The sequence below is a fragment of the Mesorhizobium sp. ES1-6 genome (assembly GCF_020164775.1).
Lineage (GTDB): Bacteria > Pseudomonadota > Alphaproteobacteria > Rhizobiales > Rhizobiaceae > Mesorhizobium.
Window position 1 is genome coordinate 1 of sequence record NZ_JAIUGU010000017.1, and the last position, 115,343, is coordinate 115,343.

Genomic DNA, 115,343 nt, shown 5'->3' on the forward strand with positions numbered 1-115,343 from the left:
TCCTCCAAAGGACGACCAGGATCCTGTCGGTCTCCTTCCCACCTCAACTATAGCATGGCAAAAACACACAGGATCCTAGGGTCTCCGCGACGGAGCTTCGCTCCTGCTACGCCCTAGGATGACGAAGTCGCGGGAAGCCACGCTGCTGCTACCCCCGCGCGGCCCAGAGCAAACCACGTTCCATCATCAGCGCCATTTCCGGCACCGCGAACTCATCCGCCGTGTGCCCGAGCGCGCTGAAAAAGATCTTTCCCGCGCCGTACCTGCGCTTCCATGCCACCGGCATGACGACGCCGCCAATGCCCGGGAAATGCGCATCGCTGAAGGTGGTGGTCGCCAGCACCTCGTTGCTCGGGTCGACATGCATGTAATATTGCTCCGACCGATAGGCGAAATCACTGAGGCCTTTCGTGATCGGATCGTCCGGCCGGGTGATGACCACCTGATAGTCGATGATGTTGCCGGGATGCGCGACCCATTGGCCGCCGGTCATGAACTGATAATCGGGCTCGCCACGAAAACTGTCGCCCATGGTGCCGTGGAAGCCGCCGAGCCCGGTTCCCCCGCGAACGGCCTGCGTCAGGTTCTGCAGTTCGGCCTTCTCGATCGTCGACATGGTGATGACGGGCACGATGAGATCGAAGGACGCCAACTCCGGATCGGCGAACATCGTCGTGCCCTGGCCGAGCTTGACCGTGAAGCCGTTGCGCTCCAGCATGTCGCGCACGACATTGGCGCTGCGCTCCGGCGTATGGCCTTCCCACCCGCCCCAGGCAATCAGGGCCTTCTTGGCCATACCGTGAATCTCCGTGAACCGCCCGCCGCGTCGATGGTTACACGGCGCGGCCGTCAGCGCCAGCCCAGCCCCGGCGCGACATGGGTCAGTATCGCCTCGATGACATGGGCGTTGTAGTCGACGCCGAGCTGGTTGGGCACGGTGAGCAGCAGCGTGTCGGCCTCGGCGATCGCCTCGTCCTGCGCCAGTTCCTTGATCAGCACGTCGGGTTCGGCGGCGTAGCTGCGGCCGAAGATCGCCCGCGTGTTCTCCTCGATAAAGCCGATCTGGTCGCGGCTTTCATTGCCGCGGCCGAAATAGGCGCGGTCGCGGTCGTCGACCAGCGCGAAGATGCTGCGGCTGACCGAGACGCGCGGCTCGCGCTTGTGCCCGGCCGCCTTCCAGGCCTCGCGATAGATACGGATCTGCTCCGCCTGCTGGACATGGAACGGCTTGCCGCTCTCGTCGAATTTCAGCGTCGAGCTCTGCAAATTCATGCCGAGCTTGGCAGCCCATTCCGAGGTGGCGTTGGTGGCCGCACCCCACCAGATGCGCTCGCGCAGGCCTTCCGAATGCGGCTCGAGCCTGAGCAGGCCGGGCGGGTTGGGGAACATAGGCCGTGGATTGGGCTGGGCAAAACCTTCGCCGCGCAACGTGTCGAGGAAAACCTCGGCGTGATGGCGAGCCATGTCGGCGTCGCTCTGGCCCTCCTGCGGCGCATAGCCGAAATAGCGCCAGCCATCGATGACCTGCTCGGGCGAACCGCGGCTGATGCCAAGCTGCAGCCGCCCGCCGGCGATGATGTCGGCGGCGCCGGCGTCCTCGGCCATGTAGAGCGGGTTCTCGTAGCGCATGTCGATGACCGCCGTGCCGAGCTCGATGCGGCTGGTCTTCGCGCCGGCGGCGGCCAGCAGCGGGAATGGCGAGGCGAGCTGGCGCGCGAAGTGGTGCACGCGGAAATAAGCCCCGTCGGCGCCAAGCTGCTCGGCGGCGACCGCGAGATCGATGGATTGCAGCAGCGCGTCCGAAGCCGAACGCACCTGCGATTGCGACGAGGGCGTCCAATGCCCGAATGACAGGAAACCGATTTTTTTCATGGTCCTGAAGTATATGCCGGCGGCACATGCTTCAATGGCGAAAGATGAGGGTTACACACCGTCGCCCTCTCGACACCAAATGTTCGCGATACCGAAGTGCCAAAACCGCTATGGAGGGTGGGATGCTCGGAGGAATCCGCATCGTCGAGATCGAGGCGCTGGGTCCGGCGCCCTTCGCCGGCATGCTGTTCGCCGATCTCGGCGCCGATGTCATCGTCGTCCACCGCAAGCAGGCGTCCATGCCGGGCGCGCCTGAGCGCTCGCTGCTCGATCGCGGCAAGCGCTCCATCGCGCTCGACCTCAAGGATGAAGACGACGTGGCCGTGCTGAGGCGCCTGATCGCCACCGCCGACGGGCTGATCGAGGGCTTCCGGCCCGGTGTGATGGAGCGTCTCGGGCTCGGCCCGGAGGCTTGCCTCGCGGCCAACCCGAAGCTGGTCTACGGCCGCATGACCGGCTGGGGCCAGGACGGACCGCTCGCCGCCACCGCCGGGCACGACATGAACTATATCGGCCTGTCCGGCGCGCTCTGGTATGCCTCCTTGCCGGGAGACCCGCCAATAGCGCCGCCGTCGCTTGTCGGCGACGTAGGCGGCGGTGCGCTTTATCTGGTGATCGGCATGCTGGCCGGCATCATGAATGCCCGCGCCGGCGGCAAAGGCACCGTCGTTGATGCCGCGATCGTCGACGGCTCGGCGCACATGATGAACCTGCTGATGTCGCTCGGCCAGTCTGGCGCGCTCGCAGCGGAACGCGGTCAGAGCCTGCTCGACGGGCCGCATTGGTGCCGCGTCTACCGAACGTCGGATAGCGGCTTCGTCAGCGTCCAGTGCCTGGAGCCGAAATTCTATGCGCTCTTCCTCGACAGGCTGGGCCTTGCCGCCGATCCGCAATTCGCCAACCAGTTCGATCGTGATCTGTGGCCCGGGCTTTGCGAGCGGCTGGCCGCGATCTTCGCCACCAAACCGCGCGACGAATGGGTCAAGCTGTTCGAACGGTCCGACGCCTGTGTCGGGCCGGTTCTCAGCCCCAATGAAGCAGCCCTGCATCCGCACATGGCCGCGCGCGGCACATGGCTGACGGCGGACGGCGTCCTGCAGGCCGCAGCCGCGCCGCGCTTTTCCGACTGGCAACAAAAGACGCCGGCGAAAAGCCCCGCGCGCGGCGAACATGATGCCGAAATCCGTGCGGGGCTGGCGCGTTGAGACGAGCTCCATGGCGGTTCGATCGATCATAAAATTCCCCAATCCCCTGCTGCGCGCCGTCGCCGAGCCCGTGGATCTGTTCGACGGCCGCCTGACGGATCTGGCCGGCGATCTCATCGACACCATGCACGCGGCGCCGGGGATCGGCATCACCGCCCCTCATATCGGCGTTTTGAAACGTCTGGTCGTCATCCAGCTTCCATCCGATACGGAACCTGGAATCTACGTAAATCCATCCGTCATCCAGGCCTCGACCGAGATGATCCGCCACACGGAAGGCAGCGTTTCGATGCCTGGCGTCACCGAGGACATCGAGCGGCACGTCCGCATCCGCGTCCGCTATCAGGATCTCGACGGCAATGAGCGGTTCGAGGACGCCGAGGGTCTGCTGGCGGTCTGCCACCAGCATGAAATCGATCAGCTCGACGGGCTGTTCTGGACGCACAGGCTGACGCGCCTCAAGCGCGAGCGGCTGGTCAAGCGCTACGGCAAGCTGATGCGAGCCTCAGATTCAGCGAACACGTGACCCCCGCGCGTCGAAGATGCGCGTGCGACCGGCCACGAAGCGCAGCGTGATCGTCTCGCCGAAACGGGGCTGGTCCTCGCGCCGTTCGGCGACCACCGTTTCGCCGCTCGGCAGCGCGCCATGCACGTAGGATGTCGATCCCAGCCGCTCGGTGACATCGACGGCAAGCGCAAGCTCGACGCCCTGCTTTTCGTCCAGATGTTCCGGTCTGATGCCAAGCGTGACTTCCTGGCCGCTGGCGAGCCTGGTGGCAAGATGCGAGACGTCCACCCTGGCATCGCCGACGAGCACGGTTTTCCCGTCCTCGGCCACTCTCGCCTTGAGGAAATTCATGCGCGGCGAACCGATGAAGCCGGCGACGAAGGCATTGTCGGGGTCGTCGTAGAGCGACAACGGCGTGCCGACCTGCTCGATCTTGCCGGCCTTGAGCACGACGATCTTGTCGGCCAGCGTCAGCGCCTCGGTCTGGTCGTGCGTCACATAGACCATGGTCCGGCGGATCGACTGGTGCAGGCGCTTGATCTCGGCGCGCAGTTCGGTGCGCAGTGCCGCGTCGAGATTGGACAGCGGTTCGTCGAACAGGAACAGCCGGGGATCGCGCACCAACGCCCGGCCGATGGCGACGCGCTGGCGCTGGCCGCCGGACAATTCGCGTGGCTTGCGCTGCAGCAAGGACTCGATCTGCAGCAGCCTGGCCACCGCCGCCACCTTTTCCTGTGACGTCTTGCGGTCGAGCCCGCGCATCTTCAGCGGAAAGGCGATGTTTTCGGCCACCGACATGGTCGGATAGAGCGCGTAGGACTGGAACACCATCGCCACGTCGCGCTCACGCGCGGGAAGATTGGTGACGTTGCGGTCGCCGATCACGATGCTGCCGGAATCGATCGGGTTCAGCCCGGCAACGGCATGCAGCAGCGTCGACTTCCCGCAGCCCGACGGGCCGAGCAGCACGACGAAGGACCCCTCCTCGACCTCGACCGAGACATCGTCCAGCACGTTGACCGCGCCGTAGGATTTCGACACCGACCTTATCGACAAATTCGCCATCGGATCCCCTCAGCCTTTCACGCTGCCCAGCGTCATGCCGCGCACGATCTGCCCCTGCACCAGGACGCCAAGCACGATCATCGGCAGCATGATCAAGGTGGCGGCAGCGGTCAGCGCACCCCATTGGATGCCTTGGAATGTCAAGAACGAGGTGATGGAGACCGGCAGGGTCTGCGTGGCGCGACCGGTCAGCACCAAGGCGACGAAAAACTCGTTCCAGGTGAACAGCACGCACAGGATCAGCGTCGCGACGATGCCGCCGCGCGCCGCCGGCAGGTAGACATGCCAGAACACGCTGAACTCGCGCGCGCCGTCGACGCGGGCCGCATCGCGCAATTCCTTCGGGATGTCGTCGAAGAAGGTGATCAGCAGCGAGATCGCGAACGGCACGTTGACGAAGGCATAGGCGGCGATCAGCAGCCAATGCTGGTTGAGCGCGCCGATGCGGGTCGCCAGGTAATACATCGGAATGACGAACAGCAGCGCCGGGGCGATGCGCAGGCTGAGGATGAATTTTTCCTTGGAACGGCGCAGGTCGCCCGGCTGCTGCGCCAGCCCGTAGGCGGCGATCGAGCCGATGGCGACCGCCAGCGCGCTGGACAGGATGGAGATGATGAAGGAATTGGCGAAGGCGCTGAGGAAGCCGCGATTGGCGAACACCGTGCGGTAATTGTCGAGCGTCGGGCTGAACAGCCAGACCGGCGGAATGGCGAAGGCGTCGCGCGTCGTCTTGAACGAGGTCACCACCACCCAGTAGAGCGGGAACAGCACCGCCAGCAAAAGCATGAGCAGCCCGACATAGAAAATCGCGCGCCGGCCCATCAGCGCTCTCCCGCTTTCGGAAACAGAACGCTGTACATGGTCAGGAGCGCGACATTGGTGAAGATGGTCAGGATCACGGCGATGGCCAGTGCGTAGGAGATGTCGAAATTGGTGAAGGCGACGATGTAGCCGTAATAGTTCAGCGTCTCGGTCGACAGCGCCGGCCCGCCGCGTGTCATGATGTAGAACAGGTCGAAGGCCTTGATGCTGTCGATCGCCCGGATCAGCGCGACGATGGCGAGCGCCCGGCGCAGCATCGGCAACAGGACATACCAGGTCACCTGCCATTCGCGCGCGCCGTCGACACGGGCGGCGTTCAAGGGATCGGTGGGCGCCGATTCCAGCGCCGCCATTACCAAGAGGATGACGAAAGGCGTCCATTGCCAGATATCGGCGATCAGCACGGCGAACAGCGCGATCCGAGGGCTGCCCAGCCAGTCGACCTGGGCTATCCCGGCCAGCGACAGCAGGTAGTTCGCCATGCCGGTGGCGGGATCGAACAGGAAGCGCCAGGTCAGTCCGACGACGACCGGCGTCATGATGATGGGCACCAGCAGCAGCGTCCTGACCAGCCGCTTCATGGCGAAGTCGCGATCGAGGAACAGCACGACGGCAAGCCCGAGCGCGATCTCGATGATAGTTGCCAGCGCGGTGAACAGCACCGTGCGCCACAGTGCCGCCATGGCGCGCGGATCGCCGAAGAAACGCAGATAATTGTCGAGACCGACGAACTTCTCGCGCCCGGCGCGCATCAGCGACAGATCGTGCAGCGAAATCCAGATCACGAACAGCGTCAGCGCGACCGATGCCACGGTCAGGCAGACGATGATCGGCTGGAAGAAGTGCTTCGTCGGGTCCGACGCTGTTGTTGCCACGGTCTCAATCCATCCGGTGAGAATCTCGCCCTGCCGCGCACAGGGAGCGCACGCGGCAGGGCACGCGCGCCCGCCTAGCGGGCGAGCGCGGCGTTGTTGGCCTCGTCCGCCTCCTTGAGGGCGTCGGCGGCGCTGGCCGTGCCGGCAAGCGCCTTGGAGACGGCGATGCCGGTGTTGTTGATGATCTCGTTGGCCTGCTCGACCGTCGGCAGATATTGCGGATTGCCGGCGTTGATGGCGGCGATCATGCCATCCCTGAAGGCGCCGTAGCGCTTGCCGAAAGCCTCGCCATTCAGCACCGAAAGGGATGTCACGCCGGAGTTGGGATCGGTTTCGATCGCCTTCAACTGCTGCTCCTTGGCGGTCGCCCAGGCCGCGAACAAGGCTGCCGCTTCCTGGTTCTTGGATTCGGCCGAGACATACATCGAGTGCACGGCGAGCGAGGACGAGCCGCCCTTTGGCGAGGCGGACTTCATCGGCACCGGCACATAGCCGACCTTGCCGACGACGGTGGAGACGCTGGGATCCTCATTATAGGCGCCGTTGACGGTGGCATCGAGCGTGATCGCCGCCTTGCCTTGCTGGAACAGCAGCCGGTTTTCTTCCCAGCCGAAATTGGCGACGCCGACCGGGCCGTAATCCTTCAGCACCTTGGTGAAAGCATCGAGCGCGGCGACGCCCTCCGGCGTTGCCAGCGCCGACTTGCCGCCGGCATCGAGGAATGAGCCACCAAAACCCCAGAGATAGGCTGCCCAGACATAGACGCCCTGGATGCCTTGCTGGCCGCGCATGGTGATGCCGGCGATCTGCTTGTTGGTCTTCTCCGAAATGGTCTTGGCCGCGTTTTCAATGTCGTCGAACGTCTTCGGCGCGGCAAGCCCGTACTGCTCGAACAGATCCTTGCGGTACATGACGAAGGTGCTCTCGCCATAGACCGGGAGCCCGTAGACCTTGCCGTCGACGATGTTGGTGTTGAAGTAGCCGGGCACGAAATCGGCCTTGTCGAAGTTCTCCTTGTGCTTGGCCAGGAAATCGTCGAGCGGCACGATATAGCCGGACTTCACGAAGCCTGGCAGGTAGATGATGTTGTTCTGGACGACGTCGTAGCGGCCGGACTTGGAGGAGAATTCGAGCAGTTCCTTGGCCGTGATGTCCTGCTCGGGCACGATCTCGAGCGCCACGTCGATGCCGGTCACCTGCTTGAATTCCGGCAACAGCCTCTGGATGGCATCGGTCGTCGGATGGCCTTCGAGCAGCACCGACAACTGCACCCCGTCGAACGGCTTGTCTTGCGCCAGGGCCGGCAAGGCCGTGGCAAGCGCGGCCGCGGCCACGGTAAGCATCAACACATTGCGTCTGTTCAGCATTTTTTCGTCTCCCATTGTTGGGCCGCTTTGGCCTCGTTTCAAATTCCCGTTGTCTGTTCGAGCATGATCTTTTCCGAAAACCGGCAACCACTTTTCGGGATCATGCTCCGCCGAGGCGCACGATTTCGCCGCTCCGCGCCGACTGCATCATCGCCAGTGTGAGTTCGAGCGAACGAAGGCCGTCGCGGCCGCTGGCGATCGGCATGTCGGCGCCGTCGAGCCAGGCAAGCAGGCCGCCGAGCTGGCGCGCCAGGTCGCCGTCGAGACGGCCATTGACGACAGGCCAGTGCTGGGTGTCGATCTCCCGCGACGTCTCGTTGCTGGCGTAATAGAGGCCGCTGTCGCCGCACTGGACCTCGAACGAACCTTCCGTCCCGATCAGCTCCATGCGCGCATCGATCATGTGGCGGGCGCCGGCCGGCAGCGACCAGGCGCTTTCGAAATTCACCACCGTGCCACCGGAGAAGCGCACGATCGCGGCCAGGCTGTCCTGCGTGCCCGATGCGCCGAGCAGAATGTCGGTCTGCTGGGCATAGACGGAAACCGGGTGCTGCCCGTCGAGCATCCACAGCACCATGTCGACGTCGTGGACGGTGACGTGCAGCGCCAGCGGCAGCTTGCCGCCATAACGTTTGGGGCCCTCGGTGCGTGCGCTGTTGCGCCGGGCGTAGATGTGGATCGGCTCGCCGATCTTGCCCGAAATCATGAGTTCCTTGGCCGCGGCGTAGCGCGGATCGAAGCGCAGGAGATAGCCGATGCCGAGCTTGACCTTGGCCTCATCGCAGGCCGCGATGATGGTTCGCGCATCCTCGACCGTGGAGGAGATCGGCTTCTCGACGAAGATGTTGATGCCGGCCCTGGCCACGGCAACGGCCGGCGCCAGATGCAGATTGTCGGGCGTGCAGATCGAGACGAGGTCGAGATCGCGCTCGCCCGCCAGCAGCGCCTCATGACCGGGATAGACCTTGCAGCCCGGCGCCTTGGCCGCGACGGCGCCGGCCAGTTCCAGATTGGGATCGACGATCGCCGCCAGCTCGCAGCCGACCATGTCAGCGAAGATCGCGGCATGCATGGAACCCATGAAGCCCGCACCGATAACGGCGACGCGGTGGCGCTTGATCATGACTGGTTCCTCCTCAACTGCGGATTGGCGCTCCACGACCCGACCTGGTCGACGAAGCCGCGGGTGATGGCATCGGGCCGCGTGATGGCGCCGCCGACGACGATGAAGCGAGCGCCAAGCTCGAAGCAGCGGACGGCTTCCCGTGGCGTCCAGATGCGGCCTTCGGCGACGAACGGCAGGCCGGCCGCGGCGAACTGTTCCATCAGTTGGAAGTCCGGCCCGCGCTGCTGGTTGGAATAAGGCGTGTATCCGGCCATGGTGGTGCTGATCAGCGAGGCCCCGGCGTCCAGGGCGCGCTTGCCTTCGTCGAGCGTGCTGACGTCGCCCATCGACAGGCGTCCCTTCGCCGCGATCGCATCGAACATCGTCTTCAGATCGGCCGGGCGCGGCCGGCTGGTGGCATCCAGCGCCACGATGTCGGCGCCGGCGTCGATGATCGATGCGACATCGGCAAGCGTAGGCGTGATGTAGATCTCGGTGTCGCCGCGCCGCGCCTTGATCAGTCCGATGATGGGAACACTCACCCGCCGGCGCACGGCTTCCATGTTTGCCACACCCTCGATGCGCACCCCGGTCGCGCCGCCAAGAACGACCGAGCGGGCAATGGCGGCAATGTGCTCGGGAGCGTCGAGCGGCATGCCGGATTCCGCCTGGCACGAGACGACCAGCGTTCCATCGAGCTGAGCGAGCACATCGCCTTGCACCTGGGGCTTCTCCTTCGAGCGTTACCCCTGCAATCAATCGCGGATGATGCTTTTTGTCAAGAAACTATTTTAGATGAAAATTTCCGTCATAGAGCAGCGCCACCCCCAGCAGACCCGCATCGGCGCCGGCCTGCGCGGCGATGATCGGGCGATGGAAGACGGCCGGAAGCCGCAGGGAACGCGCCCGCAGGGCCTCGATGAAACCCTGCGCCAGCCCGACGCCGCCGCCGACCGCGAAGCAATCGATGTCGACGGCGGCCGTCAGGTCGGCGAAGCCGTTGACCAGCGCGTCGACGGCGGAGGCGATCACCTCGGCGGCGCGGTCATCGCCTCGAGTGGCGGCCGCGAACAGGTCCGGCGCACCGACCGGACGGCCGAGCCGCTCGCTGCCGCGGCGAGCAAGCGCCGTACCGGATGCAACCGTCTCCAGGCAGCCGCGCCGGCCACAGCCGCAGATCACGCCGCCGGGATCGGACATCATGTGCCCGGCATGGCCGGCAAGCCCCGTGGCGCCGGTCTGCAGGCGGCCGTCGATCACCAGACCGCAGCCAATGCCGGTGGAAACCGTGAAGAATGCGAAATTGCGAAAACCCCGGCCGGCACCGACGGAGAATTCGGCCCAGGCAGCCGCCTGGGCATCGTTGACGACGAGCGGCGACACGCCGAGCGCGCTTTCCAGCGCGTCGGCCAGCGGGTAGCCGTTCTCGATCGGCAAGGTATCCGGGTTGAGCGCGGTCAGCGCGCCGTCCCGCACAATGCCGGTGGTGGCGACGGCGACGGCGCTTGGCGCGTGCCTGGGCACAAGCGCGGCTATGGCCGCGACCAGATCATCGCCCCTGCCCGTCCTTGGCGTCGCCGTCTGGCGCCTGTCGTGCAACCGTCCACCCTGCACTTCGGCCGCGGCGATCTTGGTTCCGCCGATGTCGATGGCCAGAACCGGGGCAAACACCGCACGGTCAGAAGCTGCGGTCACTCACCACCTCCGCCGTGCGGCCGAGCAGCGTGAGCCGCGCCGGATCCTGCCGCATCATCTCGGCCGCCAGCGCATCGACGATCAGCAACTGGCTGATCTTCGACGGGAACGCGCCGCCGGTCAGCGGCGTCTCCGGCCAGGACGCGATCAGGGCGAGGTCGCAGGCGGCGACCAGCGGGCTCTTCGAGCGGTTGGAGATGCCGATGACGAAGGCGCCTTGCGAGCGGGCGAGTTCGGCGATGCGCACCGCGTCTATGGTCGAGCCGGAACTCGAAATGACCACCTGCACGGAGCCCTTCTGCGTGGTTCCAGCGGCCATCACCGCCAGATGCGCGTCACCCAGCGCACGGCTGAGCTTGCCGATGCGGGTCATCTTGTAGGCGAGGTATTGCGCCGTGATCGCGGAGGCGGCGATACCGAAGCAGTCGATCGCCGTCGCCGCCAGCAGCTGCCGCGAGGCCGTGGCGATGTCTTCCCGGACAATCAGCTGCTCGGTTTCGCGCAGCGAGATGATGGCGGTTTCCACCAGCCGCTGGATATCGTCGGTCGGCAAGCCGATGTCCCTTGCCCGCTCGTCGGTGGCCAGCTCCTTGGCCAGCGCCAGCTTGAAATCCTGGAAGCCGGTGAAGCCCTGGTCGCGGCAGAAGCGCATGACGCTGGCCTCGGACGAGGCTGAAGCCTCGGCGAGTTCGGTGATGCTCTGGCGCAAGGTCGCGTCGGGCTGCGCCAGCACCGTCTCGGCGACGCGCGCCAGCGCCGGCGTCATGTCTCCCGCCGCCGCCCTCAGCGAGGCAATAAGCGCATGTGTCATGAATCGGTCCTTAGAAATGCTCGGCCACCCAGGGTGACGGTCCGGCAAACAGCTGGTCACAGAGATGTATAGCAGCCCTGTCGCCGGTTACCTGGCCATACTGCGCCAGTTTCGAGGCGCTGCGAAAGCCCGTGAATATCTGCACGAAGGCCGGCGCCTGCACGGCAATCGTCGGGCTGCCTCCGGTTGCCTCGCGGACCTCGACCACGCCATCCCTGATCTCGATCTCCAGCGCCGCCTCAGCGGGTCCGATGCGCAGTGCAAGCCTCATATTGTCGACATGGTAGCCGCGCTGGCGGAGCGCCGCGGCCGGATCGAGCACCCGCAGCAGCCATTCCTCCTGATGGGCGAGACGCCAGCCCTTGTCCGGCATCGCCGCCACCAGATCATCCTGCGGGCCGCCATGCCAGCGCACGACCGGATAGACCGAGCGGAACCTGGCCAGGAACGAAAGCACGCCCTGCGCGGCTTCCGAGGAAGCGGCATGCCAGTCGCGGACCAGGAGGCAGGCCTCGTCGCCCATGTCCAGGATCAGATAGGCCGCCTCGCCTTCGGCAAGATAGGCGGCGAGGGCATCGGTAGGCTCCCGCCGCAGCTCGTTCCAATGCGCGGCGCCACGGCTGAGCAGCCCAGCCTCGCGACCCGCCTTGGCGGCATAGGCAACGGCAAGGCGCGGATCGCTGAGCTCGACGCGCTCGAAGCCGAGCTTGCTTGCGGCCGGCAGGCTTGACGTCTCGGCTTCGTAGACGATCTCGTGGCCGGCGAGCTCGAAGCCGCTCTTGCGGTAGACCGGCCGCGTCGAGGCGAACAGCGTGGCGATGGCAGCCCCTTTGCCCAGGGCCTGGGCGCACAGCGCGTCGACAAAAGGCACCGCCAGCCCCTGCCCGCGACGCTCCGGCGCGATCGCCACATGCGCGATGTTGGCCGCCGGCACCGGCTTGCCATGGAAGACATGCGCGGTCTCGAGCAGCGCCGCGCAGGCCTCCGGCTGCCCGCTTTCGCCGCGCAGCAGCCTGAGCGAGCCGAGGCCGACATGGGCGATGTATTCGTCCGATCGCGCCTTGCCGAAGCCGAAGGCCCAGCTCATCAGCCGCGCGATCTTAGGGGCATCCCCTGTCGTCGCCGCTTCGACAACGACAGTTTTGGAGTTTTTCTTCATATGATCCTCACGATTGGAGATTTTCATCATAACGTGAAATCGCCAATTCGCAATGGCCGGCGGCAATGATCGGCCGGTATGCTCGGGAGGTAATGGCCGGTCGTTCAGGATAGCGCCAAGCCGGACGCGTGTCCGCGCCAGTGGACCGTGTCGCGTTCGCAACGTGCCGGCCTGATGGCCGGCGAGCGTCAGCCGATCACTTCCCGCAATGGTGGTCGTTGATCTTATTTATCGCAAAGCCGTCCGGTCCTGTCCGGTGGTAGGAGCAGGCCCCGGCGGCCGTCGTGAACAGCTGCTGGTCGTAATAACGCGGGCCGCCGAACAGGAAGTCGATGAGATCGTCATCGGCGGGAACGTAGCGCTCCTGATCGCCCTGATGATGACGATGCTTGGACCCGGCCAATGCCGAAGAGGACATGCCGCAACCCATTGCCAGAGCAACAGCGCAGATCGCCAACCGTTTGATCGTCATCGCAAACACCCTTCTGTTCGGACTCCATCTATATCCAAATCATCGGACGGCGAAAAGTTCCCTCGGGCAAGGCGCGCCAGCCGATTTGCGGCGGTCCGCCGACGCGTCCGGACCGAACTGCACAGCGCATCAGAAAATCGAAATTGCCCCTGCCGCCTCGAGCCGCAATGGTCTTGTGGGAGGCAGCCGGCTCAAGGCTGCGGAGGAATCGCCGGGCGGCAGGGGGGCCGCACGGGCAGGCTGCCGCTCATGGCTGCGGCAAGGGAGGAAGGACATTGGCTGGTTCGGGCAAATCCGACAGCGCGCGCCCGGGCATCAAAATGTCCCAGGAACTCGTCGTCGTCGCGATCTCGGCCGTTCTCTTCGTCGTGTTTTCGGCGACGCTCAACAATTTCCTGAGCCAGGGCAACATCCTCGCCATCCTCAAGAACGTCTCGATCCTCGGCACGCTGGCGGTCGGCATGGGGTTCATCGTCGTGGGCCGCGGCATCGATCTGACCATGGTGGCGGTGATGGTCGTCGGCGTCGCCTTCTCGATCTGGATCTCCACCTGGGGCGTCGACTTCACGCTGGCCATCATCTTCGGCGCCGTCCTGGTCGCGGCCATCGGCCTGTTCACCGGCATCATGGTGGCGGTGGCCGAAATCCCGCCGATCTTCGCCACCCTGGCCATCGCCTCGTCGGTCTACGGCTCGGGCCGCATCGTCTTTGCCTCCGACGTGCTCTATGCCCCGTCCGATATCGGCTGGCTGAAATTCGTTGGCAACGGCACCATCCTCGGCATCCCGATGTCGGTGATCATCTTCGCGGCGGTGGCCGCGCTGATGGGCTTCTTCCTGAAGAAGACCCGCTTCGGCCGGCTGGTCTATGCCACCGGCGACAACCCGAACGCGGCCCGCACCACCGGCCTGCCGACGCGCCCGATCATCGTGACGCAATATGTCATCAGCGCCCTCATCGCCTATACCGCCGGCATCATCATGCTGGGTCTGGTCACCGGCATCGACACGCGCCTCTACAATTCCAGCCTGATCTACGACGTGCTTTTGGTCGTCGTGCTGGGCGGCATCGGCCTCTCCGGCGGCCAGGGCGGCGTGCGCAACGTCATCGTCGGCACCATCCTGGTCGGCATCCTGACCAACGGCATGACGATCCTGAATTTCAGCTACACCAGCCAGAACCTGATCAAGAGCGTGATCCTGCTGGGCGCCCTGGCGATCGACGCCATCATCAATCCGCGTGACGAGCAGACCTCGCAGAGCGGCGACATCTGAAACAACAACCAAGACATTAATCAGGGAGGAAACCATGAGATTGTTCAAGAACTGCCTGTTCGCGGGGCTTACCGCGCTCACGCTGCTGGGCGCGGCGCAAGTCACGGGCGCGCAGGAAACCGACCAGGTCGGCCGCTCGACCTATCTCGAGGCGCTGAAGGGCAAGAAGGTCATCTTCGTGCCGATCTCGCAGGGCATGGACCTCAACCAGGCATGGGTGGTGGTGTGGCAGCGTCACGCCGCCCGCTACGGCTTCACCCTCGAAGTGCGCGATCCTTCCGGCGACACCAATGCCGGTATCCGCGCCATGCAGGGCGCGATCGCCGAGAAGCCGGACCTGATCATCGTCCAGAACCCCGATGTGCAGACCTACGCACGCCTTTTGAAGCAGGCGCAGGCCGCCGGCATCAAGGTGCTGCAGGTCAACATGCAGTCGGCGACCCAGACCGATTCCTATGTCGGCAATGACTGGATCGAGATGGGCCGCCTCGAAATGGGCGAACTGGCCAAGCACTGCACCGGGCCTAACGCCGTCTCGCACAAAGTGGTGTGGCTTGCCGGCGTCCAGACGGGCGCCGCCAACATCTACATGCGCACCGGCATCGACGAGGTGCTGAAGGCCAATCCCGAACTGCAACTCGTCTCCGACCAGCCGGCCGACTATATGAGCGAAAAGGCCCGCCAGATCACCGAGACCGTCCTCCAGCAGCATCCGGATCTGTGCGGCATCATGGGCATCTGGGACAATGCCGAAGTCGGCGCCGGTGCCGCCGTCGCGGCCGCCGGCAAGCAGGACCAGGTGACCATCGTCACCAACGGCGCCGGCAGCGCCACCGGCTGCGAGAGCATCAAGAACGGGCTGCTCGACGTCATCTTCAACTTCAACGCCCCGATCCAGGCCGAGATCGCCGCGCAGCAGATCTCCGAACTGCTGCAGCAGCCCGACCGCAAGGCGGGCAGCGAGAAGACCATCTTCTTCGGCCCGATCACCCGCGTCGACAAGACCAATGCGACCGGCAGGAACTGCTGGAAGCTGGACGAGCTCAAGTAACGGACTTCATTGATGAGCCTGGCCGAAAGCCTTGTGCGCTGGCGCTACCGCCTGCTCCCCGACCACGTGGTCGGGGAGATTCTGACCAAGAAGTGGATCGACAGCGTCATCCCCTTCACGGCGCTGGTGATCCTGTGCGCGATCTTCGGCTCGATCGTGCCGGGCTTCTTCGATCTGACGACGCTGACCAATCTCAGCGGCCAAACCGCGGAACTCGGCCTGGTCGTGCTCGGCATGACCATCGTCATGGTCTCCGGCGGCATCGACCTGTCGGTCGGCTCGACCTTCGCGCTCGCCGTGCTGGTCACGCTCTACGGCATGAATGTCGAGCAATGGAGCTTCGGCACCGGCTTGCTGGCGTGCCTTGGACTGGGCGTCGTCTGCGGCGCCATCAACGGCTTCCTGGTCGGCTTCCTGCGCATGCGGGCGTTCCTCACCACGCTGGTGACGCTGATCATCTACCGCTCGACCTTCGACATCGTCTTCCCGCGGGTCTCGACGCCGATCGTCACCAGCGGGCCGGATTCGCCGACCTATGATTTCCTCGGCTTCGGCACGGTCTGGGGCGTGCCGACATCCTTCGTCGTCTTCGTGGTCATCGCGCTGGCCATCCACCTCGTGCTGTCGCGCGCCCGCTATGGCTGGCGGCTGTTCGCGGTCGGCGGGGCGCGCCGCTCCGCCTACAATGCCGGCATCAATGTACGCTTCACCCTGTTCAGCGCCTATGTGCTGTGCTCGGTGCTGGTGGCGCTCTCCGGCTTCTTCTTCTCGGCCCGCATCGGCAGTGCGGCTTCCGACATCGGCACCGGGCTCGAACTGCAGGTGCTGACCGCGACCGTGCTCGGCGGCATTTCGCTCGGCGGCGGGCGCGGGTCCGTCGCCAAGGCGCTGATGGGCACCGTCTTCGTGCTCGTGCTTTCGAACAGCCTGCTTGCGCTCGCCGTGCCCGGCCCTGTCAACTTCCTGATCCTCGGCTTCGTGCTGCTTTTGTCGGTGCTGCTCGACGTGCGCTGGGTGAAGAACCGCCACAAGATCCTGCGCAGCGTCTACATCTCGCCGACCTTCGCCAAGATGCCGCAGGCGATCTCGACCGCGCCGGGCGCGCCGATGGCGGTGAACGACCGGCTGAAGGATGTCGGCGTCATCGGCCTCGGCTTTCTCGACGGCGCCGAGGACGTCATCTTCGACCGGCAGGACCGTCTCTACACCGGCAGCCGCCAGGGCGACATCCTGCGCTTCCAGCCACCGCATTACACCGAAAGCGAAGTGTTCGCCCATATTGGCGGCTCGCCGCTCGGCATGGCTTTCGACCGCGACGACAATCTGGTCATCTGCGTCGCCGGCATGGGCCTCTACCGGGTCTCGCCGGCCGGCGAGGTGAAGCTGCTCACCGCCGAGACCAACCGCTCGCTGACCTCGGTGGTCGACGACTCCACCATGAAGCTCGCCGACGACTGCGATATCCTCCCCGATGGCCGCATCGTCTTTTCGGAAGCGACCGTGCGCTTCGAGATGCATGACTGGTATGCCGACGCACTGGAAAGCCGGGGCAATGGCCGCATCATCGTCCATGATCCCAGAACCGGTTCGACCCGCACGCTTTTGTCGAACCTCGTCTTTCCCAATGGCATCTGCACCGCTTTCGACGGCCAGTCGGTGCTGTTCGCCGAAAGCTGGGCCTGCCGCATCAGCCGCTACCATTTCGACGGCCCCAAGAAGGGCAAGGTCGAGCGCGTCCTCGAGGGCTTGCCCGGCTATCCCGACAACATCAACCGCGCCTCCGACGGAACCTACTGGCTGGCCCTTATGGGCATGCGCACGCCGGCCTTGGATCTCTCGCTTGAGATGCCGGGCTTCCGCCGCCGCATGGCGCGGCGCGTTTCGGAAGACGCCTGGCTGATGCCCAACCTCAACACCGGCTGTATGCTGCGCTTCCACGAGAACGGCCAGATCCTCGAAAGCCTGTGGGACCAGGCCGGCGAGAAGCACCCGATGATCACCTCGATGCGCGAGCACAAGGGCATCCTCTACCTCTGCGGCATCTTCAACAACCGCATGGGCACGCTCCCCCTGAAGGGCGTCGATCCCAACTGGTTCAGCTCGGATTCCTATTGGGGCAAAAAGCCATGAGCGGTTTGAGCCAGCTTTTTGACCGCTTCCTCGGCCGTGGCGACTGGGCCGTGACGGTGCCGACGCTCGACGGACCGCTCTTGCCCAACCAGAGGCTGGAAGAGGCCGAGCCATTTGCCGGCCTCGCCGAGGCCGACAATCTCGTGCGCACCGAAAAGGGCATACTGGCCAGCAGCGCGAACCGGCTGATGCGCTTTGGCGCCGACGGCCATGCCGAGGTGCTGCAGGAGTTTCCCGGCGAGATCACGGCGCTTGCCCATGCCCGCGGCATGACCGCAATGGCCATCGACGGCAAGGGCGTCGTCATTCGCGGCGGCCTCCACGACGGCCGGGAGGCGACGGGTGACGAGGCCCGGCGTCTCTCCTGCGTGACCGCCCTCACCTTCCTCGACAGCAACACCTTGCTGGTGGCCAACGGCTCGGCCGCGCTGCCGGCAAGCGGCTGGCGCCGCGACCTGATGGAGAAGAACGCCTCCGGCTCGCTCTGGCGCCTCGACCTGAAAAACGGCCGGCTGGAGCTGATCCGCGACAATCTCGCCTGGCCGGCCGGCATCGCCACCACCGGCTCCAACCGCGTCTACGTCACCGAGGCCTGGCGCCACCGCGTGCTGGCGATCGACCTTGCCACCAAGGCGACGCTGCCGGTGCTGGAGCATCTGCCGGCCTATCCCGCCCGCATCGCGCCCGCTTTCAACGCCGGATACTGGCTGACCTTCTATTCCGTGCGCAACCAGCTGGTGGAGTTCATCCTGCGCGAGGAGACCTATCGCAAGCGCATGCTGGCGGAGGTTCCCGAAGCCTACTGGATGGCCCCGTCGCTCGGCTCATGGCGCGACTATCGCGAGCCGATGCAAGGCAGCCAGTTGAAGCAGATGAACGTGTTGAAGCCTTACGCGGTCACCCGGTCCTACGGGCTGGTGGTGCATTGCGACCAGAACATGAAGCCGCTGTCGAGCTTCCATTCGCGTGCCGATGGCAAGGTGCACGGCACGCTCAGCGCCTGCGAGGCGGGCGATGATCTGCTGGTCGCCTCGCGTGGCGGATCGAGGATCGTGCGCGTGGCGAACGCCGCCGGCGGCAAGCGAGGCTAAGCGATGTCGGACGCCAACATCATCGAACTCAGGGACGCCACCAAGGCCTTCTCGCGCATCCCGGCGTTCAAGAATGTCAATTTCGACCTGCGCAAGGGCGAAATCCACGCGCTGCTAGGCGAAAACGGCGCCGGCAAGTCGACGCTGACCAAGGTCATGGCCGGCGTCTTCAAGCTGACCGAGGGCAAGATGACCTTCGACGGCAAGGACGTGTCGTTCTCGGCACCGGCCGAGGCGCTGCGCGCCGGCATCGCCATGGTCTACCAGGAAACCAATCTGGTGCCGGCCATGACGGTGGCGCAAAACCTCTATCTCGGTGAAGAGAAGATGTTCAACCGGCTGCGCGGCCTCTACATCCAGGCGCGCCAATTCCTCGCCGGCATGGGTTTCCAGGTCGACCCGACCGCGCAGGTCAGCACGCTGGGCGCGGCGCACAAACAGATGGTCGAGATCGCGCGCGCCGTCCACCACAAGGCCCGCGTCATCATCTTCGACGAGCCGACGGCGACGCTGACGCCTGAGGAAAAGCGCCATTTCTTCAATCTTTTGCATCGCCTGGTGAAGGAAGGCATCGCCGTCATCTTCATCACCCACGCGCTGGAAGAGGCACTCGCCGTCGCCGACCGCATCACCGTCATGCGCGATGGCGAGATCGTCGCGTCCGGCGATGCCAAGGGCTTCACCCGCGCCTCCGTGGTGCAGGCCATGGTCGGCCGCACGCTGACCGAAACGCTGCATGGCGAGGTCAAGCGCGCGGCGCGCCCCTATGGCGACAAGGTGCTTTCGGTCGAGAACCTGTCCTGCGCCGGCCTGGTGCGCAACTCCTCCTTCTCGGTCTTTTCAGGCCAGGTCACCGGCATGTTCGGCCTCGTCGGCGCCGGCCGCACCGAAATGGCCAAGGTCGTCGCCGGCCTGTTGAAGCGCAACATCTTCCACGGCGGCGAAATCCGCTTGCTCGACAAATCGGTGCGTTACCGCGTGCCGAGGCCCGCCGTGCGCGACGGCATCGTCTATGTCACCGAGGACCGCAAGGTCGACGGCTTCTTCGAGACCATGACGGCCGGCGAGAACCTGCAGATGGGTGAACTGACCGAAGGCGCCAATCCGGTCTCCATGGTGTCGCTGGCGCGCGCCAGGCAGCTCGCCCGCGAATGGGGTGAGCGGCTCAGCCTGCGGCAGATCAGCGACCGCGCCAGGATGATCGAGCTTTCCGGCGGCAACCAGCAAAAGGTCGTGATCGCCAAATCGCTGATCCAGAAGCCGAAGCTGGTGATTTTCGACGAGCCGACGCGCGGCGTCGACGTCGGCGCCATCGTCGAAATCCATCAACTGATCGGCGAGCTCGCCGACCAGGGCATGGCCGTCGTCGTCATCTCCTCCTATCTGCCTGAGATCCTTGCGGTCTCCGACCGCATCCTGGTGGTCAAGCGTGGCCGTGTGGTGGAAGAGATGATGCTGTCGGAAGCGACCGAGGAGCGCGTCATGTTCGCCGCGGTCCACTGATCCCCGGCTGAACGGGGATATCTTTGCTGGCTAATCCAGGACCGACGCCTGGCCCGGCCTATTGCCTTGCAATCGCTTCCGCGTCTCAATAGGTCAGGAGGACAGATCACCTGCCCGAACGGACATGTCCAGCATCAACCTCAAACTTCTGCAGACGTTCCTGCTTGCCGCCGAAAACGGCAGCTTCCGGCGTGCCGCCGAAGAGAGCAACCGCTCGCCATCGGCCGTCTCCATGCAGATCCGCGATCTCGAGGAACAGATCGGCATCTCGCTCTTCATCCGCACCGCGCAGCGCGCCAGCCTGACGCCCGAGGGCCAGATCCTGTTCGAGGAGATCGCCAATGCGATGTCGCAGGTGCAGACCAGCCTCGACCGGCTGACCGAGATCGCCGCGCGGCGCAAGGGCAAGGTGCAGATCGCCTGCGCGCCGACGCTTGCCGCGAGCCGGCTGGGCGACATACTGGCCACCTTCAAGCTGCGCTATCCCCGCTCGATCGTCGAGGTCATCGAACTGCCGCCGCAGGCGGCGCTCAGCCTGCTGCAGCAGCAGGAAGTCGAGTTCTACATCGGCCCCGAATTGCCGAACCTGACGGACTTCCAGTTCGAGTCGATCCTCGACGATCCGCTGATGGCCTGCATCCCCACGGAAATGCATGGCGGTGAGAAGAAGCTGCTTTTGTCCGACCTGCAGCGCTTCCCGCTGATCCTGCTCAACCGCAAGACGGCGGTGCGCGGCCTTGTCGACCGGCTGACGGCGGCGGAAGGCATCGAGCTCAAGCCGCAATACGAGGTCGAAAGCGCACAGACGGCGGTGGCGCTGGTGTGTTCGGGACTTGGCGTCTGCGTGGTGCCAGGCATTGCCATCTCGCGCAATGACGAGCGCATGCGGGTCGTGCCGATCGACCACCGCGACGCCCACCGCTCCGTCGGCATCATCACCGCGCGCGGCTACGTGCACCACTCCTTTTCCGAACAGCTGATGAACCTGATCCGCACCAACCTGCGCGAACTGGCGCACTGATTGAGGTCAGGGAGCATCCCCTCCTTCGTCATCCTAGGGCGGAGCAAGGAGCGAAGCGACGCGCGCAGACCCTAGGATGACGAAGGTAAAAAGCGGTGCGACCATCAGCGATTCGCAGGCCGGCCTCACCTGAATATCGCCACACCCGTCAGTCGGTCTGGATCCAGACGGCCTTGGTCTCCAGATACTCATGCAGATGCTCGACGCCGCCCTCGCGGCCGTAGCCGGACATCTTCATGCCGCCGAACGGCACGGCGGGGTCGATGGCGTGGTACATGTTGACCCACACCGAGCCGGCCTTGACGCGGCGCGCCAGCTTGTGCGCGGTGCCGAGATTGGTGGTGAAGATGCCGGCGGCCAGACCGTAGGGCGTCGCATTGGCGCGCGCCACGGCCTCGTCCAGCGTGTCGAAAGGCATCGCCGAGATCACCGGCCCGAAAATCTCCTCGCGCGCGATGGTCATGGTGTCCGACACAGCGCCGAACACGGTCGGCGCGATGAAATTGCCGCCGTCATAAAGCGCGCCCGTCAGCCGCGCGCCGCCGGCGACCAGTTCAGCGCCTTCGTCGCTGCCGGCCCTGATGTAGCCTTCGACCTTGCCGGCCTGCCTGGCGTTGATGAGCGGCCCGATTTCCGTTTCCGCCTCGATGCCGTGGCCGATGCGCAGCCTGCCGGCGAACTCGGCCAGCCGCCGCACGAATTCGTCATGGATCTCGCGCGCCACGAAGAGCCGCGAGCCGGCGATGCAGATCTGGCCCGAATGCACGAACACCGACATCGCCGCGACGGGCACGGCCTTGTCGATATCGGCGTCGCGGCAGACGATGATAGGCGACTTGCCGCCGAGCTCCAGCGAAACACGCTTGAGATTGGCCACCCCCGCCCGCGCGATCGCCTGGCCGGTCAAAGTCGAGCCGGTGAACACGATCTTGTTGACGTCGGGATGCTCGGCGAGCCGCGCTCCGGCCTCCGCCCCGGTACCGGTGACGATGTTGACGACGCCATCGGGCACGTCCGCTTCCTGCATCAGCTTGGCGATCAAGAGCGGCGTCAGCGACGCATCCTCGGAAGGCTTCAGCACGATGGTGCAGCCGGTGGCCAGCGCCGGCGCGATCTTCCAGATCGAGGCCGCGGTCGGCGCGTTCCAGGGGATGATGGCGCCGACCACGCCGACCGGCTCGCGTCTTGTGAAGGAGACGATTTCGCCGGGAATGGAATTCTCGATCGCCTCGCCATGCAAAGCGGTCGCCATGCCGCCGTAAAAGCGCAGCATGCCGATGACGCGCCTGCGGTTGGCCAGCGTGCGCGTGATCGGCAGCCCCATGTCGAGCGTGTCGGAAACGCTGAGCTCTTCCCAATGGGTCTCGAACAGGTCGGCGATGCGCAGCAAGACGCACTGCCGCTCATAGGGCGAGAATTTCGACCATGGACCTTCGAAGGCCCTGCGCGCAGCGGCCACCGCGGCATCGATATCGGCGGCTCCGCCGCGCGGCACTGTGGCCAGCACTTCACCGGTCGCCGGGTTCAGCGCCTGCATCACCTCACCGGATTGCGCCGCGACCCACTTGCCGCCGATGAACATCGGCCGGAATTCGCCGTGGTAGAGCGTCGTGGCCTTCGCCCTCGGGTCGAAATTCACCGTCATCTCTTCCTCCTCGAGAATTCCGTGGCGACTATTACGCCCGGTGCGGCCGACCTCAAACAAGGAAAGCTAAAAGGGCGTTCAGATAATCGGACTGTGCAATTGGTGCATCTTCCCCGATGGTTCAGCCAACGGAGGAACGGATATGAGACTTGCAGGCAAGGTCGCCATCGTCACCGGCGGCGGTTCGGGATTCGGCGAAGGTATCGTCAGGAAATTCGTCGCCGAGGGCGCGCTGGTCGTGCTCATGGACCGCGACGAAGCGGCCGCGTCCCGCGTCGCGAGCGAGGTGGGCGGCAATGTGCGGCCTATCACCGGCGACGTCTCGACGCTGGGAAGCTTCACGGCTGCCGCCGACCTCGCCCGCTCCGCCTTTGGCGGCCTCGACATCCTCGTCAACAATGCCGGCGTCGCACAGCCGCCGCTACCCTTGGAAACCATGGACGAAGGCCTGTTCGACAGGATCGCCGACGTCAACATGCGCTCGATCTACAACGGCGCCCGCGCCGTGGTGCCGCATTTCAAATCCACCAAATCGGGCGCCATCCTCAATGTCGCGTCGACCGGCGGCGTCTCGCCGCGCCCGAACCTCACCTGGTACAACGCCTCCAAGGGCTGGGCGATCGCCGCGACGCGGGCCATGGCCGTGGAACTCGCCCCCTTCGGCATCCGCGTCAACGCCATCAACCCGGTCGCCGGCGACACGCCGCTTCTGTCCACCTTCATCGGCTCCGGCGAGGAGAACCGTGCCCGCGTCGTCGCCACCATCCCGATCGGCCGGCTGTCGACGCCGCAGGACATGGGCAATGCCGCCGCGTTCCTGTGCTCGGACGAGGCCAGCATGATCACCGGCGTCGACCTCAACGTCGATGGCGGCAAGTGCATTTGAGGCTCTGGCATATGGGTGTCCACCGATGAAGGAAACTTACGAAATCGCGGTGGTGCACGGCGACGGCATCGGCCCGGAAGTCTGCGCCGCCACCATCGAGGTGTTGAAGGCGGCACTCGGGTCGGGCAATCCGTTGCGCTTCACGGAATACCCCGCCGGAGCCGAGCATTTCCTGAAAACCGGCCAGAGTTTTCCCGAGCCGACCTTCAAGGCCTGCCGGTCGGCGGATGCGATCCTGCATGGTGCCGGCGGCCTGCCCGGCGTCGTCCATCCCGACGGCACCGAAGCCGGCCTCGATTTCACCCTGAAACTGCGCTTCGACCTCGACCTCTACGCCAACATCCGCCCGATCAGGCTCTTCGAAGGCGTGCAGAGTCCACTGAGCGGCATGAAGGCCGGCGACATCGACTACGTCATCCTGCGCGAAAACAGCGAAGGGCTCTACGCGGCGCGAGGCTCGGGCGCGCTGCTGCGCGGCGAGGTCGCGGTCGACACGCTGGTGCAGACCCGCGCCGGCATCGAGCGCATCGTGCGCAAGGCTTTCGAGCTGGCGCGCCAGTCGAAAGGCGCGCCGCGCGACGGCGTGCGCCGCGTCACCTGCTGCGACAAGGCCAATGTGCTGCGCAGCTACGCCTTCTTCCGCTCCGTCTTCGACGAAGTGGCGAAGGACCATCCCGATATCGCCACCGAACATGCGCTGGTCGACGCCATGGCCATGCATCTCGTGCTCAAGCCCGGCCATTTCAACGTCATCGTCACAGAGAACATGTTCGGCGACATCCTGTCCGACCTCGCCGCCGCCACCGTCGGCGGCATGGGCATGGCGCCGTCGGCCGAGATCGGCGAGACAAACGGCTTCTTCCAGGCCGCGCATGGCTCCGCGCCCGACATCGCCGGCAAGGGCATCGCCAATCCCTACGGCACGATCCTGTCCGCCGCCTCGATGCTCGACTGGCTCGGCCACAGGCATGACGACGGAAAGCTCAACCGGACCGCCGACCGCATCCGCGCTGTCACCGAAAGCTGCCTTGCCGGCGGCCTGCTCAGCGCCGATCTCAAGGGTTCATCCTCGACCCGCGAGATTACGCAGGCCGTGTGCGATCGCCTCGCCGGCCGGGCATGAGGCGGGCATGCTGACAGGCGAGGTCTGAGATGGGATCGCTCGATCGCATCGTTTCGGTCGAGGATTTTCGCCAACGCGCGCGCCGCCGCCTGCCCAGATCGATCTTCGAGTTCGTCGATGGCGGCGCCGGCCAGGAGCTGACGCTGGCCGCCAACCGCGCGGACTTCGAGCGCATCCGGCTGGTGCCGCGCGTGCTGACCGACGTATCCCGTCCGGACCTGACCACATCGCTATGGTCGCAGACCTTCGCGACGCCGCTGGTGATCAGCCCGATGGGCTCCTGCGCGCTGGTCAGGCCCGGGGCCGACATCGCCATCGCCAGGGCAGCGGCGGCGCGCGGCATCCCCTATACGCTGTCCACCATGTCGACGACCGGCATCGAGAGCATGGCCAGGGCCGTGCAGGGGCCGCTCTGGTTCCAGCTCTACGTGCTCAAGGACTTCAACTTCAACCGCCAGCTCGTGCGACGGGCCGAGGAAGCCGGCTATTCGACGTTGGTCGTGACCGTCGACCTGCAGGCCGGTGGCAAACGCGAAAAGGATTTGCGCAACGGCATATCGATCCCGCTGCGCCCCTCGCCCCGGCATCTCCTCGACGGCCTTTTGCATCCCGGCTGGTCGCTGCGCCTGCTGCGCGGCGGGCTGCCCCGGTTCGAGAATGTGCGCGGCTATCTCGGCGACACCAGCGCCGGACTGACCATCGCCGCGCGTGTCGGCGCCAACCTCCATGCCGGCTTCGACTGGGACGACTTCCGCCGCATCCGCGACTGGTGGAAGGGCCGGCTCGTGGTCAAGGGCGTCCTGCATGCCGGCGATGCCGCAAGCCTCGTGAAGGCCGGCGCCGACGGCATCTGGGTGTCCAACCATGGCGGCCGCCAGCTCGACGGCGCCATATCGAGCATCGATGCGCTGCCTGCAGTAGGCCATGCGCTGGGGTCCGAGGTGCCGATCCTCATCGATTCCGGCATCCGCACGGGCATGGACATCATCAAGGCCGGGGCAAGCGGAGCATCCGCGACGGCGATCGGCCGGGCCGCCCTGTTCGGCGCCGCGGCTGGCGAGGCAGGCGTGGCCAGGGTGCTCGACATCCTGCTGGAGGAAGTCGCCAACGGCCTGAAGCTCAGCGGCGTGCCGGGCTTCGGACGGCTGGGACCCGACCTGATAGCCTGACTGACGATGCCTCTCGCGCGTACTGGGTCAAAGCCAATGGTGGGCCCGGAGGACGTATTATGATCTTTGATTTTATTGACTTTTTCGTGGGCGCAAATCGAGAACTTTCCCGTATCTTTCCGCATGGTTCCGTAGCCTATCTAGCTGGACCCCGTTTCTCGACCATCCTGCCGGTGTCTGGCAGATGGCGCGCATGCCATCCCGGCAGCCGTCAAGTGCCTACCTGATATGGTAACTGACGCTGCTTAGCCCATCGGCGGATGTCCGATTTTGGCCGGATGCAGCCGGTCCGATTCCGGTGGACGGCTGGGGGAGCGGACGCCGCATGCGACGATGATCGAATTCAACGCAACCGGACACTGGGCCGCCGAGGAGCGACCGAGACGACTGCAGCGATCTTGTAGTTTCTCCGGCGACCTCGAGTCATTTCCGGGCCGCACATCATGCGGTCGCGTTCACGAGATGGTCCGATACCGTCGAGATGAACGCGCGAAGACGCTGGAGACGCCGTAGGTCCCGGTGATATCCCATCCATATGTCTCGCGCCGGCGGCGGCGTCGGCAGTTCCAGTCTGCGGACACCCGGGATCTGATTGCCGACTATGCGGGGCAGGACGGCGATCCCGACCCCTTGCCTGCACATGCGCCCCTGGACATTGCGGTTGTTCGACCGCAGGACCGGTCTCGCGTTGGGGAAACTCTCGATGAGCCAGGCGATATCGGGGAACTGCCCGGTCGACGTATCGTGGGTGATCAACCGGAAACCGGTCCCGTCGCCATATCTGGGATCGGGCGACTCCTCGGCGATGTAGACGCCGTATTCGAGCCTGAAGAGCCGCCGCTGAACGACATCGGCAGTGTCGAACGGAACGATACGAAAAGCGACGTCGGCCTCCCGCTGGGCAAGGCTGACCCGGCGCGTGCCGGTCAGGATCTCGACGTCGACATTGGGGTAGGCTTTCGCGAAATCCGCCAGGATGGGAGGCAGGACATAGGCCCCGAACCAGTCCGCGGATGAAATGCGCAGATTGCCTTTGAGATCCTGCTCTTGCCCCGCAAGCCGGCGCTCCATGGCCAGCGCGCCTTCTTCCATCTGCTCCGCCAGCGCGATGATCCCGTGGCCCTCGTCGGTCAGGACAAGACCGTCCGCGGTCCGCTGGAAGAGCGTGTGACCGATCGCCTGCTCTAATGCGCGCAAGCGCCTGCCGACGGTCGGATGGCTTGTCTGAAGAGAACGCGCGGCGCCGCCGAGCGTGCCGGATCGCGCAACAGCAAGAAAGTTTCTGACGTCACTCCATTCCATGCGACCGCCCATACAAAACTGAACGCCGAGAATACATTTATATCAGTTAAAGAACAAATCTAAGCACCTAGATTCCCACCATCGGTCAATCGGACCGTCTCTCGCGTATCACCTCATGTCTTTCGGAAAGATCGGCAAATGTCTCTCAAGTCTCTCTATTTCGGTGCTGCGGCTCTTGCAGTGGTGTTCGGCGCGCCCTCCGCGTTCGCGCAGCCTGCCCAAAATGTGATTTTGGTCCATGGCGCGTTGGTCGATAGCAGCGGCTGGAGGGGCGTTTATGAGCGCCTGGTCACCAAGGGCTTGAAAGTCACGGTCGTTCAGGAACCGAACACTTCGCTGGCAGATGACGTTCAGGCGGTTCACCGCGCTATTGAGCAGCAAGATGGGCCGGTCGTCCTCGTCGGCCACAGCTATGGTGGTCAGATCATCACCGAAGCCGGCGTCGACCCGAAGGTTTCGGCACTTGTCTATGTCGCGGCCATCGTCCCGGATGTTGGCGAGGGCGTAGGCGATGTGTTTGAGAAGTGGCCGAGTCCGACCGCGGACGCGTTCAAGCCGACTTCTGACGGCTTCCTGCTGTTCGATCCCGCGAAGTTCCGGGCGGGATTCGCCGCTGACCTGTCCAAGGCCGAGACGGATTTCATGACCAACTCGCAGGTGCCGGTTTCGGCGAAGATCCTCGGAACCAAGACGCAGCACGCGGCCTGGAAGACCAAGCCGAGCTACGGCATCGTGGCCGGGCTGGACATGGCTGTCGGGGCCGAGGCGGAGCGGTCTATGTATAAGCGGGCAAGTGCGAACGTCACTGAGGTGCCCGGTGCCAGCCATGCGGTTTATATCTCGCATCCGCGCGAAGTCGCCGATGTTATCGCCGAAGCGGCGAGCAAATAAAGCCGATGCTCTGATGTCCAGGCTCAGGGCCGCGGAAATTTCGTGACCCATGCGCCGAAGCCACCCCTGTGGCTTCGGCATCGCGACCGGCCAACTCATCGGCGCGGGTCTCGGTCTGACGATCGCCCGGCGGCCCGGGTCCGACCCTGCGCCCAACTCTCATCTGAACAACAGGAGATAGAACATGAAGATCGGATTTATCGGTCTCGGCAGTATGGGCTCGGCAATGGCCCTGAACCTGGTGAAGGCAGGCCATGATGTTCGGGCCTGGAACCGAAGCAAGGTCGCACAGGATAGCATCTCCGGTGTGACGCTTGTCGAGCTCCCGGCGGATGCATTCCAGGCTGACGCAGTCTTCACGATGCTATCCGACGACTCTGCCATTCGGGAGGTGATCCTCGATGCCGGCCTGCTCGCGAGCGCGCAACCAGGGCTGACCCATGTTGTCACATCGACGATCTCGGTCGCTTTCGCGCGGGAACTGGAGCTGCTGCACGAACAGGCGGGGCTTGGCTATGTATCCGCACCAGTTCTCGGGCGACCGAAGGTAGCGGCGAGTGGCCAACTCAACATTCTGGCGGCCGGGAAGGCCGATGCAGTTGCCGCGATCGAGCCGCTGCTCGCTCCACTCAGCAAAAAGGTTTGGAAGTTGGGGGAGAACCCCGCTCGGGCGAATACGGCGAAACTCGCCTGCAACATGCTGATCGCCATGGCTATCGAGGCGATGGCTGAGGGTGTCGTGCTGACCGAGGGCGTCGGCCTCGACCGTGCGGATTTCTTTGAACTCATCCTGGGAACCCTTTTCTCGGGCCGCGCCTATGAGAGCTACAGCGCGCAGATCACGCAACGATCATTCGAGCCCGGTTTCAAGGCCAAGCTCGCGCTCAAGGACATGCGCCTGGCGACTGAGGCCAGCAACGAGATCGGGCGCACGCTCCCGATGCTTGAAGCCGTCCGCGAGGGGCTCAGCAAAGCCGTCTCGGCGGGCCTCGGCGAGAAGGACTGGTCGATTGTGGCCGATATGACGGTTAGTGGTGGCAACAGCTTGGCGTCGTCTGAAAACAACTCGGAGAAAAAGTAATGAAAACTTGGCTCATCACAGGCTGCTCAAGCGGCTTCGGCCAGCACCTCGCTCTCGCCGCAGCACAGCGCGGCGATCAGGTCATCGCGACGGCCCGCAATGCCAAGACGATCGAGGAAATGGCTGAGCCTTTCGGTAGCCGCATGATCACCTTGCCACTGGACGTGACCGATGCGGCGGCAGCCAAGGCAGCGGTTGCAAAGGCGGTCGAGATATTCGGCGGGTTGGACGTGCTCGTGAACAATGCCGGCTACGGACTGTTCGGCGCGATCGAGGAAGGCACGCCCGAAGAATATCGGCCGATGTTCGAGGTGAACGTCTTTGGTCTGATCGAAACCACCAGAGCAGCGCTGCCCGTCCTGCGACGTTCGGGCGGAACGATCGTCAACATGTCGTCCGGCGCCGGCATCGCGGGCGGCGGCGGCGGAGGTTACTACAACGCCGCCAAGTTCGCCGTGGAAGGGATTTCCGAAGCGCTCGCCGGCGAGCTGGAGCCGTTCGGCATCCGCGTGCTGATCGTCGAGCCTGGGCCGTTTCGCACCGATTTCCTTGGCCGTTCGATTACGATGGCGGCCAACGAGATACCGGAATACGCTGCGACCTCACGCAAGCACTATCGCGAAACGAACGACGGCAATCAGGCGGGCGATCCCGACAAGGCGATCGCGGTGATCCTGCAGGCAGTCGACGCCGATGACGCCCCGCTTCATCTGCCGCTCGGCCCGATCGCGCACGCGATCGCCGAGCGAAAGCTGGCTGCCTTCCGCAGCGATATCGACGCCTGGCGCGACATCACCATCGCCACCGATTTCAACCAGCCCTGAGCGCTGGCCGCGAACTCTGTTTGAAACGTCAACATCTGACCGGAAAATAATCATGATCGCAACTTTGAAGGGGTTTACCCAACAGCTGGTGCCCGTGAATGGCATCAAGATCAACGCCGTCACGGGAGGCTCCGGTCCGCCGATCCTTCTGCTTCACGGCTGGCCGGAAACATGGTGGGAATGGCACCATGTGATGCCACTGCTGGCCGAGCATTTCAGCGTGGTGGCCATCGATCTGCGCGGCGCGGGTTTTTCCGACTGCCCGCTTGACGGCTATGACAAGGCCACGATGGCGCGCGACGCGCACGAGGTCATGGTTGCCCTTGGGCATGAACGCTACGCCGTGTGCGGCCATGACATTGGCGGAATGGTGGCGTTGCCGCAGGCCGCCATCTGTCGGGAGGCTGTTACCCACCTCGCCGTCCTTGATGTTCCGCTTCCCGGCTGGACGCAATGGGAGACGACGACTGCAAGGATCTGGCACTTCAGCTTCCATATGAACCGGGATCTACCGGAGCGCCTGATCCATGGCCGTGAATATGACTATGTTTCGGCCTTCATGGCTGAGCGGTTCTACGATCACAGCACCTTCGATCCGGTGGACATCGAGATCTACGCGAAAGCAATGGCTCTTCCTGGCCGCACGCGCGGCGGCATGGAATGGTATCGTACCCTCGCTGCCGACCATGCGGCCGCGCTCAAGTACAAGAAGCAACCGCTCGAGATACCGGTGTTAGGTATCGGCGGGGACCATCGCTTCGGTGCGCATATGGTCCCGATGCTCAAGGAGTTCGCAAGCAATGTGACGGGCGGCTCGATTGCGCGGTGCAGCCACTATGTCGCTGACGAGCGGCCGGATGAGGTAGCGGCAGCTCTGATCGATTTCCTAACGGCCAATTGAAATTCTGCACCGCCCGTCGCGGGGCGGTCGGGTTACGACATTGCAGGCGAGTTGCGCCCGCACCTATCGCGTTCGATCGATCAAATAAGGAAGGAAAACTGTCATGACCGCACCTGTCATTCGCGGCGTTAATCATATCGGCATCACGGTGCCCGACATCGAAGCAGCAAAATCGTTCCTGGTGGAAGCTTTCGGCGGCCAGGTGATCTACCAGTCCTTCGGACCGCAGGATCCGCCGCGGCAAGGACCCGAGTTCGAGCGGGCCACTGGAGCTTTCCCCGGAACGGTCGTGCGTGCGCAGGCGATGGTCAAAATCGGAACCGGGCCTGACATCGAGCTCTTCGAAATGCACGGCCCCGAACAAGCACAGCCGGTCCGAGCGAGCGACTTCGGCATTACGCACTTCGGTGTCTACACCGACGACATCGACGCATCGGTAGAGCGCTTCGAAAAGGCTGGAGGCACACCCCTCACCGCGCCGCGCGCTATTCCCTATGCAACCGAGAAAGGTCTTGGAAACAAGGTGTGCTACTGCCGCATGCCGTGGGGCACGACGATTGAGTTTATCACCACGCCCGACCGCATGGCCTACCATGAACAGACGGATCTGCGCAGGTGGCAGGACGACGACTGAGCAGGGCGCGAAGAAGAGACCCGCATCAGTTAAGTCGCGGCGATTCTGACGCTGTCGGAAGGGACGAAACGAAACATTCGCTTCTTAGCTGAACGAGTGTCTGCTTCCGGGTACCGCATGAACGTACTTGGGCGACGGAGATCAGGCGCGAAGCAGTCATTCCTCTCACGCCGACATAGATGCGCTATGGGTTAAGTCGCGCATGTCAAGCATCCGATCGGTAGTCCAAAATCACCCAACGCCAACCTCTCAACGGGTCGGAAAAACGTTCTTGGATGCAATCCGCTTCAACTTTGGGTTTTGGGGGTTCGAGTCCATGGCGTGGGCAAAGAAAAAATAAACAAATAAAATCAAATACCTTAAATGAGTGTTTTGGTGGGCCCGGAGGGTGTAAGGCTTCTAAGGAAAATCAATGGTTTAGCGGATGGTTAGCCAACCCATATCCTTCGTATGATCTCGTATGGTCTGGCGAACCTAAAATCCCCAAAGGAGAGTGATCATCGGCCGCGACAAAGCCTGACCGCTCCATACCGAGTTTCAACGAATGTCCGTAGGCGCCAGAGGCGGTCCTCTGACCGGTGCCATGAAACGACTTGTTTGGGGCCGTCAGCGGACCGACAGCTTCTTGCGTTCCAATTAAAGAGAGCCGACAGTCAACCGAGCGGAATCGAAGTCTCTGACCGGCCCATTGCTCACACTACCCTTGCCCTGCGGATGGCCGCTCCTCATTCAGCTTCGGAAAAATGCCAGTTCCGGCTTCCCTTTGAGCGGCACCTACTTCTCACTTCAGCAGCGCGGCTGTCCTGTCGAGAGCGCTGGGGAAGCCTTTCAATGACAAGGCGAGATTGGTTTCCTCGCCGCCGTCCGCGACGACCTTGACCTTGAGGCTGGTTCCGTTGCGCAGAGCCGCCAAGGTATCTCCCTCGAAGCTCAGGTCGACGAGACAGCCTCCGGGGAGGCAGGTGCGGAAGCGGAGCGGCGGCAGCGCGGCGCCGTCGTCGATCTGCAGCTTTACACCCTGGTCCAGCGCGAGGCCGAACGGCAGCACCAGCGTTCCTTGGACAGTCTCGCCGTTGGGACGCAATTCGATGGCCAGCACCCGCTGGCGCGACTGCGCGTCTGTCTGCTCCTGCGAGAGCGCACAGGCTTTGGCCGCGGCGCCGTTCTGCGTCGTAATATTGCAGGACACCGTCCAGCCGCCATGCCCCTCCCTCAGGGATGTCGCTCCACCTGGCAGCCCAGCCTCCTGCGCGAACGCCGAGATGGCAAAGCCCATGACCAGCAGCGCGGTGGCCACCGGCAGAATGCTTCTGCCCCAATTCTTCCGATTCATGTTCTTGTCCATTCTATCAAACACCGGTCCGCGAGCGTGCATCGCCCGGGATCTTTAGCTGGCGATATATCAGCCTACAGCGGGGCTCGCAGCTACCAGCGCACGCTGAAGCCGAGCTTGGCGCCGATCGAGTTGCTGTCGCCGAACTTCTCGAGGCTGGTCTTGGCGGTAGCTTCCCCGAAGACCGCGTATTTGCCGTCGGCGAAGTCGAGCGAGCCGCCAAGGCCGACACCGCCCCACAGCGCCTGGTTCTGGCTGACCAGCTTGACACCCGACACATCCACATCGGTGCCGTCGAGGAAGTCGTAATAGAGGTTGGCGATGCCATAGATGTGTGTGCGGCTGACCTGGCCCGCGGCATCCGTCCACTGGTCCTCGTAGTCGGCCGACAGGCCGAGACGGCCGATCAGGCTGTCGCCGCTGCCGGGCGACACGACGGAGCCGAACTTGTCGGTGAACGTGTCGAAGCGGACATCGGAGTAAGCAAGCTGCGCCTGCGGGGTCAGCGACCACTTGCTGGACAGTGCGATCTTCTGGCCGCTCTCGATGCTGAGCGCATAGCCGAAGCCGTTGTTTCCATCGGCAAGTGTGCCGAGCATGGCCGAGCGGATATCGCTGTCATACCATGTCGCCTGCGCCTGGGTGTCGACATAGAAGCCGGTGTTGCCGTACCAGGTCAGCGTTCCGCCGACGCCGTAGCCGGTGGCTGCGATCGAGCCGTTGCCAAAGATCGAGGATATGTCCGCCGAAGCGGTGCCGTAGTGGGCCGTGATCCCGCCGATCAGCACGCCGGCCTCGTTCTCATGCAGCAGGCCGTCGACGCCGGCATAAAACTTCCAGGTCGTCACGTCGTAGTCTGTGCCTGTCGTCGAGGTCTTCGGATCGAGCTTGGCGTGCGCGGCCTCGATGCGGGCCCAGATGGCCTTGCCGTCGACCGGACCCTGACCGGGAACATCAGCACCTTGCGGCGTCGCGCCCTCGCCCCACGACCGGTTGCCGATGCGCTGCTGCAAGGTGCCGAGTTCGTTGAAGGTCTGCAGCACGCCTTCATAGGCCTCGTAGAGCGGCGCGCTTGGAGCGTAGAGCGGCCCCGGCGGGTTGTCGGGGGTGGTGAGCGCGGAGCGAAGATACCAGTCGCCATCATCGGGCGTGCTCACGCCGTTCTTGTAAAGCCGGTAGGCATAAGCGCCGCCGACCACCGCCTGGTCGCCCTGGAAGACATAGTCGCCGGCGAGCGAGAAGGTGCCAGCCGACGTGCCGCCGACATCGATGATCTTGATGCCTTCGACCGTCTGTGCGCCGCCGCCGCCGAGATTGGCGACTTTGAGCGTGGTTGTGCCAGCGGTGTTGCCGGTGACCACCAACCGGTCGGTGGCGGAGGTATCGTCGCCGAGCACGGTCTCGATCTCCAGCGTGCCGCCATTGCCGGTGTAGTTGCCGGCGATGGTGAGCGTGCCCGGCACGCCCGGATTGCCGGCAGCGATGGTGCCGCCCGCGGCATTGGTGGTGTTGCAGACCATGCCGGTGCCCTCGAGGCGCCCGCCTGAAAGCACGTTGACGTCGCCGCACAGGCTGCCCGAGACATTGACGGTGCCGGCGCCGATCGCCGTGGTGCCGGTGAAGCCGGAAGAGTCTGCCGTCAGCGCCAGCGTGCCGCCGCCGCTCTTGGTCAATGCGCCGGCGCCGGAGATGATCCCATTGAGCGTCAGCGTGGTGCCGGCATCGGTCGCAAGCGTGCCCTGGCCGAGGACACTGACGGCGCGGCTGCTGGCAAAGCTCGCGGTGGTGTTGAGCGTGCCGCCGTTGAAGGACAGCCCGCCCGCCGCATCGCCAAGATTGGCGTCGGACGAGACCCGCAGCGTGCCGCCATTGATCGCCGTGCCGCCGGTGTAGCTGTTGGTGCCGGTCAGCACCAGCGTTCCGGCGTCTGTCTTGACGAGCTCAGCGTCGCCGGTGAGCGCCGAAGCGATCGTGGCCGTGTAGCTGGCGCCTGCACTGGTGCCGTCGCCAACCCGGATCGTCGACTGCGGCCCGATGAGGCCGATGTCGCCGCCCTGGACAACGTAGCCGTCGGTGGCGAACTGCATGCCGGCGGCCGTCACCTGGCCGAGCCCGTTGTCCACCGTCACCGTACCGGCGGTGCCTGCGAAGATGGCCAAGGCGCCGTCCGAATAAGCGGCGTTGATCAGGCCCGTCTGTTCGGTCCAATTGTCGTTGCCCGAGGAACTCTGCCAGGTGCCGTTGCCGCCATTGATGGTGCCGTCGAACTTCGGACCGGCGTCACCATCCCAATAGTTCAGGTTGAGCCCAGCCGTGTTGACGAGATTGACCTGGTGATCGACCGAGGTCTGGACGAAATAATTCGACGACGGGATGGAGCCGATCGCAAGCCCGTTGTTTGTCAATGTGCCGCTGTAATCGAAGACGCGGTAGATGCCGGGGCCAAAGCTGCCGTCGGCCGACACGGAAACGTTGAGCGTGCCGTCGAGCACGAGATTGCCGCCGACCGTCGTCAGATCGTTGAGAACTCCACCCGCGACGTTTGCCTCGCCGAAGCTGTAGTTCAGGATCGAGCCGCCCGAGAGCGACAGGTCGCCGGCGATCGCCAGCGTGCCCGGCGTGCCGTCGGCGGAGCCCGGCGATAGCGTGGCGCCGTCGGCGATCACGACATTGCCGCCGATCGTGCCCTTGCCGCCGAGCGTCGCGCCGAGCTGCACCGAGGTCAGCCCGGTTGCAGCACTCTGGTCGCCGTCGACATAGAGGCCACCAGCCGCAACCGAGGTTGCACCGGCATAGGTATTGGTGCCGGTCAGCGTCAGCGCCGCGCTGCCCGTCTTGGTGAAGCCACCCGCGCCGGCGATCAGGCCCGACAGCGTGAGGTCGGCATCGGTCTGGAACGTGCCGTTGCCCGCATTGAGCGTGACGTCGCGTGCCGAGCTGAACGCGCCCGTGTTTTGCAGCGTGGCGCCATTGTCGAAAGACAACGCGCCTGCGGCATCGCCGAGGTTAGCATCGGCCGAGACCTGCAGCGTGCCGCCATCGATTGCCGTGCCGCCGGTGTAGGTGTTGGTGCCGGCGAGCACGAGCGTGCCGAGATCGGTCTTGACGAGCTGCGAGCTGCCCTGAAGCACCGAGGCGATAGTCGCCGTGTAGTCGGCTCCAGGGAGGGTTCCGTCGCCGACCCGGATCGTCGATTGCGGTCCGAGCAGTTCGATGTTCTGTCCCTGGACCAGGTATCCATTGGTGGCGAACTGCATGCCGGCGGCCTGGACCTGGCCGTTGGTGTTGTCGACGCTGACCGTACCGGCAGTGCCGGCGAAGATGGCAAAGCTGCCATTCGAGAAGGCGGCGTTTATGTCGCCGGCCGGCCCGGTCCAGTTGTCGTCGCCGGCTGCCCGCCAGGTGCCGTTGCCACCATTGACGGCGTTGTTGCTCTTCGGGCCGGCGTCGCCATCCCAGAAGTTGAGCGTCATGGCGCTGATGTCGACGAGGTTGACCTGCCCGGCTATCGAGGTCTGGACGATGTGAGTGGGCGAGTTGCTGTCCAGCCCATTGTCGGTCAGCGCGCCGTCATAGCTGATGACGCGATAGATGCCGGGGCCAAAATTGCCGCCGGGGGACTGGGTGACATTGATGGCTCCGTCGAGCAACAGATTGCCATGCACGACGGTGAGGTCGTTATAGGCGCCGCCGACTACGCCGGCCTGCCCGAAGGAGTAATCAAGGTTGGAGCCACCAGCCAGTTGAAGACTGCCGTTGATGGTCAGCGTCCCGGGTGTCGCGCCGAGGCCGCCGGGGGCCAGCGTAGTGTCTGGCGCCAGGGCGACGTCGCCGCCTATTATACCATTGCCGCCCAGCGTGCCGGCGTTGACGGACGTCAGGCCGGTTGCGGCGCTCTGGTCGCCGTTGATGTAGAGGGCGCCGCTCATAACCGTTGTCGAGCCGGTATAGCTGTTATCGGCCGCAAGCACCGTCGTGCCCGTCCCAGCCTGTGTGATCTGGCCGCTGCCGGAGATCAGGCCATCAAAGCTATAGATGTCGGAGCGATCGAAGCCGAGATTGCCGTTGTCGACAACATCGCCCAGGATCGAGCCCGTAGTGCCCCCGGAGCCAAGCTGCAGAACCCCGCTCGCGATGGTGGTCCCGCCGGTATAGGTGTTGTCGCCGCTAAGGGCCAGAAATCCGGGGCCGCCCGCGGTGAGTGCGCCGGTCCCCTCGATCGTGCCGGCTAGGTCCACAAAATTATCGACGTTGATGGCACCGCCGCCGGCGTTGAGCGTTGCGTCTCGTGCAGAATTGAAGCCAAACCCGGAGACATGCAGCGTGCCGCCGTCGAACGTGACCTTGCCGGCTCCATTGCCGAGATTGGCATCGCTGCTGACCTCGATCGTCCCGCCGCTGATGACGGTGCCGCCCTGATAGGTGTTGGCACCGGCAAGAATGAGCGTGCCGCTGCCCTCCTTGGTCAGCGCCCCTGCCCCTGCAGCGATGCCGTTCAGCCCCAGGGTGGTCGCAGCGTCCGTATAGAAAGTGCCGCCGCCCGCATTGAGCGCAACGGCGCGCGCCGAACTGATGATGGCCGTCGTGTGCAGCGTGCCGCCGTCCAAGCTGAGCGCCCCGCCACCAGCACCGAGATTGGTGTCCGAGGAAATCTGGACCGTGCCGCCGTTGATGGCCGTGCCGCCGCTGTAGCTGTTGGTCCCCGACAGCAACAGCGTGCCGGCATCGGTCTTCACCAGCTGGCTGCTGCCCGTCAGGTTGGACGCAATCGTCGCGACATAGGTTGCACCGGCCAGTGTGCCGTCGCCGACGCGGATGATCGACTGCGGGCCGACCAGCCCGATATCCTGGCCCTGAACCAGATAGCCGTCGGTGGCGAACTGCATGCCGGCGGCCTGCACCGCGCCGTTCGAGCTGTCGACCGTCACGGTGCCCGCGGCACCCTGGAAGATGGCGAAGCTCGCATTGGCGAAGGGGGCCGCGAAGAGGCCGGTTACGTCCGTCCAGTTCTGGTCGCCGGCGGCGCGCCAGGTGCCGTTGCCGCCATTCACAACGCCGTTAGAATGCGGGCCGGCATTGCCGTCCCAGTAGCTCAGCGTCAGGCCCGCCGAATTGACTAGGTTGACCTGGTTGGCAACCGAGGTCTGCACGAAATAGTTCGGGTCGGTGACGTTGAGTCCATTGTCGGTCAGCGCGCCGTTGTAGTTCATGACGCGGTAGACGCCGGGGCCAAAGGTGCCGGTCGCCGTCTGCGTGACGTTGAGCGTGCCGTCGAGCGTCAGGTTGCCGCCGACATTGATGAGGTCGTTGAGTGCTCCGCCAGGCACACCCGCCTGGCCGAAATTGACGTTGATCGCCGAAGTGGCGCCGAGAGCAAGATTGCCCTTGATGGTGAGCGTCCCCGGCACGTTGCCAGCGCCGCCTGGGCTCAGGGTGCCGCCGTTCGCCACGGTAACGTTGCCGCCGATGGTGCCGATACCGCCGAGTGTCGTGCCGTTCCCGACGGTGGTCTGTCCGGTCGCCGCCGACTGGTCGCCATCGATGAGCAAAGTGCCGCCAAGGATGCTGGTGGGTCCGGCGTAGCTGTTGGCGCCGGTGAGCGTCATGACGCCCGTGCCCAGCTTCATCAGTCGGCCGGCACCAGAGATTGTCGCGCCGAATGTGTAGTCGCTGTTCAGGTTGAACGCTAGCGCGCCGTTATCCACCACCGTCGGGGTCGTCAGGGAGCCATCGATAACTCCGTTGCCGACCTCCAGCGTGCCCGAGCTGATCGTCACGCCGGCGCTGTAGCTGTGATTGCCGGTCAGGAATAATGTGTTGGTGCCCTGTTTGTTGAGGCTCTCGAAGCCAGTGACGTTCGCCCCATCCAATGTACGGGGCAGATTGTTGACCACCTGTAGCGTATCGCCGGCCCCTGTCTCACCGCTGGTGCCGGCGTTGACCATTCCGGTGAGAACGCCGCCATCATTGAGCGTCAGCGTGTCGTTGCCGGCGCCGAGATTGAGCGCACCGGCGCCTGTGTTCAACGTCCCGGTCAGATTGAGGATGTCGCTGCCGCCGCCGAGATCGCCATTGGCCAGAAGCGTTCCGCCGCTGTTGACGTTGATCGTGCTCGCCCCGGAATCACCGGTGATCGCCGCCTGCGTGGCGCCGCTCTTCTGCACAGTGCCGCTGACGGTCAATGTCGAGCCGGCGTTCATCGCAATGGCCGGCGTCGTCAGCGTCTTGCCAGCGTCGACCTGCAGCGTGCCGGCGTTCACGGCCGTCGCCCCGCTCGTGAGATTGCTGGCAAGCTCTAGCATACCGGCATCGATCCGGGTCGTGCCGCCGATGGTGCTGTCGATCGCCGAGGTGAGCCTTGTCGTGCCGGTGCCGATCTGGGCAATGTTGCCCGCGCCGCTCAGATTGCCCGCAAAAGCGAACGTGTCGCTGCGGTTGAACGACAATGTCGAGGTCGCGTTGGCGATAATGACATTGCCGGCGCCGGCATTGCCCGACGTGCCGCCATTGCCGATTATCAGGTTGCCGTCGTTGATGACGGTGTTGCCGCTGTAGCTATTGTTGCCCGTCAGCACCCAGGTGCCGGCATCGTTTTTGGCGAGCGTGGTCGCCCCGCCGGATCCATCGATGATGGTCCCGCCCATCGTGTTGAGGCCGGTGTTGGTACCGCCGAGAACGAACGTGCGGGGGCCAGTCCCCGTGTAAGCCGCCGCACCGGTATTGCTGAAGACGATCGCGCCGGTGCCGGACGACTCGATGAAGCTGACGCCAGTCTGCAGCGTGAACAAGCGGTCGGTCGTGTCACCGCTGCCGGTATACCGCAGCGTGGAGCCGCTGCCGATCACCAGATTGGACGCATCCTTGGCGGAGGCGCCGATGGAACTCGCCTGATTGCCGTTGGATAGCTTGTCGACGGCAAGCACGCCGCCGCCGATCGTCGTGGCACCAGTATAGGTGCTCGCCGCGTTCTTCAGCACCCAGGTGCCATTGCCCATTTTGCTGAGCGAGGTCGCGCCGCTCGATGGGTTGTCGATGCGGGCCGAAAGTGAATTGTTGGCCGTGCTGGCGCCGGTCAGCGTTAAAGTGCGGTTGCCGGCGCCGGTCAGCACCGCTGCAGCGATGCTAGTGAAGTTGATTGCGCCACTGCCCGAAGCGTCGAGGGCGCCGCCGCTCGCTCCAAGCGTGAACTGCCGGTTCGTGCTGCCTCCGGTTCCAGTATATTGCAGCGTGCCGCCATTGAGGACGAGCTTGTCCGGCGTGGCGGCGGAAGATCCGATCGAACTGTTGCTGCCGCCGTTTGCAAGATTCGTCACGGCGAGAATGCCGCCATTGATGACCGTGGAGCCGGTATAGCTGCTGACATCTGACAGGGTTTGCGTGCCGGCGCCGCTCTTCACCAGCCCGCCAGTGCCGCTGATGGCACCACTGAAATTCTGACCCGCCCCGTCGCTGAGGGTCAGCGTTGCCGAGCCGAGCGTGACAATGCCGCCCCCCGCAAGGCCGGCGATCGTGTTGCTGAGATCGGCAAAGTCGAGCGTGGCGCCGGTGTTGACGGTCATTGAGCCGGTGCCGAAGGCGCTCGCCGATCCGGCGCGCAATATGCCAGCCGAGACGGTCGTGCCAAGCCCATATGTGTTGATCCCGGACAGTACGAGCGTGCCGGAACCTAACTTTGTGACGCTTCCTGCTCCGGTGGCCGGGCCGCTGAAGGTCAGTGTTGTCGCGGCGTTCTGCACTCCGATGTTGCCGCCGACAAATCCCGGCATCGAGAAGCCGCGATCGGTGGTGACGGTGCCACCCGTGTAGTTCAGCGTCCCGTTGACGAGGACAAGGTTGGTCGAGTCTTTGCTGGAGGACCCGACATCACTCGGCGCTCCGCCATTGGCGAGACAGCCGACGTTAAGTGTGCTGCCGCTATTGACCCTGGTCGGCCCGGCATAGCTGTTGCCGCAACCGCTGAAGGTCTGGTTCCCCGTGCTGCCGGCGCCGATGGTGACGCCGCCGGCACCGCCCATGGTCCCCGAATAGCTCCCGGTGCCGGTGATCGACAGCGTCGCGCTACCCAGCAGCACACTGCCTGCGCCGTTGAGCCCGCTCACTGTATTGTTGTTGCCAGCGAGGTCCAGGGTCGCGCCCGTGTTCACCGTCATCGAGCCGGTACCGAAGGCGCTGGTCGACCCGGCGCGCAGCGTGCCGGCGCCCACCATGGTGCCCCCGGAATAATTGTTCGTGCCGGACAACACCAAGGTGCCGGCGCCGCTCTTGGTCAGGCCGCCCAAGCCCGTTGCCGTGCCGCTCATCGTCAGGGTGGTGCCGCCGACCACGCCGATTCCGCCGCCCCCGGTGCCCAGCGTAAAGCCGCGATTGCTGCTGGCGTTGGCGCCGACATAGCCGAGAGTGCCGCCGTTCTGCAGCACCAGGTTCGACGAGGCGCTCGAGGCGGCGCCGATGCCGCTGTTGCTAGCGCCGTTGGTGAGCGTGCTGACGGCGAGCGTGCCCTGGCTGACGGTGGTGATGCCTGTATAGTTGTTGCCGGCGTTGGACAGCGTCAGCGTGCCCGCGCCGGTCTTGGTGAGACCCGCATTGTCCGGACTTGTGACCAGTCCGGACAATTGCAGGTTCGTGGTCACTTGGCTGACGTCGATCGTGCCTGCGGTCACGGCGCCGCTGGTCACAAGGGTGAAACCGCGGTCACTCGATGTGTTGGCGCCAGTATATTGCAGCGTGGCGCCCTGGATCACGAGATTGGTGGAGGCATTGCTGGAGGCGCCGATGGCGCTTTGCGTCCCGCCGTTCGCGATCGTGTTGACTGAGAGCGTGCCGGCGCTAATGGTGGTAACCCCGGTATAGCTATTGGTGCCGGAGAGGGTGACGAGTCCGGCGCCGGCCTTGGTGAAGCCGATCGTGGCGCCGTTGTCGACGACGGCCGAGCCGATCACGAAATTGCCCGTGCTGTTCTGCAACACGCTCAGCGTGCCGCCGCCGACGGGTCCGGTCAGCCGACCGCCGGTGATGGTGTCGGTTTTGTTGCCCACCGAGGCGGACACGATGACGGTGCCGTCGATGCCCAGCGTGTTACCGGAACCAATCGTCACGGTAGAAGCCGCCGCCGCGGTGTATTTGATGCCGCCGAGTTGCACGTTGCCAGTAACGGTTCCGACATAAGGCGTATTCGGTCCGGGGGCTTCATCGCTGACCACATCGCCGGTTACCCAGGTGCTGGCATCGTCCTTGTTCGCATAGGTGGTGCGAGCGATGATGTTGCCGGATGCGTCAACCTGCGCGTAGTCGGTCGTTGTGCCGCTGGTGACCGTGGCCCAGCCACCCAGCACCGTGCTCGGCGTAGTCGTCATCGCGCCGGTGGTGGGCAGAACGAAATTGACGATGCCGCCGGTTCGATTGATCGCGCCGAGATTGAGGGTGACGTTCCCCGATCCAGCGATGGTGTTGCCGCCGGCGGTGATGTTGCTGGCCGCGAAGCTTTGCGTCTGGCCTGCCGAGCCGGCCACCGTCAGCGTGCCGCCGGACATGTTCAGTGTGGAGGCACTGGAAATGATGTTGCTCGCCGGCGCGCCGGCCGCGTTGAAATTCAGCGCCAAAGCGCCGCCACCGATGCTGGTGGCGCCGGTATAAGAGCTGGCTCCGGTCAACGTCAACGTGCCCGCACCAAGCTTGGTCAGGCTGCCGCCGGCGCCGGTTATGCCTCCGGCGAAAGTCGTGTTGGCGGCTTGATTGACGCTCAGATTGCCACTCCCCAGCGCGACGGTTCCGCCGGTCCCGGAGAAGCCTGTGCTTGACAGGTTGAAGTTGTTGAGGTTGAGCGTGCCGCTGTTGACGGTCACTGTCGTGGTCGTGCCGAAAGCAGAGGAGTTGCCCGCGTGCAGGGTGCCGCCGTTCACCGTGATGCTGCCAGCGCGGGTATTGGCGCCGGCGAGCACCCATGTCCCGGAGCCGCTGCTGGCCAGGTTGCCGGTGCCGGAGATCACGCCCGAGAAGGTATTGGTGCCGCCATAGCTGCCGCCGAGCGTCAAGGTGTCGGTGCCACCCGCCACGAAGCTTGCTGCGCCGCTGAGCGAAAGCCCGCCTGCGCCGTCGTTGCTGATCATCGTGGCGCCGTCGGACGTCCAGGTGCGATTGCTTGAGGCGCCGCCGCCCGTATAGCTCAGAACGCCGCCGTTGGTGAGACCCACGCTCGTGCCGGCGCCCAACGAACTGTTCGTCCCGGCGTCTGCGAGCGTGCCTGCCTTGACGCTGACAGTACCGATCGTAACCGGTGCGTTGAAACTGTTGTTGTCGCCGAGCGTGATGGTGCGGGCACTGCCACCGCCTGCGAAAGAGACCCTGAGGAGATTGCCGCTGGGCAGTCCGATCTGCCCCAGGAGCGCCAAATCGGCGGAATCAGCGGAGAAGACAACGGCTGTGCCGGCGGTGCCGCTGAGCGCGATGTCTCCCCGCAGCGTCAGGGCTCCACTGCCGCTGTTCGAGAACACCAGGTGGCCGCCGGCCGATAAACTCCAGTCGCGGTTGGAGTCGCTTCCAGTCCCGGTGTACGAGAACGTGCCGGTGGCGCCAAATACGCGCTGGACTGAAATGGTTCCCAGCGTGGGGTCGCTGGCAGCTCCTAGCGCGCTCGCTGAACCGAGATTGCCGACCGAGCTGAAGGTGATGACTTCGGCGCCCACCTGGACGACCGTCTGGCCGGTATAGTCGTTGGCGTTGTTGGCCAGGGATGTCCGGTAAGCCGTCAGGCCGCCGGCGCCGGTGAAGCGGGTCGCGGCGGCGCCGCCCCCGGTGACGGTGGTTTGCCCTCCGCCGCCCAATGAGACCATGTGGTTGGCGCCGAGGGCACTGTTGAGTGTCAAGCTTGCGCCGATGGTGGTGACGACGCGATTGCCGGCCGCGCCAAGCGCGGCATCGGCGTCTACTGTTAGGGTTGCACCGTTGGCGACATTAACGTCACCAACGAAGCTGCTCGCGCCGTTGAGCGCCAAGGTGCCGGCGTTAACATTCACGCCCCCCGTGAAGGTGTTGGCGCCGCCAAGCGTGAGGGTGCCGCTTCCCACCTTTGTCAGTCCGGCATTGCCGTCGATTGCGGAACTGATGGTGGCGGTTCCAGCGCCCGTATCGATGGTGGGTGTGGAGCCGCCGAGCGTCAGAGTGCCGCCGCTCAGAGTATAACCGCTGACGCCGAAGGTCAGATTATGGACCGTGACCGGCGCGCCGAGGTTGACTGTGCCGACCGTCCCGGCGAAGAACGCATCGTCCAGCGCGCCGTTGCTCCAGATGACCATCGGGCCAGCTTCGGTCTGGTTGTTCCACAACGCGGACGTCGTGTTCCAGATGCCGGAGCCGCCGAGGCCCGGACTCGTGCTGTTGGCGTCCCAATAGCGATCGGTGGCGCCCGCCGGGGTGGCTGCAATGCCGACCAGGAGCGACGCGGCCAAAATCGGGCCGATGAAGGATTTTTCGATGACCGAAACGAGATGCGCCAGATTCGGCGCGAAGCTCGCGGCCTCGCCCTTCCATTTGGTCATGCGGCCGCCGCGCATGAGAGGCGAAGAGGCGGCCGCCGGACGGCCACCCGGCGCTTCTGCTTCCCGTTCACTTTTGCTCGACTGGCGCTGGGTTCCGCTTGCCTGGTGCCTAGTCGTCTGCTGCATGGTCAATCGCCCCGCCGGCCTCACGGTCCAAACAGGCTCCATTCGAGAATGATATTTGCTGGCCTGCCATCACCAGGAGGACATTCCGTCCAGATGGGCCAAGTATTGAGCGATGATAGAACGGGAGTTGCTGCGGGACCGTTGTCCCGCTCGAAAGGCTGATTCATCCTGTCGCATAAGCCTCCCCCGATTCACCGCTAACCTAGGGTTACCCCAGGCAGACTAATTATCAATGAAAAAAGCGGTAGTCGACGACATGTTTAGTAACCGTATCCATAACGCCACAGCATCTCTTTTAGCTAATGCACATTCTTGCCGCCGGAGCAGCTATAGCTCTTGTAGCCGGCTGGGCGGCGACACTTTCAACAGAAGTGCCTTCATCTGTAATATTTCTGCTTGCTAATATACCTGGGTTTCAGATGGACTTCAGATGGGCTTCGTGGCGCCGGACGGTCAGAAAATAGCCGAACTAGGGTTGCTTCGACGGCGTCGGGCGCGCCATATCGCGGCACGGGTTTGGTTTGCCACATCATCCGCAACGGCATCTGAGCGCCACTGTGTACAGGAAAGCTGAGTTTTTGCGATCATTCCGCCAGCATGAGATGTGTCGTGAATGCATCCGGTCCTTTGAATAGTTAGCTTCGAGGGATTGGGTCTATGAAAGGGCGGGGCTGGATCAGGCTACAGCGAGTTGCCGACGCGCAAGCCATCAGGAAAAAGATTGCTCTGCTTGAACAAGAGCTGATTGCGGCACGCACCGATAAACACGCAAAGCTCCATGAGATCGGCCTTCAATTGCGGGCTTACAAGTCGCAGCTGGAGCGGCTGGAATTCTGCATCTCAGCACTGCAATCTCTCCGGTCGGCGCAGGTCGGAATGTCTGTTCTTGGGGAACACTGAAGAGATCTCAGTGTCTGATATTGGGCGCAAAGCTGCCATTCGGTAGAAGACGAATGCGGTCAGCGAGTGGCTGGATCAGCTTCTTGAATCAATTTGGGCGAACCGCTTCGTAACCCGTTGATAAATAATGATTATGTTAGTCACGGAGGAGGATGCTTGGAAAACGACCATAATCAACTAGTTAGGATCCGGTGGGACCATCCGACATTCAAATCTGTTCCAATGCTTTTCAATGTTTTTGTCCCACCCACAAGATTGCTACGCCCAGTCGACCAAACGCCTCGCTCAAAGGTCCCGATGCCGGGCAAGAAGCGTCTACAGTGCTGTGTGAAGGTTATGATAACGCCAGTGACCGGCATCTACGTCGAGCTGCTGATGTCGTGAATGGGGCCGTGTATGGACGGCTCTCCGTTGGCAACGGATTCTTTGAGCTTTGCCTTTGCTGGTTGGTGCGGCCATGTATCCGACCTGTAGGTGCGGCCTATCATGTGCCGCTGGCCATAATGCCATTCGCGCGTCTCAGGTCCCGATCGTAAGCTCGCACTCGAGGTGCACGGCCCCAGTGGGTTTTCCTGATCCGGCGGTATCAACCGGCTTTGTGCATTAGCTCCTGTCCGCCCTTTCCAACCTCGTCAGCGATCGCTCGCCTTATCTTGTTCTATGCGATGACCGGTTCCCTGTAGCGCTCGCCGTTCGTCATCAGTGCCCAGACCATCCGGGCGGTCTTGTTGGCCAACGCAACCGCCGTAACCTTGGCTGTTCGCCGTGCCATCAACTGCACGAGCCATGGCCTCCTGGTACCGTTGCGCTCGGCATAGCGGATGACCGCCATCGCACCCACCATGAGCAACTGCCGCAAGTAGCGATTGCCGGCCTTGGAGATACTGCCGAGCCTCTCCTTTCCCCCGCTCGAGTTCTGCTTTGGCACGAGTCCGATCCATGCCGATAGACAGCGCCCCGACTTGAACGCATGCGCATCCGCGACCTTAGCCACGAATGCACTTGCCAGCAGCGGGCCGACGCCTGGGATTTCCATCAACCTGCGACCAAGCTCGGTCTCACGCGCATTCGCCCGAACCCTACGATCGCTTTCGAGAATCTGTTTCTTCACGACCCTGAGCTGCGCCTCGAGCATGCGAAGGCATAGCCGCGCGTCAGCTGGTATCCTGGCCTCGCTCTCGTCGTTGACGACCACGAGCAGTTGCTCAATCCCATTCCGCCCGATCGGCGCTACGATCCCGAACTCGGATAGGTGTGCCCGCAACGCGTTCGATATCTGCGTGCGCTGGCGGTTGAGCATCAACCGGACCCGGTGCAGCATCATCACACTTTGCTGCTCGGGTGATTTCAAAGGCACGAAGCGCATGGTCGGCCGAGTGACCGCCTCGCAGATCGCCTCTGCATCTGCGGCATCATTCTTCTGCCGCTTCAGATAAGATTCTTCTGCCGCTTCAGATAAGGCTTCACATACTGCGCCGGCAGCAGCCGGACATCATGGCCACGTGCAGTCAGTTCTCTCGCCCAATAATGCCACGAGCTGCAGGCTTCGATACCGACCAGGCAACGTGGCAGGCTCTCGAAGAATGCCAGCACGCGCCCCACGCGTCAGCTTCCTGCGAACGACAACCTCACTCGCCGCATCCACCCCGTGGACTTGAAACACTGACTTCGCAATATCCAGACCAATCGTCGTAACGTTGCCCATCATAGATCCCCTCCAGTTCTGGCCCCACAATCATACCGCAGGTCGGGAGGAGAGCCGTCCACCGCATCACAAGCGGACCGGCAACTTCTGGCGTCCAAATCACGACAGAGGAGATTGAGCAAATTCGAAGTTCTGAATGCTCGATTCCCACGCTCCGGGAGTGGCAGCACACGCAGCCAAGGATCGTCTTAGCGGGATTGGCTTCGGACACCGGCAGTTCCGGCCCGCCTTGCAAGGATTCCACATCTTACTTCAGCAGCGCCGCTGTCTTGTCGAGCGCGCCCGGAAAGCCCTTCAGCGACAGGGCGAAATCTGTCTCCTTGCCGCTGTCCGCGACCACCTTGACTTTGAGGCTTGTTCCCTTGCGTAGAGCCGCCAGGGTCTCAGTTCATTGGCAGGTTATCTAGGTCCAAAGCTGATGAACCCTAGGCGACGGTACATATTGCAAGACGACTGTCCAATTGAGCCGAGCGGCAATGACGCTCAGGTTTGCGACGTACTTGGACCGTCATTTCGTCCCTTGAGCACGCGGCTGGGAAGGTAACGAAGGACCTCCCCCAACAATGGCATTCGGTCCAGCTTTTCGGAACAAGCGTATGGAGCCTCGCATGTTCGATCCACACTGATTCTCAACGGAATTGCATGACGACAGCCCCTGTCTCGGCCGCCGATTCCGAAGCACAACGCCCGACGCCCGACGCCCGACGTCCTGGCATGGGGCTAGGTCAGCCAGGACGCGAATATATACTGTCCAAATCGTCGCCGCCCAATGATTTCCATTCCTTTACCCCTCTCAAGGAGATTGCCATGAAGTCCTGTAGCTTCGTCGTTACCATGGTGACCGCCCACGTAGCTCTCATCACACAGCCAGCGAGTCTTCATGCCCAGGAATTGGAGTGCCCGTCCGCAGCCAGCCTCCACGTTTCTGAGGTTGAAGACGAGGTCACGGCCTTCCTGCCTAGAGGGCTGACGCTGGACCAGCCTGCCCAGTTGCAGGCGGCGATCCAGCTTCTCCGCGAGCACGGAATGTCCAGCGACGACACGATAAATTACCTCATCGCGCTCTTCTGCCCGGCCATGTCGGCCAGTACCGGCAGCCATGCGGAGAAGCTCGAAAGAATGAGACAATTTGCCGGCACTGTGACGCGTCAGGTGTTTGCGGCCGACACCATCCGCGACATCATCTACAATGTACCGCTACCTCCCACGGCGGCGGCTGCGGCGGCAACTCGTGCTGGGGACGTCGGTCTCACCGTCGAACAATGGATCGCGACGACCGTCGAGGACGCTCTCAGGTAGCCGACCACGGTGCATGCAGCGTTCTGAGCCGCTCACCGGTAAGAACCTCCCCTTCCTCAGCATTGCGGCTTTGCCCGGCGATCTTCCGGCGCCTGGCCTAATACATCAAGCCTATCAGATGGATAAGAAGGAGATCTCAAATGTTCGACACAAAAATCGATCGTTCACTCGGAGCGCCACCAGAGGAATTATACGGAAAATGGGGTTGGTTCGCGGCGCTTGGAGTTGGATGTCTGGTAGCCGGTGCAATTGCGAGCCTGAACCTTTTCTCCGCGACGCTAGTGTCTGTTCTCTACATTGCCGCGATGATGCTCGCCGGCGGCGTGATGCAGATTATACACGCCTTCACGACGAGCGGTTGGGGCCGCCGCTCTCTCTACGTCCTGGCCGGGCTGCTCTACGCGGCCGCCGGAGCGATCGCGCTCTACGATCCGCTCCTGACCGCGGTCGACATTTCCCTGGTGCTCGGAATCCTGCTCATCGCCGCTGGCATCGTTCGCATTGTCACCGGCCTGCAGCTCCGCAACCAGGGTGGATGGGGGTGGATCGCCGGCAGCGGCGTCTTTACCATCATTGTTGGCACGTTCATTGTCGCCACTTGGCCCGCAGTCGGTCTCTGGCTACTCGGGGCAATACTCACGGTCGACCTTCTGTTCCAGGGTGGGGGGTTCATTGGCCTTGGGTTATCCCTGCGTTCACAACAAAAGCGTCGCCCCAGCGGCCGGTCGGTCGCCCACTAACCGGCGACCAAAAAAGGTCAATAGATCCGCCCTGATCTGACCGTGATCTGCCTGCGTCTGGCAGATCACCGCCTGGGGACGAAGCGTTCGTAACCGCTCGCGGTCTGCGTGTTGCGTACCAGTTTTGACCTGCCAACTGTCGGGCTGGCCGCGCACGTTTCGACGGCACCAGACCGACAAATATCTGTGCGATCCCATCGACGTCGCTCGGTTCAAGGGCCTGCCATCCGCCCATAGTGGCCTGCGTCGGAGCATAGTAACCGTCGATTCTGGAGCTTCGGAGACTATGCCCGTCGGCATGGCGTCAAGACTGGACCGGCATCACCCGTATGCCAAGCGCGCGACTTCTTGCGATGGCGCTTCTGTGAGGGCTTCGAGGGCAAAGTTCGACGCGCCGCAGTAGGCGCGGGACGCTCTTCGACCAACGGCATCGTCGCCGCGCCGGCGCGGGCGCGTGTCAGGCGAGGCAGCCCGAACGGCAGTGGCCGCACGCCAAACACATTGTTCCGAAGCGGTTCGAACATTCTCGTCGGGCATTTCGCAATTAGGGCAAGGTAGCCGACCGCTGCATCGTTTCCGAGCAGATCGATAAGGTGATGCCATCCTCCTGCCGCGCAACGGCCGCATGGGCTGGGCCAGCCCAATCCAGGTGGCAGCGCGACATTTGGATCAACGTCGGCAGCCGGTGGATGAACGAGATCGATGCGTTCATTTCTGCTTCCGTCTGCACCAAATAGCCCTGCTCCGTTCTCGTCACCTGGTGGAGTTGGTCAGGAAGATTGGGTGACGCGGCCGCTTCACTCACGTTTTGTCGTCAAGGGCCGGCGTCAGAAAGCGCGGCGCGGCCCTCAAATCGGCCACGGTCAGCCTTGGTAAGCTGAGGTTCGCCGCCAACACGTCGACCGGATTGGCCGCCAGCCAGGCAGAGAGGTCGTTCGCCTCATAGTGACCGTCATTGAACCCGACCAGAACGCGCAGAATTCCTGATCCCGTGTTGCGGATATAGTGGCCGGAACCCATTGGCGCATAGCCTATATCCCCTGTCTCGAACTGCTCAATAACAACCTGACCTTCTGCGAGGAACACCGCCATCTCTGCGGCCCCTTCGATGTAGTATTGCCACTCGTCGGCATTGGGATGCCAGTGTAGTTCGCGCATTGCCCCAGGCTCGATCTCCAACAACGAACCGGCCATCGTGGTAGAGATCGGAAACTCGTTAACCGACACCGTTCTTTGCGTTCCGCCGCCCGGCACCCGACGCGGTTGCTGAGCAGAGAGCGGGTAGCGATGGGGTGTCGTCAGTGCCGGAACCGGGCGTGGCTCGGCATCCGGGGACCGGTCATCGGGCGCCGGGCCGCTTGCGAAATAGACCTCTTTGTGCGGTAGCTTGGATAGGGACTCAACGGAAAGGCCCAAATTCTGACGCACGACGTCCGCTGGCGTACACGACAGCCAGTCGGTGATGCTGAAGGTATGGTCTTCCGAGAAATCGCCATTGTCGAAGATGAGAATAAAATGGCATTCGCCGGGTCCGACCCCTTGTATAGAGTGACCCCATCCGCGCGGGAAATACCAGACATCGCCCGGCCCGAACGTATCAGTCGCCGCTTCCCCTTTAGGGTTGAGGATCGTTGTGCGGCAGTTGCCAGAAATCACAAACGCCCATTCGGCGGCATTGGCGTGCCAATGCAGTTCGCGCATTGCGCCGGGGCCGAGGCGCATCGACACGCCGGCGATCCCGATGCTGGCGGGAAACTGGTGCATCGAGGCACCTCGTGTGATGCCGCCGTTCCCTACACGTGGGATGGACTTCTCAAGTTGGTATCGGAACGAAGGCAATGTCATCTGTGATTCCTTTGCTTCAACGAGAGTCAGGCTTGCCGTACTCGGTGCTGACCGTGTGATGCTAAGTGTGGGTTGCCGTTTCACCTATCGGCGCAAAGGATAGCCCTTCCATACATTGGTACGGTCGCCCGCCCGTGTGGGCGGACTCGACTGCCGCTAGGTGGGATTATTCACGATCTACCTTCGCCGTAGCGTGGCGTCGCGTTAACGGAGAAGATCGGGACGAATATGCCAAAAGAAGCAATTGAAGAAACAGTGGAACGAGCGCTAGCATCGCGGGCCGCCATGGCGAGGATGATGGCGGTTGCGGGCCATGATTTGAAGCAACCGCTGCATGTCGCGATCTTGTCGCTCGCCCGCGCGGCTGAAGCTGGTGTGTCGTCCGCCACTGCCGATCGTCTCCGCGTCGCTCTTGACGCAATGAAGCGCCTGGGTAGCGAGCTCGATGATCTCGCTCGCTTGTCGCAGAAAGACGAGACGTTGCAACCGCGCCGCCAGAATTTGCTCCTTGCTCCAGTGCTGGAGCGGCTCGAATGGATTGGCGATTCTACGCTGAAGCTTGCGGCGTCGAGCTTCAGATAACCTCCTGCGACATCATCGTTGAGACCGATTCCGAATTGCTCCACACGATCCTGCGAAATTTGGTCGGCAATGCGATCAAATATAGCGGACCGGGTGGCCATGTCCGACTGATGTGCCGGACCAGGCGCCACAGAGCTTGCATTGACGTGCAGGACGACGGCGCCGGGATTCCCGCCGCACGCCTCGCACGAATCTTTGATGCATTCGAGCGAGGTGACGCCGCGGAGCAGGACGGCATGGGTCTTGGCCTTATGATCGTCCAACAGACTGCGGACCTGCTGCGCCATCGAGTCACAGTGAGGTCAATCCCGAATGTAGGATCGACGTTCTCGGTCGAACTGCCTTTGGCAAATCAGGGCCAGCGCATGTGGAGAGCCCGGCCCGATCCTACCGGCACCCCAAACATGACCCTGCGCCGCAACTTCCATGCTTGGCGCAGATCGAAATAATAGCTCAGCAGCACAGTTCGAGCCGCGGGAACTCCTCGGCAGAGAGGGGCGCTGCAATCTCATAGGAGGATTGCGTGGCTGAGGGCTTCCTACCGGTCAACGTAGATCTAATAGAAATCTCTAATAGTTCTGAAGCACGGCTTTCAATACATTTTACCAGAAGCCAAACAGGCGCACCGCTGCCACTAAAATGCCACCGCCCCCCGAAGCGTTATACTGCTAATTTCACAAATCTCGGAGTATAACACGCAATATCTGCAATTGAGGGTCAGATCAATGGAAAACACGGTAAAAGAACTTATTAACATCGTGACGTCAGACACAATTATGGCTTCGTCCGTCGACCGCAGCCCCTCTCGCCGTCCTGTGTCTCGGAGCGAGCATGCCGCCAGGGAATCCAGCGTCTCCATAATTGACGCCGACGGTATGGTTCGCCAAGCTCTTCAAGCTCTCCTGAAATCCATCGATCTCCCCTCACAAGCCTTCGGCTCGGTCAGTGATTTTCTTCAGAAAAACAAGTCACCTGACACCCCGAGTTGCATCGTCCTGGACGTTCGGCTTCCGGGGCTCGGCGGACTTGAGTTTCAAGAACAACTCGCGCGGTCGGGAGTTAAGACTCCGATCGTCTTCCTTACTGCTCATGCGGATATACAGATGACCGTTCGCGCGATGAAATCAGGCGCGGTGGATTTTCTCACCAAGCCGTTCCGGGATCAAGATCTCCTGGACGCCGTTTCCGCTGCTCTCGAACGGGATCGCGCGAGGCGGCGCCAGCAGCAAGCGATTAATGACTTGCGCCGGCGTTTCTCTTGTCTGACCGAACGCGAATTGGATGTGACTTGGCTTGTCGCTGCGGGACTTATGAACAAGCAAATTGCGGCAGAACTCGGTATAAGCGAGTCTACTGCAAAGTTGCATCGGGGCAGCGTCATGCGCAAACTGGATGTGCGCACGGTTCCTGACCTTGTGCGCATAGCCGACATGATGGCTCAGAGCATGGAACCTCGGCTACCGCAGCGATTGTAGTTTAATCTCCCTCGCGTGGTTCAAGTTGCTATTGGAGCCCGGCTGTGGACGTGTCACCATTTCCGCCTTGCACCGGGTTATTAATAGGCAAAGTAAAGGTGAAGACCGCGCCTCCGTTTTCCCCTTTCTCAGCTCGGATCTCCCCGTCATGCGCCTCAATGATGGAACGGCAGATCGCCAGTCCGATACCCTTGCCGTTCCTCTTGGTCGAGTAGAACGCCTCGAATATCATGTATGGGTCTTCCATTCCGGAGCCTTGATCGCGCACTTCCACGGAAATCCGGTTGCCGGCATCATATCGCGAGCCGATTTCAAGGACTCGTTTCTCCGGAGGCACCTGTTTCATGGCATCGATGCCGTTCCGGATCAGGTTGACGAGAACCTGCTGAAGCTGGACGCGATGCCCCATTACCGACGGCAAGCCGCTATCCAAGCCGGTTCTGAGCTGGATTGCGTTCGCCGCAAGCTCGTCCTCCATGAGTCGGCAGACCTCCAGGACAAGTTCCTTGATGCTGACCGACGTCCTAGCTTCCGAGTTCGCTTGGAACAGGGCCCGGATCCGACGGATAGTGTCTGCGGCCAGATTTGCATCCCTCACGATCCTGCCCACGTTGGCCATCGCGCGTTTCGTGTTAGGCGGATCGGCCTTCAGCCAGTGCTCGCAAGCCTGTGAGCTTGCCACGATGCTGGCCAGCGGCTGATTGACTTCATGCGCGATGGATGCGGTCAGCTCGGAAAGGCTGGCTGCCTTCGAGGCGCTCGCAAGTTGCTCATGCGCCGACCTCAGTTCCTCCTGCATCCTCGTTTCATCTTCGATATCGGTGATGACCGTATACCACTGCAGCAGCCGGCCATCCCCGTCGCTAAGCGGCTCCGACCGACTGTCGGTCCAGCGGTAGGGCCCATCGTGTCGCTTGAGGCGATAGCGCAACGTAAACGGCTTGCCTGAAGCAAAGGACTCAGCCAGGGCGCGGCGGAACCGTTCCCTGTCGTCTGGATGCACCAACAAGTCTATCGGCTGGCTGAGCTCTAACCCCGCCTGGTTAAAATCCCCGACGCGGATTCCGGTGTAATCGCTGAGCCGCCTGTTGGTGTAAGTTGGTACGCCCGAAGGCGACGCGCACCAGACCATGACAGGCACCGTGTCGACCAGAAGCTGCAGCTGCCTCTCACTCGCCCGCAGAGCTTCCTCGGCCTGCTTGCTCTCGTCGATATCGATGAGGGCGCCGTACCAGCGCGTGATCTTGCCCGTGTCGTCGCGCAGAGCCGCAAGACGACTGTCGACCCAGCGAAACACGCCGTCGTGGCGGCGCAAGCGGTATATCTCCGCAAAGGAGGTGCCCGTCGAGAATGACCGCATCATCGCGTCACTGACCCGAACACGATCGTCGGGGTGCACGGTCAGTTCGAGGGCCTCACGCAGGCGGGTCTTGTTTGGAACCTCCAGGTCTCCAATCACGATGCCGGCAAACGCGGTGACCTGCTTATTTGCGTAGGACGGTTCACCCTCGGGCGTTGCGCACCAGATTAGGGCAGGAATGGCGTCAACGAGTTGTCGAAGCTCTCGCTCACTCTCCCTGAGGGCCTGCTCGACGAGCTTCTGTTCATGTATATCCACAGACGTGCCGTACCAGCCGGTAATGTCCCCTTTGGCACCCCGGGCAGCGCGAGCAACTGCATGAAACCAACGATAGCTGCCGTCATGCCTTTGGATGCGGCAATCGGTCACAAAGTCCTCGCCGCTGGCAAGGCACTCCACCAGCCGGCCAAATGTCTGTTCCACGTCTTCGGGGTGCACAAGCGGAATGGCATTTTTCCAGTCGTCCAAGTCTGTCCGTCGCTTGTTGCCCGTGACATAGTCCTGTACCGCCTGATTTGTGTACGTGTACTCACCCTTGCTGTTCAGAGACCACCCCATGGTCGGCATGTTGTCCACGATGGCCGCCGCAAATCGCATGCGATCATCCGCCTTGGTTGGTAAGAGCATCGCATACCTGATCATGGTGAAAATGACCAAGGCTGCACCTCCAAAGAGTGCGGTTTGCAGTGAAGGAAAGAAGTCACCCTTTGTCGTCAGATGTGCAGGCGGAAAGTGGGCAAGCGCGAAAAGCAGCGTCACGAAGACCGTCGCAATGAAGCCGATAAGCCGAGTACCAAAGGAACAGACCGACACGACGCCCATGATCAGGAGCCACGGCTCACCAGTGACCAGCATCAAAACGATAGCCATAAGCAGGGGGAAGATCGCCAGAACGGGTTCTGAGGCATTCCGGAACATCGAGATGCCCCTAATGTTATGCCAAGGCCAGGACATGTCTGCGCGGCTGAGATGGTCGAAGCTGAACAATGGGCATATGCAGAACAATAGTTCGGTTAAGGGCTGACGTCTTTCACTTGGCGTTATCGGCGTTCTCTGCGAGCACTTAAGGAGGGCGGGTCAGGACTGTCGATTGGCAGGGAAAAGCCGAAAATCGCCCCTTGTGGTTCATTGCGTGCCGTTCCGAGCGAGCCGCCGTGGGATTCGATAATTGTCTTGCTGATTGCCAGTCCCATTCCCATTCCATCCGGTTTCGTCGAATAGAAGGCGTCGAAAAGCTTTTCTTCCAAGCCGAATGGCACGCCAGGACCACTATCATGCACCGCGACATAGATCACATGCTTGGATTGGCGTCTGGAAACTAATTTTAGTTCCCGCGGCCGATCGTTGACACTGGCCATGGCGTCTAAGGCATTGAGCATCAAGTTTAGGATGACCTGCTGCAACTGGACGCGATCCGCCAAGACGCGAGGGAGGGCCCTGTGCAGGCTAACCTCAAGCGACACGTCATTCAGCACAAGTTGCTCTCGAACCAGCGCGACTGTGTCGGAGATGATTGCGTTGACGTCCACGAGGTCGTTCTTAGGCGGCATCTTGGTGACAAGGGCACGTGTGCGATCGAGCACTTCGGCTGCCCGATGTCCCTCGCTCATCGCCCGCTCGAGCGCGCGCCGAACTGCGGGAATATTTGGGGGGTCTGCTGACAACCAGTTCAGCCCTGCCGAAGCGCTGGTCACCACACCCACTAAGGGCTGGCGCAGCTCATGAGAGATCGCGGCGGAGAGTTGCCCGACAGTAGCGACCCGACTCGCGTGGGCCAATTCGGATTGAAGGTCATGGTAACGGCGATCGCTTGCACGAGCGGCCTCCTCCGCCTGCTTTCGCGCAGTCAGATCCAGAATGAAGGTGACCCCGCCGTCCAATCCCACGTCGCCAAATGTGGCGGCGCCAAGCAGTACGGGAACCCGTCTTCCATCCTTATGAAAGAACTCCTTCTCCCAGGGGCGCGCTATCCCCGTTGCTTTTACTTCGGCGACAATTCTGGCGTCGTTCTCCCATTCCTCAGGTGGAGACAAATCAGTCCAATAAACTCGCCCCGCGGCAAGATCCTCGCGGTCAAAGCCGAGCATGTTAAGGAACAAGTCATTAGCCTCGAATATCAGGCCATCGAACTTCCACATGAAGACGCCGATAATGTTGGCATCCACCAGACGGCGGATTCTCGCCTCGCGTTCGGCGAGGTCGCGATAAAGGCGTGTATTCTCCAGGGCAACGGCGGCATGGGACGCAATCAGCTTCAGAACAGCTATCTGACTGGGCGTGAATACGTTCGCGGCAAGGTTGTTCTCCAGATATAGCAGCCCGATCAGCTTCCCCTGATTGATCAGCGGCAGCGCCAGAAGAGAGCGCACATGGCGGTCCAGGACATATGCATCGGTGGAAAACGGGCTGGTTGACAGTGCATTCTCCAAGATAACCGTTTCTTTGGTACTGAGGACGTGCTGGACGACTGAATCAGGCAGCGCGGCATTTGTGAGGTCCAGGTTGTCCCGCAACCGCACTACCACGCCATGACCCGTCATCTCGGCTTCGGCCTCGATATAGGTCTCCGCACCTTGGCTCAGCATAAGAACCGCTCTCCCTGCCCCAGCATGTTCGATCGCCATGCGCATCAGCGCGTCGACGAGCTTTTCGAGGACGATCTCCCCCGAGACGGTCTGAGCGACCTTGATCACCGTCGCCAGTTCGAGTTGTTCGACCGGCGCGAACGTCGTGCTGGTCGACAGTGCTAATGGCTGCTCTTCTTGTAGTTGCGGGTACGATGCCTCCATCTGCTTGACTTTGGCGTGGGCTCCCCAGCGCAGATAGCATAGGCGGGCTTCCCGCAAATACATCTGGGAGATTCTTTCGAAGTGCCGCCGGGCATAGAACCGGCCAGCCATTTCATTGGAAACGGCTTCATTGTGCAGGAAGCCGTTTTCCTTCGCAAAGCGGATGCTCTCGTCATAGAGGCGCTGGGCTTGCAGATCCTGTCCGTCTACCCGCGCTATCTCCGCTGCGACGAGGAGGTGCTTGTCGGCAAATGTCGGAGAACCTGTTTCATCGGCCCAGGCACGCAACTGGGCGTGCTGCGAAGCCAATTTCGCGCGCATTGCGCCCCGCTGGGCAGCGGGTGTTTCATCGATGAGTGCAGCCATCGAAAGCCCGGCGTAGTAGAAGCAGTCCATCTGCTCGATCTGCATGTTCCGGATCGAAGACTGCGATTGTACCTCGTCCGCAGCGGCCAAGGCAGACTCGTACTCCCCCGCAAGGAAATGAACCATGGTCTTGCGGGTCCAGTACCACCACATGACGACAGAGTTCTGCGAGCGGGCGAGTTCGGCTTCGAAGGCATCCGCGTCGAAGGTCTCGTCGCTGTACTCCGAAAGTCCGCGTGTCCGGCCCCGCAGGCTTGCTACCGCGCGTTCTGTGGCTATCACTAGACCCATTCCAGCCTGAAAGCCGGTTTCTCGGGCAAAATCGAGCGCACGCTTACACTCCTGGTCGACATCCTCAAGCTTCTGGCCGCTGAGAAAGACGTGCAGGACGATCACGGCGGCCTCGAAGCAAGCGTAATAGAGATCGCCGGCTTGAACTCCGCCTCTAAATGCTGCGCGTAGCCAATCAAGTACGACGGGCAGCGGTTCAGTCCATGCGGCGGCAAGTCCTGTCAAATGGTTCACGCGCGCTATATCGACTGATCCGTTTCGCGCTGAGGCAAGATCGCTGGCAAGTCGGGCGATGCGATATCCGTCCTCGTAGCGGCCAAAGGCGGGGCCGATGATGTAGCCCATCAGGACGAGGCCTTGCGCCGACGTGCTTGCAGCCCCTCGGGTCAGGGAAAGATTTACCATTCTGCAGATAATCAGGATGGTCATGTTGAAGCTGGAAAAATATGCCGGCGGCTGCATCTCCGCCAGCAAACGCATGGCCGCTAGCGCGTGTTGATCTGTCATGGGTAGCAGATCGGCGAAGCTCTCTATCTGGTCCCCCTGGAGATTGCTCCAAATCTCATCGTATTCGCGCTGGACGTCTTCCCAAGTAGGGCGTATCGGCAAGTCGAAGCCAAGTATCCTCAGCCCTTCCAATCCATTTTCGACTGCACCGCTGTTGTCCGACTTGACAACACAAAGCTCGACCTTCAGCTGATAAACCGCCGCTTTCTCCACATCGGCAGTCCCATGCGTCAGCAAGGCAGAGATCATCTGCTCGGCCTGCGCGAGGTCGCCGGTAAGGAAGGTGCATTCGGCGTGCTCCATCGCCAGGGCGAATGCAAGTTCGCCATGTGTCGTCCAGCCGAACTCGGCGAGTTGTGATCGTCCCCGTGCCAGGTAGCCGCACGCCGCCGAATAGGCAGCGGACGCCTTGGCTTTTCGTCCAGCGCGCAAGTATAGGGTTGCGACCCTCACGCGCTCCGCAGGTGCAATGCTTCCGATTTCGATGCGGTCGAACTGACTCACGATGTGGAAGACATCGACATCGATCTCGGTTTCATCGAGCGTCGCCAGCAGCCGCGATCCAATCAGCTGGTGGGTGATGGCCTTCTGCGGTTCGGGAAGGGAGGCATAGGCTGCTTCATGGATGCGATCGTGCGCAAATGCGTAGCCATCGTCCACTTGGAAGAGTAGACCGGCCACAAGCGCGTCGTGGAGAAGCATGTGTGCCTTCTCGGCAGATGCTTCGACAATCCGCTGGAACGTCAGTGCCTTCACAGCGGCGCCCATGCAAGCCATTTGCCTTAACGCCTCTTGCGAGGGCTCCGGAAGGCGGCGCAGGCGCTCAATCATGAGATCCACAATGTTGTCACTCACATGCCTCGCACCGACCTGATCGATATCCCAGCTCCAGCCCGAAAAGTCCGGATCGTAAACGAGCAGGTTCTCGTCGACGAGGCTCGCTACGAATTGCGTGGTAAAGAAGGGGTTGCCGCCAGCCTTCGCAAATACGATATCGGCTAGCGGAGCCACTCTCTGAGGATGATCGTCGAGCGCATCGGCGATCATGTGGACAATGTCCTCGGGCCGGATTCCGCCCAACTGGATTTCCTGTACCGGCGCTCCTGACGTTCGGATGGAGTGTAGGCGTCCTGTCAAAGGGTGATCTGGAGCAACTTCATTGTCCCTGTATGCACCCACTAGGAGAAGGCTTGCCGTTTCCGTCTGAGTCACCAAACTCTCGACGATGTCTACGGTCGCGGAATCCAGCCATTGCAGATCATCAAGGAACAAGACGAGGGGGTGCTCGGGGCGTGCGAACACGCCGATGAACTGTCGAACCACAAGACGTAGCCGGCTCTGCGCCTCAGGTCCGGAAAGATCCGGCACCTTGGGCTGTTCGCCGATGATCATCTCCAATTCTGGAATGAGATTGACCATCAATTGGCCATTCGGCCCGAGGGCGGTGGCGAGCTCATCTCGCCATAGCGCCACTTCGGCCTCGTGTTTGCTCAGCAGTTGTGCAACCAAGCCTTGAAAAGCCTGCGCCAGCGTCGCGTATGGAATTCCACGCTTGTATTGGTCGAACTTGCCAGACGCGAAGAGTCCGTGCCGGGATACAAGCGACCTGTGCAATTCGTTGACGACCGACGATTTGCCGATCCCAGAATAGCCGGACACAAGAACGAGTTGGGGAAACCCATTCGCCACGACCAGATCGAACGCAGAGATCAACGATTTGATCTCGTCCTCCCGCCCGTACAGCTTTTCACGGAAGATTAGCTTGGTTGGCGCGTCGCGCGTGCCAAGTTCAAACGGCCGAACGGCTTCGTGCGTCTCCCATTCCTCAAGACAGCGCTGCAAATCCGCGCTCAGGCCAGCAGCCGTCTTGTAGCGGTCTTCCGCGGCCTTCGCCAGCAGCTTCATGACAATGTCTGAAACAGGCTCCGGAATTCCGTTCAACCTCTTTGAAGGAGGTATCGGTTGACGTGCCACATGACAATGGATCCACTCCATTGGGTCGGTAGCAACGAATGGCAGGGCGCCGGTGATCAGCTCGTAGAGCGTGACGCCAAGGGAGTAGAGATCGCTGCGAGCGTCGATCGAACGGTTCATGCGTCCGGTCTGCTCCGGAGCCATATAGGCGAATGTACCAGCGATCACTTCGGGAGGCACGGGAGTCTGTCGCTCGCGGGGAAGCCGCGAAGCAATGCCAAAGCCGGTCAACCACGCACGATCGCCAGAGCCGCTAATAAGAAAATTGTTGGGCTTTATATCCTTGTGGATCAGCCCAGCTTCATGCATCTGCCCCGTCGCTTCGGACATTGCCATGGACAATATCAAGAAGCGCCGGATCGGGATCGGTGACCCGGTCTGCCGCGTAAGCGGCTCGCCTCCGGGGTCCTCCAGCAGAAGCTCGGTAACGCCTCCTTGCTGCAAAAGCGCCGTCGGGCGCGCTGCCCAGGTACGCTCGATGTAGGGTTTCAAGCTGTGTTCATTAACGAGGCGGGCTGTGAGGCCCGGCCGCGGCTGGCTCAATTTAGGCCGAACAACGAGCGCAGTTTTCTCGATGTTCCCATCTCGGCGCCGCGCCCTCAGGAGCATACGCTCGTCATCTTCGGCGAGAACTCTTAGATCAGCATTCGTAAGATCTGCGAGCCTACGCTGGTACGTCATAGGGCTCTATCCGAGCTCGTTGCGTAACGTTGCGGCTGCCAATGATCACCGGCCAAAAGGGCGGCGACTGTCTTTGAACAATTGCGCTGTCGCAATGGCTTTCTCAGTCGCATTTTCATCCTCGTCACGACCAGAAGGACGATGGGACCGACTAACGGCCTTGGTCCGGTCAACGGAAAACTCTTTATGCAAGTCCTCATCTTCGAGAAGGGTCTAGGAATGTTGTCCTCGTCAATCGCGAAATAAGAGAGCGTCGGATACTGCATCAAGCAATGCTCTGGTATCAAACGGCTTCTGAAAAACTCTGGAAACAGGAGCTTCGATTACTCTTCTTTGCGTCGCCAGTTCCTCCCTGCCTGTGATAAAGATGACAGGAAGACTGGGAAGTCGAGCGTTCGCCCTCCGTTGCAATTCAACCCCATCCACCACCGGCATGCCGATGTCGGTGATCAGGCAGTCCACCTCCGACAAGCGATCATCCTGGAGAAGAGACAACGCAGTGTCATAGGAACGGACCTTATGCCCGGCTGACTCCAGGAGATCTCCCAGAGACTCAAGTAGATACGGATCATCGTCCACGATCGCGACGACCCACTGACGGGAATTCACTTCACAAAGCTCCTGCATGCCGGGAATGAGTTATCGGGATATCAAGCGTGGCGGCAATCCGCACCAGATCGGCAAGTGAGGCTGCCCGCATCTTCTGCATGACCTTGGCTCGATGAATTTGGAACGTGACCTCGCGTATCCCGAGCTCTGCTGCCGCCTGCTTGTTCATAAGCCCGCTAATCACGAGCGGGAACACCTCTCGCTCGCGAGGTGTAAGCTCGGCAAAGCGGCGTCGGAGTACACCCAACTCGTCCTGTTTCGTACGATGCTCCCGATCTCGCTCAATCCCAACCTTGATAGCGATCAGCAGATCCGACTCGTGGAAGGGTTTAGTGAGGAAATCAACGGCACCTCGCTTCATCGCCCTGACCGTCGAGGGGATGTCCCCATGGCCCGTAATAAAAACAACCGGTGGATGATCGCCGCTGGCGATCTGGTCATAGAATTCAAGCCCGTTTACGCCCGGAAGCTCGATATCAAGCACAATACAGCTGGGCAAGTCGGGCCGTGGGTATGCGAGGTACTCGCTTACCGACCCCACTGCGATGCACCGAATGCCCGCCGATGCTAGGAAGTCACTGATCGACTCCTGCACCCGAGCATCGTCGTCTACGAGAAAGATGACGTGATCGGAACCTTCCACCCGGAGTTCTCCGCTCCCTGCCCTCAACTAGCGGTAAGAACCCCGCTCGTTCGACAGTCTAGCAGACAACGAGAGCATGCGATGTAATGGATAACAATGATTGTAGGACCTTTATCGGAGTGTCTCGCTGCGGAAAATGGTGATCGAATCACCTCGGCAGGTCAGTTCGATATTGGTGCCCGTAATCAGCTGAGATGCTGACCGACGGCAGGTCGTTGCCTTTTGACATGGCGAGACAGTATCTCTGCGGCACATCGCGAGCGCAATCGTCAAGTTGGTGCCCGTTACGCACTATCGCGATGATCGTGGCATTGTCTCTCGCGAGACATTCGACATTTGGACGGTCGGTGCGGCATGGGTGCGACCGGGGCGGCTTGCGACGGCCGCACATGCAGCCGCATGATCAGCCGTGGTGAGAGTCATCGCGAGGAAACGGCCACGCAATTCATGTTGCGACATATTGATCGGCGCCGTCGCTGGAGCGACCGCTGCGTGGCCTGCCGGCCTCAAAGGGGCTGACGGGGAGCGGCCGAAGCCGGCGAGTGGCCAGTGTTCGGTCGAACTACATGAGGCTACTAACCGCCAGCGATCATCCAGAAACCGGCCAAGGCGGTAAGGCCGCCAGCCATTTGGGCGATCCGACGTTGCGTTCCGTCAATCGCAGGTCGCGATAACCCAATACCTATCCTCAGGCCGACGGCATGGAGAAGAGCAGTCGCGATGACAAAACCTATCAGGAACGGAAACACCCCCGCTTCACCAAGTTCGCCGCCATGTGCGTATCCATGGAAAAATGCGAAGAAGCTCACCAATAGCATTCCCACCGATGTTGGAGCTTGAAGTGCCACGAAACCGAGCAGACCGAGAATGACGACTGACACGGTAACGACGGCTTCTTCGAACGGAAGGCCGACCCCGAGCAGGGATACAACGAAGCCGACTATCATCATTGCGACAAACGCTGACGGGACGAGCCATTTGGCGCTCCCTCCTAGCAGAGCAGCCCACAAACCCACGGCCACCATTGCCAGGATGTGATCGAGGCCAAAGAAAGGATGAGACAAGCCTGCGAGAAAGGAGCCGTGCTCCCCGGGGTTGAGGTGCGCAAACGCGGGGACGACGTTAAACATCAGGATCACGGTCACGACAGAAAGTAGCTTCAACATATCCGTCTTTCCTTTCTTGGCTCAGTCTGAAATTCTATTGGCATCAGCAATTAATGCGTCTGGGAGCGCTCAGGCATTGAGCGGAGGTAAATAGGGAAAGATGGTCGACGGTTTCGAAGTTACAGACTCCTTGCCGATGCCGAGGCGGACTGGCGCGTTGGCCGCGATGCTGAACATTACGTCGGCAACGTTATCCGTAAGAGAGCGGCCGTTCCATTCTCCAAACCCGAATGTCGCCTGCGTGCCCACCTCATAGGGTAGGATGTTTGGGAAGAAACGATGGGCGACCGCCAAACCGTAGCCCGAAGGGTCTTCCGAGGTTCCGTTGGCGGCCACGACCGCCGCGATGGCCTGGGCGGTCCGTAGACCGTAAGTTGCGAAATCGTCGGTCGGCCGTCCGGTGTTCAGCACATTGCCCAGATCCTCGTCGAATTGCGTGAACAGCGGGTGGATCATCGGCAGTCCTATGCGGTTGATCGGGCGCCAACCGCCCGCGTCGGTCGCTAAGGTCGCGACAGCCCACACTCCGAGGCGCTTGCTAGCGGCCCCGGTGAGCAGTTCGGCGTCGGGAACTTCGAGCACGATCGAGTAGACAGTGTGGCCGGCAAACAGATTTCGGGCCCTTGCCGGATCCCACTCAGCAAGGTTGGTGGCTGTGCCGTCCTGGAATGCATGGCCCATCGCGTGAAGGAGGTCAGGATCGATCCAAAACGGGTCCCCGGCCTTTCCTGCCCAGAGGCGAAGGCCATTCGCCGATGTCGCGCCTCGGTTGGTGACCCCATCGATGATCGCCACTCCAGGCGCGTTCGGATCGCCTGCATCCTTCCCGTCTATCCGGTGCAACAAAAAGCGTTGACTGCCATCCGCGTCCGCAGCATCGAACGTTACGCGAAAGGTGATCTCCTCGACCGCATCGCCGTTGAGATCGATCTTGAACTCGTACATTCCCTCCGGATGAAACCCAGGCACCGGAAGTTTACCAAAAATCGAGTGGCAGACATTAATCGCGAATACCGTGCCTGTCGTCCCACGAAAGGCGTACAGGTCAGTAATGTCGAGTCGGATGTCCTGGCGTGCAATCGGGGAATCAAGATGGTGGGACATAACGATCTCCAAATGAGTTCTGCCGGCCGGGCCAGGCAAGTTGACCTAGGGTTCAACAGTTCGCGCCCGGCTGATATTTCCAGCATGTCGCGCTCGCTCGGCGCAGTTTCCCCGGTCTCGGCTATCCCCCTGCCCTCACCGACAAAGGCAGCGGCCTGGAGAAGGCGCACACGGCACGTCTTCTCCAGGTTGGGTGCTCGCCCCATTACCCTTTCAGGAAGGACAAAATTTCCGGGTTGAACACGTCTGCATGGATGGTGAAGGCGCCGTGCGGATAGCCGGGGTAAAGCTTCAGCGTGCTGTTCTTGATCAGCTGGTGCTGAAGCACCGAAGCATCCTTGTAAGGAACCACTTGGTCGTCCTCTCCCTGCATGATCAGGGTCGGCACGGTAATCGCCTTCAGGTCGTCCGTTTGGTCGGTTTCGGAGAAGGCCTTTATGCCTTCGTACTGTGCGATTGCGCCACCCATCATACCCTGGCGCCACCAATTCTCGATTACACCCTGCGAGACCTTGGCGTTGGGCCGATTGTAGCCGTAGAACGGGCCGGAGGCGACATCGAGATAGAACTGCGACCGGTTGGCTGCCAGCGCCTTGCGGTAGCCATCGAACACCGTGATCGGCGTACCCCCAGGATTGGAGGCGGTCTTCAGCATCAGAGGCGGAACCGAACTGATCAGAACGGCCTTGGCAACGCGGCGCTGCGGCTCGCCAAATCTAGCTACATAGCGGGCAACCTCGCCGCCACCCGTCGAGTGGCCGATATGGATGACATCCCGCAGGTCAAGATGCTCTACCACGGCGGCGGCGTCTGCCGCATATTGGTCCATATCGTTGCCGGTGGACACCTGGGTCGAACGGCCATGGCCGCGACGGTCATGGGCGACGACTCGATATCCATTCGCCAGAAAGAATAGCATCTGGTTGTCCCAGTCGTCGGAAGAGAGCGGCCAGCCGTGATGGAAATGAATAGGTTGGGCGCTTTTGGGACCCCAGTCCTTGTAGAATATCTCCGTGCCGTCTCTGGTCCTGATAAATCCGCTGCTCATTAGATGCTGTCCTTTCGCGAGGTTGGCGTCCTCCGCGGACGCTGGAACGGGAAGCAAGGGCGTGGCCGCAAGGATCGCCATACCGGCCACCATCTCGCGGCGGTTGAATCTGAATGCCGGAGTGAGTGCTTGTACGTCCATGTCCATCGCCTCCAGGGGTTAAGCTCACGGTTGGAAACTAGTCAGGAAACGGCGGAGCCAGAATCGTACTAGTGGGTCGTTAGGCTGTATATGAGCACAATCAGAAGGGCTGGCTGGCCAGTTGGAATAGACTCTCGCGTGCCGTCAAAGCCTCTCCAGTCCAGGGAGACTGCACCTGTCGCCCGCGGGCAACGGTCTGAAAAAGGTTACTGCGGGTCGACGATCAAAGAGCTCTGACGGAAGGTAATGCGGATCGGCGCCGTCGGTGGCCGGAGCCTGCGACCTCACGGTTTGCTTAGACCGTTATCACCGAATGGCGTCCTAACTGTTTCGATGCGGCATCGCGACGGTAGCATTGTGCTCAAGGAACAGGGTCTTGCCGCGCTCTCTGCTTTGGAGGTTTCCCGCGCAATCGAGAGGGGACCGTCACAATCGGGTTGAACGCCAGGTCTTCGCAAGCCCCTGGCGGAATACCCTTCTATGTCACGAAACCGGCATGTCATTGAACAAGCGCGCGGGGGGCGGTCCCGGACAGACGTTTCGCTGACATTTCGTCGGGGCGGCGTTATCTTCGACATATTCGCATCGGCAACGCACCCATCAGGTCGAACTTGCGATACGGAATAGAGCCGGCTTCGCTAGTCGGGCTTACTGGGCGGGTAAACGACACATCCATGCTCGGTGACGACCGCACCAGCGGTGAGCGCCGCCCGGCTCATTTGCCCCAGGCCCATAATGTGACAAACTTCATGACCGCGTGAAATGAGATAGTCGGCTATTATGCGTCTATGACAACGCCACCAAACGGCCTCCGAACACATGACTGCCAATCTGTTTGTGAGGCCTCGTGAGATGAGCGTGTCAAGAGATGCTTGAAAAGCGGCTGATAGAGCATAGTCCGCATAGTTGTGAAAACTTCGATTTTGCCAGAGGGCATTGCGTTCGTCTGGCATCTCGATTTGCCGCTGTCGGCGGCCGCCCAAATCAGGGAAGTATTCGTAAGAAATACCGTGTTTCTCCAGAGCGATCGGGAGGATATCGACGTTGTACGCCGGATTGCTGCGCGACCGGGGAAACGCTCTTACATCGGCAATCAGGTCGATGGAGGCGTATTCCAGAATCGCCGCAAACTGGGGAAAAGAGCGCGTCGAATGCCCAATTGAATAAAACTCCACGGTCAGACCTTCCTGGAGAGCGCCCCCTCTTTGTGGGCTGCGACATGATCCGTCTTGTCACTCCTTATCTCATATTGCGGCTCTTTGTCCGAGGCGTGGTGAGTGTATCCCTTGAAGACGAAATCCTTCTGGTGAATTCGTATTATATTACCGCTCACAGGTCCCACTTCTGAGTTCCAGGTGACGCGATCGCCATAGCGATATTTGGGCATGCTTTACCTTTCCGACTTGGCGATTCCTCGCCATACTTAGCGCTGAACGCGTTCGTATGGTCCCCCCACCGCCCCAATGTTCGCCTCGGCCATGTTGAATCAGGTGTGGGCTCTGCTAAACTGGGCACTGTTGGTCGCCAGCTAGGCAGCCAGATCCGGGGCGACGGAAAGGACAACGCGACCTATCGTACGGCCATTCTCCAGAGCGTCGTGTGCCGCGCCGACGCCGCCGAACGAAACCACCCGGTCCACATGAGGGTATAACTCGCCGCAATCGACCATTCCGGCAACCCGTCGCAAAATGTCGGTCTGTCTCAGCCGGCGAACATGGTCGCCTGCGATCTGCGGCTGCCCTATGTTGACGAAGCGGACGTCGAGATTGTTCCATTCCGCCGCGTCGTTGCTTCCCCGGGGCCATGGCGAGACAACGGTGTTCACCAGCGTGCCGAACGGCGCGGCGTGGTCGAAACTTCGCGCAAAATTCTCGTGTCCCACGAAGTCGAAGACCGTGTCCGCGCCGGCCTTTCCGGTCCAGCGGCGCAAGGCGGCGGCAACGTCCTGCTCGCGATACTGGATCGCTAGTTCAGCACCAAGTGACAGCACAAAGCTGGCCTTTGCGTCGTTTGAAACCGTTGCCGCTATACGGGCGCCGAGCCTGCGCAGGTACTGTATAGCGATATGACCAAGACCTCCTGCGCCGCCATGCACCAGAGCGAAGCTACCCGGCGTGACCCCACCTTTATCGAATACCGCTTCCCACGCCGTGAGCGCCACCGTGGGCAACGCCGCCGCCTCGACAAAGCCTAGGCTGACGGGCTTTCGGGCGGCATAATGCCCATTGAGCACCTTGTATTCGGCGTAGCTGCCAAAATTGCCGGTATAGCCACCGTCATTATACCAGATCGCGTCTCCGGGACGTAGATGGGTTATTGCCGAACCGATCTCCTCGACAATCCCGGCACCGTCGATGCCGAGGATTGTGAACGAATCTTTTGGCCTACTTCCATATATCGCGCCGTTGCGGCGGTTCTGCACGTCGGCCGGGTTGATCCCTGCCGCCATCACGCGGACCAGGATGTCGGTATCGTTCGCAATGCGTGGCCGCGCGATCTCACGAGTTTCAAGGACCTCGGGGCCGCCCGCACGCGTCATGACAAGCGCCAGCATCGTCTCACACATCCGCCGCCCCTCCCATCGCATCGATCAGGCTCCGGACTTCAGCGGCATCGTCGAAGGCCGGTGCGAGAGCGCTGTTCCTCAAGTCCGCTGGGGAGCGTGGGCAACTTGGCGCCATGCTCTTCACCCGCTTGTTGCAGATGGTGGTGACGGGATGTTCGAGCAGGCGTTGGAGCGCCGGCACGTGTGTGATCGTCGCCCAGCCCTTGTAGGGATGCACTCCGATAATTCCGACAGAAATCGGATTTTCAGTCATGATCGTCCCTACGCGTTGGTGACTTGGAAGATCGTCCGGCGAAGCGTCATGCTCGCGAGGCGCCAACCGTAAGGGCCAAGCCTCCATAGCTCATGATAATGACCGTAGCCCTTAATCTGAGCAGGAAGACCGGCTGCCGCTCCAGGAAAGACAAGCACGTCCTCCATCGACCAAATGGCGGTAATCTCAGTTTGCGAGATCTGATTGATTTCGTCGTTGTGGAGCTGGTGGATCGAGTGCGAGCCCGCAATGTAGCTGCGGATGGCTTCCATATAGCTGTCACGATCATCGAAGCTTGCGATGAGTTCGCCTTCAGCGCTGAAAACCCGGACCTCGACTGTCGGTTCTAAAAGTGAGGCGAATTGCTCTAGATCCCGGGTATCGACAAAACGGCAGTACCGCGCCTTGGCTAGTCGGACCTGTTCGATGTCAGTCATTTCGGAATTCATTGCTATACTCCTTTCCAACGCATTTAACTCGTGGGAGGCCCGGGCTATCAGCTGTCGGATCGGCCGATCTTGTCGTGCGAAGGTACTGTCCGGCTGGTTCTGAGGCTTGGCTGATCCAGCTTGGTTGGGCATTGCGTGGCACGTCGCCGAATGCGTGGATGACCATCGTGGTCGAGCGCTCCCGTAAAATTGGGAAGTATGTCCCTTCCGGGGAGCGGAAGCTGTTGCGATGGCCTTTCCGCGACTGTCAATATCCGGTCTCTGCAACAGTCAAAGACGAAACGCAGCATGCCTTTGGAAAAGAACCTGCCCGAATTTTGTGTCACCGTTGCAGCACACAAGGCAAATAAACCACCGATACACTAAGGTTTGGTGCCGGGTTGTTGACAAGGAGAAAGCCATGCCCAGCGTGTATACAGTTCGAGCACTTTCCGTCGCACTCGAGGCGGCGAGGACGAAGGCGGTTGAAACGATCGCAGCAGATGGCAGACCGTTGTCCTCTTCAGTTCTGGCTGATCTCGCCACACTGCAAATCGCACTGACGGCAACACGCCAAACGCTCGAGGAGCATGGAACCCGGTTGGGTTGGAGTGGTGACGAGCAGGCACTAGATCAGGCGGTCATAGATCTTCGCTCAATCGAATAGCCGGATCGCGTTGCCGTTCGGCAATCCTTAGGGCCAACTGACGGCTCCGTGTTTCTTTTGCATTCCTGGAGCAGACAACCTTCGGGGATCTTCTCCCGGGGCACGCCCAACTCATCTTTCAGATCATAACCGCGACGCTTCAGTTCGTCGGTCCGCGATGACGGTTGGCGCCCCATCTGCGCGCGCTCGGGTCTCCCACGTCCTGGGCGGCGCGATTGCCCTTCATGGACTGGCGTCACCCCTCTCGAGACAAGCCGGCGACCGATGCCGGTGGTAAGCGCCTGAACGAGCCGAAGAGCCCCAGAAAGCCAGTGGCATTGTGGCGCCTGCCGTAGCCCTCAGCGGATGAGCAGCCCAGTTTCCTTCATGAGGCGGCCCGGCGTGTCGTTGGGGGCAAATCTCGGAACATACCGAGATCAGACAATCCGTCTCGCAAGGAAACGCGGAGGAGCACTCCGGCGTCCCTTTTGACCGCCCACGGGAGTGGCTCTTTCATGGTCGATCGAGTTTTCACAGGCGCACTGTAGCGCCGGGCGGGCGACGACCTTTAGTCGAGCAGTATCAGGTCAGCTGCATCATGCTCAGTATGCTGACCGGCTGGCGGCGTTCCGCACGCTGACTGCCGCGACGCTCCCGCTGGCCAATGAATTGCCCTTCGTTTCCGGGCATTGAGGAAGAAAACCCGGCATTTATATAAGACCGGCCGGCGTTCCGAGGCCAAGGTAGCGGGGATGGAGCTCGCATTGAGCTCGCTAACCAAAGGATCATCTCGATGACGACCACCAATGCCCTCCGTCTTCGCAGCGCACCACTCCACACCCCCTCCGATCTGGGCGAGAATGCAGTGTCGGATATCTCCGCCGCGCTCACCAGGCTACTGGCCGATACCTTCGTGCTATACCTGAAGACTAAGAACTTCCACTGGCACATGTCGGGGCCGCACTTCCGTGATTATCATCTATTGCTCGACGACCAAGGCGAGCAGATCTTCGCCATCACCGACGACATCGCCGAGCGCTGTCGTAAGATCGGCGGCACCACGCTTCGCTCTATTGGCCAGATCGCCAGGGAGCAGCGGATCTCCGACAATGACGCGACCTATGTGACGCCACACGACATGCTGGCCGAGCTTGCCCAGGATAACAGCACCTTCATAAGTCTCCTGCGCTCGGTCCACGCGGTCTGTGAGGAGCACGACGACGTCGCTACGACCAGCCTGATTGAGGTTTGGATCGACGAGGCCGAGCGCCGCACCTGGTTCCTCTTCGAAGCGGGGCGGACGGCGGACTAACCCCGAGCTTTGAACCGTCGGCGCGGAAACACGGTGCCGCGCCGATGGCAAACGGACGCCGCCTGCCCACTCCCGTTGCTCTCTCACAGGAACACGCCATGTACCCTTCACCGCTCCCACCCTTCACCGAACAGACTGCCACTAAAAAAGTGCGGTCGGCCGAAGATAGCTGGAACACCCGAGATCCGGGCCGAATCGCTCTCGCCTATTCGGTCGACAGCACGTGGCGCAATCGTGCCGAGTTTATAGTGGGCCGGGAAGCCATTGAAGCCTTCCTCACCCGAAAATGGAACAGGGAACTCGATTACCGGCTGACAAAGGAACTTTGGACGTTTGGTGGGAACCGCATCGCCGTGCGGTTCGCCTATGAATACCATGACGACAGCGGCCAATGGTTCAGGGCCTACGGCAACGAGAATTGGGAGTTCGATGCGGAAGGGCTGATGCGCCGCCGGATCGCCAGCATCAACGAACATCCGATCGCGGGGTCCGACCGCAAATTCCACTGGCCTCTGGGTCGCCGGCCCGACGACCATCCTGGTCTTAGTAGCTTCGGCTTCTGATCCGGCGAGTGATCGTCCGTGATCAGTGGAGCAAGCCCAGTGATACGCGACCACCACCTCTGACATCCTTTTAGCGGGCCGATCGCTCCGTCGGGAGATGTCGCAAGCAACTCGACAGCGTGCGGCTTCCTGACGGCGTCGGCCGGCAGATGAGTTCAAACAACAGGCAAATACATGAGTGGCAAGAAGTCTATCGAGCGTTATGACGAGCCTGCTGGCGGGTGGGGTGCGCTGAGGGCGCTTGGCGAGCATCTGATCGAGCAGGACGTTGCGATCAAGGGCGCCACGACGCTGCTGCGCATGAACCAGCCGCTCGGCTTTGATTGCCCCGGCTGCGCCTGGCCGGATCCGAAACACACCTCGTCCTTCGAGTTCTGTGAGAACGGCGGCAAGGCGGTCGCATGGGAGGCTACGGCGAAACGCTGCACGCCGGAATTCTTCGCTGCTCATACCGTCACCGAGCTCGGGACATGGAGCGACTACCAACTCGAAATGACCGGGCGGCTTACACATCCGATGGCCTACGACCAAGCTACCGATAGGTATCTGCCGGTGACTTGGGACGAAGCCTTCGCCACCATCGGCCGGCACCTGAGCGCTCTTCCCGATCCAAACATGGCAGAGTTCTATACTTCAGGTCGCACCTCTAACGAGGCCGCCTTTCTCTACCAGCTTTTCGTGCGCGAATACGGCACAAACAACTTCCCTGACTGCTCTAACATGTGCCACGAAGCCACAAGCGTGGGACTGCCGCTATCCCTCGGCGTGGGCAAGGGCACGGTCCTGCTCGAGGATTTTGACAGGACCGACTGCATCTTCATCTTTGGCCAGAACCCGGGCACCAATAGCCCGCGAATGATGACCAGCCTGCGCGACGCGTCGCGGCGCGGTGCCGCGATCATCTCGTTCAACCCGTTCCGCGAGCGGTCGCTGGAACGTTTCCAGGCGCCACGGAACCCGATCGAGATGGCGACCCTGACATCCACCCCAATCAGTTCACGTTTGCATCAGGTGAAGGTCGGCGGAGACCTGGCCGTGTTGAAGGGATTGATGAAGGTGCTGGTCGAGGAGGACGAACGGCTGCGGAGCGAGCGCCAGATCGAGGCTCTCGACTGGGATTTCATTCATGGCCACACGGACGGCGTCGAGGCGCTCGTCGCAGACCTCAAGGCGACCAGGTGGGAGGACATCGAGCGCCGATCCGGTCTGTCGCGCGCTGCGATCGAGGAAGCCGCTTATGTCTACATGAAGGCAGAGAAGGCGATCGTCGTCTATGGCATGGGCATTACACAGCACCGTCACGGTGCGAAAAGTGTCCAGCAGCTTGCCAATTTGTGCCTGCTTAAGGGAAACATCGGAAAGGACGGCGCTGGCTTATGCCCGGTGCGCGGCCATTCTAACGTCCAAGGCGACCGCACCGTCGGCGTCACCGAAATCCCGGCTGCGGAATTCCTCAGCCGACTGGAGAAGCGCTTCGGCTTCAAGCCTCCCACCGCCCATGGGCACAACGTCGTGACCGCGCTGGAAGCGATGATCGAGGGCCGGGCGCGCGTCTTCATCAGCATGGGCGGCAACATCGTTGCAGCGATCCCCGACTGGCAGGTGACGCACGACGCTTTCCGCCGGCTGGCCCTCAGCGTCCATGTCTCGACCAAGCTGAACCGCAGTCACATTGTCCATGGCAGCGAGGCGCTGATCCTGCCTTGCCTCGGCCGCACCGAGATTGACCTTCAGGCAGCAGGTCCGCAATGCATCACGGTGGAAGACTCGATGTCGATGGTGCACGCGTCGACTGGCATGAACAAACCTGCTTCCGAGCACCTCAAGAGCGAGCCTGCGATCGTCGCCGGAATGGCACACGCCACGCTCGGGATACGCTCAGTGGTGGACTGGGAGATCTTCGTCGCAGACTACAACCTGATCCGTGACGCCATCGAAGACGTCTTTCCGATTTTTGATAGCTACAACACCCGCATCCGCCTAGCCGGCGGCTTTCATCTCACCTCCACGGCGCGCGAGCGCAACTGGATGACTGCTTCTGGCAAGGCCAGCTTTTTGCCGTTTGAGGGGTTCGGTGACGATTCGGACCTCGATGATGACGTGTTATGGCTCACTAGCGTGCGCAGTCATGACCAGTACAACACCACACTCTATTCGCTCTCAGACCGCTATCGCGGCGTGTTCGGCCAACGCGATGTCCTATTCATCAGCGCCGAGGAAATCGAGAAGCGCGGCTTCAAGCCTGACGAACGCGTCGACCTGGTGACTGTCTCGGACGATGGCATTGAACGGGTGGTGCGCAATTTCAAGCTGGTTGCACATGGATTCCCGGCCGGCTGTTGCGCGGCCTATTATCCCGAAACCAATCCCCTGGTGCCGCTTCAAGCGCACGACCCGATGAGCTTCACGCCCTCCTACAAAGGCATCCCAATTCGTATCATGCGGGCCTTCGTTCAAGTCGAGGCTGTCTGATCATGGACGCCGTCATGCTCGCCCGACTCCAGTTCGCCTTCACAATCGGCTTCCACATCTTGTGGCCGACGGTCACCATCGGGCTTGCGTGTTTCGTCGCGTTGCTGAGCGGCCTGTGGTGGCGCACCGGCCGCGAGGTGTATCGCGACCTGATGCGCTTCTGGCTCGCCATTTTCGCATTGGCCTTCGGCATGGGCGTCATCACCGGCCTCGTGCTCAGCTACGAGATCGGCACAAACTGGGCCGGCTTCTCGCGCTCGGTCTCTAATGTGCTCGGTCCGTTATTCATGTATGAGGCGCTGACTGCCTTCTTCCTTGAGGCTGGCTTCATCGGCATCGTGCTGTTCGGCCAAAACAGGGTCAGCAAGGGGCTGCATTTCTTCGCCTGCTGCATGGTAGCTGGCGGTACGCTAATGTCGGCCACCTGGGTCCTGGCCGCCAACAGCTGGATGCAGACGCCGCAGGGCGCCGTGGCCGATGCTCAAGGAATCTTCCATGTCGTCGATTGGTGGCAGGTGATATTCAATCCGTCCTTTACCTACCGGCTCGCCCACATGGTCTGCGCCAGTTTCATCACTGACTCCTTCTTGGTGGCCGGCGTCTCGGCCTTCCATCTCTGGCGAAGGCAGCATATCGAGGCCGGCCGTGTCGCCTTCTCGCTCGCCATGTGGATGGCGCTGGTGCTCACTCCGACGCAGATCCTGCTGGGCGACCTGCACGGACGCAACACGCTCGCCCATCAGCCGGTGAAACTCGCCGCCATGGAGGGGCTATGGGAAACCACAAACGGCCCGGCAATGACCGTGATTGCCTGGCCGAGCATGGAAAAGCAGCGCAATCTCTACGCGATCGAGATCCCGCACCTCGCCAGCCTCTATCTCACCCATTCCTGGAATGGCGAGGTGCAGGGCCTCAAGGCGGTGTCGCGCGCGGACCAACCTTATGTCCCGATCGTATTCTTCGCTTTCCGTATCATGGTCGGCATCGGCCTTATCCTGTTGGCCACCGCCGTCACCGGCGCGGTGCTCCGCTGGCGCCACAGACTCTATGACACTCGCTGGTTCCAGCTGATTGCCATCACCGCAACACCGCTCGGCTTCATCGCAGTACTCGCCGGCTGGACGACCACCGAGGCGGGGCGCCAGCCTTGGATTATCTACGGCCAGTTACGCACCGCCGATGCGGCAGCTCCGGTAGCCGCCAACGCCGTAGCCACGACGCTGGCAATCTTCTTTCTCGTCTACATGGTACTGCTGCTGGTGTTCCTCTGGTTCGCTGGACGTATCGCCCTTCGGGGCCCCCACGACATCAGTGTGTCCGACCCCCGCCTAGTCCGTCCCGGGCTCGACCGCGGAGGTTCGACGATCGTCGGAACGACCTCCGCTGTTGCCTCCAGGTCGGCCCCCCATCTCGCGTCGGGAGAATAAGCCATGTCCATGACCTTGGCAGCGAATCTCCCCGTGGTGTTTGCTGCGCTCGCCGCATTTTGTGTGACCATGTATGTGCTGGCCGACGGTTTTGATCTCGGTGTCGGCACACTGTTCCTGCTGGCGCCGCGTAACGAGGATCGCGATCTAATGATGGCGAGTATCGAGCCGGTTTGGGACGCCAACGAGACCTGGCTCGTCCTGGGCGGCACGCTGCTGCTCGCCGCCTTTCCCGCAAGTTACTATGTTCTGCTGCCTGCTTTCTACCTGCCCGTTATGCTCATGCTCTTCGGCCTGATCTTCCGAGGGATAGCTTTCGAGTTTCGCCTGCAGACCGTTGCATTTCGGTGGGTCTGGGACATCGCCTTCGCGGGCGGGTCTCTGGTCGCAACGCTAAGCCAGGGTCTAATCCTCGGCGGTCTGATCAAGGGCGTGAAGATAGAGAACGGCATGTTCGCCGGCGGGATCTTTGATGTCGTCAGCCTGCTCGGCCTCGCCTGCGGTGCCGGATTGGTCGGCGGCTACGCGTTGCTCGGCGCCGGTTGGTTGATATGGAAAACCGATGGGCCGACGCAAGTGTTTGCCCGCGAGGTGGCCCATTCGGCCCTGATCCTTGCCGCCGGCATGATGCTCGTGGTCAGCGCATGGAGTTCCTGGAGCGTTCCCGAGGTCGCCGCACGCTGGTTCGCTTGGCCGAATATGGCCTTCCTCGTGCCCGTGCCGGTGCTTACCACCGCCCTGCTGTTGACCATCTGGCGACGCATCTGGATCGGGCGCGAGGCGGAGGTCTTCTTGCTGGCCATCATCATCTTTCTGCTAGGCTTAGTCGGCCTGGTCGTTAGCCTGTGGCCCTATGTGGTGCCGCGTCAAATCACCATCTGGAACGGCGTATCCGATCCTCAGACCCTGGTTTTCGCCGGTACCGGGCTGATCATCGTCATCCCTATCGTCCTCGCCTACCAGGCTCATGCCTATTGGGTATTTCGGGGCAAAACCCGCCATCGCTGAAGGTCGTGGTCACGTCGACTGCGCGGGGGCCAAATCCATCCCCTGAGCGACCGCTACTGCCGCCCATCGCCCCTCATGCTTGCTGGCGGCCGCGCCCGTGCAACCCCGACCGCAACGCCGTCGAACGCAGTTCTGTGCGTTGCCAACTACTCGCCGCTGTCAGTATCGATTGGTGAGACTTCGCAAGTGTATCCGTTGTTGGTTGCTGCTCTCTCGTGCACCTGAAATTGTCGCTTCGATAGCCGTCTAGACCATCCGTTCAGCAGCCTCACACTTGCGTGTACCGCCGGTAATACTCATTGGTTCAAACGACATACGTCGGGAGGATTCTTTCGGGTCGCTGTATGTGTAGGCTGCCCTTCACCGCGATCGTAGAACCGCCGAAGGGTCTCTAACATGAATAGCTCCACAGTTGGTGAACCGCCCAAGCCAACCTTAGGCCCGAGACCCCGTCTACCGGCTACCCTCGCGTTCGTAGCAGGTTTTGTGGACGCCTGCGGTTTCCTAGCGTTCGAAGGATTTTTCGTTGCCCAGGCGACGGGGAGCTTTGTTGTTGCGGGCTCTGAACTCGTGAATTCCAATGACAAGTACGGGCTAAAGGTACTCGCGATACCGGTGTTCCTGGTGTCCGGCATGGTCGCAACTTTCGTCGTACGCCTGGTCGCCCGCTTTGATCAGTTGGGCCTGACGATCATGCTAAGTGTCGAGGCAATGCTGCTAACTGTACTTGCAGCGACTTGGCTGTTCCGAGTACCGGATGAACTCAATGCGGAGATTGCGCTGCTCGGGCTCGCGGCAATGGGCGTGCAGGGCGCCACGACACGTTTGTTGCTGATCGGCTACGGTTCGACCAACGTCATGACAACCAATACCATCCAATTGTCTATCGATCTCGCAGACAGCATTTTGAACCGTTGCCTTCCAACGACTCTCCTCCCTACCACCATAATCATCGGCGGGTTTCTGGTCGGAGTGGCCGCAGGCGCCATCGTGTTTAAAGCGATTGGGTTGGGCGGTGTGATTATCCCTGCTGCAATCGTCTTCTTACTTGTCTTCGTCGCGAGAGAGGCTGGACAGCCGTAAGGACTGGCGTGTGCGAACGCCCCTGTTTTCCGTCGTTCAATAGCTGCAAGGGGAAATCCAACGCCCACATAAAGCATGCCTGCTCGGCGACGTGGCCATGCCGAGCATGTTTCCGATATAGCATTTTCAGATGAGTCCAGGGATGGTTGATGGCCCAGGCAACAACGAAGCTGGCGACGCGTGTCTGTCGACTGATAGGTCATTGCGCACGCAACCCACGACCGTTTTGCCGGAATAAGCGGTCTCGGCATTGGTGACGGACATCACTGCTCACAATGCGGGTCTCGAAAGGTCTTGTTGTGGACCTCTGTCGTAGCCGTTGTCCTCAAAACCTTGCATGAGCCCCTTAGGCGGATCACTGGGATTGCAAGTGCGAGGCCGGCGATTGCCGTGGGCTCCTCTTCAGCAAATGGTCTCTCGAGACCAACGTCAGCGATATCGGCAGGGCTCCCTACATCGATCCGCTTAGAACCTCCGGCTATTCCCAAAAAGGTGCCCAGGACATCGCTCGAAATCTCGCTCGTCGATACGGTATCTCGCAGGGGGGAACTACGAGATCTCCATGAGAGGCTCTTGCCGGGGAGGGGCAGCGACAAGGCCTGGCTTCGACGTGGACCGCGTGAATGTCCTGGGCTGATGCGATATTTATCTGGAAGGAGCCGCAGCGTCTTTTGAGAACGCGGTAGCGATTTCCATATTGCCGGGCGAAAGGTTATCCGGTTGACGTCGCCGGCGGCCGCTAGGCTGGAAGCCAAGAGGAATCCTGCGCGAGCCCCTTCGAGAGCGGAATGCTCGGCCTGGGTGTGTCAGGCAAACCGTTCATTCTGGAAAGCAGCGGTTTCAAATGCAATACATTCTGGCTCTCAGGGTCTACTTAGGATGGGAAGTCTACTCGCTAGTCGGAGCGACAAATGGCCCACCTGGATCAGTATCGTGCAAATGAGCACGAAAGCCCCTTCATCTGGCTTGAAGACTGCGATCTTAAGGTTGCCGTGCGTTCCATTGTCGAGGCTTGGGCCGCCAGGTTCGAGCTCACCACCGGACGAACGGAGAGCAATTTTTCTCCTAATGATTTCGGTGTGCTCGAACCGTATCTGGCGGAAGCGATCTTGATCGAGCACGGTGCCGATTTCGTCTTTTCGAAGTGGGGTGCGGCGTTGGACATAGTTTGCGGTGGCGCGCGTCTCGCAGACCGATTGTCGGCTCTCCCCCAGCCCAGCCGCAGCCACCTCCGTCGCGTCTGCGTTCGCGCCGCGGCAACAAGGATGCCAGCAATCAGCAGGGCGACCTGGGCACTCGATGGAGAAATCTGGCGGTGCGCGATCATGGCTCTGCCGACGCGCGGCGACGATTTTTCGGTAAAACGGTTACTTGTCGCGCTGCTGTACGCGCCTTACCCCTTCGTCGCCGATGGGAACATTCCAGAAGGCTTTGGCTGGCCACCATCGGTCCCGCGGGGAAGCGTGCACGTTTTGGCAAATGGCCTGCCAGTATTGCCGCGCCGGACCTCTCCGCTTAGGGGAATTGCGTTGGCACTCCGTCGGCTTCTGAGCGCAAATGCGATGCGATGAAAAAGTTGTACTGCCCTCCTCTAAGCGCTCGCAAAAACTTCGGGACGGAATGGAAGCCTTGATGGCGACACCTCCTTGATCGGTGAATAGCCGTTTTGTAAGCGAACGCTTGGAGGGCTTTCGCAGTCTCAACTTCAGAAAGCAGATCGGCCGAACGGCGCCGCCGAGGTCATTACTTTAGGCGAGCAATGAGTCCACGGTCTTCCACCTCGCGCTTGTCCCGTGCAGGTGTCCCGCTGTGGGTAGGAGCATTTGACGGGCGATCGGCCGGAAGCCTCAAGCATCCAGGCGGTTGGACAGGCGCCAGCGGCCGGGCGTGGTGCCGGCAAAGCGCTTGAAGACCGTAGTGAAATGTGCCTGGGTCTGGAAGCCCACGTCGAACGCGATTTCGACGAGCGTGTCATTGGTCTTGATCAGCATGTCCTTGGCCCGCTCTATGCGGCGACGCAGGATATATTCGTGAGGACGTAGACTGGTCGCTATCCTGAATTGCGCGGCGAAATACATGCGGCTAAGGCCTGCTGCCCGAGCGAGATCCGCCAGCGAAATGGCTTCACCGATATGCTCATCAACATAAGCCGTCACCCGCTTCAGCCTCCATTTGGGCAATGCGCCGTTGTTGGCCTCCTGCTGGGCCGCGGACAGCGGTCGCAGCCAGAGCCAGCGAGCTAGGACGGCGTGGAGAATGGCGTCTCCGTGGACGCCGTCATCTTCGCGCCTGACAGCCTCCTCAAGTTGAGAAAGTAGCCGTTCAATAACCGGATCGAACGGCATACCGTCTGATGCCACCGATCTGGTGAAACCTGCGCCATCGGTGGCACAGCCCGAGCGCCTCGCCGAGATTGACAACACCACATCCACGTACGGAACGTCGTTACTGGAAGTCGAGCCCGCCGCCTGCGGCAACATGCTCGGCCTGGCCGTCACCGCTGCCGTCGTGGGTTGGAGCCGGTTAACCTCCCGCACCGCGTTCGGTACCAGCAGACCAACAGGAGCCATCGGTCCCGGAAAATTTGCAAGCGGTTGAATAGCCATTTGCCTGGGCCTTTCATGAAACCTGTGTTTCCTGAGGGTCCCAGGCGGCGGTCGAAGCTTGGCTTGAGGCGGCGGCGGAACCAATAGACCACTGGCTATCGCGCTTGCTCCGAACCCATCCGGGATTACCTCGGCGAGTACGGGCCCAGATTATTTGGCCAAGCAAAACGCTCAACTCTACCGGCGTTCGCCAGGCTAAATCGTATATTCAAACCTCCACTACCTAGATACAATCGCAACGATATCCGTACAGGATCACCGGTCTTAAGACCTACACCCTCTTCCGGGACCATCGGCGCACTCTTTCCCAATGTGCTCCGCTTCGCTGGCACTCGGACCGACGCCCCACGCTCCGGGGTTTTGGGCACGCTTATGGGCTCTGCCGGGGACGCGGCCCCATACGCCTACCGACTGCCCTCACGAACAGTGTCGGAGCAGGTTGGCGACCAAGCAGCCGCCCTGATGGATTACGAGGCCGATGTGCGCCGCCGACAGTGAGGCGCCTTATTCGAATCGACGCTGAACCAAGTTCATGCCACCTACGTCCAGCAAGTCGTAGGCGGGATTCATTTTGCTCCGATGTGCCTAAGTATCAAAATTGATCCACGAGGTGAGAGACAAGCGGAGTAAACAGATTCAGAAGCCGCACAATCGTGCAGATAGGCAAAGCTCGTGCCTATCTAAAATACAGCAGCCGGGAAGATGCTAATCTGAGTATTCCAACGTGATCATCGTTGGGGTATTGTCAAACTCAAGAGGATTTTCCCATGAACATCAAATCTATCTGTATCTGTGCAACATTTATGCTTTCGATTTGCGGTCAGGCTCTGGCCGGCATTCTGGATGAACCAGACACTATGACAGCGTTCTTCACCGATTCTAGCATGAAAACTATGAAGCCCCGGGAGGAGTTTGAGCGCGTCTTCCTCTCAATGCCAGTCGAAAAGCAGGCAAAGATGAAGGGTGAATGCGCAGGTGAGGTAATGCAGCCATTCACCGCCTTTTGCGCGAACGTGAATACCCTGGGCGGCCAGCATTAAGTCTGCGTCCATCACCGAGTGAATGGCGCGGCCGATTGGCCCGCCATTGTCTCGAGATGGCGCCCGCTATCCTCTCAGCATGACGATGACAGGTTTTTCCGACCGGCTTTGTCGTACTCCCGTATGAAAATTGTCTCTGACCCAAGTGATCCCACTTTTATGGCGATGGCCCGCCCCAACTCGGCAGAGCGCCGCCTGCGCGCCGCTTTTGGAGCGCTGTCGCTATCTGGAGCTCAGTAAACCCGGCCAGTTACGCAGCGAAACCGCCGAGAAGTTAGCTGCGCTTCTTAGCCCAGCCGTCCCGCATGCAAAGCGACAAAACGCAAAAGAAGGCCCTACCAGCCGACAGCGATGGGAGACTGAAGATGATGGGCAGGAATACGAACTTGATTGCCGGGCGCAGAGGCCGGAAATACCTAAATGCCGCGAGCCGAAACAAAAAAACTCGAGGAGGTTTTCCCGCGATACCGTGGATTAGGCAGATATCGATCGCTCAAAGTAGCAGTTAGTGTTGCGGAGATTTTGCGATATCGAATTTCCACCAAGAACATGCTCATCTCTAGGCGCAGAGAAAAAGGCAGGAACCACCATTTTCGTATCGGTTGCCCAAGTTGCGAATTTGCGGCCCCCTTTTCCGGTCACCACGATGTATGACGTACTCGGCACTGCCAGGCTGACGGCTGGTTACGCGCCTCGTCAGCCTGACCTTCATGGTCCAGGGGATCACCGAGGCAAAGTCAGGCTCGCCAGTTGCTGAAATGGGCGAGCTGCTCAGCGTCGGCTTGACAATCGTCATTCCTCGAAACGGCACTTGGCGATGACGGAATCGGTCTCGGCTTCTTGCCGTTCGAGTTGGCCGCTCCCCACATCGCGAGCGGAAGGCTGGCTGAGGTCCTAGCCGAATGGTGCCCGTCCTACGAGGGCTACCACCTGTATTATCCCAGCCGGAAGCAGAACTCTCCGGCGTTTTCCGCCTTCGTTGAAGAGATGCGGTATAGCGAGTCACACGGGCAGAGGGCGCACCCGCCCGCCTTAGGCGGCCGAGATCACACAGATGGACGACAAACTAACGGACCGGGCAGCAGGGGTGACTCGTTGCCTTTCTGCGTCTTGAATTGAGCGACCGTAAGCAGCCTTGAACGTCTGCTTCGGGGTAATCGCGAAAGGCCTCGCGTTGACCGAAAGTGGGCGCGAAGCTGCCAATCGGTTGAAGGATAAATGCGGTCAGCGAGTGGCTACATCAGCTTCTTGAATCAATTTGGGCGAACCGCTTCGTAACCCATTGACGAACAACAGTTATGTTACTCGCGGAGGGTGTGGGATTTATAAGGAAAATCAATGGTCTACAGGATGGTTAGCCAACCCATACCCTTCGTATGATCTCGTATGGTCTGGCGAACCGACCGGTAAGGGCTCCTAGTCTAGCGGTAATGGTCGAGTCGATCATCAGCCATTCCAGATCGGAGTTGGTAAATGACGGCAGCCCTTCGGCGATTGCAGCACAGCAAGATGCCTCTGAGGGCGGGAAAGGCGAGGATGCACACCATTGTCTATTGACCCGACATGGCCTTCCCGCGCAACCGCGCTAATTTGAACGGTTCGGGGGACACGATAGGCTTTTCGGACGTGACCAAATCTGCGATCAGATACGCCGCCCCGGGTCCAATGCCGAATCCGTGGCCCGAGAAACCGCTGGCAATTACTAAGCCCTGAACCTCGTCAACCCTGTCAATCACGGGCACCGCGTCCGGGGTGACATCGATCGCGCATCCCCAGCTGTCCTTGAGTGTGGCATTGGCGAACTCGGGAAAGGCTTGTGTCAGGTTTCGCAGCCCTTCGGCGAGGATCTTTGCGGAAGGCTTCGGATCGAGCATACGGGTGATTTCGAAAGGGGTGACCTGATCCGGCCGCCACTTCTTGGGGATGCCCATTTCCGTGAAAAAGTGACGGCCAAAGCGAAGCCGTATCTCGTTGCCTTCCGACCGGAAGGCAGGCAGAAAGCGGAAGAACAAACGGAAGCTGTCGGGAACGATCTGGGCAATGTTGGCATTCTTCTGGGCGATCGTATAGCCACCATCCAGCCGCTTGCGGAAGGCAAAGTCCTGCCCCGCGACCGAGCATTCAGGCGGCCCATCCAATGGGTTGGTGCGCATGACCGAGCCGATCACTTTCAGCTGCGGAAAATCGATCCCAAGATTTCCGCAAAACAGCCTCGTCCAGGCGCCTGTCGCCAGCACCGCTGTGTCGCAGCGTATCTCACCATGTTCAGTCACGACGGAATGAACCGCGCCTGCGGCAGTCTCAATCGAACGCACCGCACAATTCTCGATGATCTGGCCGCCGCTGGCGCGCAGCGCGGTCGCGATTGCGTTTGTCGCCAGAGATGGTTCGGCGCGTCCATCGGTTTTCGTGTAGAGCGCACCCTCCCAGCGGCCCTTCAACGTCGGGAAGCACTCTTTCAAGGCACTTCGATCGACCATGGAAGAGTCCAGATCATGTGCCTTGGCAAAAGTCAGCCATTGCTCGTATTTCTGGACGTCCTTCTCTTCCTTGCACAGATAATAAATGCCGGTCTGGCGGAACCCTGTTTCAGCCCCGGTCAGCGTGTTCATTTCCGACCATAGCCTGGCACTGGCGATCGAGAGGGGTATCTCGGCGGGATCGCGCCCCATCTTGCGCACCCAGCCCCAATTGCGGCTGGACTGCTCGCAAGCGACATGTCCTTTTTCGCACACAACAACCGACAATCCACGTTTGGCGAGGAACAGGGCCGCGGCGGTTCCGATGATGCCTGCGCCCACGACGACGACATCTGCTCTGAAGGGCATTGGCATTGGCGTTGGATTTACCCGATGAGAAAAGTTGAAAGTCCCAGTGGTTGGTCGGTTACCGGTCGGAGCCGCCCGCGGCGCCAACAGAGGTATGGGCCGCCATCGCCGACACCGCGACCTGCAGCGCGACCATGCCCGGATCGTCGGCCCCGATCCCCTTGGAGGGCTCGAGCCGCAGCCTGCCTATCACTGCGGGGCTACCGCGAAACTCAGCCAGCGCCCGAGCCGTCGCATGCCGCGCGGCGGAACCCACCTCGTCCATGGTCGAGAGACCGGCAACGCTTCTCGCGATCAGCTCAACCCCGTCCAGCACTGTCTTGTCGCCAAGTCTGGCCTTGGACCTCGCTTGCATGATCTCCAACGCATTCGACAACGCAGGCGCCAGTTCGATCCAGCCGACCTCCGATCTGCAAGACCAAGCCTTTCCAAGTGCGACAAGTCCGGTCAGGACCACCGCGGAAAGGCTTGACCCCGAGGTCCTCGAAATCGTTTTGGCAATTCGCATCAGGCTCTCGCCGACGTCCGTAGGGTAAGGCGCCTGGTCGGCAAGCAAGGCCTGCGAGACCGTAGCCAGCGTGGTGCCCATGTCGCCGTCGCCGCCCACGGCATCGAGCTTGTTGAACCTATCCTTGGTCTCGATAAGCGCCCGTGCGGCGCGAAGCGTGGCGGCGCCGATGTCCGTTCCGGTAAAGGCGATCGCCATCACGCCCTCCAAAACGGACATTGCGTCGGGGCATTCAACAGGGCGAGCAACTCGTCGTCGACCTCCATAACGCTGACCGATGCGCACCATCTCCATTGATGTCGCATACTCGCCTGCAAGCGAATAAGCGATCTTCAAACCCTGTGCCTCAAGCAGCTGGGCCACTTTGTGGTAGAGGATGTAGAGTTCCTCCAGAGGTGTCGCGCCAAGGCTGTTGACCAGCACCGCGAGCCTGGTCCCCGCAGCGGGTTCAAGGTCGGCCAGCAGGCGCTCGACCATCTCTTCGGCGATTGCGTCGGCGGATTTCAGCGCGCCGCGCCACAGGCCCCTTTCGCCGTGGATACCCATGCCCATTTCGATGGCGTCATCCGGGAGTTCGAAAGTCGGTTCGCCGGCTTGTGGCACCGTGCAGGCGGATAGTGCCACTCCGATCGAGCGGCAGCCGGCCATGGCCCTTTCAGTCACGGCTTTGACCTCCCCCAGGCTCAGTCCGCGTTCAGCAGCGGCTCCGGCGACCTTGAACGCAAACACGATCCCGGCCACGCCGCGACGCTTTTCGGCCTGGTCCTTGTCCGCGCTAGCGACATCATCGGCCACGATCACGGCGGCACATTCCTTGCTCTCGGCCGCGAGCATGTCGTTGGCCATGCCGAACACCATGGTGTCGCCGCCATAGTTGCCGACAACCGACAGGATGCCGGCGCCACGATCGGCGGCTTTCAGGCTTTCCGACACGTCGTCGAGCGATGGCCCGGCGAACACGTGTCCGACCGCGCAGGCGTCCAGCAATCCTTCTCCCACATATCCGGCAAACAACGGCAAGTGACCGAAACCACCGCCTGAAACCACGCCAACCTTTCCGACGGGCTTCCTTCGGGCTCTCTCAACGACGCGACCGTTGGCGCCGGTAATCTTGTAGACACCCTGATAAGCCAGGCTCATGCCTGCCAGCGCCTCATCGACGTAATTGTCGGGACTGTTGATCAGCTTCTTCATGCGTCTAACCTTGCTGGTTGGTCTTTTCAGTTGCTGTCGGGCGGCAAGCTCAGTCGCCACGGATTTTGCGGATGGCCTGCTCCGATCGGTTCGGCCCCGCCGGGGCCGAGATGGTTGCCGGCAGAGGCATTCGGTCATAAGGTTCATGCGGCATTCAACCCGTGTGGCGACACGAACAAGCCGCCGCGCTCACGTTCGAGCGCTCGCCCGATGCGCAGCGCCAGCGCGTCATCGAATTTCCTGACAATGATCTGAAGACCGGCCGGCAGCCCGCTTGCGGTCGATCCGACAGGGATCACCAAGCTCGCCAGGTCAAGGTAGTTCACCATCCTTCCGAAATGGTTCGGAGGCTGGTTTTCATCGACCTGTGCAAGCGGCACCGGGCTTCGGTGCGAACCGGGTGCAACAAGCGCATCAAATCCGGCCACAGCCTCGTGGAAGGCGACCTGGGCCAGGCGACGGGTCTCAAGGAGCCGATAGTAGGCCGCGCCGCTGATCTCGCGACCCCGGGCAATGCGTGCGGCAATGACCGGGTCCACCAATTTGTCCGGACGCTCGACATAATCGCCAAGCAGGGCATAGCTTTCCACGCTCATTATGTCGCCACCGCTGCCCAGATATTCGCTCATGGACAGAGGCAGCGCGATCTCGTGAAACTCGGCGCCCAGCGTGGTCAGATCGGCAATGGCGCGATCGTGCAACATGCGGATGTCGGGCTCGACGCCTTCCAGATCGCGTTCCGCAAGGATCCCTATCCGCAGGCCCTTCACGCCGTCCTCGATGCCGGCCAAGGGGCTTATGAACGGCACGTGCCAGGTGGCGGCGTCGCGGCCGTCGGTACCGAGCATGGCCTGCAGCAAAAGCGCGGCGTCGCGGACAGTGCGGGCCATCGGCCCAACGCTGTCATGCGTCGGGCACAACGGCACGACCCCGCCACGGCCCACCAGGCCAACGGATGTCTTGAGGCCGACGATGCCGCACCAGGCAGCAGGGGTGCGGATTGAGCCGCCGGTGTCGGTTCCCAAAGCGGCCGGGACAAACCCAGCTGCGACCGCGACCGCTGAACCACTGCTGGAGCCGCCGGCAACGACATGGTCGCGCATTCCCCAGGGATTGCATGGCGCGCCTTGAACCGGGTTCGTCCCCCATCCTCCGTAAGCGAATTCGACCATGTTGGTGCGACCGACCGCGACCATGCCGGCGGTATCGAGCTTCTCGACCGCGTTTGCAGATCGGCCTGGCACGCGGTCATCGAGAGCATTGGATCCGGCGAGCGTCGGGCGGCCGGCCTGGTCGAATATGTCCTTTACGGCCATTGGCACGCCGAGCAGCGGGGACGTAGACGCCGATTTGACTCTTGCCTCGTCGGCTGCCCTCGCGCTTGTCAGCGCGCCATCCTCGTCTATCGCGCGAAAAGCATGCAATTTCCCGTCCAGGATCGAGATGCGCCTAATTAGCTCGGTCGTGGCTTCGAGGGACGAGAGTTCCCGCCGGGCGAAGCGGGCCGACAATTCCTCGATTGTCCAGAATGGGTCAAAGGTCATAGGGCATACCTTCTTCTCGCTTTCGCAAAAGTGCCGACCCTTGATTGCCGACCACCGCGTCCACGAGGATAATACGGCAGTAGGTGTTGATCCGGTTCGCACCGAGCATGTTCGCTGCCTCTTGCTCTGACGTCGGGACGGAGCGCAGCGGCGCCGCCGGTCATGTATTCATCCCATGCGTCGCGATTTCCACAAACCGATCGTCGAAGACGGCGGCCTTGGCCGAACCGGCCGCAGTCGCAGGGGGGTGCTGGCTCGAGTTCCGACGAGTTGGCCGTGTCATCACGCAGCCCTAAGCCTCCCTGACCGTGGCAAGATTTCCGGAGCTCGCGCGTTCTTTGGCCACCCGACCCTGTCGCAATCTCCTCTCGAGCGACCGAACGAAAAGCGAGGCGGGGAACGCAATGCCAAAATAGAAGGCTCCGACCAGGATAAAGACATGCATAGGCAGGAAGGTCTCCGCCATGATCGCGCGCGCCGTGAGAGTCAGTTCCGGCACGGCGATGAGCGCACAGATCGCACTGTCCTTGAGAAGCGAGATCAGGCTGATCAGGAGGGGTGGGAGCACGACGCGGATCGCTTGGGGAAAGAGGATGAGGACAAAGGTCTGAAGCGGCGTTAATCCAACTGCCAGAGCTGCCTCGCGCTGCCCGGGCGCGACCGTCCTTAGACCGGCGCGGAAAACCTCGGCGAGATAGGCTCCGTGCACCGCGCCGAGGCCCAGTATCCCGGCAAAGATTGCGTTCAGGACGATGCCAGCCTGTGGCAGGGCGAAATAGAGCAGATAGAGAACGACGAGAATGGGGACGCCACGTAGAACAAGGATGTAGACGCCGGCCGCCCTGCGCAATGCAGCGCTGCGGCGCGTGCGGAGAAATTCGAGAGCGAGCCCCACCACGAAGGCAAGGATGAAGGAAATAACCGTGACATAGATGGTCACCCACGCGGCATCGCGAAGGCGAGGCCACCAGTCCGGCCAATTCGAAGCGATTGTCTCGAAGAATGCGATCATTGTCCGTAAGCCGCCTTTCTCTCCAGGAGGGCGAAGACCGCGGTGAGACCGAAGGTCAGCACCAGATAGATAAGCGCGGCAATTCCATAGACGAGCCCGGTCTCGAACGAGACATTGACGATCTGGCGAGCGTTGAACATGATTTCCGGAGCAGAGATCGCCGCGACCAGCGAAGTGTCCTTCACCAGTCCGACGGCATAATTTCCCATCGGCGGCAGGATGATACGCAGCGCTTGGGGGAAGACGACAAGCCTGAAGGCCAGGAGCGGGGGAAGACCGGCTGCAAGTGCTGCTTCCGTCTGGCCTTTTGGCACGGCCTGGAAGCCCGCCCGGAAGACATCCGTCATCACGGCGCCGCCGATCAACCCAAGACCGAGTATGGCGGCGGCCAGGGACGGAAGGGTTATCCCGAAATAGGCGAGCCCAAAATAGATGATGAACAAATGGGTTAGCGTCGGGATGTTCCGGAATAGCTCAACATAGGCCGAGACTGTCACATCCAATAGCCGGCTGGGCTTGAGGAAGCGGACACTTGCCAGCAAGCCGCCCCAGATGACCGCTAACGCCAAGGCACCGGCCGAGACCTCAAGCGTGACCAGGCATCCTGTAAGAAGTGCCTGGGAAATCTGGCCGACGGTCTCGATGTTCACCCCGCTACCTCTACCTGAGACACCAGTGACAGAAACCTGCGCAAGCGAGGCTCTTTGGGATTGTCGAGCACCTGCGAGGGGGGTCCTTGCTCCACGACGACGCCGCCGTCCATGAAGATGACACGATCTGCCATGCGACGTGCAAAGGCGATCTCATGCGTGACCAGCACCATCGAGCGACCTTCCTGGGCGAGTTCGTGAATGACATTAAGCACCTCGCCTACAAGCTCGGGATCAAGCGCCGAGGTTGGCTCATCGAAAAGCATTAGCTTCGGTTTTTGCGCCAACGCCCTGGCGATCGCTACGCGCTGCTGTTGGCCGCCCGACAGTCGCCCGGGGAATTCGTTTATCTTATGTCCAAGATGGACCTTGTCCAACATGGCCTCGGCAAGGTCGTTGGCTTGACGAACCGAGAGGCCTTGCACTTTTCGCGGCTGGAGAGCCACGTTTTCCCGGGCTGTCAGATGCGGCCACAGATGAAAGAGTTGGAAAACCATCCCGACTTCGGCCCGCTGCGGAGCCAGCTCGCGATCGCTCATCGGCCGCTTGCTGCCGTCGCGCTTTAAGCTGACACCGATAGGTTCGTCATCCAGCCGGATCTCACCGCCGCCTGGGGGATCGAGATAGTTGATGGCCCGCAAGCAGGTCGACTTGCCCGATCCGCTGGGCCCGATGATCGCCAGGCGCTCGCCACGCTGCAAGTCGAAGGACACATCCTTCAGCACCTCGAGCGCACCATAGGACTTGTTGAGGTTCCTGACGGTCAGGATCGGCGTCTTGAGCATTGCGGCATTCCTCCCAGGAAGAAAGGCGACCGCCGAAGGGAGTGTGCTCCACTCCGCCGGCCGCCGGGCAAAGTCACTTGCCGCAAGTGGGCGGCGCCCAGCCCTGCGCGCGATCGGCGCCGACACGGAAATTGTCGGGTGAAGGCATGTATTCGGCGTCGCCTGTCACGCCGTATTTGGCGCCTATCTTCCTGACGTCGCAGCTCTGCCAGAGCTTGTCGATCTCTCGGCTGATGGCGTCGGCCAGCGCCTGATTTTCCTTGCTGAGGCCAAAGACGTATTGTCGCCCAACGCTGGTCAGCAGCGGAAAATCGGGGTTGTTGTCGGTGAAGGGCAAATTGGCGAGACCCCAACCCGGGTTCTGGGAAATGCCGTAATTGATGACCGGCGGATCGCCGACCACCGCCTCGACGCGACCGTTCATCAGATCGCGCAGTGCCGCGTCGGAACTGTCATAAAGGGAAAGCTCCAGGCCCGGGATCTTTCGCAGTTCCGGAAGAAAGGAAAAGCCCGTCATCGAACCTACCTTGCGGTTTTCCAGGTCCTTCAGCGTGTGCCACTGGGACGTGGACTTCTGCGTGACACCGTTCTGGAAATAGCCGGTAGGATCTGTGAGCGCCAAGGCCTTGGCTCGTTCAGGAGTCCAGGCGACATTGCCGCCGATGATGTCGACGCGACCGGATTGTACGGCAGCGATCGCCCCACTCCATTCCGTCGGCACTGCTTTGACTTTCAGGCCCAGATGATCGGCGGCGATTTGCAGGATTTCGCCGTCATAGCCGACAAGCTTGCCGCCGCGTTCGACAAGACCCGGCATATCGCCCGTGATGGCGACGGCCAGCACCCCAGGCTCGACGGTTTTGAAATCGGCCGCGGAAGCGGCGACGGGCGATGCAAGAACCGCACCCAGCATTGCGCACACCACGCCCAGTTTGCGCGTGATTTTTTTCATTCTCATTTTCATCTCCACCTTTCGTTCCACTCTTATTGAGGCGATCGCGTGCCACGACCCGCGACCTTTCGCGATCCAGTGCGACCTCGTGCGCGCCGCCCGGCAATCCTTGAGTGTGGATCCCGTTGCCGGCGGCTTGCATTTTTTGGTGCGGTTCCCATCGCACAGTGTTCTCAGTTCCATTCTGCATATATATCCATAATATGGATGTCAATACGAAAAGGCTTCCATAATGCGGATATTGTGCTAAATCCTCTTCAGCAGCCTTGAAGAGGACTAGCATGCATCGCGCAAACGAGATCGCCGCCTTCGTCGTTTCGGTCGAAGACACTCCTTCCCGCGTGAAGCTCGCCGCCAGGCGTGTGCTTCTCGACACCGTCGGCGCAGCGCTGGCCGGCGCGGCCACGCAAGGTGGCGTCGCGACCTTGGCGGGAGCCACGATGTCCTGGGGAGAAGGCAAAGCCCAGGTGTGGTTTTGCAACACGCGCCTCACGCCCCCTGGCGCCGCCTTCGTCAATGCAGCCTATGCCTCGATGCTGGATATCGACGATGGGCATCGCGCCGCCGCTGGCCACCCTGGTGCGGCGATCGTCCCCGCCGTGCTGACGGTCGCGCGGATGGTGAAGGCCGGTCCGGATCGGATACTGTCGGCTATAGCTCTTGGTTATGAGGCCGCACTGCGCATCGCGGCAGCCAGGGACATCAATTCCATCCGCACAACTGATACCGGCAGGTGGTGCGGCTATGGCGTGGCGGCCGCCTGCGGCTGGCTACGCGGCCTTCCCGCGGACAAAATCGCGCATGCCATGGCGATCGCCGGCCACACGGCGAGCAGCCAGGCCGCGACAGGCTGGACGAAGCTAGGGCACGTCGTGAAGGAGGGCATTCCCTTCGCGACGGCCGCCGCGTTGACCGCCGTCGACCTTGCGCAAGCAGGATACACGGGGCCTGTCGACCTGCTTGATGATCCTGGCCGATACGACCAGCAGCGCCTGACAAAGGATCTCGGCGTTCGGTGGGAGATCGAACGCAACTACTTCAAGATATACAGTGCTTGCCGGTGGGCACACGCGCCGGTCGACGCCGCGCTGGCCCTGCAGGCAAGAGGACGCGTTGACGCGCGCGAGATCGACGGCATCAACATCGGCCTGTTCGCGCGCGCATTGACCCTTCTCAACCAGCCGGATCCCAGCTCCATTCACGCTGCCCAATACAGCATTCCTTTTTCGGTCGCGCTCGCTTTGACCCATGGCAAGCAGGCGCTGCTGCCAATGACCGAAGAGTTCCTCCACTCCCCATGGGTGACGACGCTGGCTCATCGCATCGTTCTTCATCATCAACCCGACCTCGATCCCTTGTTTCCGGGCGAGACGCCGGCCAGTGTTGAAATCAGATATCGCGGACAAACCGATTGTCTGTATCTCGACGCCCCGAAAGGCGAGCCGTCGAACCCGCTGTCCGATCAGGATCTCATTGACAAATTCAATGCGCTCGCACACGGGCGGATGAGCGCTTCCGACGCTGCCCGGCTAAGGACCGCCTTGTTGAGCTTCGGCGCCGGAGACGAGACAGATAACCTGTTTCAAGCTATGGGAGGACGGGTCGAATGTTGCCCGGACGGCACAGCGGACGCGCCGGGCAACACCAATGAAGGCCTCGTGAACCACCGGTAGGAATGAGATGCGGGAGACGAAGGAAGAAGGCGACAATGCCACGGGAACGCAGCTTCTCGATCGGGCGGTCGGCGTTCTGAGGTATCTCGGCGACGTCGGCCAGCAAGGTGCATCGATGGCTTCGATCGGCGAGGCCCTGCAGCTCAAACAGTCGACAACGCATCGGATCGTCACGGCGCTTCAGCGTCATGGTCTCATCGACCGCGAAGTGAACACCAAGCGCTATCGACTTGGCCTCGCCTTGTTCGCGATGGGGGCGACGGCAGCCGACGGGACAGGATTGCGCCGACTGGCGCGCCCGGCACTTGTGCGGCTTTCGGCCGAGACCCATGACACTGTCTTTCTGATGGCACGGGCCGGCCTCAATGCAATCTGTGTCGATCGCCAGGAAGGCACCTACGTTCTCGATAGTCTGACGGGCTATGTCGGCGGGCAAATCCCCTTGGGGGTCGGTCCGGCCAGCCTTGCGATATTGGCCTTCCTGGAGGAAGCCGAGGCGCAAGCCATCATCAAAGCCAACGCCTCTCGCTACGAAACCTACAGAGGCCTGTCGGCAGAGCACATAAGAAAGGCCCTGGCCAGTGTGCGTGAAAATGGCTTCGCGATTGACCAGGACGGACTGGTAGCAGGCATATCGGCCATGGCGATTCCGATCCTGCCGCAGGGCCGCGATGCCGTGGCGGCAATAGCCATCAACATGACGAGTTCCAGGCTCCCGAATGAGCGGATCCGGGATTTGCTTGCGCTGCTGCAATCCGAAGTTCGCCAGATAGAGGACGCCGTCAATCCGCTAGAGGGACATCGGATAGCACCGCTGGGCAATGCTTCGGTCGGACGCGTCGGCAAGTGAAAATAGCTGCTCCGAGCAAGCGCGGCGCACGATAACCGATAGCCGCATTTTCGACAGTTGTAAGCAGGCGAAGCCTACCTCGGCATCCGATATGGGGCGCAAAGCTGCCATTCGCGGAAGACAAAAAAGGGAGGATGGGCGAATGACTGGACCGGCTTCTTGAATCGACTTAGTCGAACTGCTTCGTAACCCATTGCCGGACAAGGACTATCTTAGGCGCGGAGGGACAGGACTTTCAATAGAAAATCAAGGAATTTAGCGCCCGGTTCGCCAGCCCATATCCGTCGATGTTCTCGTGTGGTCTGCTGAACCCATAAACGAAGAGGAGGAATGGACGCTCCTCTCGGAGGCAACACGGCTCACGCGCGTTGAACGGCAACCCCGCATTCTGAACGAATCCGGGGACGGCCCGTTAGGTGTAACGCGGGACTAGGTCACGCTCGGCGAGAAAATCCCGCCTCGCCGCGTCTCGCGCCAGCGCCGCAACGAATCGTTTCACCAGTTCATCCTTGTGAGGGCCGGCCAAATCGAGGATGGTTTCCACCTCGACGCCGTCGGCCGTGAAGAATCGAACTGGTGGTTCTTTTTTCTTTCGCGCCATAGTGAGCCCTCCGACTGCGTTTGGAATAAAAGCAGCCTCGTACAAAGGCAATACGAAACCGAAAAAGGACGCCGCAGATACCTAAGGCATTCGCATATGCCCTGCCACGAATCTCCGCTACCCCGCCGCTGTTTATTCAGCCTATCCGGCAATCGTCGGCACCCATCTAATCCCTGAGCAAACCGTCCTGTTGGCACGCGACTGCACGCCTTCGCCGCACGCGTGTGTCGAGGCATTCCGCGTTGAAATGGATGGGATAAGTATCGTTGCAAGCGAGCTAACCAATCGTCACGCGCATAAGGCCGATGCGTTGGCCGAAAAGATGGGACGAAACGGAGATGTTGCGAGGCGATAGCCAGGAGCCCTTCGACACGATGGGGTGGCCGCTCGCCGGGACAGTGGCGCGCGATGTTGGAGTGAAGCCGCGTAGGCCAATCCTCGAACGGACAGGGGTTGGTAGCGCTCTCTCGACTCGAACCCCCGAACTCACACAACCATCCTATTTATACGTCCTGACCGCAATTTACCGCACAGCTGGATCAGCGCCCTTTCGACGGTGACCAATACAATCTAGATCCTGATCTCGGAACGCAAATCCGCGCACAGGCGGACACATACCGAGGCAGAGGTCATGAAAAGCGACACCCTCTCCTATCCTCCTCGCGGTCTCTCACGCGAAGAAGCCGCCCGATATGTTGGCGTGGGCATAACCAAATTCGACCAAATGGTTGGTGATCGCCGCATGCCGAAGCCGAAGAAAGTCGACGGCCGCGTGATTTGGGATCGGCTCAAACTCGAAGCGGCCTTTGGCGATCTGCCGGGAGACGATGACGAGAATATCGTCGACTTCCTGTTGCAAGGGAATCATCGCAGGGAATAGATTCATTCTATCATGACCGACAAATATCCCGGCCTCTCCTCCTACACCGACCGACACGGCAAAGTTCGCTGGCGCTATCGGACGAAGGAGCGTGTGGTTAGTCTGCCAGCTCCCAATCAGCCGGGATTCAAGGAGGCCTACCAAGCAGCGGTCGAAGGCCGGAAGGTTCCCAAGGCTCCCGTCGTCCTTCTGCCCGGAGCGGCCCTGCCCTGCACATTCGGAGCGGCCTTTCAACGCTTGAAGATCTCAGTCAAGTGGTTGGCGCTTGACGAAGCCAGCAAGTGCAAGAACACGCGGCTGATCGAAGAATTTCTGGAACTACGAGTAGTCCCTGATCACCCGCTCATGTGGCGGGATGTAGCGGTTAAGAACCTTAGACGTATCCATATTGAAGAGCTTCTTGGCCGCTTCATCGCCACGCCCCACAAGGCCAAGCACCTGCTGGTGGGCATACGCAAGCTGGTCTATGTCGGCCTGCGGCAAGATTGGATCGAAATCGATCCGACTGCGGCGGTCGAATGGCGGCCCGCCTATGCCGGTTGGAAAGCCTGGTCGCGCGAAGCGATGGCGCAATTCGAAAACCGTTGGCAGCTCGGCACCGCAGCACGCACTTGCTACGGTTTGGCGCTTTGGCTCGGCAATCGCCGCGGCGACGTCGCGGGCCTGCGCTGGGATCAGCGGGTCACCCGCAGTGTCTTCATCGATGGTGTCGAGCGTCATCTCGACGGATTTGATATCGTTCAGGCCAAGAACAAGGGACGAACAGGTGGCAAACGGCTTTTCGTGCCGATCACACCGATGCTGTCTGAGATCCTTGATGCAGCCGACAGGCGCGGCGAGACCGTTCTGGTCAACGGCTATGGTGAGCCCTTCTCCGCCAAGTCACTGACTGGGATGATGGCGCATTGGTGCAAGCTTGCCGGTCTTCCGAAGGGTCTGACCCTACATGGTCTGAGGAAGTCGCTCGGTGTTTATCTGGCGGAGGCCGAGGCCTCAACAAGACAGCTCATGGACGTACTAGGGCACGACGATATCGATCATGCGGAGCTCTATTCGCGCGAGGCATCGCAGGTACGGCTGGCGGTCCAGGGGATGGATCGAGTCGTGCGTCTCGTGACGCGCAAGCCGATGCTTGGCGAACCTGTAGGCGAACCTCGTGGCGAACCACCACATAAGTCATTGATAAATAGTTACAATGGTGGGCCCGGAGGGACTCGAACCCCCAACCAAGCGGTTATGAGCCGCCGGCTCTAACCATTGAGCTACAGGCCCCACGCGGGCTGGATTAATGTTTTTCGCATCGCGGCACAAGGCTTTACCGCGGGCTTTCGCAGATCGCCCAAATCATCCCATAATCGCGCTCTACGCGACCCCTGCGACTTGATCGCGGACCAAGGAGATTTTCATGACCAGATATGTTTTGCCCCTCGCGCTCGCCGCTGCAATCGCTTTTCCGGCGATGGCTGGAGCCACCGATCTGCCGACGCCGCCCCGTATCATCGTTTCGGGTGAAGGCGAAGCGACCGTGGCTCCCGACCTGGCGGTCCTGACGCTCAGCGTCATGCGCGAAGCCAAGACGGCGCGCGCCGCGCTCGACGCCAACAATGACGCCATGGCCGCCGTGATCGCCGCGATGAAGGCCGCCGGCATCCAGGATCGCGACCTGCAGACCGCGGGCATTCAGATCAACCCCCGCTACAATTACACCAACAAGCCGGACGGCAGCCAGGGGGCCGAACTCGTCGCCTATCAGGTGACCAACACGCTTTCGGTGCGCGTGCGCGACGTCGATAAGACGGGCGAGGTCCTCGACAAGGCGGTGTCGCTCGGCGTCAACCAGGGCGGCGGCATCGCCTTCACCAATGACAATCCGGCGGCGACCGTCACCGAGGCGCGCAAGAAGGCCGTCGCCGACGCCATGGCCAAGGCCAAGACGCTGGCCGAGGCGGCCGGCGTCAGCCTCGGCCGGGTGCTCGAGATCACGGACCAGAACATCAGGCCGGCGCCGATGCCGATCAACGCCAAGGCCTTCGACGCCGCGGCCGGGGCGGCACCCGTGCAGGCCGGCGAGAACGCCTACAATGTGCAGGTCACCGTTACCTTCGAACTCAAATGATTGGCGAACTGAAATAACCGGTTGAGCCGATGGCCGGTCCCGCCGGTCATCGGTCAGCCCTTGGCTCCCATGAAAAACCCCGCGGGATCGCTCCCGCGGGGTTTTTTCGAGCCGCGCCCATCCGGCAGACAGGGGCTCTACTACTCCAGGCTGATCTTCGCAGAGGATTATGCCTCCAGACAGACCGACGCAGAAGATCATGCCTTCAGGCTAATCCTCGCAGAGGATCATGCCGCTAACCGATCTTGACGGCCGGAAAAGCCTCAGCGGTTGATGACCGGGCAACCGCGCTCGTTGGCGAACACGACGACGACACGGTCGCCATATTGACGGCCCACCACCTTGATCACGCGGCGGTTGACATCGACGATGCGGGCACGGTGCAGTCCCATGCGCTCGGCCTTGTCGAGGGCGCGGTCCGGCGAGCAGCCCCGGCGCCAGTCGTCGCGACGCTCGTCCCGGCGGTGGCGATAGCCATCGTCGCCGGCATAGACGCCGAAGCGAGGATCCTGGTTGTTGCCGAAGCCGAGGTAGAGGCTGTCGGCATGGGCCGGCATGGCCGCCAGCGTGCCGAGGCCGACCAGAGCCGAAAGCGCTGCCGTCTTGATGGTGTTGTACATGGTTCTCTCTCCTTGTTGCGGGCTTGCGCCCCTCCTCGTGAAACCGATAGCGGGAGAATGCACTGGCCTGTCTGAACTATTTACGAACTCGCCGTTCATCCGCGGTTCATGTGGCGCCAACGGGGCAAATCGCCGGCCATCCGCAAATTCCTCGCCGGCCTAAATCTTTCGCCGTTCCAATTCTTTCGCCGATATTGAACAGTATCGCGCCAAACGCCTTGTCCCCGAGCCGGGTTCCCCCGAAAGCAGCGATCTTCGCCCGCAACTGCGGAGGATGTCTGCCTCAGGGCTCGTCGTCGAGCATATAGTCAAAATAGTCCTCGGGTTCGGCCAACTCCGTCTCGCTCGCCTTGACCCGGCCCCGCATCGAGATGCCGGCCTCATGCACGGTCTCGGCACTGCCCGAGACCAGGCGGTGCCACCAGTAGAGGTCGCGGCCCTCGGCCACCAGCCGGTAGGCGCAGGTGCTGGGCAGCCAGCTGATGGTGCGCACATTCCGCGGCGTCAGCCCGACGCAATCGGGAACGCGCGCCAGCCGGTTGGCATAGTCGGCGCAACGGCAGCTCTCGGCGTCGAACAGCCGGCAACCGACGCTGGTCCAGTAGATTTCACCGGTATCCTCGTCCTCGAGCTTCGACAGGCAGCATTTGCCGCAGCCGTCGCAGAGCGATTCCCACTCCGTGGGGCTCATCGCTTCCAGCGTCTTGGTTTTCCAGAACGGCGTTTCCATCTCCGGCATGTGGCCCCGGCAGCCGCCAAGGTCAAGCGCCGCAACGGCCGCAATGCGGCGGTAACCCGGCCGAATGACACGAATTTGCCTTCAAAAGGCCGGCCAATCGCCCCGTACGGCCCCTAACGATGGGCAACCGGAACCAATTTCGTTAGAAGCGGTTTCGGCAAGGATGGGACCCCACAAGGAGAATTTCGATGAAACGCCAATCCCGGATTCTGGCAGGCACAGCCCTTGGCCTGCTGATGGCGTCCGCGCCGTTAGGCGCAACCCCGCTGCAGGGAACAGCCGCGTTCGGCCCCATGCAACGCGGCGCGACACCGCTGATCATCCTGGCGCAGGACACGCCCACCGACCAGGGGCAGGGCGACCAGGAACAGCCGCGCAAGAAGAAGCGCGAGCAGCAACAGCAGACCGAACAGGCGCCGGCCGCCGAGCAGCCCGCTCCAGCGGCCGAGGAACAGCAGCCGCGCAGGAAGAAGCGTGACCAGCAGCAGCAGGCCGAGCAGGCGCCGGCCGGCGAGGCGGCACCCGCAACCGACGAGCAGCAGCCGCGCAGGAAGAAGCGCGACCAGCAGCAGCAGGCCGAGCAGGCGCCGGCCGGCGAGGCCGCACCTGCAACCGACGAGCAGCAGCCGCGCAGGAAGAAGCGTGACCAGCAGCAGCAGACCGAGCAGGCGCCGGCCGCCGAGCAGCCCGCTCCAGCCACCGAGGAACAGCAGCCGCGCAAGAAGAAGCGCGATCAGCAGCAGCAGACCGAGCAGGCGCCGGCCGGCGAGGCGGCTCCCGCCACCGACGAGCAGCAGCCACGCAAGAAGAAGCGCGACCAGCAGCAGCAAACCGAGCAGGCGCCCGCCGGCGAGGCCGCACCCGCCAACGACAACCAGCCGACCAAGCCCGGCAGGAAACACAAGCAGGATCAGCAGAACGAGGCGCCGGCCGCCGTGCCGGAGACCGCCCCGACCCCGAAGGAGGCTCCCGCGGGCGAAGCGACGCCGAAGGTTGAACCGGCCCCCGCCGGCGAACAGCCGGTCCAAGGCGAGCAGCCCCAGGACAAGACGAAGAAACACGGCAGGAAACCGGCTGGCGAACAGCCCGCGAATGGCGAGCAGCCCGCGACCGGGGAACAGTCTGCGACCGGTAGGCAGCCCACCACCGGCGAACAGCCGACGGGAGAGCAGCCCGCTACCGGTGGGTCCGCTACCGATGGGAAGGCCGCGCCTGTCCAGGGCGAAAACCCGGTTCAGGGCGAAGCGCCCGCCGACAAGAATGCCGCCCCCATCCTCGATAGCCAGAAGGATGCCAGGCGCAAGGGTCGTGGCGAGAACGGCCGCAACCCAGCCAACCAGCCCGCCAACCAGAATGGCGAAGAGCAGAACGGTGGACAGCAAAATGGTGCGCAAAACGCCCAGCAGGGCGGTGACGAGGGCCGGAAGCCGGTAGTGGCGCCGGTGGATCAGGGTCCGCCTCCAACCGACGACAGGGCAGCCCAGGAGGCGATCAAGACGGAAAAAATCGTCCCGGCGACGCAGGAGAAGGGCAAGCGGCTCGAGCGCGCGCCTGACGAGGACATCCGTGACCGCCGCCGGCCCAAGGGCGTCGACGTCCTCAAGGAGATCGGCGACCGGGTGATCGTCCAGTTCAACGACCAGACGTTCGTCCAGAGCAACGATCGCCCGCGCCTGACCCGCGGCGCCAAGGATGTCTACTACGAGGACCTGCCGCAAGGCCGCACGCGCGAGACGGTCGAGCGCGACAATGGCTTCCGGATCGTCACCATACGCAACCGCTACGGCGACATCCTGCAGCGGTCGCGCATCGCACCCGACGGTCGCGAATATGTGCTGAGCTATGTCGACGAGCGCAGCTATCAGGACGAAGAGGACTGGCGCGATCCCGGCGATGATCTGCCGCCGATGCGGCTGACCATCCCGCGCCGGGACTACATCCTCGATTCCGAGGATGTCGAAAGCCCCGACGACTACTACACCTTCCTCGAACAGCCGCCGGTGGAGAAAGTGCAGCGTCTCTACTCGATCAACGAGGTCAAGCGTTCGGCTCGCGTGCGTGACATTGCACGGCGCATCGACCTCGACACGCTGAATTTCGAATTCGGCTCGTCCTCGATCTCCGACACCGAGGTGCAGAAGCTCCAGGGTGTCGCCGACGCCATGGAGAAGCTGTTGAAAAAGAACCCGGCCGAGACCTTCCTGATCGAGGGCCACACCGACGCCGTCGGCACGCCCGAGGCGAACCTTGCTCTGTCGGATCGCCGTGCCGAAGCGGTTGCCGAAGCGCTGACCAATGCCTTCGGCATTCCGCCCGAGAACCTGACGACGCAGGGCTATGGCGAGGAGTATCTGAAGGTCGACACCTCGGCGCCCAACCGCGAGAACCGGCGCGTCGCCATCCGCCGCATCACCTCGCTGGTGGCGCCGGTGGCCAGCAACAACTGACCATGATCGTGAAAAGCGAAAGCCGCTTTTCCGAGAGGATCATGGTCCGTCAAATGTCTGCTTTTCCAGAGGCTTGAGGCGGCCTCTGGAATCAGATCGGCAAGAAGGACCCATGCCGGCTCACCGGGGTGGGTCCTTCTTGCCTTCAGCTGCCCGGTTCAACAAGAATTGTCCAGGCGTCAGGCGCCGCTCATTGAATAGCGAAGCCGCCTACCCCAGATTCAGGGCTGGGCGTTCCCTGCCCCGTCCCGACTCCAGCGGGACGCATTGAGCCCCGCCGGGTCCCCTCTCCGGCGGGGTTTTTTGCTTCTGATTTTGTCTTGCAAACCGGCGCCGGGTGACCGAAATACGCGCCGACGGACAAGAGAACCCAGCGGAACCAACCTATGAAGCGTCTCGAACTCGCCATCGAATCGATCATTCTTGCCTCGCGCTGGCTGCTGGTCGCCTTCTATATCGGGCTCGGCCTCGCTCTGGCCGTCTACGCGCTGTCGTTCTTCAAGAAACTCTACGAGTTCATCACCACCGTCTTCCTGCTCGGCGACACCGACACCATCCTGAAGATGCTCGGCCTCATCGACGCGGCCCTGGTCGCCTCGCTTGTGGTGATGGTCATCATCTCGGGCTACGAGAACTTCGTCAGCCGCTTCGACGCCCAGGCTGGCGAGGGCGGCGTGCACTGGCTGGGCACGATCGATGTCGGCTCGCTGAAGGTCAAGGTCGCCTCGACCATCGTCGCCATTTCCTCCATCCACCTGTTGCAGGTGTTCCTCAACTCGTCCTCCTATTCGACGGACCAGTTGATGTGGCTGACCATCATCCATCTCGCCTTCGTCGTCTCGGCGCTGATGCTGGCCTATATCGACCGGCTGATGGGCCTGAGCAAAGGCAAGAAGGAGGAGGTGTGATGAGAGGCCGCGCTTCAATGCTTGTCAATTTTCGGACGAGTTGATACCATCTATTGGTATCGAGGATTTCGCGATGCCCAAGAACACGTCCATCACATTGGGTGATCAGTACGACGCCTTTATCCAGCGACAGATCGCGAGCGGCCGCTTCGGCTCAGCCAGCGAAACCGTTCGCGCAGGCTTGCGTCTTTTGGAAGAACAGGAACTGAGGCTGGAGCAGCTTCGGTCTGCTATCGATGAGGGGGACAAGTCTGGCGATCCCGAGCCATTCGACGTCGAGGCTTTTCTCAAGTCCAAGAAACATCGGTGAAGCGAACCGTCCGGTTTTCGCCGAAAGCGAAAGCAGACCTGGACGCCATCTGGGACCATTCGTTAGGTGAATGGGGAGCGGAGCGAGCGGAGGCTTATATCCGCACCATCCACTCCGTGATCAAACTTATGGATCAATTCCCAACGATCGCGAAAAGCGCCTCGAATATCCGTCCAGACTTGTTGAAGTATGCCGTCGGGTCGCACGTGGTGTTTCTACGAATGGGCCAAGGATCCATCAACGTCGTGCGCATTTTGCATCAGCGTATGGACTATCCCAGGCATTTCTAGAGCAATTCCAGGAAAAGGGCTTAGCGGTTTTCCCGGGAGAAGCGCGTGGCGCTTCCCCTTGGGGATTGCGTAAAAACAAGAAGTTAGAGCGGGTCAGAGATTCCATCAAACACTGAACCGCTCTAGAAGGCTGTCCTGATCTTCGTATCGGAATTGGCGAACACCTCGTCCGGCACGAAAAAATCTCCGGCCAGCGGGCCGGTGGCACCGGGCGCATAGGGGGAAAAGTCGCTGACACCCTCGGCGCGCAGCACCTCCTCGTCAATGTAGAAATTGCCTGTCGCCTCGCGCGACGGCCGCATGAAAATCGCATGCGCGGCATCGGCCATGATGTCGGGCGAGCGGCTCATCGCCGCCACGGTGGCGCCGCCCAGCAAGTTGCGCACCGCGGCCGTGTCGATAGTCGAGATCGGCCACAGCGAATTGACCGCGATGCCGTCCTTGGCGAATTCCGCGCTCATGCCCAGCGTGCACATCGACATGCCGAACTTGGCCATGGTGTAGGCGACGTGGTTCTTGAACCATTTGGCCTTCATGTCTAGCGGCGGCGCCAGATTCAGGATGTGAGGATTTTTAGCCAACTTCAGGTGCGGAATGCACATTTTGGAAACGAGGAAGGTGCCGCGCGTGTTGATCTGATGCATCAGATCGTAGCGCTTCATGTCGGTTTCCAGCGTGCCGGTGAGCTGGATGGCGCTGGCATTGTTGACGCAGATATCGATGCCCCCGAATGTCTCGACAGTCTTGGCGACCGCCTCGGCGACCTGCGCCTCCTCGCGGATGTCGCACAGCATGGGCAGCGCCTTGCCGCCGGCCTGCTCGATCTCTTCAGCGGCGCTGTAGATGGTGCCCGGCAGCTTCGGATGCGGCTCGGCGGTCTTGGCCGCGATCGTCACATTGGCGCCGTCGCGCGCGGCCCGCAGCGCGATCGCCAGCCCGATGCCGCGCGACCCGCCGGAGATGAACAGCGTCTTTCCCTTGAGCGACATTTCCTTGCGCCTCCCTGCACTCTTTTCGCCGGCACGATCCTTGCCCGCGCTGCGGCGGGATACAAGAGCTTGCGACGGGAAGCCATGGTGACGCAGCGGAGGCTGGCCAGGTTGGGAATGCAAAAACTGTTTGGACTGGCAGGCACGCGGGTATATATTCTATACAAATAGGAAGATTATAGAATGGCGCTATCGATCAAGAATATGGAAGTCGAGCAGCTGGCGCGCGAACTCGCCCATCGCCGACGCGTGTCCGTGACGGAGGCTATCCGTCAGAGCCTTGAGCGCGAAGTTGCGCGCGAGAGGCTGGTGCCACGTGACGAAGCAAGCGACCTGCTTCAGCGGCTGATGGCAATTGCCGACAGCGCGGGAAAAATCCCCGAACGCGAAAATGCGATGACGGACGACCAAATCCTCGGTTACGACGAGTTCGGAATCTGCACGAAATGATTATCGATTCCTCGGCTCTCGTCGCCATACTGCGTGCCGAGCCCGGCTTCGAACGATTCGTGCTCGCGATCACGCAGGCCAAGAGACGGCTGCTGGCGGCGCCAACCTTTCTCGAAACGACGATGGTGCTCGCGGGCGGCAGGCAGGACGAAATCCTGGATCGTCTCGACAGCTTCCTGCGCACCGCCTCGATCGAGACAATCCCCTTCACCGCCGACCACGCCGCCGTCGCCCGCCAGGCCTTCCTGCGCTATGGCAAGGGCCGGCACCCGGCGGCGTTGGATTTCGGCGACTGCATCGCATACGCCACGGCGAGGCTCGAAGCCATGCCATTGCTTTTCAAGGGCGATGACTTTCGTCTGACCGACATCGAAGCGGCGGTCTGAGCACTATCAGACCAGAACCAGCCCCTGCCGCATCGCAATGGCGATGGCATCCGTGCGATTGGCCGCACCCAGCTTGATCAGGATCGCGGCGACATGGAACTTCGCCGTGTGAACCGAGATGTTCAGCCGCCGCGCTATGACCTTGTTGGGCGCCCCTTCGGCAAGCAACGCCAGCACCTCCGCCTCGCGTGGCGACAATGCCGGGCGGGCGGCGTGTTCGTCCAGAACCTCATCCTCGAACGGCTCGCCATCTCCGGCCTGGAAATCCCCATAATGTCCGGGCGTGCGGCCATCGCCCGAGACGCGATAGCCGGCCGCCGCCAGCCGCGCCGCCGCGGCGATCAGCAGGTCGTCGGCGCCGGCGGGCATGACGGCAAACACCTCCCCGGCGGGCCGCTCGCCGCCAGAGCGCGCCGAGAGCAGCACCCGGGGCAGCGAGGCCGGCACGGCATCACCGCTCCTGTCGTCGACGATGGCAACGTCGGCCCTGGCGCCGCCAGCCACGACCGGCAACAGGTCGTCGCTGGCGGCAAGCGAGGCCGCCAGGCGCTCGGCACGCGCGGCATCGGCAAGCGCGACCAGCACCACCAGCCGCCGCGAGGCGGCGCTGTCGCTCCTGATGCGGTCGCTGGCCAGCGTTTCCATCATTGCTCTCAGCTCAACGGCTTTTCGCCGACGGTGAGCCGGACATCGCGCTGTTCGCCGCCGCGCACCACCCCAAGCGTCACCGAAACGCCGGCGCTGTCGGGTCCGAGCTTGCGGATCAGTTCGCGCGGGCCATGCACCGCCTCGCCATTCCACGCCACGATGATGTCGCCGAGCGAGAGGCCGGCGGCCTTGGCCGGGCCATTGTCGTCGAGGCTCATGACCATCGCGCCTTTCGCGTCGCGGTCGCGCACCGGATGCAGGCCGGCGCCGAGATAGCCGCGTGCGACATGGCCCTTTTCGCGCAAGGTGGCGACGGCCCGCTCGATCGTCTCGTAGGGCATGACCAGCGCGCGGCCGCGCGGCCCGAACAAAAGCATGCCGATCAGCGCGCCCTTGGCGTCCAGCACCGGGCCGCCCTCGAAGCGGCCGCCGGTGCCGACGGCCAGGTTGATGCGCCGGTCGATGGTGCCGCCGCGCATCGAGCGCCAGGCCGGGCCGACTTCGCCGACCGAGCCGGACACAGCCAGTGCCGAACCCTGGCTGCTGCCGATGGCAATGGCGATGTTGCCCGGCAGCACGGCATCGGCCTTGGCAAGCACAGGCGCGGTGGCCGCATCCGTGGGCTTCAGCAGGGCGACGCCCGTCGATGGATCGCGGCCGACCAGTTCGGCCTTCACCGTCTCGCCGGAGGCCAGCGTCAGTTCGATCTCCTCGCCGGCCTCGACGGCTTCCTCGGCGGTGACGAAATAACCGTCGCCCCAATGGAAGGCACTGGCCGTGCGGTGATGATGGGTGGCGAAACTCGCCGTCGCGGGAGCCGCCTTGGCGGCCAGATCGGCGATGGCGTCCGAAAACGCGCTCAGATTGAAGTCGCTCATATGGGTCTCCTGGGTTTCTTGCATGTCCCAGATATCGCTCGACGGCGCGCTCGCAGGTACTCGCCTGACGGCTAGTTGCTGGCTGGACTGGCCATCTGGTCAGGTCGCGGCGCTTCCGACCGCTCCGCACATATAGTGCGTGTCGCCCAAAAGTGCTCAGCGGTTTTGGGAGAACGACACAGACGGGAAAATAGTCAATTCTACGCCTGAGAACACGGAGCCCTTCCATGGCCCTTGCCGCCGCCAAATTCGAACCCGACGAGACCTTGCTCGATGCCTATTCCTCGACCGTCGCGGACGCGGTCGACCGCATCGGCCCGGCCGTCTGCCGCATCGAACGCATTGGCGGCCAGGGCGGCCACGGCTCGGGCTTCGTCATCGCGCCGGACGGACTGGTCGTCACAAATTTCCATGTCGTGGGCGACGCCAGGACGGTGCGCGTCTCGATGCCGGACGGCGCCTCCAGCGAGGGCCGCGTGCTCGGCCGCGACCCTGACACCGACATCGCCCTGGTGCGCGCCGACGGCAGCTTCGCCGATGTGGCGCCGCTCGGCGATTCCAAGCGGTTGCGGCGCGGCCAGATCGCGATTGCCATCGGCAATCCGCTCGGCTTCGAATGGACGGTTACCTCGGGCGTGGTCTCGGCGCTCGGCCGCTCGATGCGCGCCTCGACCGGGCGGCTGATCGACGACGTCATCCAGACCGATGCCGCGCTCAACCCCGGCAATTCCGGCGGCCCGCTGGTGTCGTCGGCGGGCGAAGTGATCGGCGTCAACACAGCCATGATCCACGGCGCGCAAGGCATTGCCTTCGCCGTCGCCTCCAACACCGCCAGATTCGTCATCTCCGAGATCATCCGCTTCGGCCGCGTGCGGCGCGCCTTCATCGGCGTTTCCGCCGACACCACCAATTTGCCGCGCCGCGCCGCCCTTCTGTCGCAAGTCTCGACCAGCACGGCGGTGCGCCTGCGCAGCGTCGAGAAGGACGGCCCGGCCGCCAAGGCAGGATTGAAGGAAGGCGACATCATCGCGGCGATAGACGGTCGCCCGGTCACCGGCGTCGACGACCTCGTACGCATGCTCGACGCCGAGCGCATCGGCCGCGAGACCCTGTGCACGGTGGTGCGCCGCACGGGCGTCAGCCAGGTGGTGGTGACGCCGGTGGCACGCGCGAGCTGACGATCCGACACGGCGGGCGAACCTGCCGGCCCGCCCACTGCCTTAGCTGATCTCCTGTCCCTGATTGCCCAGACGCATCTTGAGCAAGGTGACCAGGCTTGCCTGCATGCTGTCCAGGCCTTGGGTGCTGGCGGTCTGCTGCCGCTCGCGAAGAGCCACGCGCATGGCATGAAATCCAAGCGCGCGGTAGGCTTCCATCTGCTCCTCGGAAAAGAACTGATCGCTTGTCGGTTCATTGGGAAAAAGCGGGTATCGACGTTCGTAATCCAGGACGTAGTCGGGCTCGTCACCGGTCACCGACGCCTTGACATAGACCAGGATGCCTTCGACCGGGTCATTCTCATAGAGGATCTTGCCCACGGCGAAATGCCGCAGATGCAGCTCCGAGTCCGGCGGGACGATCTTGGTGCGGTTGGCGTCACGCGCCAGCGCGGCATCCCTGACCGGTCGCCACTCGAGCGAGATGCGTACGCCGAGATCGATCCTGGCGAAACGCTGGACATCGGTGAAAGCGCCGAAATTCATGCCGGCATCGGCTTCGGCGTCGACCACGATGATCAGCTTGCACCTGCGCTTGAGCAGTTGGTAGAGGCCGATATTGTCGATATGGCCGCCATCGGTGATGTAGACGCGCGAACTGTCCGACCTCAACTGCCCTGTCGCCTCCGCCAGCAGATACAGCCGCAAAATGTCCTCCCAGCTGCGCCGGGGAGTATCCTCCTCGGCCGCGGACAAGGCCGGTCTCGCGCGCCTGTCCTCAAACGCCTTCCCACTCGGATTGGGCAGCCAGAATCCCAGCCGCAGGTTGAGCAAGGCCAGTGTCGGCCCGAGCAGGCCGAGACTGATGCGCCCCATGCTCGAGGAAATGGCGGCCCCCGAGATCGCCGCGGCCGCCGCGAGGTCCAGTTGCCCCTCTTCCTTGACCATCGCCTTGGAGCGCGCGTACCCGGTGGATTCACTGCCGACGAAATGTTTTGAAAACAGAAAGAATTCGGCGTTGCGTCCCCGTTTGCTCGGGTCGACCCCTGTCGGACTTTTAGCCGCCGGTGGTGGAGGCCGGCGGTCTGGCTGGACGATATCCGGCCCGCCCCACCAGGCCCGCAACCTTATGGCCGCGGCTATCTTTGTTCCCAGCCATCGAATGGCGCTGGCGGTGAAAGACTTTCTCGGAGGATCGGCGACCTGCCTGGCGTGACGGACATTCAAGGTGCCGTTTATCAGGAGATAAGGCGCCTTCACGCCGAGATCCTTCAACCCGATGTCCGCCATCCCTTCACTGCCGCCGAGCTGGAACGCCCACCGCAGCCGGTCGCGGTAGAGACGGTGCAGGCCATTGGCATTCTCGGTGAAATTGAAGGCCACCGTTATGACGATGGCGGTGATGGCTAGGTAGTTGAGCAACACCGTGAATTCGTCCGGATGCCAGACTCCTCCCGACTTCCTGGCGGCCACCGCGAACACGGCTGAACCCGTCAGGGCCAGCAGCACCTTGACGACCACGGATCCGCTGTAGTCATGCATCATCGCGGCAAAGAAGCTGGTGAGCTGCCGGGCTCGAGATCGTCGGCCAGATAGCGGACCGCGAAGGTTCGCCCCACGAGGAACAGCGCCATGCAAACGACCAGGACGGTGAACAGGAGGTGGCTGTTGGCGGTTAGCCAAGTCGGGCCATAGGCATAACCGGTGGCACGGCCGAATATCCACGGTACATCGATGCCGAAGATCGAGAGCGAAGATATATCGATGCCGCTGACCAGAATCGGAGATAATTTTATGCCCCAGAGCGTGATCAGCAGAAAGAAACCGTAGATCAGCAAGGGCAAGGCAAGCCCCAGCGCCAGGAATGCCGCCCGCGCCAGATAACCACGGATCTGGTGCCCGATCTTCGGAGAATTCAGCGCCTTCTGCACCCAGGAAATCAACAGGCCCCTGAAAGCCGCCGTTGCGGTGACAATGGCCGCCGCGGCCGTGATCAACGCCTTGAGCGTTTCCAGCGTGGTCTGCCGGTGGCCGTATTTCGGCGAGGTCACCTCGATCAGCCACAGGATGATCTTGGGCTGCACTTCAATCAGGAACAGGCTGGCCGTGACCAGCAGCAGGGTGCGGCCATCCTTGGCCCACAGGCTGTCCTGTTCCAGGTGCTCGCCTTTGCGCGCGGTGGCGTAGCTGTCGGAATAGGATCGCCGCAGCCCCCATCCAACCAACCAGACGGCGAAGATCACCAGGGCCGAGCGAGACAGCACGAAAGGATTGGCGATCATCGATCGCAAGCTGGCACCCCATCCCGTCTTGCCCCAGTCATCTCCCAACAGCCAGTCGGCGACGTCGAGAACGATGCTGTGCCCGAGATGGCCGGTGGTCGGGTTGGTCAGGATGACGAATGTCGCCAGTGGCAGGACAAGGGTCAGCAGCAGCAGGAAATTAACCATCCAGCCGCGCATGAGGATACCGATCGACAGGGTAATGTCGCGAAAGCCGCGCGGCGCCAGAAAACGGCTGTTGTCGCGAATGTGGCCGACGAGCTCGTTGTCATGTACGTCATCGCCAGAGGCGAAGGGGAAATCGAGCTGACCGTCCTTGCCCGTCCTCGCCTGCTCGAGTTCCTGACGCGTCATGTCGGCGACCATTGCCGATCCGATATAGCCGCCACCCGACACGGTCGACAGATAGTCGATGCGAGGTGTGAGCTTGTATTGGTCGAGCGCCTGCAACGCCCCAAGGCAAAATGAAGCCGACCTTATGCCGCCGCCTGAAAGCGCGACACCGAACAACCAGGCTGGATCACGCTTGGGCACGGAATCGGGCTTGCCGCCGCTGGCGTCGTTCGAAACCTCCACGCCCAGTCTCTTGCGGCGCTGGATGATCGAACGATATTCCGACCGCAGAACCGTCTTGAAGTCCGTGGCCATGGCTTCCCCCGACGCCCACCATTATTCAGACAATACAACAGGCAAAGAAGTTTTCCGCAAGGATTATTGCATGCCGGAAGTTGAATCGGCGCGGTACTATCGGCATCTTTGAAAATTACAAGCAATTGTAATGGTATCCGCGTCATCCCCCGCCGATTTTGGCCGAGGATCAAACCCCCGCGGCACCCTGCGCATACTGCGCCAGAAATTCCTCGCTGGGCGGGATCGGCTTGATGATGTCGATCAGCACGCCGTTGGGATCTCTGGTGATGAAGTGACGCTGGCCGAATGGCTCGTCGCGCAGCGTTCGCAGGATAGGCAGGCCGGCAGCCAGGATCCGCGCATAGACCGCATCGGGGTCGCGAACCTCGAAATTGATCAGCAGGCCCGAGCTCCGCCCTCGCCCCTCCTCCGGGATCGTCTCATGGTCTCCCTGGACGATGCCAAGGTTGACGCGCCTGTTATCCGCCGATTGCAGATGCACGTACCAGTCGCTTTCAAACAGCGGCCGGAAGCCGAAATGCCTGACATAAAAGGCCGCCGTGCCGGCGACATCGCCCGTCATCAGCACCGGATAGTAGCTCGTCGTCTTCATCTTTGCCTTCTCCCGTCAATTAACATACAGTCTGCATGTAAATCGTATTAACATACAGGCTGCATGTATGCAACAGGGATCCACCCGCCGCTCGAACCGCGACCGCACCGAGGCGACGCGCGCCGATCTGATCGCGGCGGCACGCAAGCTGTTCACGGAAAAATCCTATGCCGAGACCGGTACGCCGGAGATTGTCGCCGCCGCCGGCGTGACGCGCGGCGCGCTCTACCACCACTTTGCCGACAAGCAGGCGCTTTTCGCCGCCGTGGTCGAGCAGGAAGCCGCGGCGGTGGCGCGGGAGATCGACCGCGCCTCCCCGCCCTCGCTCAGTGCCCGCGATGCGCTGATTGCCGGGTCAGATGCCTATCTTGCCGCTATGCGCGCGCCCGGCCGCACGCGGCTCCTGCTGCTCGACGGCCCGGCCGTGCTCGGCCGCGCCGAGATGGATGCCATCGACAACCGCCACGGCAACCGCTCGCTGCGCGAAGGCCTTGTCGCGGCAATGCGCGCACGGTCGATGACAAAGCTGCCGGCGGAGGCGCTGACGGCCCTGCTCGGCTCGGCTTTCGACCGCGCGGCGCTGGCCATCGAGGCGGGTGCTTCAGCCGAGGATTACCGCGCCGTTCTGACGGCGCTCATCGATGGCCTGTCCCGCGCATAGTTGACGAGCCAACGGCCGCCTGCCTCCTTCCAATCGAGGGCAAGCATCGCGGTGAGGACGAAAACCGCCGCGCGACGCAACCCGAACCCGTGCGATGTCGTTATGTCTGGGCTCGCCCACCCCGTGCGGGTCCATATCGGGACGGACACATGAAGAAGACCTATGAAAAACCGACATTACGCAAGCGCGGGAAATTGACCGCCCGCACGGCGCAGATCGTGGTTTCCGGGGTGACGGTGATCTAGTGATTTCCGGGCACCAGCCGCTGGCGCCTGCCCGTCTCAGACCGGCAGCCCGAGCTGCTTTCGCAGGCTCGTGTCGAATGCGGATGCGGGGACGAAACGGCGCAGGAGACTGACTTGGCGCGCCACTTTTCCCGCCGCGTAGCGCCTCTTCGGGGCGGGATCGGTGGCTGCTTTCAGGACCGTCGCCGCCACCACTTCGGGGGCATCGCCTTTTTCCATCGATTTTCGCACGCTCAGGGTCATGCCAGCGCGCGCCCCGTCATAGATATCGAGCAGCCGGTCGGGGGCGGCGAGATTTTCCTCGAATGAGGTGCGGGTATAAGCGGGCTCGACCAGGGCAACGCGAATGCCGAATGGGCGCAGTTCGTGGTCGAGCGATTCGGAGTAGCCCTCGACGGCATGTTTGGTCGACGCGTAGAGCGCGAAATAGGGTGCCGGGATGAACCCCTGCACCGAACTCAAATTGACGATCCTGCCCTTTCCCTGGCGCCGCATGGCCGGCAACACCGCGTTGGTCACGCGCAGAACGCCGAAGACGTTCACGTCGAACAGCGCCTGAGCCTGGGCGGTCGAGGACTCCTCCGCACCACCAAACAGACCCATGCCGGCATTGTTGACAAGCAGGTCGATACGCCCGGCCTGAGCCAGCACATCATCGACCAGCTTCGCCACGGACGCGTCATCGGTCACGTCGCAGGCCAGCATGGTGACACCGTCGGTTTTTTTGCCTGTCGCGCGACGGCTGGTTCCAAAGACGCGAAAACCCGCGTCGAGCAGGGCTTTGGCGGTTGCCTGCCCGATGCCGGAGGATGCCCCGGTCACCAGGGCGACACCAGGATTGGTCTTGTTCATGAAAATCGCTTCTTTCTTGTTCTGGATTGCGTTTCGCCACAGGAACCTGGCGGATTGGGACCACAGCACCGTTGAGGGCAAGGCCTCGATCACCGGCCGCCTCCGGTGGTCGCGCGGGCCGACTTCTCCGTCCAACGCTGGAACAACGCGCTGGCGTTGACCCCGCCAAAGCCGAAGCCATTGGCAATCGCGTAGTCCATTTCAATCGGCCGTGCGTGGTTCGTGACAAAGTCGATCCCGTCGCCGGCCGGATCGGGAGCACTGAGGTTGAGCGTCGGCGGCGCGACCTGATCCCTCAGCGCCTGGATCGTGAAGATGGCTCCAAGCCCGCCGGCGGCTCCGAGCAGGTGCCCGGTCGCCGCCTTCGTTGCGCTGACAGCTATGCCGAAATCCGAGCCGAAAACCTTTTTGATCGCCGCGATCTCTCCCGCATCGCCGACCGGCGTGGAGGTCGCGTGCGCATTGAGGTGGCGGACCTCCCGTGCCGAAATGCCGGCCTGGGCGATCGCGATTTCCATGGCTCTGCGCGCACCGTCGCCATCCTCGGGACCGGACGTGATGTGATAGGCATCCGCCGTCGTGCCATAGCCGACGAGCTCGGCCAGCGGTTTGGCGCCGCGCGCAAGTGCGTGGCTCAAGGCCTCGACGACGAGGATTCCGGCGCCTTCGCCCATGACGAAGCCATCACGCAACATGTCGAACGGACGGGAGGCCTCGTCGGGACGGTGATTGAACGAGGTCGACAGCGAGCGTGCCGCCGCGAAACCGCCGAGACTGACGGTATTGATGCAGGCTTCGGTGCCGCCGCAGACCGCGATGTCGGCCTCATTGGCGCGGATGAGGCGCGCCGCGTCGCCGATCGCCTGAATGCCGGCCGCGCACGCCGTCACCGGAGCGCCGAGGGGACCCTTGAAGCCGTGTCGGATCGAAACCTGTCCCGCCGCCATGTTCACCAGGAACGACGGCACGGTGAAGGGTGAGAGACGCCGGACACCGCGCTGGTCGACGGTTCGCACGGCGTCGGTTATTGCTGGAAATCCTCCGATTCCCGAAGCGATGATCGTCGCGGTGCGGACCCTGTCATCGTCCGAGACCGGCTTCCATCTCGCCTGGGCCAGCGCCTGTTCCGCCGCAGCCAGAGCGAAGAGAATGAAGCGGTCCGCCCTGCGCTGTTCCTTCGGAGCCAGGACGGTATCGGGATCGAAACCGGCCTCGGGGTCGTCCCCCAGGGAGGGAACCGTTCCGCCGATCTTCGCCGGCAGGTCCGCCACCGCGTCATCGGCAAGCCTCCTTATGCCCGAGCGACCCGCCAGGAGACGCGCCCATGACGTTTCAACATCCGCGGCAAGGGGCGTGACCGCGCCCATGCCTGTAACAACAATCCGTCGCATCTGTTCTCCTATCAAGCAGCGACAGCTTCGCGAACCTGTTCGGTCGCGGCATCCAGAAAGGCCTGGGCGAGATGGCGGTCATTGACGGCCCGCGAGAGGACGACCGCACCGACCATGGTCGAGAGAATGGCCTTGGCCTTGCCGGTGTCTTGCTCGCCCTGGGCGCCGCCAACCCAACTGCCGAGTAGCTCGAGATATTCCCTGATCCCGGCTTCGAATGACGCTTTCACGTCGTTGCCCTGCCTGGCCGCATCCGAGCCGAGCGCCACAACCGGACAGCCGTCCAACTTCTCTTCGCGATGTCCGGCACTAAGATAGAACGCCACCACCGCGGCGAGCGGGTCATCGGGATTGGTCTCGGCCGCGGCCGTCCATCGGTGGGAAGCGTGCTCCAGCGCTCGCCGCGACGCCTGTGCGGCCAGATCCTCCTTGGACGCAAATTGCTTGTAGAAGGCCCCTTGGGTCAGCCCGGCGCCCTTCATCAGATCCTTCAGTCCAATGCCATCGAAGCCGTGCTCTCGAAAAAGCCGGCTTGCCACATCGATCACGGTTTGGCGGTTTTGCTCCGCCTGACTGCGACTTACCCGCATCGTCATCTCCTTTTTTTGGATTGCGTTCATAATCTATATCAGATATAGAGTGCGAACGCAATCTATTTTGACACGAGGCGATGGGCATGAAAAAGAGACTGGTTGTTGGGCTGGGGAGCATCCTGGTCGTCGGCTTGGGGGTGACGGCGTTCGTCACACTTTCCATTCGCACGCAGCTAGCCTCCGCCGCTGGCGACCCCAGGCAGGAACCACCGGTCGTGCGATTGGTTACGGCAGCTGAGGTGCCCGGATCCGACCGCGGCTTCACAGGCACGATCGCCGCGCGGGTGCAGAGCAACCTTGGCTTTCGCGTCCCCGGCAAGATCATCGAGCGGCTTGTGAATGTCGGCGAGCAGGTCAAGGCTGGCCAACCGCTGCTGCGGATCGACGACACCGATCTGGCCCTTGCGCTCACCGCGAAACGCAACGCCGTTGCCGCCGCCCGCGCTGTCTTGGTTCAGACCAGTGCCGACGAAAAGCGCTATGCCGTTCTGGTCAAGAAGGAGTTGGCGGCAACTCCGCAGCGCTACGAACAGGCGAAGGCGGCCCTTGATACCGCGACGGCACAGCTCGCCGCCGCGGAAGCGGATGCGAAGGTCGCGGAGAACGAGGCGGCCTATTCCGTCCTAAACGCGAACGCCGATGGAACGGTCGTCGAAACGCTTGGCGAGCCGGGACAGGTTGTCGCCGCGGGACAGACCGTGGTTCGGATCGCGAACGCCGGCCCCCGCGAAGCGGTGGTCGCGCTTCCTGAAACGATCCGGCCGGCGATCGGCTCGGTGGCCGAAGCCGGCTTGTATGGAGGCGACGGGCGGCATTATGCGGCGCATCTGCGGCAGCTGTCGGACGCCGCCGACCCCCAGACCCGCACCTATGAGGCCCGTTACGTGCTCGACGGCGAGGCCGCGGCCGCACCGCTTGGCGCGACGGTGACCATTCGCCTTGCAAGCCCGGCGAGTGAGCCGGAAGTGCAGGTGCCGCTGGGGGCCGTGCTGGATGATGGCCAGAAGACCGGCGTTTGGACCTTGGAGGGCGCAACCTCGACCGTACACTTTCAGCCCGTCAAGCTTGTTCGTTTGACCAGCGAAACCGCCGTGGTCTCCGGGCTGAACTCCGGTCAGTCGATCGTTTCGCTCGGCGCCCATCTCCTGCGGGAGGGCGCTCGCGTCAGGGCTGCCTCTGAAAACGGGAGCAACTGACGGTGAACCTCAACCTTTCAGCGATCGCCGTTCGCGAGCGAGCCGTCACCCTGTTCTTCATCATTCTGCTGGTTGCCGCCGGCGCCTACGCCTTCCTCATGCTTGGGCGGGCGGAGGATCCCAACTTCACCATCAAGACCCTGACGGTCACGACGGCATGGCCGGGCGCGACGGCGCGTGAGATGCAGGATCTCGTCGCCGAGCCGTTGGAGAAGCGGCTTCAGGAGCTGACCTGGTACGATCGTGTCGAGACGACGACACGGCCAGGCTATGCCTATCTGACGGTCACGCTGAAGGACAGCACACCGCCATCCAGTGTGCAGGAGGAGTTCTACCAAGCCCGCAAAAAGCTCGGCGACGA

98 protein-coding genes, 1 tRNA gene and 2 pseudogenes (1 of these 101 running past the window's edge) are annotated in these 115,343 nt (G+C 62.1%); 47 read left to right on the forward strand and 54 right to left on the reverse strand.

The annotated features are described in order from the left end of the window. Positions 1–148: 148 nt before the first annotated feature. A complete protein-coding gene (locus tag LB564_RS28875) occupies positions 149–796 on the reverse strand; it encodes a ThuA domain-containing protein (protein ID WP_224542504.1) in 648 nt (215 codons plus the stop codon). A 53-nt stretch (positions 797–849) separates the two neighbouring features. Continuing rightward, positions 850–1,872, reverse strand: coding sequence for an LLM class flavin-dependent oxidoreductase (locus LB564_RS28880; RefSeq protein ID WP_140710594.1), 1,023 nt, complete (start codon positions 1,870–1,872; stop codon positions 850–852). Positions 1,873–1,994: 122 nt separating this feature from the next. On the opposite strand from LB564_RS28880, the gene LB564_RS28885 reads away from it, so the two are divergent. Both LB564_RS28885 and LB564_RS28890 read left to right on the forward strand, forming a co-directional pair. Further along, entirely contained in the window at positions 1,995–3,077 is a 1,083-nt protein-coding gene (locus LB564_RS28885) for a CaiB/BaiF CoA transferase family protein (RefSeq protein ID WP_224542505.1), read from the forward strand. A 10-nt stretch (positions 3,078–3,087) separates the two neighbouring features. Further along, a complete protein-coding gene (locus LB564_RS28890; RefSeq protein ID WP_224542506.1) occupies positions 3,088–3,603 on the forward strand; it encodes a peptide deformylase in 516 nt (171 codons plus the stop codon). Here LB564_RS28890 and LB564_RS28895 read toward each other — a convergent pair. From LB564_RS28895 to LB564_RS28940, 10 genes are all read right to left on the reverse strand, one after another. Next, positions 3,589–4,650 (reverse strand): ABC transporter ATP-binding protein, encoded by a 1,062-nt coding sequence (locus LB564_RS28895; protein WP_224542507.1) that lies wholly within the window; start codon positions 4,648–4,650, stop codon positions 3,589–3,591. The two genes, LB564_RS28890 and LB564_RS28895, sit on opposite strands and share 15 nt — an antisense overlap. A gap of 9 nt (positions 4,651–4,659) precedes the next feature. Next, positions 4,660–5,472, reverse strand: coding sequence for a carbohydrate ABC transporter permease (locus LB564_RS28900; protein ID WP_140710601.1), 813 nt, complete (start codon positions 5,470–5,472; stop codon positions 4,660–4,662). Beyond that, the gene (locus LB564_RS28905) at positions 5,472–6,347 is read right to left on the reverse strand and encodes a carbohydrate ABC transporter permease (protein ID WP_224542508.1); all 876 of its coding nucleotides are present in this window, start codon (positions 6,345–6,347) and stop codon (positions 5,472–5,474) included. The genes LB564_RS28900 and LB564_RS28905 overlap by 1 nt, the downstream gene beginning before the upstream one ends. Before the next feature lie 74 nt (positions 6,348–6,421). Continuing rightward, complete coding sequence (locus LB564_RS28910; RefSeq protein WP_224542509.1) at positions 6,422–7,714, reverse strand: ABC transporter substrate-binding protein; 1,293 nt, start codon at positions 7,712–7,714, stop codon at positions 6,422–6,424. A 100-nt stretch (positions 7,715–7,814) separates the two neighbouring features. After that, on the reverse strand, positions 7,815–8,837 hold the full coding sequence (locus tag LB564_RS28915; protein WP_224542510.1) for a Gfo/Idh/MocA family protein: 1,023 nt from the start codon (positions 8,835–8,837) through the stop codon (positions 7,815–7,817). Next, positions 8,834–9,541: an N-acetylmannosamine-6-phosphate 2-epimerase gene (locus LB564_RS28920; protein ID WP_224542511.1), complete on the reverse strand. Its 708-nt coding sequence runs from the start codon at positions 9,539–9,541 to the stop codon at positions 8,834–8,836. Before LB564_RS28920 ends, LB564_RS28915 begins: the two co-directional genes overlap by 4 nt. Before the next feature lie 64 nt (positions 9,542–9,605). Next, positions 9,606–10,514 carry an N-acetylmannosamine kinase gene (locus LB564_RS28925; protein WP_224542512.1) on the reverse strand — a complete coding sequence of 303 codons (909 nt, stop codon included), beginning with the start codon at positions 10,512–10,514 and terminating at the stop codon, positions 9,606–9,608. Beyond that, positions 10,498–11,325 carry a MurR/RpiR family transcriptional regulator gene (locus LB564_RS28930; RefSeq protein WP_224542513.1) on the reverse strand — a complete coding sequence of 276 codons (828 nt, stop codon included), beginning with the start codon at positions 11,323–11,325 and terminating at the stop codon, positions 10,498–10,500. Before LB564_RS28930 ends, LB564_RS28925 begins: the two co-directional genes overlap by 17 nt. Positions 11,326–11,335: 10 nt before the next feature. Continuing rightward, positions 11,336–12,484, reverse strand: a complete 1,149-nt coding sequence (eis, locus tag LB564_RS28935) for an enhanced intracellular survival protein Eis (RefSeq protein ID WP_224542514.1) — start codon at positions 12,482–12,484, stop codon at positions 11,336–11,338. 196 nt (positions 12,485–12,680) lie between these two features. Further along, a complete protein-coding gene (locus LB564_RS28940) occupies positions 12,681–12,956 on the reverse strand; it encodes a hypothetical protein (protein ID WP_140710031.1) in 276 nt (91 codons plus the stop codon). A gap of 320 nt (positions 12,957–13,276) precedes the next feature. Between LB564_RS28940 and LB564_RS28945 the strand changes: the two genes are divergently transcribed. From LB564_RS28945 to LB564_RS28970, 6 genes are all read left to right on the forward strand, one after another. Beyond that, positions 13,277–14,230, forward strand: coding sequence for an ABC transporter permease (locus LB564_RS28945; RefSeq protein ID WP_224542515.1), 954 nt, complete (start codon positions 13,277–13,279; stop codon positions 14,228–14,230). Positions 14,231–14,264: 34 nt separating this feature from the next. Beyond that, positions 14,265–15,281, forward strand: a complete 1,017-nt coding sequence (locus LB564_RS28950; RefSeq protein ID WP_140710027.1) for a sugar ABC transporter substrate-binding protein — start codon at positions 14,265–14,267, stop codon at positions 15,279–15,281. Between the two features lie 12 nt (positions 15,282–15,293). Further along, positions 15,294–17,411, forward strand: coding sequence for an ABC transporter permease (locus tag LB564_RS28955; protein ID WP_224542516.1), 2,118 nt, complete (start codon positions 15,294–15,296; stop codon positions 17,409–17,411). Beyond that, positions 17,408–18,502 carry a strictosidine synthase gene (locus LB564_RS28960; RefSeq protein WP_224542517.1) on the forward strand — a complete coding sequence of 365 codons (1,095 nt, stop codon included), beginning with the start codon at positions 17,408–17,410 and terminating at the stop codon, positions 18,500–18,502. Before LB564_RS28955 ends, LB564_RS28960 begins: the two co-directional genes overlap by 4 nt. A 3-nt stretch (positions 18,503–18,505) precedes the next feature. Further along, positions 18,506–20,005 carry a sugar ABC transporter ATP-binding protein gene (locus LB564_RS28965; RefSeq protein ID WP_140710021.1) on the forward strand — a complete coding sequence of 500 codons (1,500 nt, stop codon included), beginning with the start codon at positions 18,506–18,508 and terminating at the stop codon, positions 20,003–20,005. 124 nt (positions 20,006–20,129) lie between these two features. Beyond that, positions 20,130–21,026: a LysR family transcriptional regulator gene (locus LB564_RS28970; protein WP_140710019.1), complete on the forward strand. Its 897-nt coding sequence runs from the start codon at positions 20,130–20,132 to the stop codon at positions 21,024–21,026. A gap of 148 nt (positions 21,027–21,174) precedes the next feature. On the opposite strand, the gene LB564_RS28975 is transcribed toward LB564_RS28970, so the two are convergent. Next, the gene (locus LB564_RS28975) at positions 21,175–22,671 is read right to left on the reverse strand and encodes an aldehyde dehydrogenase family protein (RefSeq protein WP_224542518.1); all 1,497 of its coding nucleotides are present in this window, start codon (positions 22,669–22,671) and stop codon (positions 21,175–21,177) included. A gap of 142 nt (positions 22,672–22,813) precedes the next feature. Between LB564_RS28975 and LB564_RS28980 the strand changes: the two genes are divergently transcribed. The 3 genes from LB564_RS28980 to LB564_RS28990 are packed head-to-tail and all read left to right on the forward strand — an operon-like array spanning position 22,814 to position 25,849. Further along, positions 22,814–23,557, forward strand: a complete 744-nt coding sequence (locus tag LB564_RS28980) for a glucose 1-dehydrogenase (protein ID WP_224542519.1) — start codon at positions 22,814–22,816, stop codon at positions 23,555–23,557. Positions 23,558–23,582: 25 nt separating this feature from the next. Continuing rightward, positions 23,583–24,680, forward strand: coding sequence for an isocitrate/isopropylmalate dehydrogenase family protein (locus LB564_RS28985; RefSeq protein ID WP_224542520.1), 1,098 nt, complete (start codon positions 23,583–23,585; stop codon positions 24,678–24,680). Between the two features lie 29 nt (positions 24,681–24,709). Next, complete coding sequence (locus LB564_RS28990) at positions 24,710–25,849, forward strand: alpha-hydroxy acid oxidase (RefSeq protein WP_224542521.1); 1,140 nt, start codon at positions 24,710–24,712, stop codon at positions 25,847–25,849. Between the two features lie 441 nt (positions 25,850–26,290). Here LB564_RS28990 and LB564_RS28995 read toward each other — a convergent pair whose 3' ends face one another. Then, positions 26,291–27,151 carry a LysR family transcriptional regulator gene (locus LB564_RS28995; RefSeq protein WP_224542522.1) on the reverse strand — a complete coding sequence of 287 codons (861 nt, stop codon included), beginning with the start codon at positions 27,149–27,151 and terminating at the stop codon, positions 26,291–26,293. Positions 27,152–27,289: 138 nt separating this feature from the next. Here LB564_RS28995 and LB564_RS29000 point away from each other — a divergent pair, with 138 nt between their 5' ends. From LB564_RS29000 to LB564_RS29020, 5 genes are all read left to right on the forward strand, one after another. After that, the gene (locus tag LB564_RS29000; protein ID WP_224542523.1) at positions 27,290–28,042 is read left to right on the forward strand and encodes an alpha/beta fold hydrolase; all 753 of its coding nucleotides are present in this window, start codon (positions 27,290–27,292) and stop codon (positions 28,040–28,042) included. A 184-nt stretch (positions 28,043–28,226) separates the two neighbouring features. Next, positions 28,227–29,123, forward strand: coding sequence for an NAD(P)-dependent oxidoreductase (locus tag LB564_RS29005; RefSeq protein ID WP_224542524.1), 897 nt, complete (start codon positions 28,227–28,229; stop codon positions 29,121–29,123). Next, a complete protein-coding gene (locus LB564_RS29010; RefSeq protein ID WP_224542525.1) occupies positions 29,123–29,947 on the forward strand; it encodes an oxidoreductase in 825 nt (274 codons plus the stop codon). Before LB564_RS29005 ends, LB564_RS29010 begins: the two co-directional genes overlap by 1 nt. Positions 29,948–29,999: 52 nt before the next feature. Beyond that, positions 30,000–30,848 (forward strand): alpha/beta fold hydrolase, encoded by an 849-nt coding sequence (locus LB564_RS29015; protein WP_224542526.1) that lies wholly within the window; start codon positions 30,000–30,002, stop codon positions 30,846–30,848. Positions 30,849–30,951: 103 nt separating this feature from the next. After that, complete coding sequence (locus LB564_RS29020; RefSeq protein ID WP_224542527.1) at positions 30,952–31,482, forward strand: VOC family protein; 531 nt, start codon at positions 30,952–30,954, stop codon at positions 31,480–31,482. A gap of 781 nt (positions 31,483–32,263) precedes the next feature. Here the strand turns inward: LB564_RS29020 and LB564_RS29025 are convergent. Both LB564_RS29025 and LB564_RS29030 read right to left on the reverse strand, forming a co-directional pair. Continuing rightward, positions 32,264–32,827: an invasion associated locus B family protein gene (locus tag LB564_RS29025; protein WP_224542528.1), complete on the reverse strand. Its 564-nt coding sequence runs from the start codon at positions 32,825–32,827 to the stop codon at positions 32,264–32,266. An 80-nt stretch (positions 32,828–32,907) separates the two neighbouring features. Next, entirely contained in the window at positions 32,908–44,349 is an 11,442-nt protein-coding gene (locus LB564_RS29030) for an autotransporter-associated beta strand repeat-containing protein (RefSeq protein ID WP_224542529.1), read from the reverse strand. Between the two features lie 783 nt (positions 44,350–45,132). On the opposite strand from LB564_RS29030, the gene LB564_RS29035 reads away from it, so the two are divergent. After that, on the forward strand, positions 45,133–45,375 hold the full coding sequence (locus LB564_RS29035; RefSeq protein WP_224542530.1) for a hypothetical protein: 243 nt from the start codon (positions 45,133–45,135) through the stop codon (positions 45,373–45,375). A 658-nt stretch (positions 45,376–46,033) separates the two neighbouring features. Here LB564_RS29035 and LB564_RS29040 read toward each other — a convergent pair. Both LB564_RS29040 and LB564_RS29045 read right to left on the reverse strand, forming a co-directional pair. Continuing rightward, positions 46,034–47,080 (reverse strand): annotated as a pseudogene (locus tag LB564_RS29040) (IS110 family transposase). Positions 47,081–47,327: 247 nt separating this feature from the next. Next, entirely contained in the window at positions 47,328–47,459 is a 132-nt protein-coding gene (locus LB564_RS29045) for an invasion associated locus B family protein (protein WP_224542602.1), read from the reverse strand. 428 nt (positions 47,460–47,887) lie between these two features. On the opposite strand from LB564_RS29045, the gene LB564_RS29050 reads away from it, so the two are divergent. Together LB564_RS29050 and LB564_RS29055 are read left to right on the forward strand one after the other, a co-directional pair. Then, complete coding sequence (locus tag LB564_RS29050; RefSeq protein WP_224542531.1) at positions 47,888–48,379, forward strand: hypothetical protein; 492 nt, start codon at positions 47,888–47,890, stop codon at positions 48,377–48,379. Positions 48,380–48,519: 140 nt separating this feature from the next. Continuing rightward, positions 48,520–49,119, forward strand: a complete 600-nt coding sequence (locus tag LB564_RS29055) for an HdeD family acid-resistance protein (RefSeq protein WP_224542532.1) — start codon at positions 48,520–48,522, stop codon at positions 49,117–49,119. Positions 49,120–49,663: 544 nt separating this feature from the next. On the opposite strand, the gene LB564_RS29060 is transcribed toward LB564_RS29055, so the two are convergent. Together LB564_RS29060 and LB564_RS29065 are read right to left on the reverse strand one after the other, a co-directional pair. Further along, positions 49,664–49,924, reverse strand: coding sequence for a hypothetical protein (locus LB564_RS29060; protein ID WP_224542533.1), 261 nt, complete (start codon positions 49,922–49,924; stop codon positions 49,664–49,666). Next, positions 49,921–50,964: a cupin domain-containing protein gene (locus tag LB564_RS29065; RefSeq protein WP_224542534.1), complete on the reverse strand. Its 1,044-nt coding sequence runs from the start codon at positions 50,962–50,964 to the stop codon at positions 49,921–49,923. Before LB564_RS29065 ends, LB564_RS29060 begins: the two co-directional genes overlap by 4 nt. A gap of 228 nt (positions 50,965–51,192) precedes the next feature. Between LB564_RS29065 and LB564_RS29070 the strand changes: the two genes are divergently transcribed. The 3 genes from LB564_RS29070 (at position 51,193) to LB564_RS29080 (ending at position 53,021) form a co-directional block, all read left to right on the forward strand. Beyond that, entirely contained in the window at positions 51,193–51,546 is a 354-nt protein-coding gene (locus tag LB564_RS29070; protein WP_224542535.1) for a hypothetical protein, read from the forward strand. Further along, a complete protein-coding gene (locus tag LB564_RS29075) occupies positions 51,498–51,995 on the forward strand; it encodes a sensor histidine kinase (protein WP_224542536.1) in 498 nt (165 codons plus the stop codon). The genes LB564_RS29070 and LB564_RS29075 overlap by 49 nt, the downstream gene beginning before the upstream one ends. Before the next feature lie 276 nt (positions 51,996–52,271). Beyond that, on the forward strand, positions 52,272–53,021 hold the full coding sequence (locus LB564_RS29080; protein ID WP_224542537.1) for a response regulator transcription factor: 750 nt from the start codon (positions 52,272–52,274) through the stop codon (positions 53,019–53,021). A gap of 28 nt (positions 53,022–53,049) precedes the next feature. Here the strand turns inward: LB564_RS29080 and LB564_RS29085 are convergent, their stop codons facing one another. The 12 genes from LB564_RS29085 to LB564_RS29140 all read right to left on the reverse strand — a co-directional run bounded on the left by LB564_RS29085 (position 53,050) and on the right by LB564_RS29140 (position 68,968). Beyond that, positions 53,050–55,299: a PAS domain-containing protein gene (locus tag LB564_RS29085; RefSeq protein ID WP_224542538.1), complete on the reverse strand. Its 2,250-nt coding sequence runs from the start codon at positions 55,297–55,299 to the stop codon at positions 53,050–53,052. 122 nt (positions 55,300–55,421) lie between these two features. Continuing rightward, complete coding sequence (locus tag LB564_RS29090; protein ID WP_224542539.1) at positions 55,422–60,800, reverse strand: ATP-binding sensor histidine kinase; 5,379 nt, start codon at positions 60,798–60,800, stop codon at positions 55,422–55,424. Between the two features lie 420 nt (positions 60,801–61,220). Then, the gene (locus LB564_RS29095; protein WP_224542540.1) at positions 61,221–61,598 is read right to left on the reverse strand and encodes a response regulator transcription factor; all 378 of its coding nucleotides are present in this window, start codon (positions 61,596–61,598) and stop codon (positions 61,221–61,223) included. Between the two features lies 1 nt (position 61,599). Beyond that, the gene (locus tag LB564_RS29100; RefSeq protein ID WP_224542541.1) at positions 61,600–62,241 is read right to left on the reverse strand and encodes a response regulator transcription factor; all 642 of its coding nucleotides are present in this window, start codon (positions 62,239–62,241) and stop codon (positions 61,600–61,602) included. Between the two features lie 575 nt (positions 62,242–62,816). After that, positions 62,817–63,407, reverse strand: a complete 591-nt coding sequence (locus LB564_RS29105) for a HupE/UreJ family protein (protein WP_224542542.1) — start codon at positions 63,405–63,407, stop codon at positions 62,817–62,819. 69 nt (positions 63,408–63,476) lie between these two features. Further along, positions 63,477–64,511, reverse strand: a complete 1,035-nt coding sequence (locus LB564_RS29110; protein ID WP_224542543.1) for a DUF4331 family protein — start codon at positions 64,509–64,511, stop codon at positions 63,477–63,479. A gap of 205 nt (positions 64,512–64,716) precedes the next feature. Continuing rightward, positions 64,717–65,559, reverse strand: a complete 843-nt coding sequence (locus tag LB564_RS29115) for an alpha/beta fold hydrolase (protein ID WP_224542603.1) — start codon at positions 65,557–65,559, stop codon at positions 64,717–64,719. 779 nt (positions 65,560–66,338) lie between these two features. Further along, positions 66,339–66,875 (reverse strand): DUF488 domain-containing protein, encoded by a 537-nt coding sequence (locus LB564_RS29120; RefSeq protein WP_318012866.1) that lies wholly within the window; start codon positions 66,873–66,875, stop codon positions 66,339–66,341. 2 nt (positions 66,876–66,877) lie between these two features. After that, positions 66,878–67,087, reverse strand: coding sequence for a DUF2945 domain-containing protein (locus LB564_RS29125; RefSeq protein WP_224542544.1), 210 nt, complete (start codon positions 67,085–67,087; stop codon positions 66,878–66,880). A 141-nt stretch (positions 67,088–67,228) separates the two neighbouring features. After that, positions 67,229–68,266: a zinc-binding dehydrogenase gene (locus LB564_RS29130; RefSeq protein ID WP_224542545.1), complete on the reverse strand. Its 1,038-nt coding sequence runs from the start codon at positions 68,264–68,266 to the stop codon at positions 67,229–67,231. Further along, entirely contained in the window at positions 68,259–68,519 is a 261-nt protein-coding gene (locus tag LB564_RS29135) for a hypothetical protein (RefSeq protein WP_224542546.1), read from the reverse strand. Before LB564_RS29135 ends, LB564_RS29130 begins: the two co-directional genes overlap by 8 nt. 8 nt (positions 68,520–68,527) lie before the next feature. Then, the gene (locus LB564_RS29140; RefSeq protein WP_224542547.1) at positions 68,528–68,968 is read right to left on the reverse strand and encodes a nuclear transport factor 2 family protein; all 441 of its coding nucleotides are present in this window, start codon (positions 68,966–68,968) and stop codon (positions 68,528–68,530) included. Between the two features lie 1,418 nt (positions 68,969–70,386). On the opposite strand from LB564_RS29140, the gene LB564_RS29145 reads away from it, so the two are divergent. The 7 genes from LB564_RS29145 (at position 70,387) to LB564_RS29175 (ending at position 79,029) form a co-directional block, all read left to right on the forward strand. Beyond that, positions 70,387–70,905 (forward strand): Dps family protein, encoded by a 519-nt coding sequence (locus LB564_RS29145; protein WP_224542548.1) that lies wholly within the window; start codon positions 70,387–70,389, stop codon positions 70,903–70,905. Positions 70,906–71,003: 98 nt separating this feature from the next. Continuing rightward, positions 71,004–71,468, forward strand: a complete 465-nt coding sequence (locus LB564_RS29150) for a DUF1348 family protein (protein WP_224542549.1) — start codon at positions 71,004–71,006, stop codon at positions 71,466–71,468. A gap of 174 nt (positions 71,469–71,642) precedes the next feature. Beyond that, on the forward strand, positions 71,643–73,940 hold the full coding sequence (locus tag LB564_RS29155; RefSeq protein WP_224542550.1) for an FdhF/YdeP family oxidoreductase: 2,298 nt from the start codon (positions 71,643–71,645) through the stop codon (positions 73,938–73,940). A 2-nt stretch (positions 73,941–73,942) separates the two neighbouring features. Next, positions 73,943–75,367 (forward strand): cytochrome ubiquinol oxidase subunit I, encoded by a 1,425-nt coding sequence (locus LB564_RS29160; RefSeq protein WP_224693883.1) that lies wholly within the window; start codon positions 73,943–73,945, stop codon positions 75,365–75,367. 3 nt (positions 75,368–75,370) lie between these two features. After that, on the forward strand, positions 75,371–76,375 hold the full coding sequence (gene cydB / locus LB564_RS29165) for a cytochrome d ubiquinol oxidase subunit II (RefSeq protein ID WP_224542552.1): 1,005 nt from the start codon (positions 75,371–75,373) through the stop codon (positions 76,373–76,375). A gap of 396 nt (positions 76,376–76,771) precedes the next feature. After that, positions 76,772–77,458 carry a YoaK family protein gene (locus LB564_RS29170; protein ID WP_224542553.1) on the forward strand — a complete coding sequence of 229 codons (687 nt, stop codon included), beginning with the start codon at positions 76,772–76,774 and terminating at the stop codon, positions 77,456–77,458. A 911-nt stretch (positions 77,459–78,369) separates the two neighbouring features. Next, the gene (locus LB564_RS29175; RefSeq protein ID WP_224542554.1) at positions 78,370–79,029 is read left to right on the forward strand and encodes a hypothetical protein; all 660 of its coding nucleotides are present in this window, start codon (positions 78,370–78,372) and stop codon (positions 79,027–79,029) included. 276 nt (positions 79,030–79,305) lie between these two features. Here the strand turns inward: LB564_RS29175 and LB564_RS29180 are convergent, their stop codons facing one another. Beyond that, the gene (locus LB564_RS29180; protein ID WP_224542555.1) at positions 79,306–80,064 is read right to left on the reverse strand and encodes a helix-turn-helix domain-containing protein; all 759 of its coding nucleotides are present in this window, start codon (positions 80,062–80,064) and stop codon (positions 79,306–79,308) included. 767 nt (positions 80,065–80,831) lie between these two features. On the opposite strand from LB564_RS29180, the gene LB564_RS29185 reads away from it, so the two are divergent. Then, positions 80,832–81,104, forward strand: coding sequence for a hypothetical protein (locus LB564_RS29185; RefSeq protein ID WP_224542556.1), 273 nt, complete (start codon positions 80,832–80,834; stop codon positions 81,102–81,104). A gap of 825 nt (positions 81,105–81,929) precedes the next feature. Then, positions 81,930–82,223, forward strand: a complete 294-nt coding sequence (locus tag LB564_RS29190; protein ID WP_224542605.1) for a LysR substrate-binding domain-containing protein — start codon at positions 81,930–81,932, stop codon at positions 82,221–82,223. Positions 82,224–82,654: 431 nt separating this feature from the next. Here LB564_RS29190 and LB564_RS29195 read toward each other — a convergent pair whose 3' ends face one another. The 7 genes from LB564_RS29195 to LB564_RS29230 form a co-directional block, all read right to left on the reverse strand. Beyond that, positions 82,655–83,932, reverse strand: a complete 1,278-nt coding sequence (locus LB564_RS29195) for an NAD(P)/FAD-dependent oxidoreductase (RefSeq protein WP_224542557.1) — start codon at positions 83,930–83,932, stop codon at positions 82,655–82,657. A gap of 58 nt (positions 83,933–83,990) precedes the next feature. Then, the gene (locus tag LB564_RS31680) at positions 83,991–85,634 is read right to left on the reverse strand and encodes a dihydroxyacetone kinase subunit DhaK (RefSeq protein WP_318012867.1); all 1,644 of its coding nucleotides are present in this window, start codon (positions 85,632–85,634) and stop codon (positions 83,991–83,993) included. A gap of 143 nt (positions 85,635–85,777) precedes the next feature. Next, positions 85,778–87,178, reverse strand: coding sequence for an amidase (locus LB564_RS29210; RefSeq protein WP_224542559.1), 1,401 nt, complete (start codon positions 87,176–87,178; stop codon positions 85,778–85,780). A gap of 292 nt (positions 87,179–87,470) precedes the next feature. Beyond that, positions 87,471–88,190, reverse strand: coding sequence for an amino acid ABC transporter permease (locus tag LB564_RS29215; protein WP_224542560.1), 720 nt, complete (start codon positions 88,188–88,190; stop codon positions 87,471–87,473). Continuing rightward, positions 88,187–88,840: an amino acid ABC transporter permease gene (locus tag LB564_RS29220; RefSeq protein ID WP_224542561.1), complete on the reverse strand. Its 654-nt coding sequence runs from the start codon at positions 88,838–88,840 to the stop codon at positions 88,187–88,189. Before LB564_RS29220 ends, LB564_RS29215 begins: the two co-directional genes overlap by 4 nt. Next, entirely contained in the window at positions 88,837–89,625 is a 789-nt protein-coding gene (locus LB564_RS29225; protein WP_263491593.1) for an amino acid ABC transporter ATP-binding protein, read from the reverse strand. Before LB564_RS29225 ends, LB564_RS29220 begins: the two co-directional genes overlap by 4 nt. 73 nt (positions 89,626–89,698) lie before the next feature. After that, complete coding sequence (locus LB564_RS29230; protein ID WP_224542562.1) at positions 89,699–90,583, reverse strand: substrate-binding periplasmic protein; 885 nt, start codon at positions 90,581–90,583, stop codon at positions 89,699–89,701. A gap of 275 nt (positions 90,584–90,858) precedes the next feature. Here LB564_RS29230 and LB564_RS29235 point away from each other — a divergent pair, with 275 nt between their 5' ends. Together LB564_RS29235 and LB564_RS29240 are read left to right on the forward strand one after the other, a co-directional pair. Beyond that, entirely contained in the window at positions 90,859–92,250 is a 1,392-nt protein-coding gene (locus LB564_RS29235) for an MmgE/PrpD family protein (protein ID WP_224542563.1), read from the forward strand. 7 nt (positions 92,251–92,257) lie between these two features. Beyond that, entirely contained in the window at positions 92,258–93,100 is an 843-nt protein-coding gene (locus LB564_RS29240; protein WP_224542564.1) for an IclR family transcriptional regulator, read from the forward strand. Between the two features lie 412 nt (positions 93,101–93,512). Here the strand turns inward: LB564_RS29240 and LB564_RS29245 are convergent, their stop codons facing one another. Continuing rightward, positions 93,513–93,701, reverse strand: a complete 189-nt coding sequence (locus tag LB564_RS29245) for a hypothetical protein (protein ID WP_224542565.1) — start codon at positions 93,699–93,701, stop codon at positions 93,513–93,515. A 631-nt stretch (positions 93,702–94,332) separates the two neighbouring features. Here LB564_RS29245 and LB564_RS29250 point away from each other — a divergent pair. After that, entirely contained in the window at positions 94,333–94,581 is a 249-nt protein-coding gene (locus LB564_RS29250; RefSeq protein WP_224542566.1) for a hypothetical protein, read from the forward strand. A gap of 318 nt (positions 94,582–94,899) precedes the next feature. Here LB564_RS29250 and LB564_RS29255 read toward each other — a convergent pair whose 3' ends face one another. Further along, positions 94,900–95,301: a hypothetical protein gene (locus LB564_RS29255; RefSeq protein ID WP_224542567.1), complete on the reverse strand. Its 402-nt coding sequence runs from the start codon at positions 95,299–95,301 to the stop codon at positions 94,900–94,902. Between LB564_RS29255 and LB564_RS29260 the strand changes: the two are divergent. Then, positions 95,203–95,586, forward strand: a pseudogene (locus LB564_RS29260) (tyrosine-type recombinase/integrase); the annotation flags it as partial. The gene LB564_RS29255 and the pseudogene LB564_RS29260 overlap by 99 nt on opposite strands. A 191-nt stretch (positions 95,587–95,777) precedes the next feature. Here LB564_RS29260 and LB564_RS29265 read toward each other — a convergent pair. Further along, positions 95,778–95,853 (reverse strand) — tRNA-Ile (locus tag LB564_RS29265). Positions 95,854–95,986: 133 nt separating this feature from the next. Here LB564_RS29265 and LB564_RS29270 point away from each other — a divergent pair. Further along, entirely contained in the window at positions 95,987–96,697 is a 711-nt protein-coding gene (locus LB564_RS29270) for an SIMPL domain-containing protein (RefSeq protein WP_224542568.1), read from the forward strand. 263 nt (positions 96,698–96,960) lie between these two features. On the opposite strand, the gene LB564_RS29275 is transcribed toward LB564_RS29270, so the two are convergent. Both LB564_RS29275 and LB564_RS29280 read right to left on the reverse strand, forming a co-directional pair. Continuing rightward, positions 96,961–97,317, reverse strand: a complete 357-nt coding sequence (locus tag LB564_RS29275) for a hypothetical protein (protein ID WP_224542569.1) — start codon at positions 97,315–97,317, stop codon at positions 96,961–96,963. A gap of 283 nt (positions 97,318–97,600) precedes the next feature. Then, on the reverse strand, positions 97,601–98,047 hold the full coding sequence (locus LB564_RS29280; RefSeq protein WP_140710049.1) for a YcgN family cysteine cluster protein: 447 nt from the start codon (positions 98,045–98,047) through the stop codon (positions 97,601–97,603). A gap of 197 nt (positions 98,048–98,244) precedes the next feature. On the opposite strand from LB564_RS29280, the gene LB564_RS29285 reads away from it, so the two are divergent. The 4 genes from LB564_RS29285 (at position 98,245) to LB564_RS29300 (ending at position 102,011) form a co-directional block, all read left to right on the forward strand. After that, positions 98,245–100,503, forward strand: a complete 2,259-nt coding sequence (locus LB564_RS29285) for an OmpA family protein (RefSeq protein ID WP_224542570.1) — start codon at positions 98,245–98,247, stop codon at positions 100,501–100,503. A 386-nt stretch (positions 100,504–100,889) separates the two neighbouring features. Then, entirely contained in the window at positions 100,890–101,411 is a 522-nt protein-coding gene (locus LB564_RS29290) for a TIGR00645 family protein (RefSeq protein ID WP_224542571.1), read from the forward strand. A 73-nt stretch (positions 101,412–101,484) separates the two neighbouring features. After that, positions 101,485–101,721, forward strand: coding sequence for a type II toxin-antitoxin system ParD family antitoxin (locus tag LB564_RS29295; RefSeq protein WP_224542572.1), 237 nt, complete (start codon positions 101,485–101,487; stop codon positions 101,719–101,721). Then, positions 101,718–102,011, forward strand: coding sequence for a type II toxin-antitoxin system RelE/ParE family toxin (locus LB564_RS29300; RefSeq protein ID WP_224542573.1), 294 nt, complete (start codon positions 101,718–101,720; stop codon positions 102,009–102,011). The genes LB564_RS29295 and LB564_RS29300 overlap by 4 nt, the downstream gene beginning before the upstream one ends. Before the next feature lie 122 nt (positions 102,012–102,133). On the opposite strand, the gene LB564_RS29305 is transcribed toward LB564_RS29300, so the two are convergent. Continuing rightward, positions 102,134–103,000, reverse strand: a complete 867-nt coding sequence (locus LB564_RS29305) for an SDR family oxidoreductase (RefSeq protein WP_224542574.1) — start codon at positions 102,998–103,000, stop codon at positions 102,134–102,136. 183 nt (positions 103,001–103,183) lie between these two features. Between LB564_RS29305 and LB564_RS29310 the strand changes: the two genes are divergently transcribed. Then, complete coding sequence (locus LB564_RS29310) at positions 103,184–103,450, forward strand: type II toxin-antitoxin system VapB family antitoxin (protein ID WP_224542575.1); 267 nt, start codon at positions 103,184–103,186, stop codon at positions 103,448–103,450. Beyond that, the gene (locus tag LB564_RS29315; protein WP_224542576.1) at positions 103,447–103,836 is read left to right on the forward strand and encodes a type II toxin-antitoxin system VapC family toxin; all 390 of its coding nucleotides are present in this window, start codon (positions 103,447–103,449) and stop codon (positions 103,834–103,836) included. The genes LB564_RS29310 and LB564_RS29315 overlap by 4 nt, the downstream gene beginning before the upstream one ends. 6 nt (positions 103,837–103,842) lie before the next feature. Here the strand turns inward: LB564_RS29315 and LB564_RS29320 are convergent, their stop codons facing one another. Continuing rightward, positions 103,843–104,481: a helix-turn-helix transcriptional regulator gene (locus LB564_RS29320; RefSeq protein ID WP_224542607.1), complete on the reverse strand. Its 639-nt coding sequence runs from the start codon at positions 104,479–104,481 to the stop codon at positions 103,843–103,845. A gap of 8 nt (positions 104,482–104,489) precedes the next feature. Beyond that, positions 104,490–105,362, reverse strand: coding sequence for a S1C family serine protease (locus LB564_RS29325; protein WP_224542577.1), 873 nt, complete (start codon positions 105,360–105,362; stop codon positions 104,490–104,492). A 227-nt stretch (positions 105,363–105,589) separates the two neighbouring features. Between LB564_RS29325 and LB564_RS29330 the strand changes: the two genes are divergently transcribed. After that, a complete protein-coding gene (locus LB564_RS29330; RefSeq protein WP_224542578.1) occupies positions 105,590–106,540 on the forward strand; it encodes a S1C family serine protease in 951 nt (316 codons plus the stop codon). A gap of 42 nt (positions 106,541–106,582) precedes the next feature. On the opposite strand, the gene LB564_RS29335 is transcribed toward LB564_RS29330, so the two are convergent. The 3 genes from LB564_RS29335 to LB564_RS29345 all read right to left on the reverse strand — a co-directional run bounded on the left by LB564_RS29335 (position 106,583) and on the right by LB564_RS29345 (position 110,044). After that, positions 106,583–108,064 carry a hypothetical protein gene (locus tag LB564_RS29335; protein ID WP_224542579.1) on the reverse strand — a complete coding sequence of 494 codons (1,482 nt, stop codon included), beginning with the start codon at positions 108,062–108,064 and terminating at the stop codon, positions 106,583–106,585. After that, positions 108,061–109,449 carry a patatin-like phospholipase family protein gene (locus LB564_RS29340; RefSeq protein WP_224542580.1) on the reverse strand — a complete coding sequence of 463 codons (1,389 nt, stop codon included), beginning with the start codon at positions 109,447–109,449 and terminating at the stop codon, positions 108,061–108,063. The genes LB564_RS29335 and LB564_RS29340 overlap by 4 nt, the downstream gene beginning before the upstream one ends. 169 nt (positions 109,450–109,618) lie before the next feature. Then, complete coding sequence (locus LB564_RS29345; RefSeq protein WP_224542581.1) at positions 109,619–110,044, reverse strand: VOC family protein; 426 nt, start codon at positions 110,042–110,044, stop codon at positions 109,619–109,621. 67 nt (positions 110,045–110,111) lie between these two features. Between LB564_RS29345 and LB564_RS29350 the strand changes: the two genes are divergently transcribed. Next, complete coding sequence (locus LB564_RS29350; RefSeq protein ID WP_224542582.1) at positions 110,112–110,705, forward strand: TetR/AcrR family transcriptional regulator; 594 nt, start codon at positions 110,112–110,114, stop codon at positions 110,703–110,705. A 149-nt stretch (positions 110,706–110,854) separates the two neighbouring features. Continuing rightward, complete coding sequence (locus LB564_RS29355; RefSeq protein ID WP_210242293.1) at positions 110,855–110,950, forward strand: putative RiPP precursor; 96 nt, start codon at positions 110,855–110,857, stop codon at positions 110,948–110,950. Between the two features lie 36 nt (positions 110,951–110,986). On the opposite strand, the gene LB564_RS29360 is transcribed toward LB564_RS29355, so the two are convergent. The 3 genes from LB564_RS29360 to LB564_RS29370 all read right to left on the reverse strand — a co-directional run bounded on the left by LB564_RS29360 (position 110,987) and on the right by LB564_RS29370 (position 113,783). Continuing rightward, positions 110,987–111,802 (reverse strand): oxidoreductase, encoded by an 816-nt coding sequence (locus tag LB564_RS29360; RefSeq protein WP_224542608.1) that lies wholly within the window; start codon positions 111,800–111,802, stop codon positions 110,987–110,989. Positions 111,803–111,891: 89 nt separating this feature from the next. Next, positions 111,892–113,193, reverse strand: coding sequence for a beta-ketoacyl-ACP synthase II (fabF, locus tag LB564_RS29365; RefSeq protein WP_224542583.1), 1,302 nt, complete (start codon positions 113,191–113,193; stop codon positions 111,892–111,894). An 11-nt stretch (positions 113,194–113,204) separates the two neighbouring features. Then, positions 113,205–113,783 (reverse strand): TetR/AcrR family transcriptional regulator, encoded by a 579-nt coding sequence (locus LB564_RS29370; RefSeq protein WP_224542609.1) that lies wholly within the window; start codon positions 113,781–113,783, stop codon positions 113,205–113,207. Positions 113,784–113,869: 86 nt separating this feature from the next. Between LB564_RS29370 and LB564_RS29375 the strand changes: the two genes are divergently transcribed. Next, complete coding sequence (locus LB564_RS29375; protein WP_224542584.1) at positions 113,870–114,982, forward strand: efflux RND transporter periplasmic adaptor subunit; 1,113 nt, start codon at positions 113,870–113,872, stop codon at positions 114,980–114,982. Between the two features lie 2 nt (positions 114,983–114,984). After that, on the forward strand, positions 114,985–115,343 hold the 5' end (the start) of the coding sequence (locus LB564_RS29380; RefSeq protein WP_224542585.1) for an efflux RND transporter permease subunit. The gene runs 2,752 nt beyond the window's last position; only the first 359 of its 3,111 coding nucleotides appear in the window; it begins with the start codon at positions 114,985–114,987; the stop codon falls past the right edge of the window.

What these genes read in the sequence shown, in the direction of transcription:
- LB564_RS28875 (WP_224542504.1), bottom strand. Translation starts at nt 796, where the DNA reads ATGGCCAAGAAGGCCCTGATTGCCTGGGGCGGGTGGGAAGGCCATACG.
- LB564_RS28880 (WP_140710594.1), bottom strand. Translation starts at nt 1,872, where the DNA reads ATGAAAAAAATCGGTTTCCTGTCATTCGGGCATTGGACGCCCTCGTCG.
- LB564_RS28885 (WP_224542505.1), top strand. Translation starts at nt 1,995, where the DNA reads ATGCTCGGAGGAATCCGCATCGTCGAGATCGAGGCGCTGGGTCCGGCG.
- LB564_RS28890 (WP_224542506.1), top strand. Translation starts at nt 3,088, where the DNA reads ATGGCGGTTCGATCGATCATAAAATTCCCCAATCCCCTGCTGCGCGCC.
- LB564_RS28895 (WP_224542507.1), bottom strand. Translation starts at nt 4,650, where the DNA reads ATGGCGAATTTGTCGATAAGGTCGGTGTCGAAATCCTACGGCGCGGTC.
- LB564_RS28900 (WP_140710601.1), bottom strand. Translation starts at nt 5,472, where the DNA reads ATGGGCCGGCGCGCGATTTTCTATGTCGGGCTGCTCATGCTTTTGCTG.
- LB564_RS28910 (WP_224542509.1), bottom strand. Translation starts at nt 7,714, where the DNA reads ATGCTGAACAGACGCAATGTGTTGATGCTTACCGTGGCCGCGGCCGCG.
- LB564_RS28915 (WP_224542510.1), bottom strand. Translation starts at nt 8,837, where the DNA reads ATGATCAAGCGCCACCGCGTCGCCGTTATCGGTGCGGGCTTCATGGGT.
- LB564_RS28930 (WP_224542513.1), bottom strand. Translation starts at nt 11,325, where the DNA reads ATGACACATGCGCTTATTGCCTCGCTGAGGGCGGCGGCGGGAGACATG.
- eis (WP_224542514.1), bottom strand. Translation starts at nt 12,484, where the DNA reads ATGAAGAAAAACTCCAAAACTGTCGTTGTCGAAGCGGCGACGACAGGG.
- LB564_RS28940 (WP_140710031.1), bottom strand. Translation starts at nt 12,956, where the DNA reads ATGACGATCAAACGGTTGGCGATCTGCGCTGTTGCTCTGGCAATGGGT.
- LB564_RS28945 (WP_224542515.1), top strand. Translation starts at nt 13,277, where the DNA reads ATGTCCCAGGAACTCGTCGTCGTCGCGATCTCGGCCGTTCTCTTCGTC.
- LB564_RS28950 (WP_140710027.1), top strand. Translation starts at nt 14,265, where the DNA reads ATGAGATTGTTCAAGAACTGCCTGTTCGCGGGGCTTACCGCGCTCACG.
- LB564_RS28955 (WP_224542516.1), top strand. Translation starts at nt 15,294, where the DNA reads ATGAGCCTGGCCGAAAGCCTTGTGCGCTGGCGCTACCGCCTGCTCCCC.
- LB564_RS28960 (WP_224542517.1), top strand. Translation starts at nt 17,408, where the DNA reads ATGAGCGGTTTGAGCCAGCTTTTTGACCGCTTCCTCGGCCGTGGCGAC.
- LB564_RS28965 (WP_140710021.1), top strand. Translation starts at nt 18,506, where the DNA reads ATGTCGGACGCCAACATCATCGAACTCAGGGACGCCACCAAGGCCTTC.
- LB564_RS28970 (WP_140710019.1), top strand. Translation starts at nt 20,130, where the DNA reads ATGTCCAGCATCAACCTCAAACTTCTGCAGACGTTCCTGCTTGCCGCC.
- LB564_RS28975 (WP_224542518.1), bottom strand. Translation starts at nt 22,671, where the DNA reads ATGACGGTGAATTTCGACCCGAGGGCGAAGGCCACGACGCTCTACCAC.
- LB564_RS28980 (WP_224542519.1), top strand. Translation starts at nt 22,814, where the DNA reads ATGAGACTTGCAGGCAAGGTCGCCATCGTCACCGGCGGCGGTTCGGGA.
- LB564_RS28985 (WP_224542520.1), top strand. Translation starts at nt 23,583, where the DNA reads ATGAAGGAAACTTACGAAATCGCGGTGGTGCACGGCGACGGCATCGGC.
- LB564_RS28990 (WP_224542521.1), top strand. Translation starts at nt 24,710, where the DNA reads ATGGGATCGCTCGATCGCATCGTTTCGGTCGAGGATTTTCGCCAACGC.
- LB564_RS28995 (WP_224542522.1), bottom strand. Translation starts at nt 27,151, where the DNA reads ATGGAATGGAGTGACGTCAGAAACTTTCTTGCTGTTGCGCGATCCGGC.
- LB564_RS29000 (WP_224542523.1), top strand. Translation starts at nt 27,290, where the DNA reads ATGTCTCTCAAGTCTCTCTATTTCGGTGCTGCGGCTCTTGCAGTGGTG.
- LB564_RS29005 (WP_224542524.1), top strand. Translation starts at nt 28,227, where the DNA reads ATGAAGATCGGATTTATCGGTCTCGGCAGTATGGGCTCGGCAATGGCC.
- LB564_RS29010 (WP_224542525.1), top strand. Translation starts at nt 29,123, where the DNA reads ATGAAAACTTGGCTCATCACAGGCTGCTCAAGCGGCTTCGGCCAGCAC.
- LB564_RS29015 (WP_224542526.1), top strand. Translation starts at nt 30,000, where the DNA reads ATGATCGCAACTTTGAAGGGGTTTACCCAACAGCTGGTGCCCGTGAAT.
- LB564_RS29020 (WP_224542527.1), top strand. Translation starts at nt 30,952, where the DNA reads ATGACCGCACCTGTCATTCGCGGCGTTAATCATATCGGCATCACGGTG.
- LB564_RS29025 (WP_224542528.1), bottom strand. Translation starts at nt 32,827, where the DNA reads ATGGACAAGAACATGAATCGGAAGAATTGGGGCAGAAGCATTCTGCCG.
- LB564_RS29030 (WP_224542529.1), bottom strand. Translation starts at nt 44,349, where the DNA reads ATGACCAAATGGAAGGGCGAGGCCGCGAGCTTCGCGCCGAATCTGGCG.
- LB564_RS29035 (WP_224542530.1), top strand. Translation starts at nt 45,133, where the DNA reads ATGAAAGGGCGGGGCTGGATCAGGCTACAGCGAGTTGCCGACGCGCAA.
- LB564_RS29050 (WP_224542531.1), top strand. Translation starts at nt 47,888, where the DNA reads ATGAAGTCCTGTAGCTTCGTCGTTACCATGGTGACCGCCCACGTAGCT.
- LB564_RS29055 (WP_224542532.1), top strand. Translation starts at nt 48,520, where the DNA reads ATGTTCGACACAAAAATCGATCGTTCACTCGGAGCGCCACCAGAGGAA.
- LB564_RS29065 (WP_224542534.1), bottom strand. Translation starts at nt 50,964, where the DNA reads ATGACATTGCCTTCGTTCCGATACCAACTTGAGAAGTCCATCCCACGT.
- LB564_RS29070 (WP_224542535.1), top strand. Translation starts at nt 51,193, where the DNA reads ATGCCAAAAGAAGCAATTGAAGAAACAGTGGAACGAGCGCTAGCATCG.
- LB564_RS29075 (WP_224542536.1), top strand. Translation starts at nt 51,498, where the DNA reads ATGGATTGGCGATTCTACGCTGAAGCTTGCGGCGTCGAGCTTCAGATA.
- LB564_RS29080 (WP_224542537.1), top strand. Translation starts at nt 52,272, where the DNA reads ATGGAAAACACGGTAAAAGAACTTATTAACATCGTGACGTCAGACACA.
- LB564_RS29085 (WP_224542538.1), bottom strand. Translation starts at nt 55,299, where the DNA reads ATGTTCCGGAATGCCTCAGAACCCGTTCTGGCGATCTTCCCCCTGCTT.
- LB564_RS29105 (WP_224542542.1), bottom strand. Translation starts at nt 63,407, where the DNA reads ATGTTGAAGCTACTTTCTGTCGTGACCGTGATCCTGATGTTTAACGTC.
- LB564_RS29110 (WP_224542543.1), bottom strand. Translation starts at nt 64,511, where the DNA reads ATGTCCCACCATCTTGATTCCCCGATTGCACGCCAGGACATCCGACTC.
- LB564_RS29115 (WP_224542603.1), bottom strand. Translation starts at nt 65,559, where the DNA reads ATGAGCAGCGGATTTATCAGGACCAGAGACGGCACGGAGATATTCTAC.
- LB564_RS29125 (WP_224542544.1), bottom strand. Translation starts at nt 67,087, where the DNA reads ATGCCCAAATATCGCTATGGCGATCGCGTCACCTGGAACTCAGAAGTG.
- LB564_RS29130 (WP_224542545.1), bottom strand. Translation starts at nt 68,266, where the DNA reads ATGTGTGAGACGATGCTGGCGCTTGTCATGACGCGTGCGGGCGGCCCC.
- LB564_RS29135 (WP_224542546.1), bottom strand. Translation starts at nt 68,519, where the DNA reads ATGACTGAAAATCCGATTTCTGTCGGAATTATCGGAGTGCATCCCTAC.
- LB564_RS29140 (WP_224542547.1), bottom strand. Translation starts at nt 68,968, where the DNA reads ATGAATTCCGAAATGACTGACATCGAACAGGTCCGACTAGCCAAGGCG.
- LB564_RS29145 (WP_224542548.1), top strand. Translation starts at nt 70,387, where the DNA reads ATGACGACCACCAATGCCCTCCGTCTTCGCAGCGCACCACTCCACACC.
- LB564_RS29150 (WP_224542549.1), top strand. Translation starts at nt 71,004, where the DNA reads ATGTACCCTTCACCGCTCCCACCCTTCACCGAACAGACTGCCACTAAA.
- LB564_RS29155 (WP_224542550.1), top strand. Translation starts at nt 71,643, where the DNA reads ATGAGTGGCAAGAAGTCTATCGAGCGTTATGACGAGCCTGCTGGCGGG.
- LB564_RS29160 (WP_224693883.1), top strand. Translation starts at nt 73,943, where the DNA reads ATGGACGCCGTCATGCTCGCCCGACTCCAGTTCGCCTTCACAATCGGC.
- cydB (WP_224542552.1), top strand. Translation starts at nt 75,371, where the DNA reads ATGTCCATGACCTTGGCAGCGAATCTCCCCGTGGTGTTTGCTGCGCTC.
- LB564_RS29170 (WP_224542553.1), top strand. Translation starts at nt 76,772, where the DNA reads ATGAATAGCTCCACAGTTGGTGAACCGCCCAAGCCAACCTTAGGCCCG.
- LB564_RS29175 (WP_224542554.1), top strand. Translation starts at nt 78,370, where the DNA reads ATGGCCCACCTGGATCAGTATCGTGCAAATGAGCACGAAAGCCCCTTC.
- LB564_RS29180 (WP_224542555.1), bottom strand. Translation starts at nt 80,064, where the DNA reads ATGGCTATTCAACCGCTTGCAAATTTTCCGGGACCGATGGCTCCTGTT.
- LB564_RS29185 (WP_224542556.1), top strand. Translation starts at nt 80,832, where the DNA reads ATGAACATCAAATCTATCTGTATCTGTGCAACATTTATGCTTTCGATT.
- LB564_RS29195 (WP_224542557.1), bottom strand. Translation starts at nt 83,932, where the DNA reads ATGCCCTTCAGAGCAGATGTCGTCGTCGTGGGCGCAGGCATCATCGGA.
- LB564_RS31680 (WP_318012867.1), bottom strand. Translation starts at nt 85,634, where the DNA reads ATGAAGAAGCTGATCAACAGTCCCGACAATTACGTCGATGAGGCGCTG.
- LB564_RS29210 (WP_224542559.1), bottom strand. Translation starts at nt 87,178, where the DNA reads ATGACCTTTGACCCATTCTGGACAATCGAGGAATTGTCGGCCCGCTTC.
- LB564_RS29215 (WP_224542560.1), bottom strand. Translation starts at nt 88,190, where the DNA reads ATGATCGCATTCTTCGAGACAATCGCTTCGAATTGGCCGGACTGGTGG.
- LB564_RS29225 (WP_263491593.1), bottom strand. Translation starts at nt 89,625, where the DNA reads ATGCTCAAGACGCCGATCCTGACCGTCAGGAACCTCAACAAGTCCTAT.
- LB564_RS29230 (WP_224542562.1), bottom strand. Translation starts at nt 90,583, where the DNA reads ATGAGAATGAAAAAAATCACGCGCAAACTGGGCGTGGTGTGCGCAATG.
- LB564_RS29235 (WP_224542563.1), top strand. Translation starts at nt 90,859, where the DNA reads ATGCATCGCGCAAACGAGATCGCCGCCTTCGTCGTTTCGGTCGAAGAC.
- LB564_RS29240 (WP_224542564.1), top strand. Translation starts at nt 92,258, where the DNA reads ATGCGGGAGACGAAGGAAGAAGGCGACAATGCCACGGGAACGCAGCTT.
- LB564_RS29245 (WP_224542565.1), bottom strand. Translation starts at nt 93,701, where the DNA reads ATGGCGCGAAAGAAAAAAGAACCACCAGTTCGATTCTTCACGGCCGAC.
- LB564_RS29250 (WP_224542566.1), top strand. Translation starts at nt 94,333, where the DNA reads ATGAAAAGCGACACCCTCTCCTATCCTCCTCGCGGTCTCTCACGCGAA.
- LB564_RS29255 (WP_224542567.1), bottom strand. Translation starts at nt 95,301, where the DNA reads ATGACGCTCGACACCATCGATGAAGACACTGCGGGTGACCCGCTGATC.
- LB564_RS29270 (WP_224542568.1), top strand. Translation starts at nt 95,987, where the DNA reads ATGACCAGATATGTTTTGCCCCTCGCGCTCGCCGCTGCAATCGCTTTT.
- LB564_RS29275 (WP_224542569.1), bottom strand. Translation starts at nt 97,317, where the DNA reads ATGTACAACACCATCAAGACGGCAGCGCTTTCGGCTCTGGTCGGCCTC.
- LB564_RS29280 (WP_140710049.1), bottom strand. Translation starts at nt 98,047, where the DNA reads ATGGAAACGCCGTTCTGGAAAACCAAGACGCTGGAAGCGATGAGCCCC.
- LB564_RS29285 (WP_224542570.1), top strand. Translation starts at nt 98,245, where the DNA reads ATGAAACGCCAATCCCGGATTCTGGCAGGCACAGCCCTTGGCCTGCTG.
- LB564_RS29290 (WP_224542571.1), top strand. Translation starts at nt 100,890, where the DNA reads ATGAAGCGTCTCGAACTCGCCATCGAATCGATCATTCTTGCCTCGCGC.
- LB564_RS29295 (WP_224542572.1), top strand. Translation starts at nt 101,485, where the DNA reads ATGCCCAAGAACACGTCCATCACATTGGGTGATCAGTACGACGCCTTT.
- LB564_RS29305 (WP_224542574.1), bottom strand. Translation starts at nt 103,000, where the DNA reads ATGTCGCTCAAGGGAAAGACGCTGTTCATCTCCGGCGGGTCGCGCGGC.
- LB564_RS29310 (WP_224542575.1), top strand. Translation starts at nt 103,184, where the DNA reads ATGGCGCTATCGATCAAGAATATGGAAGTCGAGCAGCTGGCGCGCGAA.
- LB564_RS29315 (WP_224542576.1), top strand. Translation starts at nt 103,447, where the DNA reads ATGATTATCGATTCCTCGGCTCTCGTCGCCATACTGCGTGCCGAGCCC.
- LB564_RS29320 (WP_224542607.1), bottom strand. Translation starts at nt 104,481, where the DNA reads ATGGAAACGCTGGCCAGCGACCGCATCAGGAGCGACAGCGCCGCCTCG.
- LB564_RS29325 (WP_224542577.1), bottom strand. Translation starts at nt 105,362, where the DNA reads ATGAGCGACTTCAATCTGAGCGCGTTTTCGGACGCCATCGCCGATCTG.
- LB564_RS29330 (WP_224542578.1), top strand. Translation starts at nt 105,590, where the DNA reads ATGGCCCTTGCCGCCGCCAAATTCGAACCCGACGAGACCTTGCTCGAT.
- LB564_RS29335 (WP_224542579.1), bottom strand. Translation starts at nt 108,064, where the DNA reads ATGATGCATGACTACAGCGGATCCGTGGTCGTCAAGGTGCTGCTGGCC.
- LB564_RS29340 (WP_224542580.1), bottom strand. Translation starts at nt 109,449, where the DNA reads ATGGCCACGGACTTCAAGACGGTTCTGCGGTCGGAATATCGTTCGATC.
- LB564_RS29345 (WP_224542581.1), bottom strand. Translation starts at nt 110,044, where the DNA reads ATGAAGACGACGAGCTACTATCCGGTGCTGATGACGGGCGATGTCGCC.
- LB564_RS29350 (WP_224542582.1), top strand. Translation starts at nt 110,112, where the DNA reads ATGCAACAGGGATCCACCCGCCGCTCGAACCGCGACCGCACCGAGGCG.
- LB564_RS29355 (WP_210242293.1), top strand. Translation starts at nt 110,855, where the DNA reads ATGAAGAAGACCTATGAAAAACCGACATTACGCAAGCGCGGGAAATTG.
- LB564_RS29360 (WP_224542608.1), bottom strand. Translation starts at nt 111,802, where the DNA reads ATGAACAAGACCAATCCTGGTGTCGCCCTGGTGACCGGGGCATCCTCC.
- fabF (WP_224542583.1), bottom strand. Translation starts at nt 113,193, where the DNA reads ATGCGACGGATTGTTGTTACAGGCATGGGCGCGGTCACGCCCCTTGCC.
- LB564_RS29370 (WP_224542609.1), bottom strand. Translation starts at nt 113,783, where the DNA reads ATGCGGGTAAGTCGCAGTCAGGCGGAGCAAAACCGCCAAACCGTGATC.
- LB564_RS29375 (WP_224542584.1), top strand. Translation starts at nt 113,870, where the DNA reads ATGAAAAAGAGACTGGTTGTTGGGCTGGGGAGCATCCTGGTCGTCGGC.